We start from the raw sequence: 114194 nt of genomic DNA, 5'->3' as shown, positions 1-114194 counted from the left end.
GTTTCGGGATAGCCCTGCGACCAGTTCAGCAGGCCGATGGGTCTTTCGCCTTCGCAGATCGCCATGGCGAAGATCTGGTCGGCGGAAAGGCCCGGCGGGGCATCATCGAAAAACCCGGCCACATGGGCCGGGCCGGGCGCCTGGCCGGTTTCAAGCGCGATGTAGTCGGCGCAATCGGACTGGAGCTCGGCGACCAGGGCGGCATCTTCCGCCCCGAGCGCGCGCAGGGCGATCATCCCTCGCGCAGGGATTTCACGATCTGTTCCATGGTGTCGAGCGGCACATAGCCGCGCACCATCTGATCGCCGAAGACGAAGCTGGGCGTGCCGTTGATGTTCAGCCGCTGACCCAGGGCGCGGTTGGCGGCGATGATGCGGTTGACCTCGGGGTCGGACATGGCGGCGATGATGGCATCGCCATCCAGGCCATTTTCATCGGCCAGGGCGCGCAGGGTGTCGGCCGTCATGTCACCGCGCAGGGCCATGAGGGCATCGTTCATCGTCCGGTAGGCGTCATCGCCGGCGACCTTCTTGGTGGCGATGGCAAAGCGCGCGCCGGTCACCGAATCCTCGCCCAGGATCGGGTATTCCTTGACGATCAGGCGGATGTTGCCGTCGCGGGCCAGAAGCTCGGCCACCTCGGGGTGGGCGCGTTTGCAATAGCCGCAGCGGTAGTCGAGGAATTCAACGATGGTCACGTCGCCCTCGGGGTTGCCGCCCACCCAGCTTGCGCCGTCGTTAAAGAGGGCGTCGGCGTTGTCGGCCAGAAGCTGCTGATCGCCCATGGCCTGCTGTTCGGCCTGGCGCTGTTCCAGCACGCCGATCGCCTCCATCAGGACCTCGGGATTGTCGAGCAGGTAGGCGCGCACCTCGGCCCGGAACTCGGTGCGTTCGGCATCGGACATCTCGGCCCCCGCGGGAAGGGCAAGGGCCGCCGACAGGGCGAGGGCGGTCAGGGGGGTGCGCAGCATCGGGGCTCTCCTGTAAATCAAATCGCGGTCAGCATCGCACAGCGGGGCGTGGTGGCAAGGGGGCTCACGCGGGTTTGTCCGCGGGCGGGCATTGACGGCGGTGTCCTGCCGGGCGACGAAGGCCAAAACCGGGGGACGGCACATGAAACAGAGCAAGCGGGGGCAGGTGGCCCCCTTCATCGTGATGGACGTTATGGAGCACGCCCGCGCCGCCGAGGCGGCGGGCCGCCACATCATCCACATGGAGGTGGGCCAGCCCGGCACCCCGGCCCCCGCCGGCGCAAGGGCCGCGCTGGCCGCCGCGATGGAGACCGGATCGCTGGGATACACCGTGGCGCTGGGTCTGCCCGAGTTGCGGGCGCGGATCGCGCGGCTCTATCGCGATTGGTACGGTGTCGAGCTGAACCCCGAGCGGGTCATCGTGACCTCGGGGTCGTCGGCGGGCTTTCTGCTGGCCTTCAGCGGGTTGTTCGATGCCGGCGATCGGGTGGCCCTGGGCAACCCCGGCTATCCGTCCTACCGCCAGATCCTGCGCGCGCTGAGCCTTGAGCCGGTGGGCATCGACACCACCCCCGAAGCGCGGTTCCAGCCCACCCCCGATAACCTGCCCGATGACATCGCGGGCCTGATCGTCGCCTCGCCCGCCAACCCCTCGGGGACCATGCTGGACAAGCCCGACCTCGCGGCGCTGATCGCCGCGACCGGGGCGCGTGGTGCGGCCTTCGTTTCGGACGAGATCTATCATGGCGTGAATTACGACAAGCGGCCGGTGTCGGCCCTGGAAATCAGCGACGATGTCTATGTGATCAACTCCTTCTCGAAGTATTTCTCGATGACCGGCTGGCGGATCGGCTGGATGGTGGTTCCGGACGATCACGTGCGCATGATCGAGCGGCTGGCCCAGAACATGTTCATCTGCCCGCCCCATGCCAGCCAGATCGCGGCCCTGGCGGCGCTGGATTGCGATGACGAGTTGCAGGCCAACCTTGGCGTCTATGCCACCAACCGCCAGTTGCTGATCGACGGATTGCCCGCGGCCGGGTTTACCACCTTCGCGCCGCCCGATGGCGCCTTTTACGTCTATGCGGACGTGTCGGACCTGACCGATGACAGCCTGGCCTTCGCCGCCGAGATCCTGGACAAGGCCGGGGTGGCCGTGACACCGGGCCTTGATTTTGATCCGGGGCGGGGGGCACGCACGCTGCGGTTTTCCTATGCCCGCGCGACAGCGGATATCGTCGAGGGGCTGGAGCGGCTGACCCGTTTCATGGCGAATCGCTAGGCAGATTTCATCCCGGGCGATTCGCCGGGCCGGGGGAAAATTCGGCCTGTCGCCTGAAATTCCGGCCTCTCTGATCGTTTGTGCACATATGATCTGCGAGGATGCGCAGAGTCATGCCCAAATGATGGCATTCGTATGCGATGCCGTAGCGTCACAATCGTCAAACCACTCGAACTTGCCCGTGAAAATGGTTTACCTAAACGTCAATCGAAGGTGATAGCTGACGTTAGGTCAGGCATGGGAAGAACGAAACTTCTTCAGATGCTCGACGTTACTAGATCCGGAAGGCGCAATCATGAATGTTTGTTGCTTGCAAGGATGAAATGGTTGTTCACGAGTTCGATTGTTAAACGAAACGCGACGTCGGAGGTGGAAACGGTCTGTTTTGGACGAATTTTCTAAAGTTCGGCTCAAAATGCGCTTTATCCATTGAAGTCGGTGCGTGGGGTGCCATTTCAGGGTGCCGGTCCGGGTCTTTCCCGTGGCCGGCACCACATTCGCCAAGTCTTCCGGGGCCATGGGCCCCTGGTTGGAAAAATACGATTGCACCGCGCTGCCAACGTGATGTGCTGCATCCTTTCAGGAGGAGCCCGGGGTGAGAAATGAGGTTTATGAGGGTCGCGCGATGGGCCTGTCGGGGGCGACCAGCCCGAAAACCGACAGCGGCACCATCGTTTCGGTCTTCTCGCCCGGCCTGGCCTTTTCGGCACGGCACAACCCGGTCACGCCGGGGGGCAAGCTTCCCGGATCGTTGCAATACCGCGCCTTGGGCAAGCGGCTTCTCGATATCATCCTGGTGCTGCTGTCGGCGCCGCTGACCCTTGTGGTGGTCGCGATCTGTGCTCTGGCGCTGGCGATCGAGGGCGGATCGCCCTTCTACCGGCAGGACAGGCTGGGCGTGGGCGGGCGGCGTTTCTCGATCCTGAAGCTGCGCACCATGGTGCGTGATGCCGATGCCTGCCTTCAGCGATACCTGGATGCCGATCCGGCCATGGCCCGCGAATGGGCCGAAACCCAGAAGCTGAAGCACGATCCACGCATCACCCGTGTCGGGGCCTTCCTGCGCACCACCTCGCTGGATGAACTGCCGCAGTTCTGGAACGTGCTGGTGGGCGACATGAGCCTGGTCGGCCCGCGCCCGATGATGCCCGAACAGCTGCCGCTTTACGGCGATCCCTATGCCTATTTCGCCATGCGCCCCGGCATCACAGGATATTGGCAGGTGTCGGCGCGCAACGAGAACCACTTTTCCTTCCGGGCCGAGATCGACGCGCAATATCACGCCAAGATGTCGCTGCCCTGCGATCTGGGCGTGATGATGCGCACGGTCGGTGTTATGCTGCGGCGAACCGGTTATTGACGGGGCAGGGCCGGGCTTGGCCAGATAGTCGCCGTGTGGCTGCCTTACGGCTGCCGCTTTGATCCGCGAGTGTCGGCCCTGATCCGGTGCTCTGGCGTCTTTCGGGGCGTGGCAGGGCATTGGCCCAGACGCAGAATGGTCAAGCGATGAACAAAGTGTCAAACCCGCCCGATCCGTTGGATGGCCTGTTCGACCCCGAAGACTGGGACGATCATGCAGGTGGGCGCCATATGAACCAATCGCGCAAACCAAGGGCGCGGCTGAAACGTGACAGCGGTTGGGCGCAACGCCTGAACGAAGTGGTCGCGCGCGCCGAAACCTCGGTTTTCACCCCGCCGCGCGACCGCGAGGGTGAGGGGCTGTTCGCCGGTGGCACGGCCGTCGATCATCCGCGCACCAGTGAAACCTGGGTCGGGCTGCGGGTGATCCAGCCGCGCGCGCGCAAGTATGAACTGGGCGGCGCGCCCCTGGCGAACCATTACCGCGAAAGCGAGGTGTCGCGCGCCATCGACCTGCTGCGCACGCGGCTGATGCATACCCTGCGCCAGAACGGCTGGTCGCGCATCGCCATCGCCGCGCCGACTCCGGGCTGCGGGGTGACGTTTACCGCCGTCAATCTGGCGATGTCGCTGTCGCGGGTGCCGGGAAGCCGCAGCATCCTTGTCGATCTGAACCAGCACAACCCGGGCGTGGCCGATGCGCTGGATGTGCACGGGGTGGGCGAGATCCGCCATTTCCTGTCGGGCCGGGTGGCCATGTCGCAGCACCTTGTGCGCCTTTCCGATACACTTGCCCTGGGGCTGAACACCCTGCCGTTCCAGGACAGCGCCGACATTCTGCACGACCGGCGCACCGCCCGGGTGCTTGAGGCGATGCAGACCGCGCTGGTGCCTGACGTTGTGCTTTACGACATGCCGGCAATCCTGGCCCACGACGATCTGGGCGCCTTCCTGCCGCAGGTCGACGGGGTTCTTCTGGTGTCTGATGCCACCCGGACCACCGCGCGCCAGATCGCCGAATGCGAACGCATCCTGGCGGGGCAGGCGCCGCTGCTGGGGGTGATCCTGAACCGCGCGCGCCCCTCGTCCCGGACAAAATAACCCCGATAACGGCCATTTGTCCCCAGACGGGCCACAGTTTCGCCCCGTTGATCTGGTTTGCTCGCCTTGCGCGGGTTATCTTCTGCCCGCTGATGCTTTGGGATGAACTGCGATGGGTCCGATTTATTCACTGGACGATGCCCTGGACATGGTGCGCCGCCACCTGCGCCTGATCATCGGGCTTGTGCTGCTGGGCTGTATCGCGTCGCTGATGTTCGCCTCGAACCAGCAACACATGTACCGCAGCGCCGAGGTGATCCAGATCGAACGCCCCAAGATCGCCAACGATCTTGCGCCCTCGACCGTGGCCGGATCGTCGGCGCGGCGCCTGCAACTGATCGAACAGCAGATCATGGCGCGCGGCAGCCTGATCGGCGTGATCGAGAAGTTCGATCTTTACGGCGACCTGCCCGGCATCACCCTGACCGAAAAGGTGAACCGCCTGCGCGAATCCGTCTCGATCAATGGCGTGGCCGCCGTGCGCGAGGGCTTTGCCGATGACGGCACCATCTCGGTTCTGACGATCACCGCCAACATGCCCTCGGCCGAGGCGGCGCAGGCCGTCGCGCAAGAGCTTTCGCAGCGCACCATCGCGCTCAGCGCCAGTTCCCGCGCCGAACAGACCGAGGCAACGTTGGAGTTCTTCACCCGCCAGGAAGAGCAGCTGACCCGCGAGATCGCGGAATTGCAGGACGAGATGGCCGAATTCCGCGCCGCCAATGACCTGGCAATCCCCGGTTCGCTGGAATTCCGGCGGGGCGAGATTTCGACGATCAACCAGGCGATTCTGGACATCGAACGCAACCGCATCTCGGTTCAACGCGAGTTGGACCAGGTCGACAGGAACGGCCGCCGCGCCACGGTCGAACGCCAGACAGCCGAGCTTGAGGCCCAGCTTGCCGGCCTTGACGAACAGCGCGATCTTCTGCGCCAGCGCGTCGCCGACCTTTCGGCCAGCATCGAAACCAGCCCCGAGATCGAACGCCAGCTTTCGGCCTATACCCGGCAGCTCAGCCAGCTACAGGGGCAGCTTGACGTGATCAGCACCCGCCGGGCCGAGGCCGAGGTGGGCGCGCGGCTTGAGGCGCGCAACAATTCCGAAAAGCTGACCGTGCTGGAAGCGGCCCCCTTGCCCGAATACCCCTATACCACCTCGAAGAAGCGTCTGGCGCTGATGGGCGGGGTGGCTTCGGTGATGGCGGCACTTGGCGTGGCCTTCCTTCTGGACCTGCGCAAGCCGGTTCTGCGCACCGCCGCGCAGATGAAGCGGGAAACCGGGCTGACGCCGGTCGTTTCGATCCCGTTTCTCGAGGCAAAGCCGATCCGGGTTTCGCCCCTCACGCGCCTGCGCCACCGCTTTCACGACTGGCAGGAGGGGCGGCGCACCCGCGCCCTGAACCCCGGCGACAACGCCTGAGAAAAACCGCTCAGGTCGCGGCGATCATCGCCAGGATTTGCCCCCAGTGCAGCCACAGCGACAGTGCCGCCACCACCGCGCCATAGCCGAAGAACACAAGGTCATGCACCGGATCCCAGACCCGGTGATGGCGCGCCAGCCAGATCGCGACCGGATGTGTCAGCAGCGTCGAGAGCCCCAGCCCGACCAGCGCACCGATCAGCCCGAACATCGCCACGCCGATCAGGATGAACCCCACCTGAAGCACGGCACGCGAACAGGAAAAGACGAAAAAGCGTCGCGAATCCCCGGCCGCCAGCGCCGCCTGATCATAGGACAGCCCGATCACCTGCGGAATCTGCGCCGCCGCCAGCAGCACCAGGATGGCCCCCGCGTGGACATAGCGCGCATCGTAAAGCAGATCGACGATCTCGGGGCCGAGGAAGGCCATCACCGTGAGAAGCACCATGATCGGCACCCCCAGCGTATAGCGCATCTTGCGCAGCTTGCGGGCGTTCTCGGGCGAGGCGTTGGGCGGCGTGTCACGATAGATGGGGATCAGCACCTTTCCCGTCACCGCCTGGCCCAGGGCAAGGGGGAAGGCCGCCAGGAAATAGCCGATATTGTAGACGCCAAGGGTGTTCAGCGGCAGGAACTTGCCCAGGATCGCCTTGTCCCCCTGCGAGCTGAGAAACCAGAAGGCGGTGGACAGGAAGATCCATTTGCCGAACTTGATCAGCTCGTTGGCCGCGGCCCTTTCCCAGCGGAAGCGGTTGCGCAGGCCGGGCAGCCCGAAATGGGTAAGCACCAGTTTCGCCAGAACGCCCACCACGCCGCCGATCACCAGCGCCATCACCGATTGCAGCGCCGCGGCCAGCGCGATCATCGCCAGCACGCCGATGGCCTGGCTGGCCAGGTCAAGAACCGTCAGCCGCCCCACCAGAAGGTGGCGGTGCGCCGTTTCGATGCGGGTGGGGTTGAACCCGGCAATGGCCAGGGACACCCCCGCCAGCGGCAGGTACAGCGCAAGGTCGGGTTCGCCATAGAACATGGCGACGGGCCAGGCCAGAACACAGGCCGCCAGCCACAGGCCGAAACCGCGGATCACCTGGATCGTCCAGGCGGTGTTCAGGAAATCGGGGTCGTCGCCCCGCCGCGATTGCGAAATCGAGGGGCTGATGCCAACGTCCGAAAACATCGCAAGACCCACGGTCACGACGCTGACCAGCGCCATCATCCCGAAGGCCTCGGGGAACAGCAGCCGGGTCAGGACAAGGTTGGCCGCAAGGCGCATGCCCTGGCTGCCGGAATATCCGATCAGGATCCAGGATGAACTGCGCATCGCGCGCGCCATCAGCCGGTTGCCCTGCATCGCTGCCATCAATCGCTTCATGCCCGTCCCCCTTGCCCCCTGTGTTTATGGGGCAACCCGGGCCGGTGGCCAGCACTATTCCCCGTGATTTTCCCGTTAAATGCCACAGTTGCGCCGCGAAGCGACCACTGTGTGATAGCAAGAAATGACCACAATCTTCGGTTGTCCTGTATACCTGTACCGGGATCGCCAATTTCACTGCAAGGACTGCCCTCGTGAAGATCGCATATGTGCTGAACACCTATCCACAACCCTCGCACAGCTTTATCCGGCGCGAGATTCATGCGCTTGAGCGGGCGGGGTTCGAGGTGCTGCGTCTGGCCATGCGGCGGTTTGACGATGAACTGGTCGATCCCGCCAACGAGGGCGAACGCCAGCGCACGGAATACGTTCTGAAACAGGGGGCGGGGCGGCTTCTGGCGGGGTTTCTGCGCCTTGCCCTGCGCCATCCGGGCTCCACCCTGCGCGCCCTGCGCGTGGCGCGGCAGCTGTCGCGCAACGCGCAGGGCAAACGCCTGCGCCACCTGGCCTATGTGGTCGAAGCGGCCCATGTCGCCCGGCGCTGCCGGGACGAGGGGGTGCAGCATGTCCATTGCCATTTCGGCACCAACGCCCCGGCAATCGCCATGCTGGCGCAGATCATGGGCGGGGTGCAGTACAGTTTCACCGTTCACGGCCCCGAGGAATTCGACACCCCCGAGGCGCTGTCGCTGGGCGAAAAGATCCGTCGCTCGGCCTTTGCCGTGGGAGTCAGCGAATTCGGACGCTCGCAGCTTTACCGCTGGGCGGGGTTCGATGTCTGGGACAGGGTGAAGGTGGTGCAATGCGGAATCGAACCCCATGTCTTCCCCAAGGCCACGCCCTTTCCGGCGCTGCCGCCCCTGCGCGTTGTCACCATCGGGCGGTTCGTGGAACAGAAGGGCCAGTTGACGCTGGTGCATGCCATGGCGCGGCTGAAGGAAAGCCATCCCGAGATTCACCTGACGCTGGTGGGCGACGGCCAGATGCGTCCGGCCATCGAAAAGGCCATCCGTGCCGTCGGGATCGAGGATCGCATCACCCTGACCGGCTGGGTCGGCGAAGACCGGGTGAACGCCGAGCTTGAGAATGCCCATGCCATCATCATGCCCAGCTTTGCCGAAGGCCTGCCCATGGTCCTGATGGAGGCCATGGCCACGGGCCGCCCGGTGATTTCCACCTTCGTTGCGGGCATTCCCGAACTGGTCACGCCCGACTGCGGCTGGCTTGTGCCGGCGGGCGATGTGAAGGCGCTGGCCGATGCCCTGATCGCGCTGTCCGAAACGCCGGTCGCGCAGATGGCCGAAATGGGGGCGGCGGGGCGCGAAAGGGTGCTGGCGCGCCACGACGTGGATGTCGAGGCGTCAAAGCTGGCCGGCCACATCCGCGCCGCCGTGGGCTAACGCCCGCGCACCCAGCGCCCGGCATTGGCAAAAAGCGGTGATTTCACCGCCAGCGTGATCGCGGCATAGACCGCGAAGGCCACCGGATCGCGAAACAGCCGCCGCAACACCCCGCCCGCGCCCAGATGGCGCGCATCGTCATTGGCCAGAAGGTCGGGGTGATGGCGGGCAATCTCCTCCACGCCGATGTTCTGGCGGCGGCGCACGCGCACGAGGTTGGCAAACCCCTCGACCATGGGCCAATCATAGGTGGCGGGCAGGCGTAGCCGTTCTTCGGGGGCAAACTGCAACCGCACGAAGGTATCGTCCGAGATGATGTCGGGAAAGGCCCCCCAGCGCGCCCGCCCGGCGGCGTTGACGGCATAAAGCCCGAAGCCCGGCGCGCCATGGGTGACGAAGGGCAGGCCGGACCAGAACCGGGCATAGGCGCGGGTGACGGGGCTTTGCGCCCGGCTGACGCGGGGCGATCCGGTGGCATAGCGCGGCGCGGGCTGCCCCAGCGCTTCGACGATCTGTGCCAGCAGCGGGGGCGAAACGATGACATCGGCGTCGAGATAAAGCCGCAGATCCCACGTGGCGGCGCCATCGCCCAGGTTCATCGCGTTCAGCTTGCCACCCTCGGGCGTTTCGATCACGTTCAGCGTCCAGCCCCGGCGCGCGGCCTCTTGCGCGAAACGGCGCGCCACGGTGGCGGTATCGTCACGGCATCCGTTGGCCACCACGACGATCTGCCCCGCCACCCCGTCGGACCGCAGAAGCGCCGAAAGGCAGGCGGCCAGATACCCGGCCTCGTCATGGGCGGGCAGGATGACCGAAAGGCTCATCTCGCCGCCTCGATGGCCTGCCAGCGGGGGTTGTCATCGCCCAGATGGCGGCGTGCGCCCCAGCTTCCCCATTTGGTGGGGGCATAGACATCGTTGAAGACGTTGAACATCTCGCCCCCCAGCGCATACCATCCCGCGATCAGATCACGGTACAGCGCGCCCATCTCGGGCGAATAATTGAAGCGGATGAAGAAATCGCTCAGCGCCGCGTCATCCGCCATGGGGCCGATGCCGGTCAGATGCGTGCCGCCTTCATACATGACAAGGCGCAACCCGTATCTGTCGGCCACTGCCTTGTGATGGGGCAGAACCCGGTTCAGCAGGTCGGACAGCGTGTCGGTGGCATCGCCGGTGACGCTGCCATCGCGCAGCTCTTTCGCGGCAAGCGCGGTGGCCTCACCCTCTGCCAGCCAGCCGCGCAGCAGGGGCGCGCGCGCCTCGGTGCCCAGGATGCCGCCGAAATAGCCGGTGATGGCATAGGCATCGAAGGCGTCGGCGGGCCGGGCGTTCCCCTCGGCCACCGAAAGCGGGGCAGTCAGGATCGCCTCTTCCAGGCCCAGCCAGCCGGTCTGGGTCGCGATCACGTTGATCAGCCGGTCCTCGGGCAGGATCGAGGACCATATATTCGCCACCTCCGCCGCGCGCATGCCGTAGAACTGGTGGCCCGCGTCAGGCTCGGACCAGCGGGCGGCGGCCTGTTCGCGGGCCCATTTCGCCTGGTCGAATTGCCAATTCCAGACCTCGTTGGAATATTCCGCGATGACCTGCCGGTCGGGGGCCAGACCCGCGCGCACCGCTTCGCCAAAGGCGCGGACATAGGCATCGTCGGCCATGTGGGGCAGGGTGAACCAGGGATCGGCCTTCAGCCGGTTGGCCAGCGCGATCAGTACTTCGACCGGCACGCCCTTTTCCGCGTAGGTGTAATCACCGGGGCGGGGGCGATCCTGCCAGTGCACCTGGGTGGAATTGTTGGTGGCCATCCAATCCATGAACCGCAGCACCCGGAAACCATCCAGCAGCGCCAGCCAGTCGGGGTTGAACAGCGCCCCGGCGTCGAAATCGGCCACCCGGTCGGCCCGCACAACGGTGATGGCGCGCACCGGATCGGCAGGATCGGTGCGCTGGATGCGAATTTCCACCGGGCCGGGGCCGGGGGTGAAATCGAAGGTTACGGCATTCTTGCCATAGCGCTGATTGCGGGCGCGGCCCGACACCTCGACGATGCCCTTGCCCTGAAAACGCAGAAGATACGATCCGGCCGCCCCCGCCGCATCCTCGGGCAGGTCGGTCAGGATCAGGGTGCCGATGCTGCCCAGATCGCGGGGCAGGCGGGTGGGCCAGCCGTTTTCGTCCAGCAGACCAGAGTCGCGCAGGGCAGCGGTTTCGACCCCGCCCCATTGGCCCGGCCTGTGACCGATCCAGGGGCGGGCGGTCTTCATCAGGTCGAGGAACGGCAGCTGCACGCTCCAATCGGTGATGGCGGCTAGGTTCACCGCCATGTCGCCCTGCCGCGCTGGGGGCGCGGGCTGCGGGGGGGCGGTGGGTTGCGGCGTCCTGCGGGCCTCTTGTGCGGGCGTGACGTTGCGCGCGACTTCGGTGGCGATGCCCTGCATCCGGGCGATCAGTGCCGGATCGGCCGAAACCAGCGCCCGGTCATGGCGCCCGCGCAGCCGGTGGGGCAAGCCCGTCGGGTCCTGCCCGCTGAGCATGGCATAGCTGACCAGCGCCACGAAGTAATGGCCCAGGTCGTTGGGGTGAATGTCGTCGTCGAACAGATCGCCGATATCGCCCAGCCCCGGCGCCTCGCCCGCAGCGATGGCGTCCGAAAGTTGCCCCATGGCCTGACCGGCGGGAACAAGGGTGGCGCCCGCCGCCTCGGCCAGGTCTTGCCACAGCGGCAGGTCATCGGCGATCCGGTCGCGCCAGGGGGTGGCGGCGCCGGTGTCGTGGGGCACATCCACGCCGGTGCCGCTGTTCAGCGAATGCCAGGTTTCCAGAACGAAAACCCGCACTTCGGGGTTTCCCTGGCGCGCAAGATCGGCAAAGCGCGCGGCGTAACCGGTGCTGTCGCTCCACTGCAGATGGTTGGCAAGCGGGATCGCCTCGGTCAGGATCAGGGCGTCGGTGCCGCCGGGCAGGGCGGCGCGGGCATCCACGCCTTCGGCCTCGGCCGAGTGATCCCAGTTCCATTTCAGGGGGGCGCCGTTGATGATCTGCGCCTCGACCCGGGTGTCGGCGCCACCGGCCTGCAACAGCTGTTCCAGCATTCCGGGTTGATCGGGGCCGATCAGCGAATGGCCCACCATCAGGACGGCCGAGAGGGTCGAGAGCAGGCTCATGCGGGGACGCCCGTGCGCGGATCGGCGCGCACCACCTCCCAGGCCAGCCTTTGGATCAGGGCGGCGGCGGCCGCGCCGGGCGCATCGGCGGGCGTGCCATCGGCGCGCAGAAGGCGGTGCGGCAGGCCAAGGGGCGGGCGGTGATAGAGCGTTGCGAAATGGGTGACAGCCACGAGGTAGGCGCCGATATCGTTCAGGTGAATCGGATCGCGGCTGCCATCGGGGGCAAGGGCGAAGAGATCCTCGCGCCGGGCCAGGCCGGGAAGGGGGTCGGATTCGATCGCGCGCACCACGCGGGCCAGAACCTGCCCCGCCGGGATCAGATGGATCGGGCGGGGCGGCGCGGTGGACAGGTCATGGGCCAGCAGCTCGCCCACCCACAGCCGTTCGATATCGGCATCGAGCCGGGCCAGAAACCCGCCCGAATCGTCCAGCCCATGCCAGGTTTCGTAAAGATAGACGCGGGTGGTGGGGTTGGCGCCGCGCGCCAGATCGGCCCAGCGGGTCAGGTAGGGGCCGCTTTCGTGGTATTTCAGGGCATCCAGAAGCTCGACCATCTCGGTCAGGATCACGGCGTCGTAATCGCCCGAACCGATGGCGCCATGGGCGGGGCGAAACCTGTCATGGGCGTTTTCGCTGGCAAAGCCCTGAACCGGCAGGCCCGGATACCAATGCTGGCGCAGCGCGGTGCCCTGGCCCAACTGACTGTGATACCGATGCCCCTCACCGGCCAGTTGCGCCAGCATGGCGGGCATGTCGCGGCCCACCAGGCTGTGGCCCAGATGAAAGACGTTCAGCCCGCGCCGGGGTGTGGGCAGGGGGGTCTGATAGGCGGCGGCCACCGCGACCGGGCCGGGAAGGCGGGCGGGGCGGTGCAGGCTGCCAAGGGCAAAGCCACCGCCCGCCGCCGCCAGCAGCGCAAGGGCGGCCCGGCGCGACGGCCCGCCCATCAGCCGCCCCCGGGGTGCCGCAGGGTCAGGCCGGTCAGGATCAGGCCGTGGCTGCGCGCGAACCGCCCCTGCATCCGGCTGCCCGAGGCGAAGGGGCCGACCGCGCGGGTAAAGGTGGTGGCGAAGATCCCGCCGGCAAGATCGGGCAGAATGGCGATGGCCTGGAAATCCAGAACCTCGCGCGACAGGGGGTATTGCGCCTTGTAGGCGGTTTCCTTGGCCGAGAAGATCAGTTTGGCCAGGCGGCCCTGTTCGGCACCCGGCTGCGCGCCCAGCCAGTTGCGTTCAGGGCTGGTGCAGATCAGGTCGATCATCTCGGGGTCGAGCGGTTCGTCCTCTTCGACATCCACGCCAAGGGTGCGGACATCGCGCGCATGGGCCATGGCGCAGAGGCACAGGCTGTCGCAATGCGAAAGGCTGCCCACAAGACCGGCGGGCCAGATCGGCGCGCGGTCGGGGCCGGGCATCACGGGCTGCGCGGGTTGGCCAAGGGCGGCCATGGCACGATGGGCCGCGATGCGCCCGGCGGTGAATTCAAGCTGCCGCTTGGCCACCATGCGGGTCATCCCGCTGCGTTCGGGCATCAGCAGGTTGCCCATGGGCGCGCGCGGGTCGCACAGGGCAATGGCGATGTCATCGGCAAACAGGCCGCGCGCCGCGGGTTCGACCATGGCACCCGACATCGGGCCGTCAGAGATGGAAAAGTCGGAAATCGCAATCATCCTGTCTTGGCTCCGCGGCCGGCGCGCATGGCGCGCCGCCGCGACATGGTTTCTGCCCGTGCGGGGCTGTCGTCAACCCTTTCGGGCGCAGCGTCGCCGCCCGGCTGCCCCTTGGTCAGATGCGCCGCCAGCCCGCCCAGCGTGGGAAAGCGGAAGATGTCGGTGATCGACAGCGCCACGTCGTCCAGCGCGGCGCGGATTTCGCGATGTGCCTGCACCGCCAGCAGCGAATGCCCGCCGAGGGCGAAGAAGTTGTCCTCGGCGCGGATGTCGCCCACCCCCAGGATGCGCGACCAGACCGCGGCGATGGCGGCCTGCACCGGGTTGTCGGGCGCCGCGCCCAGGTTGGCGGCACGGGGCGGGCGGGCCGGTTTCGGGTCGGGCAGGGCGTTGCGGTCGACCTTCTTGTTCGGCGTCAGCGGGAATTGATCCAGCGTGACCAGATGCGCCGGGATCATGATGTCGGGCAGGGCGGCCAGATGGGCGCGCATGGCGGCTTCATCGAAGCCCGGCGCGATGGCATAGGCCACCAGCCGCGTATCGCCGCCCATGTCGCGGGCCACCACCACCGCCTGTTTCACGGCGGGGTGTTCTGCCAGCCGCGCCTCGATCTCGCCCAGTTCGATGCGGTGGCCGCGGATCTTCACCTGGTGATCGCTGCGCCCCAGGAAATCGAGCGTGCCATCGGCGCGCCAGCGCACAAGATCGCCGGTGCGATACATCCGCCCGCCGTGGAACGGGTTGTCGGGGAAGCGTTCGGCGGTCAGGGCGTCGCGCTGCCAATAGCCACGCGTCACACCCTCGCCGCCGATGAACAGTTCTCCTGCCACTCCGGTGGGTGCCGGGTTGCCTTGCGGATCAAGGACATAGACCTGGGTATTGGCGATGGGTGTGCCGATGGGCTGAATGTCGGGGTCGTCATCCACGCTTTGCACGGTCGACCAGATGGTGGTCTCTGTCGGGCCGTACATGTTCAGGATCCGTGCCCTTGTCGCGCCATGCAGGGATTTCACAAGATCGCCCGGCAAAGCCTCGCCCCCGATCATCAGTGTCCTGATCCGGCCCAGAGACTGGCGGGCGTCGTCGTTCAGCGCGATCATCCGCGCCATCGACGGGGTGCATTGCACATGCGTCACCCCGTGGCGGCGGATCTGCGCGGCGATCGAGAAATCATCCTCGGCCGGGGCGGTGGCGGTGTTGGTCAGGCGCAGGGCCTCGGCCAGGGGTTTCAGCCCCTCCATCACCACTTCGGGCGCAATGCCGTAATCGATCAGGCAGGCGATTTCATCGACGCCGATGCGCTTCAGCTGCTCGGCCCGTGCCACGGCATCCTCGACAGTGCCAAAGAGGCCCGAATCCTCGAAATAGCGCTGGAAGGCGAAATCCAGGATCGCCTCCATCTCGTCCTCGGCCAGGCCGCCCAGGTCAACCTCGAAGGGGTTGGTCACGCCTGCAGGCCGCTTGAAGGCCGGGAAGGCCCAGGCATATTGCTTGATCAGGCCCGCCGCGCTGCGCAGATAGGCCTTCATCGGTTCGCGCGCCACCTCGCGCGCCGTTTCGCGGTCGTCCGCCAGATAGGTGTGCAGCATCAGCGTGACCTTGTGATCCGCCGGATCGTGGCCCGCTTCGCGCAGGGCGTCGTTATAGATCGTGATCTTGCCCGCCACCTCTTCGATGCTTTGGCCCAGAAGGTGGGTCAGCACGTTGGCGCCGATGCTGCCCGCCTCGCGCCAGGTGTCGGGGTTGCCGGCGGTCGTCACCCAGACGGGCAGTTCCGCCGATACCGGCCGGGGCTGTGTGACCACCGCAAAGGGGGTGCCGTCCTTCGTCGGAAACTCAACCGCTTCGCCGCGCCACAGGCGGCGCAGGGTGTCGATGGCTTCGAACATCGCGGGCTTGTTGGCGGGGGGCGTGTTTTCGGGGCGCAGCACGAAATCGTCGGGCTGCCAGCCGCTGGCGATGGCCAGCCCCGCGCGCCCGGCGGTCAGGTTGTCGATCACCGCCCATTCCTCGGCAATGCGGGCGGGGTGGTGCAGCGGGGCGACGCAACTGCCGGCCCGCACGCTGAGGTTCTGCGTCACTGCCGCAACTGCCGCTCCGGTGACCGAGGGGTTGGGATAGGGGCCGCCGAAAGCATGAAAGTGCCGTTCGGGCGTCCAGATGGCGTTGAACCCGTGGGCATCAGCGAACTTCGCACCCTCAAGCAACAGTTCGTATTTCTTCGGCCCCGCGCCATCGTCGTTGCCCCAATAGAACAGGTTGAAATCCATGTGCCGGTCGCTGCGCGCCGGTGTGTCGCCGGCGATCAGGGTGCGGTTCTCATCGCTGGACAGCACCAGCTTGAAACCGCGCGCCAGGGTCCAGAACAGCTCCAGCACCGAGATGTCGAACGAGAGAGATGTGACCGCAAGCCAGACGGCGCCTGCCTCGTGGTCGATCCGCTGATCCATCCCGACGAAGAAGTTGGCGACATTGCGGTGTTCGACCATCACCCCCTTGGGCAGACCGGTCGAGCCGGAGGTATAGATCAGATAGGCCAGATCGCCCGGAGCGGCACCGCCCTCGGGGTTGGTGTCGGGGGCGGCGGCGATGCGGGCATCGTCGGTGACCAGCACCTGCGCGTCGCTTTCGGGCAGGCTGGCCACCAGCCCGGGTTGCGCGACGATCACCGCCGCGCGGCTGTCGGTGACGTAATGGGCGATGCGGTCGGCCGGATAGGCCGGATCAAGCGGCACATAGGCGCCCCCGGCCTTCAGGATACCAAGCGCCCCGATCAGAAGGTCGGGCGAGCGGTTGACGCAAAGCCCGACATTGGCCCCCGGCGCCACCCCCATGTCGCGCAGGGCATGGGCCATGCGGTTGGCGGCGGCGTTCAGGGCGCGATAGGACAGCGTTTCGCCCTCGAACACCAGGGCGGGCGCATCGGGGGTGCGGGCCACCTGGGCCTCGAACGCGGCGTGAATCGTCAGGCTTCGGTCATGGTCGGTGGCCGTGGCGTTGCGGCTTTCGATCAACGCGTCGCGCTCGCTTTCGGGCAAGCCGCTGCCGCCCTCTGCGAGGTGCAGAAGACGGGCGATCAGAAGATCTATGGCGGCAGCGCCTAGCCGGTTGGCATCGTAGTGCAGGGTGGTGTCGTCCAGCGTGACCGTGATGGCGGTGCCATAGACGGTGCCCTGTTCCGACAGCGCGATTCCGGGGCGGGCCAGCGAAATGTCGGGGTCGCGGGTGAACAATTCACGCAGGAAACCGGGGTGGCGGGCGATCTTCTCAAGCTGCGGTGCGATGGCCGCCTCGATCCCGGCGGTATCGCCCTCGGGGATGCGCAGGAAGGCGGTGGTGGCCACAAGGCCGGGCGCGGCCTGCACATGGCCGACAAGCGCCGCGCTGGTAAACCCGATGTCACCGGCGACTTCGCCCGAGGAGAGCCGCGCCCATTGCGCCAGAAGGGCGATCAGGGCGGTGCGGTCCTGCACGGGCAGGTTCAGCGGGCGGCTTTGCCAATCCTGCGTGGCGCCCAGCGGCGCGGCAAGGGGCAGCGGGAAAGGCTGCGCCGTCTTCAGCCGCGCGCGCCAGTATCCTTCGCCCGCCACCAGCGCGCCGGTGTCGCCAACCGCGCCCGGTGCGATGACCGTCCCGACAGCGGGCATGGAGCGCGCGGAAACCGCCTGGCCCAGCGGGTTGGTCAGCCCCGAAAGGCGCAGGGCACCATCGGCGCAGGCAACGGTCACGCCGTCGCCGCCGCTGGCCAGGACGGTGCCGGGGCTGCCTGTGCCCTCGGCGGGTTCGATTGCGTCCACCAGCAGCGGTAGATCGGGCCCCGCGATCTTGGCGCAGGTCAGCGGGTTCTTGTAGCCGTTGAAATCCAGCCCCCGCACCAGCGCGATCAGCACCTCTTGCGGTTGGCTGAAATCGAGGAAGCCGCCGTTTTCGGGCCTGTCGTCGCGGGCAAAATAGTGCCGCTGCGACAGGTCTTGCGGCTGACGTTTCAACCCGCTTTCCAACTGGTCGATCAGGGCCGGGAAACTGTCCATCGCGGCGCCGTAGCATTTGGAGTTGAGGGTAAAGGCCGTATCCTCGGGCGCGATGGGAAACGCGCGCTGTTCCAGGATGTCGCCTTCGTCGATGCCGCCCTCGATGACGTGCCAGGTGATGCCGTGGCTTGAATGGCCGCGCATGCGTGCCCAGGCGGGGGTGTTCAGCCCGGCCATCTGAGGCAGCGGGCCGTCGTGAAAGTTGACAGCGCCCTTGCCCGCCCTCGCCAGCACCGCATCGGGGATCACCGACAGGTTGGCGATGGACAGCAGCCAGTCGAACGCGGTGTCGATGTCACCGGCCCGCGCCAGCAGGGGCAGGCCCTTGCCCTCGGCCCAGGACGTGATGGCGGGGTCGCGCGAAACGACGGCGGCAATGGCATGACCCCGCGCCAGAAGCATGTCGCCACACCCGATCAACAGGGATTCATCACCGATCAGAACTGTGCTGAAATGCGTCATGTGCGGTCCTCGCTGCGGGGGGTGGCGGTTTTGGGCATGGGTTCGGGCAAAAGCCCGAAGGTATGGGCGATCAGGTCGCGCAGGAAATGATCGGGGTCGCGCAGGGGGCGGCGCTGCACCGCGCAGCGCAACCGCCACAGCGCGGCGCCCGAGATCAGCGCGGCGGTGGCCAGGCCGTAGCGAAGCCTGCCGTGGTTCTTGACGAAGTAATGGCGCCGGGAATCGAACCAGTAGCGCGGCATCCGCCGCCAGGTCTTCATGCCGGTCGAGACCGAGCCGATATGCACCACCCGGCTTTCGGGAATGTACCACGTCTCCCATCCGGCATTGGCGGCGCGGCGGGCCAGGTCGGTTTCCTCGAAATAAAGAAAGAAGGTTTCGTCGAACAGCCCGATGTCATGCAGCGCGCTGCACCGCACCATCAGGCTGGCCCCCGCCACCCAATCGACGCGCTGCGCGCTTTGTGGAACGGGCAGGGCGACAATGGCATGTTTCAGAAGGCGCGAAACGATACCGGTGCGCACGGCGCCCTCGAACTCTCCGGCGATCGAGGGGAAGCGGAAGGCGGTGCAATGGGTCACGTCATCCTCGCCGCGCACATGGCTGCCCGCAAAACCGGCGCCGGGCGTCTGTTCGAGAAAGGCCATCAACGTGTTGATGCAGCCCGGATCGGGAAAGGCGTCGGAGTTCAGGATATAGACGTAATCGGGGGCGGTGCCGTCGGACAGGCCCGCGCGGATGCCGTGGTTGTTGCCCGCGCCAAAGCCGCCGTTCCGCCCGGCCTGAACGACACGCACGCGCCCGCCGTCCGTCCAGCCCCGGGCATCGGCCGCATCCCGCAGCATTTCAAAGCTGCCATCGCCGGAATCGTTGTCGACGATCACCAATTCGCCCCCTGTCGCCTTCATGTCGGCAAGGGCGGCTTCGGCTGCGCGCAGGGTCATCGGCGCGGTGCGAAAGTTCAGAAGGACGGTCAGCAGGCTGGGCATCGTCACTCGGCCGCTTCGGCGCGGGGGCGTTGGGCGCCCGTGGCGCGCGCGCCCTGGCGCCGCGCACGTTCGGCGGTTCGGATCACCTGTTTCAGGCGGGCCGCCAGAACGCCGACGTTGGGGACAAGGACCATGGAATCGTGATCGCCCGGCACCTCGATCACCTCGATCTGCGGGGCGGTGGCCGTCCAGTCGTTGTCGGCAAAGACATATTCGCGCGCGGCACTGACCCAGTTGCCTTCCGACACCTTCCAGTGGCGGTCAAGCGGCGGTCGGAACAGGGTCAGCGGGCCATCCCAGGGGCGCAGGTCATAGGATCCGACCGCGCCGCGGAAGGCCGCCTCGATCTTGGCGTTGTCGAAGGCGTTGTCGCTGGCGGCGGCTTCGGGCGCGCGGCGTTTTTCCAGTTCCCATGCGATGCGGTTCCTGGCCCATTCCCCAAGGTATTTCACGCCCTTGCGCCGGATTTCGTGGCTCTTGATGATTGCCTTGTCCTTGCGGCTGAGCGCGGGGCGCACCGGCAGCGGCGTGTCGAGAAGGGCCAGGACCGACACCGCCTCGCCCATGTTGCGCAACTGCTGGGCCATTTCATAGGCGGTGATGCCGCCACCGGAAAACCCGCCCAGAAGATAGGGGCCCTGCGGCTGAACCTGGCGCATCTCTGCGATATAGGCCGCTGCCGCCTCGGGGATGGTGCGGTGGGGTTCGGCGTCGCCCACAAGGCCGCGCGCCTGAAGCCCGTAAACCGGCCTGTCCTGGCCCAGCGACAGACCCAGGTGGCGCAGGTTCATCACGTTGCCGAACATGCCGGCGACGATGAACATCGGGGATTTCGGCCCGCCGCTGCCCTGGTGGAGGGCGACGAGGTGGTCGAAGGTGGGGCCGCCCGGGGCGCTGCTGCCGGCATCGCCCGCCGATCCGGTCACATGGCCGACGCGCGCCGCGATCAGGTCGGCGCAGGCGGCGATTGTCGGCGCCTCGAACAGGGTCGAGATGGGGAATTGCACGCCATAGGCCTTGTTGATCTGGGCAAAGAGGCGCACCGCGATCAGCGAGTGCCCGCCAAGATCGAAGAAGCTGTCCTCGACCCCCACCTGCGCGATGCCCAGAAGCCCCTGCCAGAATCCGGCCAGGGTTTCCTCGATCGCGTTGCGGGGGGCGACGAAATCACCGTCAAGCTGCGGTCGCTCGAAGGTCTGGCCCTCGGCGCCGGCATCGCGGCGGGGTTCATCGGCGCGGGCGATCAGGGCGGGCAGGTCTAGGGGCGTCAGCGTGATCTGCGGCAGGCCCGTGGCCAGCGCCCGGCGCAGCGCCTCGGGCCCCTCGTCAGGGCGGATGCCAAGGGCGACAAGCTGCGCCAGCCGCTCTTCCTCGGGCGAGCGGGGGCGCGTATCGCCATCGGCAAAGACCACCTCGGAGGCGGGAACCGGCCCGCCCTTGGCAAAGGCGCCGGATTGCACCTCTTTCATGGCGAAATCAAAGACTTCGATCAGGATGTTGCCGTCGCGGTCGGTGATGGTGACATCGAAACTGGCATAGCCGTCCTGCGGTGTGCCGGGGGCAAGGCGCATCCAGCTGACAATCTCGGCGGGCAGCGGCGCAAAGACCCGGACCGTGCCATAGGACAGCGGCACCCAGAGGTTTTGCGAAGAATAGCCCGGCGCAAGCGCGATGGCCCAGCCCGTGGCCAGATCCATCAGGCCGGGATGCACCTTCCACCCGTCCGCCAGATCAGAGCAAAAGGCCTGGGGAAGCGCCAAGTGCGCCAGCCCTTCGTCCGTGCCGAAAGCCATCTTTTCAATGACGTTCCAGCGGGGGCCAAAGGCAAGCTGCGCCTCTTGCGGGGAATGGCGGCTGTCGTCCTGGCGGGGGCAGCGCGCGGCGATCTCGGACAGGTCAAGGCGCCCGGCATCGCCCGGAAGCGGCAGAAGCGTGGCCTGCGCGTTCAACTGGTGGCCGAACCGGCCATCGACCGTCACGCCGCCGCGGATTTCCAGCGTCGTGCCATCGTCGCCCGGCGCCATGCGCACCAGCAGTTCGCGGCCCTTCTCGCCCACGTCGAGGGCGCTGAAGAAGGTCAGGTCGTGCAGTTCGAAGGCGGGGCTTTCCTCTTGCGCGGCAAGGGCCTCTGCCGCGATCTCGATATAGCCGGTGCCGGGCAGAAGGGCATCGCCCGCCTTGGTGCGGTGTTCATCCAGCACCCAATCGCGGCTGGTGGAAAGATCGGACAGGAACACGCGGTTGCCCGCACTGTCGAACCCCGCCCGACGCAAGAGCGGCTGATCGGTGTCGGTGAATTCGGGGGGAGTGGTGTCTTGCGCCGTCGCCTCGGCCGCCATCCCCACGTCGGCCCAGACGCCCCAGTTGATGGAAACGACGCGGGTTTTCCCACCGCGACGCGACTTGGCGAAGGCGTTGAGGTATTCGTTCGCCGCGACGTAATCGACCTGACCGGCCGCGCGGATCGCGGTCGAGGAGGACGAGAACAAGACCAGCAGATCAAGCGCGCCATCCGCAAACAGCGTGTCAATCACCCGCAAGCCGTTGATCTTGGGCGCAAAGACGGATTCGACCTCGAAACGCGATTTCGACAGAAGCGGGCCATCGTCGATGGCGCCGGCGGCATGGATCACACCGTCGATCCTGCCGAAACGTTCGGTGGCCGCGTCCATGGCGCGGCGCATCTGGTCCACGTCGCAGACATCGCCCTGGCAGACCATGACCTGCCCGCCCGCCTCTTCAAGGCGGCGCAGCGCGGTGATGGCGCGGGCGGTCTTGTCGGTGGGGCTGTGGGTGCGCAGGTGCTTGTCCCAATCGTCGCGCTCGGGCATCGCGCTGCGGCTGAGCAGCACGATATTGGCCCCGTGTCGCGCAATCAGATCCTGCGCCAGGGTCAGGGCGATTCCGCCGAAGCCGCCGGTGATCAGGTAGGTGGCCCCATCGCGCCAGGGCGCGGTTTCGGGCGCGGGCAACGTCACGGGCCGGGGGACAAGGGCGAAACGCCTGTCGCCGCACCAGGCGGCGGTGGTGTTTTCGGGCGGCGACAACAGATCCTGCAACAGGCGTTCGGCCAGTTCGGCGGGGTCGGCGCGGCGGGGCGTGTCGATGTCGACCCAGGCGCAGGTGACGCCCGGCAGTTCCTTGGGGATCACGCCAAGCGGGCCAGACACCATCGCCTTTTCGGGATAGGGCAGCGTATCGTCTTCGACCTGCGCCGCGCCATTGGTGAGACAGGTCAGGTGCACCTGCGGCAGATCGTGATCGGCCAGGGCCTGGGCGAGAAACAGCAGCGAATAGAAGCCGTGTTCCTGGTTGCGGTCAAAGAAACTGCTGCCGGGGCGGAAGCTTTCCTTCCCGGTCAGAAGCCAGGCATGGGCGATGCGGTCCGGCAGGGCATCGCGCGCAGCCAGATCGGCCAGCAGGCTGTCATAGCCTTCGCGCCCACGCTCGGGCGCCAGGGTGTAATCGTCGCCGTCAAGCCGTGCGAAGGTATCGCCCGACCGGACGGCCACCACCCGGTGGCCCGCGCCGCGCAGCCGCGCAATCAATGCATCCGCAATGCCCATGGCATCCTGAAAAACGATCCAGTTGCAAGGGGTTGCGATGGCCTCTTCAACGTCTTCGTCAAGTCCGGGCAGGCGCGGGCGCCAGACCGGTTTCCACCCCCATTCCGACAGGTCGTCATGCCGTTTGGGCAGTGCAACCTGTTCGGCGGCAATGGTTTTTCCCGGTTCGATGAAATAGCGCGCGCGTTGGAAGGGATAGGTGGGCAGAACCACGCGGTTGCGCCGCGCCTCGCCCCAGATCTGGGGCCAGTCGGCCTCGTACCCCGTGGCCCAGAGGCGGCCGATGACCTGCAGGAAATAGGCATCGTCGGCCATCTCCTGATCGGGGTGGCGCAGCGAAGACAGCACCTGATTGGGCGTCACGCTGGCGCACATCTGGGCCAGCGACGACAGCGCCTTGCCCGGCCCGACCTCAAGGTAGACGCGGCGGGGGTTTTCGCCCAGATGCGCGATGCCATCGGCAAACAGCACGGTATTGCGCAACTGCCCGACCCAGTAATCGGGATCGGTGGCCTGTTCGCCGGTCAGGGGCAGGCCCGTGCGGTTCGAGATCACCGGCATTGAGGGCGGCGCAAGTTCGAGACCGGCGAGGAATTCGCGATAGCGCGGCAGGATCGGGTCGAGCATCCGCGAATGGGCGGCAATGTCGATGGCGATCCGCTGGCATTCCACCTCGCGCGCCTTCAACGCGCCTTCCAGCCGGTCAAGCGCCGCCTGCGGCCCCGACACGGCGGTCAGCGCGGGGCCATTCACGCTGGCAATGTCCAGGTCATCGTCCAGAAGCGGTTCAACCTCGGACAGGGGCAGGGCAATCGACAGCATGCCGCCCGGCGCGACGGTATCGAACAGCCGGCCACGCAGCAGCACCAAGTCAATGCAATCCTCGAAACGCATCACCCCGGCCAGGCAGGCGGCTGTGTTTTCGCCCATGGAATGGCCGATCATCGCCCTGGGCTTCACGCCCCACGACAGCCAGAGCTGCGCCAGCGCATATTCGACGATCATGATCAGCGGCAGTTGAACCGAGGGCTTTTGCAGGGTTTTCGCCGCGGCGTCGCGGTCTTCGGGTTCGGGCAGCCAAAGCGCGCGAATGTCGTAGTCAAGCTGGGGCTGGAGGTGATCCAGCCCCCGGTCCATCCATTCGGCGAAGACCGGTTCGGTTTCGTAGAGATCGCGCGCCATGTCTGGGTATTGCGCGCCGCCGCCCGGAAACATGAAGGCGATGTCGGGGGTATCGGCCACCTTGTCGTGGGTGAATACCCGGCGCGGATCACCCGATTCCAGCAGTGCGATTGCCTCGTCGTGGGTTTCGGCCACCAGGGTGCGGCGCTTTTCGAAGGCGCGGCGCCCGGTTTTCAGGGTATGGGCGATATCGGCCAGGTCCTGATCGGGGTTGGCGCGCAGGTGGGCGGCAAGATTGGCCGACTGTTCGTCAAGCGCGGCCCTGGAGCGGGCTGAGAGCGTGAGGATCTGGAAGGGAAAATCGGGTTCCTGCGAGGGGGCACGGGCGGGCGCCTCTTCGATGATCGCATGGGCATTGGTGCCGCCGACCCCCAGGGCATTGATCGCCGCGCGGCGCGGACCGGTGGTGTTTTCCCAAGGCAGAAGGCGATCGGCCACGCGGAAGGGCGAGGCGTCGAAATCGATGGCGGGGTTGGGTTTTTCATAGCCCAGCGAGGGCGGAATCTCGGCGTGGTGCAGGCCAAGGGTGGCCTTGATCAGCCCGGCCACCCCGGCGGCGGTGTCGAGGTGGCCGATATTCGTCTTCACGCTGCCGATGCGGGCAAAGCCGGTCTTGGCGGTGTGCTGGCGCCAGGCCTCGGTCAGAGCCGTTACCTCGATCGGGTCGCCCAGGTAGGTGCCGGTGCCGTGGCATTCGACATAGCCGATGGTTTCGGGGTTCACCTGCGCGGTCTGCAAGGCCTGGGCTATCGCGGCGGCCTGGCCATCGACCGAGGGCGCAAGGTATCCGGCCTTGGCGGCGCCGTCGTTGTTCACGGCGGTGCCCTTGATGACGGCCCAGACATGATCGCCGTCGCGCAGCGCGTCCGAAAGGCGACGCAGCGCCACGGTGCCAGCGCCGCTGCCAAAGACGGTGCCCTGGGCGCGGTGGTCGAAGGCATGGCAATGGCCGTCGGGCGACAGGATTTCGTTTTCCTTGAACTCGTATCCCCGGGCGTGGGGCAGCTCGATGGTGACGCCACCGGCCAGCGCCATGTCGCATTCGCCGTCGTTCAGCGCCTTGCAGGCATAATGCACCGCGACAAGCGAGGTGGAGCAGGCGGTCTGCAGGTTGATGCTGGGCCCGTTCAGGTCAAAGATATGGGACACGCGGGTCGACAGGAAATCCTTGTCGTTGCCGGTGTGGCGCAGCAGGAACATGCCGGTGTCGTCCACCAGATCGGGGTTCGAGCAGATGTTGAAATAGAAATAGCTGCCCATGCCGCAACCGGCGTAGACCCCGACCCGACCCTTCAGCGACTCGGGCGTGTGGCCGGCGCTTTCCATCGCTTCCCAGGCCGTTTCCAGAAACTTGCGGTGCTGCGGGTCTAGGATTGCCGCCTCTTTCGGGGAAAAGCCGAAGAAATCGGCATCGAAACAGTCGAAATCCTCCAGAACGGCGGCGGCGAGCACATAGTTCTTGCGCTGGATGTTGGCGGCGGATTCGCCGTTGGCCAGCAACTCCTCTTCCGACAGGTGGCGGATGGATTCGATGCCGTTGCGCAGGTTCTGCCAGTAGGCGGCGGGCGATGCGGCCCCCGGAACCGTCAGCGCCATGCCGACAATGGCGATGTCTTCGCCCTTGTTCGTGTTCGCCTTGCTCATCTCTGGCCCCCTTCGGCCCGGTCGTCCTGTTGTATCTTGTGCAGCGTCGCAAATGATTGGCGCGCATGGTTCAGAAACAGTTGCATTGCGGAAATATCGCCTGCCCGAACCGCTCAAGGTTCAGGATTTAGCAACGGAAGTGGGCAATTTTAAGGAGTTGCCCGGCAATTTCGGCCATCTGTCGGGGCAAGGATAACGCCGGAGGGGGGGCGCGGGCAAGATGGCGCCTAAAGGACTGTACGCCTTTCGTCGCGCGCAGGCTCCATCGCCGTGCCATCGGGGAACAGCACCCGTCGCGGCACGGCGGCGCGGGCCTTTTCCAGGTGGCCCAGAATGGCACCGGCCATCATCCAGGTGAAGGGGATCAGCGTCGCGTTCAGCAGCATGTCGATCATCGTGATGGCCAGCATCAGCACCAGCGGCACGACATAGGGCGACACCTGCGCGCCGCGCCGGCCGCGCATCTGCCAACCGGTCAGGAAGACGGGCAGGGCCAGCAGGCCGAATTCGGCGATATAGCCCGCCCAGCCATAGACCCCGAAGACGATGATCCAGCGGCCATCGGGAATCGACAAGATTTCGCCGGATTCGCTGTGGCGCACCAGGCTGCGCCCCCAGCCGCCCCAGCCGAACAGCGGCTTTTCGGCGGCGCGGTCCAGCAGAAGTTCCTCGTTGCTGAAGCGATAGCCGAGGGATTGCGCACGCTCGGCGCTGATGTTCTCGGCCTGGGCGAGGATGGCATCCAGCGGCACGAGATGACCGTTGCGCAGCATCGGATAGGTCACCGCGACGACGGCAAACAGGATCGCCACGCGCACCTGGGTCTTGCCCGAGGTGAACAGGACAAGCGGCGTCAGCACGATGCCATAAACCAGCGACCCGAGGCTTTTGCACAGCACCAGCAGGACCGCCAGCCAGACGACGATGACGATGTTGCGCGTCCGCTGCTCGGGCGGGGCCAGCCGGAACAGCGCCGCCGCAGAGATAAGCGCGGTGACGACGAAGAAGGCCAGCCACAGCCCATGGGGCAGGAAGACGATGGGCCGGAAGCCGCCGTTGCGCACCATCTGTTCCCAGCTGTGCTGGAAGAACCCGTAGATCCAGATGTTGAGCTGGGGGGAAAACCGGATCTCGAACAGCGAGGGCAGCGAATAGATCAGCCCGCCCACCACCAGCGCGATCAGCATTTCGCGCATTCCGGTTTCGCTGGCCAGGAACTGGCGCGCCATGAGGAAGGGCAGCAGCGTCAGCATCTGCGTGATCAGCACCGACAGGGTATCGCGCAGCGTCAGGCCGGGCAGCGCCCAGGTGAGGTACTGGATCGGTTCGGAGTTCTGCAGCACCTGAAAGGCGATGGGATCGCCGTTGGTCAGCACCGTGGGGATCGTGCCCAGCAGAAACAACAGCACCAGTATGCGCGCCGGAAGGAACCGTGGCAGAAGGGCAAAGCGCTGCTTCAGCGACAGCACAAGGATCAGCGCCGCCGAAAGCGCGGGCAGGGTGGTCTTGTCCATCGCGGGGACGAGGGGCAGGTTGAACTCGGTCAGGGGCGGCAAGAGAAGATAGCCACCCAGGATGCTCCAGATCAGGGCACGTTCCAGCGACATGCGCCGGAACATCGCCAGGCAGGCAAAGGGCCAGAGGGCCAGGACAAGATATGCGATGGCGTTGGGCATCGTCTCAGCCGCCCCGCGTCGGGTTGGGTTGTGATCGGGCAACACTGAACCGACGGTCGCGCATTGTCGATGCCATATCTGTTTGCGCGGGCAGGGCGGTGTTGCAAGATGGGGCTGCTGCTGTGGCACCGCTGCCGGGTGCCGACGAACCGACTGGGGACATTCTGTGGATTTTACGTTCGGTCGCCGACGGGTGACGATCAACATGCCCACGCGCGATCATCTCTTCGCGGCCATCCGCGACCGGTTTGCCGGGGGGCAGGGGTTTGCGCTGGCCACCATCAACCTTGACCATATCGTGAAGATGCGCCGCTCGGGCGATTTCCTTGATGCCTATTGCCGCCAGGACATGGTGGTCGCCGATGGCAACCCCATCGTCTGGCTGTCGCGGCTGGCGGGCGATCCGGTGGACCTGATCCCGGGAAGCGAACTTGTGGTGCCGCTGTGCGAACTGGCCCGCGATTGCGGCGTGTCCGTGGCCCTTGTGGGCAGCACGCAGGATGCGCTTGAGAGGGCGGGGCGGGCCTTGGGGGAACAGGTGCCGGGCGTCGATATTGTGCTGCGCCACGCGCCCTCGGGGGTGTTCGATCCCGGCGGCTCGGAAGCGGGGGCCATCCTGGCCGAGCTGAACGCCAGCGGCGCGGGCCTGTGTTTCCTGGCGCTGGGCGCCCCCAAGCAGGAGGCCTTTGCCGCTCGCGGCCGGCGCGATGCACCGACGGTGGGGTTTGCCTCGATCGGGGCGGGGCTGGATTTCCTGGCCGGCCGGCAGGTGCGCGCGCCGCGCTGGGTGCGGGCCATCGCCATGGAATGGCTGTGGCGCACAGTGCAAAGCCCGGCGCGGATGCTGCCGCGCTATGCCGCCTGTTTCGCGGTGCTGCCCGGGCAGGTCTTTGCCGCCTTGCGCAAGAGGGTCGGTTAGCCGGGTCATTTGTATTCCACGATCCCGGCGCGCCGCCCGCGCAGCCGGTTCAGATGGAAGGTCAGCGCGCCCTGTGCCTCGGGCAGTTTGCCCAGGACGTTGAAGACGGCCGGAACCACGCCCATGCGCGGCATCAGGCGCACCATCTGCACCGGCAGGAACAACAGCAGTCCCAGCATCCAGGGATAGACCAGCGCCCCGATCACCGCGAGCGCAGGCAGCCCGGCGCCCCAGAACAGCGCGCGCCGGTGTTCGCGCACCCAGTGGCGGTCGGGCGGGGCGCCATGCAGGGCCGCACCCTCGGCAAAGGCGTGGCCCGCGCGCCGGCTGCGCCGCCACCATTGCGAAAACCGGGTGATGGCGGCGTCGTGCCATGTCATCTCGGCATCCAGCCGCTGCACGCCCCATCCCGCCCGCCGCAGCCGCAGGCAGAGTTCCGGTTCTTCCCCCGCGATCAGGCCATCGCGGTATCCGCCCACCGCGCGCAGGGCCGACAGCCGCATCATGGCATCGCCGCCGCAGGCCTGGGCCGGGCCGACGGGGGTGTCCCATTCGGCATCGCAAAGCGCATTGTAGACCGAGGCTTCGGGGTGGCGTTCGCGCCGCCGCCCGCAGGCAACGGCCACATCGGGGTGCTTTTCCAGATAGGCGCGGGCGGTGGCAAGCCAGCCGTCGCGCAGCACACAATCGCCGTCCAGCAGCTGCACCAACGGCGTCTGGTCGGGGTCAAGCCGCGCCAGCCCGGCGTTGCGGGCGCGGGCGGCGGTAAAGGGCCGGTCCATGTTCAACGCCAGCACCTCGGCCCCCCGGGCGCGGGCGGCTTGGACGCTGCCGTCGGTTGACCCGGAATCGACATAGACGATGCGCGCGACCTGTCCCTGCAAGGCATCAAGGCAGGCGATCAGCCGCGCCCCTTCGTTGCGCCCGATGACGACAGCGGCGATCATGGCGCCCGGCCCACGAGAAAGCCCGCGTCTCGCAGCATCCCTTCGCCGGTATAGCGTTGCGCCGTGGGCCCCATCAGCGACAGGGCCGGATCGCCTTGCATCCGCGACAGGCGCAACCGGTCTTCGCCATGGGGGATCGCGCCGCTTTCCACCGAGCGGGCGTCACGGGCGGCGGGATGATTGGCGAACTTGTAATGCCGGATCACGCCGGTAACGTCACTGCACCGCACATGGGCCGAACAATGGGGATGCACCGCGGGCATGACCCCCGGCGACAGGTGCACCAGGGGGTGCTTGGTAAGACAGCAGTCTTCCCCGAACACCCGGTTGCGCAGCCCGCCAAACAGGATCTTCACCTCGGGCGGGGCGGTGTTATGGTTCAGCCACCAGGAAAAGCCGATGGCCGGGTCGTGGTAGTCGCGGGTGGTGACATGGCCCAGGTCGCAATGATCGAACCGCTGCAATACCTGGTCATAGGGCAGTGTGGCCATGTCACGCAGGGGGGCATCGGCGAACATCTCAAGCATCTGCGCCACAAGGGCGCTGTGGTCGCCCTGACGCAACCGGCGGGCCAGGTCGGGCAGGGGCAGATTGCCGGGCGGGTCGAACATTTCGTCCATGTCGACGAAAAGGCACCAGTGGCCCATGGAATAGCGACGGGCGGCGATGGCGCGAAAGTCGTTCTCGTAATCCCCCCAGGGCAGGGTCGATTGCAGGACGGCGCAGCCGGGTTCATCCTTCAGGCGGGCGAGGGTGGCATCCTGCGATCCGTTGTCGAAAAACACGAAATGCCGCGCGCCGATGGCCCGGTGGTGGCGCAGGAATTCATCGAGATAGAACATCCCGTCGCGCACGAGGGCAACAACCACCACATCGTCAGGGCCCAGGTCAAACCGCGCCGGCCCCTGGACATGGCGCACTCCACGCCACAGGCGCAGACGCCGCTCAAGGCGGGTCAGCCTGGCAAGCAGCCTGTCGCGGATCGCGCGCCGTTGCGCCGTTTCGGCCATGCCTTCTCCTTCTGTCGCCGAGGCCCGGTCTATGCCGGGGCTGTGGCAATCTTATGGCGTCTTTCTTTCCGAGGGAAACCGGTGTTGCAAAGGGCGCGCGTGGGCGGGGGTTGCACATCCCGGCCTTCGCCTTACCATCGCCTGCAACCTGCCCCGCGCATCTGGCGGGGCCAAGATATCAAAGCGGCCTGCCCCGGGGGCAGAGCCCGGGAAAGGCAGTGCGATGAGCGAGGCAAGCGAGGCACCCTTCGATCTTTTCGTGATCGGTGGTGGCATCAACGGAACGGGAATCGCCCGCGATGCCCAGGGGCGGGGGCTGAGCGTCGCGCTGGCCGAGATGCACGACCTGGCCAGCGCCACGTCAAGCGCCAGCACCAAGCTGTTTCACGGCGGGTTGCGGTATCTTGAATTCTTCGAGGTGGGCCTGGTGCGCAAGGCCCTGATCGAACGCGAGACCCTGCTGAGCGCCATGCCCCATATCTCGTGGCCCATGCGCTTTGTCCTGCCCTATTCGCCGGACATGCGGTTTGAAGGCGAAACGCCGACAAGCCGACTTCTGAATGTCTTCATGCCCTGGATGAAGGGGCGGCGGCCAGCCTGGCTTATCCGGTTCGGGTTGTTCCTTTATGACAACCTGGGCGGGCGCAAATACCTGCCCGGCACCAGGACACTGGACCTGACAACGGCGCCCGAGGGGGCCGCGCTGGATGACCGGTTTGCCAAGGCCTATGAATATTCGGACTGCTGGGTCGAGGACGCGCGCCTTGTCGCGTTGAACGCCCGCGATGCCGAAGAACGTGGCGCCCGGATCATGGTCCGCACCAGGGTTGTTTCGGCCGAGCGGGGGGAGGGCCTGTGGCACGTCACCGTCGAAACGCCCGAGGGGGCACAGGCGGTTCACCGTGCCCGGGCGCTGGTGAATGCAGGGGGACCCTGGGTCGAGAATATCGTCCGCCACGCCGTTGGCATGAACACCTCGGAAGGGGTGCGCCTGGTGCGTGGCAGCCATATCGTGACGCGCCGCCTGTTCGACCACGACAAGGCCTATTTCTTCCAGGGCGAGGACGGGCGTATCATCTTCGCGATCCCCTATGAAACCGACTTCACGCTGATCGGGACCACCGACAAGGACCACGGCGGCGATCCCGCCAGGCCCGCGAAATGCACCCAGGAAGAGGAAAATTACCTTCTGGCCTTCGCGTCGAGCTATTTCAGGAAGCCGGTCACGCGAGATGACGTGGTCTGGACCTATTCGGGGGTGCGCCCGCTGTACGATGACGGCGCGAAATCGGCCACGGCGGCAACGCGCGACTATGTCCTCAGCCTTGATGCCGGCCCCGCCACCGATGGCGGCATGGGCAGCGAACCGCCGCTGCTGAGCGTTTTCGGCGGCAAGATCACCACCTATCGCAAGCTGGCCGAACAGGCCTTTTCCCGCCTGCACCCCTTCTTTCCCGCCGCCGGGGGTGACTGGACGGCGGGGGTGGCGCTGCCGGGGGGCGATTTTCCGGTGGATGGGGTCAAGGCGCTGACCGAACGTCTAAAGGCGGACCACCCATTCCTTGACGCCTATTGGGCCGGTCGCCTGATCCGCGCCTATGGCACCGAGGCGGCGCAGATGCTGAACGGCGCCACCGCGGCGTCGGACCTGGGGCAGAATTTTGGCGCCACCCTTTCGGCGCGCGAGGTCGATTGGCTGATGACGCGCGAATATGCCCGCACCGCCGAGGACGTGGTCTGGCGGCGCAGCAAGCTGGGCCTGCGCATGAGTGAAGACGAAATCGCCGCCCTCGACGAATACATGACGGGGCGCACCACGAAGGGAGAGACGCAATGACCCATATTCTGGCCATCGACCAGGGCACCACATCCAGCCGCGCGATCCTGTTCGACGGCGACATGAAGATCGCCGGTGTGGCGCAGGAAGAGTTCGAGCAGCATTATCCCGCCTCGGGCTGGGTCGAACATGACGTATCGGACCTGTGGTCAAGCGTCGCGGCCACCTGCCGCGCGGTGATCGAGAAAACCGGCGTCGATGCGCGCGACATCGCGGCCATCGGCATCACCAACCAGCGCGAAACCGTGGTGGTCTGGGACAAGGAGACAGGTCAGCCGATTCACAAGGCCATCGTCTGGCAGGACCGCCGCACCTCGGAGATCTGCCAGAAGCTGAAGGCCGATGGCCACGAGGAGATGGTGACGGCGCGCACGGGGCTGCTGCTTGACCCGTATTTCTCGGGGACCAAGCTGAAGTGGCTGCTGGAAAATGTCGATGGCGCACGGCAGAAGGCGCAGGAGGGCAAGCTGTTGTTCGGCACCGTCGATTGCTTCCTGATCTGGAAGCTGACCGGCGGGGCCAGCCATGTGACCGACGCCACCAATGCCGCGCGCACCCTGCTTTACGACATCCGCAAGGGGCGCTGGTCGTCGACCATCTGCGATCTGCTGGGCATCCCCATGGAGATGCTGCCCGAGGTCAAGGATTGCGCCGCCGATTTCGGCATGACGCGCCCCGATCTTTTCGGGCGCGAGATTCCGATTTTGGGCGTTGCGGGCGATCAGCAGGCGGCGACTGTGGGGCAGGCCTGTTTCGAACCCGGCATGTTCAAATCTACCTACGGCACGGGGTGTTTTGCTCTGCTGAATACCGGCGACACCCCCGTGGACAGCAAGAACCGCCTGCTGACCACCATCGCCTATCAGTTCGACGGCAAGCCGACCTATGCCCTCGAGGGGTCGATCTTCGTGGCGGGCGCCGTGGTGCAATGGCTGCGTGACGGGCTGAAGATCATCCGCGAGGCGAAAGAGACCCAGCCCCTGGCCGAAAGCGCCGATCCGGGGCAGGGGGTGATCCTGGTGCCCGCCTTCGTGGGGCTGGGCGCGCCCTATTGGAACGCCGAGTGCCGGGGGGCGATCTTCGGCCTGACCCGCAATTCGGGGCCGGCGGAGTTTGCCCGCGCCGCGCTGGAAGCCGTCGGCTACCAGACCCGCGATCTGCTGGAGGCGATGCAGGCCGACTGGGAAGCCCCGGGCGGCGCAACCCTGCGGGTCGACGGCGGGATGAGCGCGTCGGACTGGGCGATGCAGTTCCTCTCCGACATCATCGGTGCCCCGGTCGATCGCCCGGCGGTTCTGGAAACCACCGCGCTGGGCGCTGCCTGGCTGGCCGGAATGCGCGCGGGCGTCTATCCCGACCAAGCCGGTTTCGCCAAAAGCTGGGCCCTGGAACGCCAGTTCGAACCCGCGATGGACGACAGCCACCGCGCCGCGAAATACGACGCCTGGAAGAAGGCGGTGCAGGCCACGCTTTCGGTCTAGGGGGGGCAGCGATCACGCCAGCGTCAGCAATCGGGGCGGAATGGCGGCATGCCCTTGCAGCCCCCCGGACGCGCCACTAAGACTCTGGCAAGCAGTTTCACGGTATTCCGCCCCAACGCGAACAACAGGCAGGCCCAGATGCAAGACCCAGCACATTACTTCACCAACAACCTGGTTCCCATGGTGGTCGAGCAGACCAGTCGCGGCGAGCGCGCCTATGACATCTTCTCGCGCCTGCTGAAGGAACGGATCATCTTCGTCAACGGCCCCGTCCACGACGGGATGAGCCAGCTGATCGTCGCGCAGCTTCTGCACCTCGAGGCCGAGAACCCCACCAAGGACATCAGCATGTACATCAACAGCCCCGGTGGTGTCGTCACCGCCGGCCTGTCGATCTATGACACGATGCAGTACATCAAGCCCAAGGTCTCGACCCTTGTGGTGGGGCAGGCGGCCAGCATGGGTTCGGTCCTGTCCTGCGCCGGGGAAAAGGGCATGCGCTTTGCCCTGCCCAATGCCCGCATCATGGTGCACCAGCCCTCGGGCGGGTACCAGGGCCAGGCCACCGACATCATGATCCACGCCGCCGAAACCCAGAAGGTGCGAGAACAACTGTACCGGATTTACGTCAAACACACCGGTCAGACCATGAAGGCGGTTGAAAAGGCGCTGGAGCGTGACAATTTCATGTCTCCGCAAGAGGCCAAGGAATGGGGCCACATCGACGAGATCGTCGAAAACCGCGACAAGGGCACGCCGGCCAGCTGAAACCGGTTGTGACCGGAACGTGCCATTTTGGCGTTGCGGGCGAAAAACACCTGCCCTAGGCTGACGGCACAGGGCAGGCAGACCGGCACAGGCTGGCGAAATTCACGGCGGACAAAGGCCCAGAGGTAAGCGATGGCGAACAATTCAGGCGACAGCAAGAACACCCTTTACTGCTCTTTCTGCGGAAAGAGCCAGCATGAGGTGCGCAAACTCATCGCGGGGCCGACCGTGTTCATCTGCGATGAATGCGTCGAACTGTGCATGGACATCATCCGCGAGGAGACGAAATCGGCCTCGCTGAAATCCAGCGACGGCGTGCCGACCCCCAAGGAAATCTGCCAGGTGCTGGACGATTACGTGATCGGCCAGATCCACGCCAAGCGGGTTCTGTCGGTGGCGGTTCACAACCATTACAAGCGCCTGAACCATGCCGGGAAATCCGACATCGAACTGGCGAAGTCCAACATCATGCTGATCGGCCCCACCGGCTGTGGCAAGACGCTGCTGGCGCAGACGCTGGCACGCATCCTCGATGTGCCCTTCACCATGGCCGATGCCACCACGCTGACCGAAGCTGGTTACGTGGGCGAGGATGTCGAGAACATCATCCTCAAGCTGCTTCAGGCGTCCGAATACAACGTGGAACGCGCGCAGCGCGGCATCGTCTATATCGACGAGGTCGACAAGATCACGCGCAAGTCCGACAACCCCAGCATAACCCGCGACGTGTCGGGCGAGGGGGTGCAGCAGGCGCTTCTGAAGATCATGGAAGGCACCGTGGCCAGCGTGCCGCCCCAGGGCGGGCGCAAGCATCCCCAGCAGGAATTCCTGCAGGTGGATACGACGAACATCCTGTTCATCTGCGGCGGTGCCTTCGCGGGCCTCGAAAAGATCATCGCCCAGCGTGGCAAGGGTTCGGGCATCGGCTTTGGCGCCGATGTGAAGGACAACGACAGCCGCGGCGTGGGCGAGATGTTCAACGAGCTTGAGCCGGAAGACCTGCTCAAGTTCGGCCTGATCCCCGAATTCGTCGGCCGCCTGCCGGTGATCGCCACCCTGACCGACCTCGACGAAGAAGCGCTAGTCACCATCCTGACCCAGCCCAAGAACGCCCTGGTCAAACAGTACCAGCGCCTGTTCGAGCTTGAGGATGCCCAGCTGACCTTCACCGACGACGCCCTGCAATCCATCGCCAAGCGCGCGATCGAACGCAAGACGGGTGCGCGCGGCCTGCGCTCGATCATGGAGGATATCCTGCTGGATACCATGTTCGATCTGCCCGGCATGGACAGCGTCGAAGAGGTGGTGGTGAATGAAGAGGCGGTGAACACCGGCGCCGCGCCGCTGATGATCCACTCGGATTCCAAGAAAAAGGCCGCACCGGCCTCGGCAGGCTAGGGCGGGCCCATGCGCCGCATCTTTTCGGGCGGTGTCTATGAAGACAGGATCGGCTACTGCCGCGCGGTGGTGGCCGATGGCTGGATCAGCGTTTCCGGCACGGTATGCCCGCCCGATCCGGCCACGGGCAAGCCGCCCGCCGGGGTTGCCGCGCAATGCGAAGGCGCGCTGGCGGTGATCCGCCGGGCGCTGGCCGAGGCAGGCGCCGATTTCTCCGATACCGTCCGCGTAACCTACATGCTGCCCGATGCGGGTGAGTTCGAGGCTTGCTGGCCGGTTCTGCGCGCCGCCTTCGGTGCCCATCCCCCCGCCGCCACCATGATCGAATGCGGGCTGATCGCGCCGGAATACCGGATCGAGATCGAGCTTACAGCATGGCGCGCCGCCACCGGCTGACCCCCACGCGCCCTCTCTTTCTTGCCAAAAATACTCACTTCCCGTTCCATCCCCCCGCGCTGCCGCTGCCAATTTCCGCGCAGCGGGCCGCGCCCACTGGACCTTGCGGCGCGCTTGGTCCATATCTGGGCGCAAGTGAAATCGGAGGCCAAGATGGGCATTCTCAAATCGATTCTGCGCGCCGCGACATGGTGGAACGGCCAGACGCTGAACACCCAGCTGTGGACCTGGCGCAAGGGCACCAAGGTGGGCGAGGACGAGGCCGGCAATATCTATTACGAGAACGCCGACAAGTCGCGCCGCTGGGTGATCTTCAACGGTGATGTCGAGGCATCGCGCGTCAACCCCGATTGGCACGGCTGGCTGCACCACACCTGGGCCGAACCGCCCACAAAGGCCCCGTTGCAGCACCGCGCCTGGCAAAAGCCGCATATCCCCAACATGACGGGCACCGCCATGGCCTATGCGCCGGCGGGGTCGCTGCGGCGCACCGATCCGGCGCCGCGTTCGGATTACGAGGCATGGACGCCGGAATAACCGGCCATGTCCGCGCCGATGCCCAATCTGTCCGAGCCATCCACCTGATGCTGAAACCACTTGCCCTTTGCGCGGCCCTTCTGGGGGCTGCCGCGCCCCTGCATGGCCAGGCCATCGACGTCGAAAGCAGTTCGGCCCGCGTGCAAAGCGCGCCGGGGGCGATCCTGCGCGGGCTCGACAAGGTGTCGGGCATCGTCTCCGAGATCGACATTTCGGTGGGGCAGACGGTGGCGCTGGGGCGGTTGCAGATCACGCTGGGCGACTGTCGCTATCCCGCGAACAACCCGGCGGGCGATGCCTATGCCTGGCTGGTGATCCGCGATGCGGGAGTGGATCAGCCGCATTTCCAGGGCTGGATGATCGCGTCAAGCCCCGGTCTGAACGCGCTGGAACATGCGCGTTACGATGTCTGGGTCATCCGCTGCAAGACCTGATCGGCGGGCGGGGCAGCGGGCCCGGCCAGCGAAAAGTCGGCCTTCCGGGCAATCGCATCGGCCAATAGGCGGTGATACCGCGCCCGGGGAATTTCGATCGCCCCCAGGCTGGCAAGGTGAGGCGTCAGGAACTGGGTGTCGAACAGCACGAATTCCCCCATGCGCAACCGGTCGACAAGGTAGGTCAGCGCCACCTTCGAAGCATCGGTCCGCCGCGAGAACATGCTTTCGCCGAAGAAGGCCGCGCCGATGACCACGCCATAGACGCCGCCCACCAGCGTTTCGCCCTCGTAAACCCCGACGCAATGGGCCGCGCCGCCCGCGTGCAGCGCGCAATAGAGATCGAAGATCGTGGCATTGATCCAGGTTTCCTCGCGGTCGGCGCAGGCCTGAACCACCGCGGCAAAATCCCGGTCGAAGTGGATGTCGAAGGCGCCGCCGCGAATCCGGCGGCGCAGGCTGCGCGAAACGTGGAACCGATCCAGCGGAAAGATGCCGCGAAACTGCGGGTCGATCCAGTGCAGGGTGTCGGAATCGCGGCTGTCGGCCATGGGAAAGATCCCGTTCGCATAGCCGCGCAGCAACATCTGCGGCGTCAGTGCAAGCGGGAGCGATCCGTGAGCCAACGACCTATCCCAGGTTGGTTTCCAGCCAGTGTTCCAGCCAGTGGATGTTGTAGCCGCCGGTCTGTACCGCCTCTTCCCGCAGGAGGGCGTTGAACAGCGGAACGGTGGTATCCACGCCATCGACGATCAGCTCGCCCAGGGCGCGCGACAGACGGGCCAGTGCCTCGGGGCGGTCGCGCCCGTGGACGATCAGCTTGCCGATCAGCGAATCGTAGTAGGGCGGGATGCGGTAGCCGTCATAGATGGCCGAATCCATGCGCACGCCCAGGCCGCCGGGAGAATGGTACTGCGTGATCCGCCCCGGTGAGGGCGAGAAGTTGGGCAGTTTCTCGGCGTTGATCCGCACCTCGATGGCATGGCCGTTCAGGCGCAGGGTGTTCTGGTTGAACTCCATCGGCAGGCCGGCGGCAACGCGGATCTGTTCGCGCACCAGGTCGACACCGAACACGGCCTCGGTCACCGGGTGTTCCACCTGCAGGCGGGTGTTCATCTCGATGAAGTAGAATTCGTCGTTCTCGTAGAGGAATTCGATGGTGCCGGCCCCGGAATAGCCGATCTTGGCCACGGCATCGGCGCAGACCTTGCCGATGCGGGCGCGCTGTTCGGGCGTGATCGAGGGGCCGGGCGCTTCCTCAAGCACCTTCTGGTGGCGGCGCTGCAGCGAACAATCCCTTTCGCCCAGGTGCACGGCGCGGCCCTTGCCATCGCCAAAGACCTGGATTTCGATATGGCGCGGCGTGGTGAGGTATTTCTCGATATAGACCTCATCGTTGCCGAAGGCGGCCTTGGATTCGCTGCGCGCGGTGCGGAAGGCGTTCTCAAGCTCGGCCGCGGTCTTGGCCAGCTTCATGCCGCGCCCGCCACCACCGGCGGTGGCCTTGATGATGACCGGATAGCCGATCTGTTCGGCCACCGTCCTTGCGGTGTCGAGGTCGGGAACCCCGCCGTCGCTGCCCGGCACGCAGGGCACGCCCAGCTTCTTCATGGTTTCCTTGGCGGTGATCTTGTCGCCCATGATGCGGATGTGTTCGGCCGAGGGGCCGATGAAGGTCAGCTGATGATCTTCGACGATCTGCACGAAGGCGGCGTTTTCCGACAGGAACCCGTATCCCGGGTGGATGGCCTGGGCGCCCGTGATCTCGCAGGCGGAAATGATGGCCGGCACCGAGAGATAGCTTTGCGACCCCGAGGGCGGGCCGATGCAGATGCTTTCGTCGGCCATGCGCACATGCATCGCGTCCGCATCGGCGGTGGAATGCACGGCGACGCTGGCGATGCCCATCTCGCGGCAGGCACGAATGACACGCAGGGCGATTTCGCCCCGGTTGGCGATCAGGATCTTGTCGAACATGGGCAGGTGTCCTTATTCGATGATCATCAGGGGGGCACCGAATTCGACGGGCGTGCCGTCTTCGATCAGGATACGCTTGACCGTGCCGGCCTTGAGGGCGGGAATCTGGTTCATGGTCTTCATCGCCTCGACGATCAGCAGGGGCTGACCCTCGCTTACCCTGTCGCCGATCTTCACGAAGGGCGGGGTGCCGGGTTCGGGCGAAAGATAGACGGTGCCGACCATGGGCGATGTCACCGCGCCGGGGTGATCGGCGGGGTCTTCCGCACGTTCACCACCAGCGGCCGGGGCCGCGGGCGCGGCGGGGGCTGCCGGTGCGGCAGGCGCAGCAAAGGGGGCAGGGGCGGGGGCCGCGACGGGGGCGGGAATGCTGCGCGATACGCGCACGTCCAGGCTGTCGTCCTCGCCATACTCGCGTTTGACGCTGAGTTCGGTAAGATCGTTCTCGCGCAGCAGCTTTGCCAATGCCTCGATAAAGGCGACGTCGGATTTATGCGTTTTCTCTGTCATGCCATCCTCATTCCCGTGTGGCCTCTGGCCATCTTTCGTTCGGTATATGTCAGCGTTGCCGGGGAAGAAAGACGTAAAACCGGACCGCGCGGGCACCCGCCCGGCCATCTGGCGGGCGGGCCGTGGCACGGTCAGCGAATACTGAGGTCAAGGCGGAACGGTTCGGTCCGGGCGCTGCGAAACAACTGGTGAACGCGGATCACATAGGTGGCCGCCTGGGTGCGGAAGCTGAAATCCTCCTGGCAATCGTCGATGCCGTCGATGCCGAAACAGACGTTGTTGCTGCCCGACAGGCGGATGCGTGCCGTCTGGCCCGCGCCCGACCCGAAGAGAAAGCAAATCGACTCTCCCGGCGCGACGACACCAGAAACCGCGCCGGACGAGGCGCCGCGCGCAAACTTGATCTCGGAACAGCTCTGGGCGGCGGCGCCTGTCGCCCAAAGCGCGACAAGCGTGGCAAGAACAATGCGTAACATGGCCGGAAACTCCTTCTGAAAAAGGGATCATAGCACCGTTGCACGCCCGGCCAAAGCGGCATGAGCGGGCAACATGCAGCTTGGTGGTGTGTTGGGCGCCGTGTACCATGGCGACAGCCAAGCACCGAAATCGTCAAGGAGTTGTAAAGATGCCCACCCGTATCGCCGCTGTTGCTGTCGGCCTTCTCGTTTCGCTGTCCTCGGCGCCCGCCCTGGCCCAGCTGCTCGACGTGCCATTCGATACCTACTGCCCGCCGAATTCGGAGGCGGCCTGTTTCGGGGTCGCCACCGTCATGGGGCTGAACCCCAAGGGCGATGGTTTTCTGGCGGTACGCACCGGGCCGGGCTCGAACTATCCGATGATCGGCAAGGTGCACAACGGCGACCGCGTGGGCACATATGCCAAGCGCGGCAAATGGCACGCCATCAGCTTTGGCCCGAACAACACCCTGGGCTGGGCGCATGGGAACTGGCTGGGTAATTTCATTCCGTAAGGGGGCCGATCCGCGAAATTTTACCAGTTGATAAAATTTCAACCTGTGGCACTGTGAAAGTGTTCCAGCAACCGGAGAGGCAGCGATGAGCAACAGTCAGATGACACCGGGGGTCGCGGCAGGGCGTTTGCCCGCCGAGGCCTATCGCGACAATTTCACCGATCTTCACGCCCCCTTCGATGCCCACGAGGCCGCCGTGGCCGCCGACCGGTGCTATTTCTGCCATGACGCGCCCTGCATCACGGCCTGTCCCACCGCCATCGACATTCCGCTGTTCATCCGCCAGATCGCCACGGGCACGCCCGAAGCGGCGGCGCGCACCATTTTCGACCAGAACATCCTGGGCGGCATGTGCGCCCGGGTCTGCCCCACCGAGACGCTCTGCGAAGAGGCCTGCGTGCGCGAGGCGGCCGAGGGCAAGCCGGTTGAGATCGGGCGCCTTCAACGCCACGCCACCGACACGCTGATGGGTGCCGGGGTGCATCCCTTCACCCGCGCGCCCGAGACGGGCAGGCGGGTGGCGGTGGTGGGGGCAGGGCCTGCGGGCCTGGCCTGTGCACACCGGCTGGCCATGCTGGGACACGGCGTCACGCTTTACGACGGGCGGCCCAAACCGGGCGGTCTGAACGAATACGGCATCGCCAGTTACAAGACCCCCGATGGGTTCGCCCAGGCCGAGGTTGACTGGCTGCTTTCGATCGGCGGCATTGAAACGGTGCTGGGAAAGCGGCTTGGCGAAGACCTGTCGCTGGGCGCCCTGACCGATGACTTCGACGCCGTCTTCCTGGCCATCGGCCTTGGCGGCGTGCGCGCCCTGACGGTGCCGGGGGCGGAAAAGCACGGCGTGCTGGATGCCGTGAACTTCATCTCCGAGCTGCGCCAATCGCCCGATTTCGCCATCCTGCCCGTGGGACGCAACGTGGTGGTGATCGGCGGCGGCATGACGGCCGTGGATGCGGCGGTCCAGGCGCGCCTTCTGGGGGCCGAGAATGTCACCATCGTCTATCGTCGCGGGCGCGAGGCGATGAATGCATCGGCCTGGGAACAGGACCTGGCGGCGTCCAAGGGCGTGCGCATCATCACCCACGCGGTGCCCGTCGCCGTCCACGGCAAACGCTACGCGCAGGAGATCGAATTCGCCTATGTCTCGGACACGCTGGAGCCGACCGGCGAAACCTTCCGCCTGGCCGCCGATCAGGTGCTGAAGGCCATCGGCCAGCAGATCGACAGATCGCCCGAGGGCCTTACGCTTGAGGGGCAGCGCATCGCAACCTCGGGGCCGGGGCGCACCGGGATGAAAGGCGTCTGGGCCGGGGGCGATTGCACCGGCACCGGCGAAGACCTGACCGTTACCGCCGTGGCCCAGGGGCGCGATGCGGCAATGGATATTCACGAAACCCTGATGGCGAAAGGCTGAACCCATGGTCAAGACACTGACGCCGAAGAAGAAACCGCCACCCCCCACCGCTCAGCAGATCGACGCGGCATTGGCGGCGGTCAAGAAGATGGAGGCCCCCGAGGGCCTGCGCCGCATGATGGCAAATGCCCGGCTGAAAGGGGTGGAAAAGGTGCACGATGCCGCCTTCAAGCGGCTGGCCCATGTCCAGGCCGAAGGCGACCCGGGCAGCGTCGAGCACGGGATGTGGTCGGCCATCAACGCAATCGAGGAAATCAAGCGCGACGATGCCGGCAAGACGGTGCGGCTCAGCTTCCTGCGGCGCGACATCCAGAAACTGGGCATGGTCCCGGCGATGGACAAACTGGTGAGCAAGGACAGCCCCAGCGAACGCTTCGAGGAGCTGATCGCCCGCCACTTTCCCGAACTGACGGCCGAGGCGGTGGTGATGCGCCATGCCGACAAGTTCAGCGAGGGGGCCGTCGCCCGTTCCACCGAACGGCTGAGCGATGCAGGCATCGACCCGACAACCCTTGCCCCCGCCGCCTGAGAGGAGTGTCGCCCATGCCTGTTACGCGCATAAACTTCATGTCGATCCCCGTTCACGACCAGGACCGCGCGATTGCCTTCTATCGTGATCGCCTTGGCATGACGGTGCATACCGATGCCACCTATGGCGAAGACTGGCGCTGGATCTTCCTGCAGATCCCGGGGGCCGAAACCATGATCCAGTTCGCCAAGGCCAGCGAAATGTCGGTTGCCAAGGAACGGCCCGCCCTCGTGCTGGTCTGTGACGATGTCGATGCCGAGGTCGGTGGTTTGAAGACCGATGGCGTGACGCTGCGCGATGGCCCCGACGATGCGCCCTGGCAACCGGGCGTGCGATACGCCCTGATCGAAGACACCGAGGGCAATGTAATCTTGCTGGAATCCTTCAAGGGAGACGCATAAATGGCTGATCTTTCAACAAACTTCGTCGGTATAAAGTCGCCCAACCCGTTCTGGCTGGCCTCGGCACCACCCACCGACAAGGCCTATAACGTCGTGCGCGCCTTCAAGGCCGGCTGGGGCGGCGTGGTCTGGAAGACATTGGGCGAAGAAGGCCCGCCCGTCGTCAACGTCAACGGCCCGCGCTATGGCGCGATCTGGGGGGCCGACCGCCGGCTTCTGGGGCTGAACAACATCGAACTGATCACCGACCGGCCGTTGGAGGTGAACCTGCGCGAGATCAAGCAGGTGAAACGCGACTGGCCCGACCGTGCCATGGTGGTGTCGATCATGGTTCCCTGCGAAGAGGCGGCCTGGAAGGCGATCCTGCCCCATGTCGAGGACACCGGCGCCGACGGGATCGAGCTGAACTTCGGCTGTCCGCACGGGATGAGCGAGCGGGGCATGGGCAGCGCCGTGGGCCAGGTGCCCGAATACGTCGAAATGGTCGCCCGCTGGTGCAAGCAAAACACCCGCATGCCGGTGATCGTGAAGCTGACCCCCAACATCACCGACGTGCGCACCTCGGCCCGTGCGGCAGTGCGGGGCGGGGCCGATGCGGTCAGCCTGATCAACACCATCAATTCGATCACCTCGGTCGATCTTGACAGCATGTCGCCCGAACCCAGCATCGACGGCAAGGGATCGCACGGGGGCTATTGCGGCCCGGCGGTGAAACCCATCGCCCTGCACATGGTGGCCGACATCGCCCGCGACCCCGAATGCAACGGCATCCCGATCTCGGGCATTGGCGGCGTGACCACATGGCGCGACGCGGCCGAATTCATGGCACTGGGGGCGGGCAACGTGCAGGTCTGCACCGCCGCCATGACCTATGGCTTCAAGATCGTCTCCGAGATGAAATCGGGCCTGTCGCAATGGATGGACGAAAAGGGCTATACCTCGGTCGCCCAGGTGTCGGGCCGCGCCGTGCCCAATGTGACCGACTGGCAGTTCCTCAACCTCAACTACGTCGCCAAGGCGAAGATCGACCAGGACCTTTGCATCAAGTGCGGCCGCTGCTTTGCCGCCTGCGAGGATACCAGCCACCAGGCCATCGCCATGTCCGATGACCGCACCTTCACCGTCATTGACGAGGAATGCGTGGCCTGCAATCTCTGCGTCAACGTCTGCCCGGTGGAGGATTGCATCACGCTGGAAGCGATGGCGCCCGGCCAGACCGATCCGCGCACCGGCAAGGTTGTAGACAAGGAATACGCCAACTGGACGACCCACCCCAACAACCCCGGCGCGGTGGCGGCGGAATAGCGGTCAGGGGGCGATCCAGCCCCCTGCAAACCCGCTCGCCGAGGCGGTGAACAGCGCCCGGCGATGCGGATCGCCCAGGTGCAGCATGTCGATCTGCTCAACCTGGCCCCGCAGGACGGCAAACCTGTCCTGGCGCGCTTCGGGCCGGTGGTCGGTGGGCCCTGTCATCTCTTCCCCGGGCAGGGGCACCCCGCCATAGGCGCGGCGCGCACCATCCGACAGCGCGCCCCAGTGCGACCCGGCCTCGCTGCCGGTCAGCACGGTAAAATGCACGCGCAGACGGATCTGGAACCTGTCGCCGGGCATCCAGAACACAAGGCTGCCGCGCGGGTCGCGGCGCAGCTGTGCCACCTTCGCGGCGGCCGCATCGCTGTGAATCTCCACCACGCCCTGGCCCTGATCCGCGTGGCGCAGCACGACCATGCGCGCCTCGGCCCCATTGCCCAGGGTTGCCAGGGTGGCAAGGCGGCAGGGGGAGTCGGGATGCTCCATCGCCCGCTCCATCTGCGCCCAGGCGTGGTCCAGCATCTGCCCGGGCGTCGCAAAGTCAGTCATATCCCGTCATCTCCAGGTATCCGCGCCCTTGGTGGCTGCCCTTGATCGTCACCGGGCCTTCCCAATAGGGCACCAATGTGGGCATCCAGGCATCACGGTTCATCGCGGTTATCGTCACATCCACGGCCCGTGCCGGCAATTCCACGCGCCAAACCACCGGCACATCCCGCTCCGCCACCCGGTGCCGCTCCAGAGGTGTCATCGTCAGGTCGCCGTCGCCGTAGGGGGTGGGCGTTCCATCCGGCGCAATCCAGGTGGCCGAGGTGAAGCCGCCCCCGCCGTCGCGCAGCACGAACCCCATAAGCTTGGCCCCGCTGTCGAAATGCAACGACACCCAGTCCCACCCGCTCTGATCCGCATCCAGAAGCTGCGATGACCATTCCCGGTCCAGCCAGGCCTGACCAGTCACGGCTACCGGCCCCTCGGGCAGGGTCAGAACCCCATCAACGCCATAGAACGGCTGGGAGTAATAGCGGCTTGCCTGACCGCTGGCCGATTTCACCGAAAAGCCCGCCTTGCCTTGGGCAACCAGCGGCCCCTCGGCGGCCAGCCGCAGTTCATAGGCAAAATCCGGCCCCTGTGCGACAAGGTCGACAGTGCCGATGTCGCGCCCCGCCATGGCCCATTCGTCGATCCAGGCCGAAAAAACCTCTTCGCCCGAAACCCCCGCCTGGCCGGTGCCACCGCGCCCCAGCCTCTCGGCCACGAAATGGCGGTCCGGCGTGGTCAGGGCCGCGTGGCCCATCCAGGCCTGCTGGTCCACCATCCCCCCGGGCCGCAGGGCCGAGCGGAAGAGCGTCCACTGCACGCCGTATTCTGTCCCGTCCTCTCCGGTCAGGTTGGCGGTGATATACCACCACTCGATCCGGAACCCGGGATGCGCCCCGTGGTCGGCGGGAAAATCGAAGGCCCCCGGCGCCACCTGTGCATAGCCATCCTCGCGCGCGCCAAGCCCGGCGAACCCCTGCGCCAGAACACCGCCCGCCCAGAACACAAGGCCAAGGGCAAGGACCAGCCCCCTCCATCTTTGGTCCGGCAAATATCCCCCCCGGAGGGTCCGCCGCCGCAAGCTGCGCTGTCGCTTACCGTTCATGGGCAAAGACCTGCAACAGGCGCGCAGGCGGCATGCGCGCGATCCGGACCGCCGGAAAAAGCGCCGCCGCGCCCGCCGCCAGCAGCGACAGCAGCCCCAGCCACAGCCAGTCGCGCGGGAACAGGAACAGCGGCAGCCGCCAGCCGAACGCCTCAACGTTGATCACCGCCAGCAGCACCCAGGCCAGCAACAGCCCCACCGGCACCGCGCAGACAAAGGTCAGCCCTGCCAGCACCAGCGCGCGCAAAAGCTCGAGCCGCGCCAGCCGCCGCCGCGCCACCCCTAGCGCCCAGACCGGCGCCAGTTGCGGCAGGCGCATGGCCGCCAGCGTCAGAAGCGAGGTGAGGATGGCAAAGCCCGCGACCGAAAGCGTCAGCACGTTCAGCGCCCGCGAGACGGTGAAGGTGCGTTCGAACACCCCCAGCGAAAAGGCCTTGATCGAGGTCTGATCGACAATCCGGTCGGCGGGCAGGCCGAAATCGGCGATCAGCGCATCGCGCAGCCCGTCGATCTGCCCCGGCGCAACCCGCAGCCCGAACTGCAAACGCTCGACCTCGGGATAGCGGGCGACAAGGCTGTCGATCCCCACCAGGACCTGCCCAAGGGGGTTGCCATAATCGCTGTAGACACCAAGCACCGGCGGGTTCCAGTCGCGCAGCGCCACATTGGCCCCGGGCCAGAGCCCGGCCCGCCGCGCCAGTTGTTCGTTCACCAGCACCCCTTCGCCCCGCGCCAGCCTGTCCCACAGGTCGGGGGTGCGTGCGATCAGGGGCCAGTTGTCGCGATAGGTGAGGTGATCGGCTACACCGTAGATTTCGCCCGGCTGCCCGGCCAGGGTTGCGTCGATATGCCAGATCGGCAGAACCGCCTCGGTCTTGCCCGTCAGGAAGGTTTGCAGGGCGCGGGCCTGCGCGTCGGTCTCGGCGGTGACGTAAAGTTCCGAGGCCAGCCGTTGATCCAGCCAGCCGGTAAAGGTCAGCCGAAAGCTCGACACCATGGTGCCGACACCGATATTGGCCGCCAGCGCCAGCAAAAGCGCCATCAAAGCCAGCGACAGGCCCGGCAGTTGCTGGCGCGTGTCGGCCCAGAACCATTGCACCAGCGGGGCCCGCGCCAGCCGCGCCCCCAGCGCCATCACCGCGTAAAGCACCAGCGGCAGGGCCAGCGCCGCCGCGATCAACAGCGCGCCCAGCATCACGAAGGCGGCGATCAACCCGCTGCCGAAGGTCAGCGTCGCGGCCGAGAGCAGCGCCAGGAAAACCGCCGCGCCGCCCTGCCAGGCCAGCGCAGATTCTGACGCGCGCGCCCAGGCGCGGGGCTGGGCGGGCGCCAGCAGCGGCAGCCGCGCCACCTGCCACAGCGACGATATGGCTGCCAAGCCGGTGCCAAGAACCGCGATGGCCAGGCCGCTGGCCCACCAGATGGGGCGGATCGACAGCGTGCCTTCGACCGAGGCGCCGTAAAGCCCGCGCAGGGTGGCCGCCACATCGGGGATCAGGGCGCTGGCCACCAGGTATCCCAGCGCGATTCCCAAAGCGCCCGAAAGCAGCGCCAGCACCAGCAGTTCGCCCAGCAGCAGCGCCAGAAGGCTGCGGGCGGGCAGGCCCAGGGCGCGCAGGGTGCGAAAGACCGGGCGGCGTTGCTCGAAGGCAAGGCCGATGGTGCCGCGCACGATGAACAGCCCCACCGCGAAGGACAGCAGCCCGAAGGCGGTGAGGTTCAGGTGAAAACTGTCGGTCAGCCCCGCCATGTCGGTGCCATCCTCCGGTGCGTTCAGAACCAGCCCGGGTGCGACATCCGACAGCGCGGGGCGGCGCAGGGGCTGGCGGTCGAGAACGACAAGGCGGCTGATCCGGCCCGTCATCTCCAGAAGCGCCTGTGCGACCGGAAGATCGGCATAGGCAAGGCTGGGCGCCACGCCCTGACGCGCGATCAGCGGCGGCAGCACGGCCCCCGCCAGGCGCGCGGCGGTTTCGGGCGCCACGATCAACGGGCCTGTGTCGCCGATGAAGCTGGCCGTCAGGGCATCATCCCCCGCGCCGGAGGGCAGATCGGCCAGGGGCAGGGTGAAGGGGTCGATCCCTATGATGCGCAGCGGACCGCCCTGGGTGGCGATGGTGCCTTCGACAACCGGGCTGACCAGCCATCCGGCCCGGCGCAGCGCGATGAACTGCGCCATGTCCATCGGCGTGCGGTCGGGCGTGGTGATCGTGGCGCGGGGGGCGGGGCCAAGGGCACTGGCGGCGCGATCATAGCTGTCGCGCGCCTCGGCGTTGATGGCCTGCACCCCCGACCATAGCGCCGTGGCCGTCGCCAGCCCCAGCACCAGGGTAAGGAGCTGGAAGGGCCGCCGCCGCCAGTGCGACAGCAGGGCATGCAGGGCGGCGCGCCTCATCCCGTGATCCGCCCGCGTTCCAGATGCGCCCGAGCGTCCAGCCGCGCCGCCAGGCGGGGCGAATGGGTGACCATCAATAGCGCCGTTCCGGTTTCGCCCACAAGGCCCAGCATCAGGTCCAGCACCCGCTCTCCGGTGTCCTCGTCAAGGTTGCCGGTGGGTTCGTCCGCCAGCACAAGGCGCGGGCGCGCGGCCAGGGTGCGGGCGATGGCCACCCTTTGCTGCTGCCCGCCAGAAAGCTGCTCGGGGAACTTGCGCAGGTGATCCTCAAGCCCCAGGCGGCGGGCCAGGCTGGCGGCCCATGGGGCATCGGCCCGCCCGGCCAGCCGCGCCTGGAAGGCGATGTTGTCAAAGACGTTCAGCGAGGGGATCAGGTTGAACTGCTGAAACACCACGCCCACGGTGCTGCGCCGCAGGGCCGCGCGCCCGGCATCGTCAAGCGCCGTCATCCTCTGACCGTCGATGGTGATCTGCCCGCCGTCGGCATGATCGAGGCCCGCGATCAGATGCAGAAGGGTGCTTTTGCCCGAGCCGCTTTCCCCCGTCAGCGCCAGAGACGCGCCGGCCTTCAGCGACAGGTCGACGCCCCGCAGCACGGTATGGGCCTCGGCGCCGCTTCCCCAGGTTTTCGTGACGTTTTCGACGCTTAACACCGGCAACCCCATCCTTGGCCCCTCCGATACCTAGCATGGCGGCGGGCAGGGAACAGGGCAAAGGCGCGATCACTCCAGCGGCGAATGGCCGCCATACTGCCCGGCCGAAAAGACCAGCGGTGCACCGGGGCGCGACTGGGCGTTCAGCACCCGGCCGACGATGATCGCGTGATCGCCGCCATCGTGGACGGCATAGCGTTCGCATTCGAACCGTGCGAGGCACCCTTCGATCAGCGGGGCGCCCGAAGGCCCCGGCGCCCAGTCGAGATCGCCAAAGGCCGCACCGTCGCGCACGAAGGCGTTGCACAGCCCGGCCTGCTCGGCCCCCATGACGTGGATGGCGAAATGCTGCGCCGCCTCGTAGACCGGAAAGCGGCGCGCGGCGCGGGCGGGCGACCACAGCACCAGCGGCGGGTCAAGTGATACGCTGGCAAAGCTGTTGGCGGTGATCCCCAGAGGGCCGTCGGGCGTGGCGGTCGTCACCACGGTCACGCCGGTGGCGAACTGCCCCAGGGCATCGCGGAACGCGCGCGAGGTATCGGGGCCGGGTACGAAATGGTGCGGCTCGGCCATGCTCAGGCCACCTCGCGGCCCAGGGCGAGGGTGTAGAGCTGATACCAGGCCTGCCGGTCCAGATCGACCTTGGCGGCATCCGACAAGACCTTGATCCTGTTGATGTTGTTCGTGCCCATCACCGGCATGATCCGCGCCGGATGTGCCAGCAGCCAGGCCACGGCCACGGCGGCCATGTCGACGCCCTGTTCGCGGGCCAGCGCCGCCAGCGCGGTGCGCAAGGGGCCATGCCCGCCCTTGCCGGTCATCAGCGCCCCGCCGCCCAGGGGCGACCACGCCATCGGCGCGATGCGCCGTTCCTGAAGGAAGGCCAGGTCGCCATCGGTGAACGGCGCAACCTGGCCCAGCGACATTTCGATCTGGTTGGTGACAAGGGGCGTCTTCATGGCCGATTGCAGCAGGGTAAAATCATGTGGCCGGAAATTGCTGACCCCGACGGCGCGCACCTTGCCCGACTGCACCAGGTCATCCAGCGCCGCGCCGGTTTCGTCGGCGTCCATGAACGGGTCGGGGCGGTGGATCAGCAGCAGGTCGATATGGTCGATCCCCATCAGGCGCAGCGAATGATCGACCGAGCTTTCGATATGGGCGCGCGAGGTGTCATAGTGTTTCACCTGCGCCGAGGCGTGGCGCCCGGCGGGGGCGACGATGCCGCATTTCGTCACGATCTCAAGCCGGTTGCGCAACTGGGGCGTCAGGGCGCCGCCCATGATCTCTTCCGCCATGTAGCCGCCATAGATGTCGGCCTGGTCCAGGGTGGTGATCCCCTGGTCAAGACAGGCCTCGATCTTGGCGCGCACATGGTCGGGCGAGGTGTCGGAATCGTCGCCGAGGCGCCACATGCCATAGACGATGCGGCTGAACGAAAGGTCGTCGGTGAGGGTGATACGGTCCATCAGCGGCGGTCTCCTGCGCCCAGGGGCGTCTGCGGTGTTTCACTCGGCACCCGGCCATAGACATGGGGCAGCGAGCAGGTCTTCAGTTGCGGCAGAACCCTTTGGCCAAAGGATTTGCATTCATCCATATGGGGGTAGCCCGAGAAAATAAAGCTTCGGATGCCAAGTTTGCGATAGTCCTCGATCTTGCTCAGAACCTGGTCGGTCGATCCGACCAGTGCCGCACCACAGCCCGACCGCGCCCGCCCTATCCCCGTCCAGAGGTGGGGTTCGACATAGCCGAATGTATCGGCCAGTTCGCGCGCACGGGCCTGGTGCGACACGCCAAGGCTGATGGAATCATGGGCACGGTCGCGGATCAGCTTGCCATATTCGTCATCCAGCTTGCTGACCAGGTAATCGGCATATTCGCGCGCCTCGGCCTCGGTATCGCGCACGATCATGTGGACGCGCAGCCCATAGTCCAGCGTTCTGCCATATTTTTCAGCCACTTCATTGACAGATTTCATGCGCTGGATGATGTCCTCCTGCGGTTCGGGCCACATCAGGTAGACATCGCAATGCTGGCCGCAAAGCTCCAGCGCGGCGGGGGAATAGCCGCCGAAATACAGAAGCGGCCCGCCCATCTGGTAAGGCTTGGCCGGATCGGTGGAAACGCCCTTGAAATCATAGACTTCACCCGAGAAGTTGATCTCGTCCTGCGTCCAGGCCTGTTTCAATATCTCGACCACCTCGCGCGAGCGTTGGTAGCGGAAGGCGCTTTCGGCCACTTCGCCCGGAAAATCCGACGAGATGACGTTGAGCGTCAGCCGCCCCTTCAGCATGTGATCCAGTGTCGCCACCGTGCGTGCCAGCATGATCGGTTGCATCTCGCCGCAGCGGATGGCGGCCAGCATGTTGATCCTGTCGGTGATCGGCGCACAGCCTGCCACAAAGGAAAGCGTGTCCTGGCCCACCTGGTAGGACGAGGGGCAGAGGATGTTGCGAAACCCCTGGGCCTCGGCCTCTTTCACGATGCCGCTGCAATGCTCCCAGCTTGAGCGCAACGCGCCGTCGGGCATGCCAAGGAACTGGTAATCGTCCGAGCAGAGCGCCGAAAACCATGAGACTTCGGCGGCATCCAGATCGGCAGAGGTAACGGGCACAACGGTCATTGGATCTTTCCCTGTCGTGGTATGATTTCCTCTTGCCTAGCATCCGGAATGATGTGCATCAATAGTATATCAATTTGCATGGCCCGGATATGAGTGACCCAAAGGCACCGCCTCTCTACCTTCAGATCGCCGATGCGCTGCTGCATGACATTGCGGCCGGGCGGCTGGTGGAGGGCGAACGTTTGCGCCCCGAACGCGAAATGGCCAGCGATTTCGGCATATCGGTGGGCACCCTGCGCAAGGCGCTGGCCGACCTGACGGCGAAGGGCCACCTGGAACGGCGCCAGGGGTCGGGCAACTATGTGCGCGAAACCCGCAACGCGGGCGGCATCTATGCCTTTTTTCGGCTGGAGCTGGTGACGGGCGGGGGGCAACCCTCGGCCACGGTGCTGAGCGTCGATCTGATGGACAAGCCCGAGGATGCGCCCGGCTTCGGCATGTCGCAGCGCGCCCACCGCATCCGGCGGCTGCGCCTGCTGGGCGGAGTGCCGGCCGTGATCGAGGAAATCTGGCTGGATCATGCCTGGGCCAGAACCCTGTCGCAAGACGATCTCGAGGGATCGCTCTATCACCATTACCGCAGCCGACTTGGTCTCATGATCTCGCGCGTTGAGGACAGGATCGGGGTGGCGGCCATGCCCAACTGGGGCGGGCTTTTGCCGCCGGGCAGCGCCTGCGGGTTCATCGAAAGGCTGAGTTGGGACCAGAATGGCGTTCCGGCGGAATATTCGCGCAACTGGTTCGATCCGGGCGTCGCCCGGTATGTGTCGCGCATCTGAATGTCGCGCGTTGACGAGGCGCGCATCTGAATGGGAGGTTTCATGACCAAGACAGTGAACTACGGGATCATCGGCTGCGGCATGATGGGGCAGGAGCATTTGCGCAACATCTCGTTGGTGCCGGGCGCCCGCGTTGCCGCGATTTTCGAACCTGACGCCGGCATGGCCGCCGCTGCCCGCGTTTCGGCCCCCGAAGCCGTGATCTGCGACAGCCTGGATGCGCTGCTGGCCCATGAGCCGCTGGACTGCCTTGTCGTGGCGGCGCCCAACCACACCCATGCTGAAATCCTGGCCCGCATCGCGGCGCGCCGCCCGCTGCCGCTGCTGATGGAAAAGCCGCTTTTCACCGACCCGGGCGATCGCGACAGGGTGCTGGCCATCGGCGAAAGCTATGGCGCGCCGCTTTGGGTGGCGATGGAATATCGTTACATGCCGCCATTGCAGACCTTTCTGGAGAGAATGCAGGACGCCACGGGCGGCATCAAGATGCTGACGATTCGCGAACACCGCTTTCCCTTCCTGGAAAAGGTGGGAAACTGGAACCGGTTCAACCGCAATTCAGGCGGGACGCTGGTTGAAAAGTGCTGTCATTTCTTCGATTTGATGCGCTTCATCCTGCAATCCGAGCCGGTGCGGGTCATGGCCAGCGGCGGGCAGGTGGTGAACCACCTGGACGAGGTTTACGACGGCGAACCTTCGGACATCTGGGATTCGGCCTATGTGATCGTTGATTTCGCCAGCGGTGCGCGCGCCATGCTGGAGCTGTGCATGTATGCCGAGGGCGCGCAGTTCCAGGAGGAGATCGCCGCCGTCGGCCCGCTGGGCAAGATCGAGGCGAAGGTGCCGGGGCCGGGCCGGTTCTGGCCGGCGCACCTGGGGGCGGCGCCGCTGCCGCAGGTCATCGTGTCGCCGCGCAACCCCAAGGGGCCGCAGATGGTGGAAATTCCGGTGGACCCGGCGCTGTTGACGGCGGGCGATCACAACGGTTCGACCTTCTATCAACATCACCGCTTCAACGCCGCCGTGCGGGGGGATGGCCCGGTCGAGGTGACGCTGCGCGACGGGGAGCGGGCCGTGGCCATGGGCATGGCGGCACAGACCTCGGCCCGGGAAGGGCGCGCCGTCGAGATGTAGCGCTTGTGGCGGGGCGGTTGGGGGGCTGTCTGCCCCCCGGCCTGCGGCCTCCCCCCGAGGATATTTCTGGACCAAAGATGGGGGCGGGGGCCTGCGCTGCTTGTCAGGCGGTGCCGCTTGTCACTGTGACGGTCGCCGGGAGCCTGTGGGCGATGATTTCGTCCGCATTTGGCAGATCATTCTCGCGGACTTTGGCGAAGGCGGTTTCGCCGTCCAGCCCCTGTTCGCGCCAGCGCTGCATGAGGCGGGCGCGCAGGGTGTCCTGCGGAACGTCGAGCCAGACAGACAGCGACCAGAGCGCCGCCAGATCGCGCCAGTCGGGATGGTCGTAGAGCAGGTAGTTGCCCTCGACCACCACCAGTTCGGTGTCGTTCCCCACCACGCCCGCGCAGGCGACCGAAAGGTCGCGCGCCCGGTCGAACAGCGGGTAATAGACGGTGCCGCCCGATTTCATGTCGTCGAGCATCCGGGCAAAGCCGCGGGCATCGAAGGTATGGGGCGCGCCCTTGCGGGGCCGGTGGCCCCGGGCATCGAGGATCGCGTTGTCGAGGTGGAATCCGTCCATCGGCACCATGCATGCCGGGCGGCCGAGGCGGGTGAGGTCATGCGCCATCCGCTCGGCCAGGGTGGATTTGCCGCTGGCCGGCGCCCCGGCCACCGCGATCAGGTGGCGCCCGGGGGGCAGGCGCAGCGCGAGGGTGACCGGATCGCTCATGCGGCCTGGGCCGGTTCCTTGGCGCCGGTCATGAAGGCCACCGCGTCGGACATCGAGTATTCGTCAGGCTTGATGACCGTCAGGCGCTTGCCCAGGCGGTGGATGTGGATGCGGTCGGCCACCTCGAAGACATGGGGCATGTTGTGGCTGATCAGCACGATCGGGATGCCGCGCGATTTCACGTCCTGGATCAGTTCCAGCACCTTGCGCGATTCCTTGACACCCAGGGCCGCCGTGGGTTCGTCGAGGATGATCACCTTCGACCCGAAGGCGGCGGCGCGGGCCACGGCAACCCCCTGGCGCTGACCGCCCGAAAGCGTTTCGACCGCCTGGTTGATGTTCTGGATCGTCATCAGCCCCAGTTCGCTGAGCTTGTCGCGGGCGAATTTCTCCATCGCGGGCTTGTCCAGCTGGCGCAGGTACTTGCCCCGCCAGCCGGGCCTGCGCAGCTCGCGCCCCATGAAGAGGTTGTCGGCAATCGACAGCGCCGGAGACAGCGCAAGCTGCTGGTAGACGGTGGCGATCCCGTGGTCGCGGGCATCCAGCGGCGAGGTGAACTGCACGCGCTTGCCCTCGAGGTAGACCTCGCCCGAGTCGGGGATCACGGCGCCCGACACGGCCTTGATCAGGCTGGACTTTCCGGCGCCGTTGTCGCCGATCACGGCGAGGATCTCGCCGGGATAAAGCTCGAAATCGCAATGATCGAGCGCGGTCACCTTGCCATAGCGCTTGACCAGGTTCTTTCCTTGCAGGATGGGTTCCATCACACTGATGCCTTTCTGATCCACTGGTCCACCGCGACGGCGGCGATGATGAGCAGGCCGATCAACAGATAGGTCCACTGGGCGTCGGCCCCGAGAAGGCGCAGGCCGAGGGTGAAGACCCCGACGATCAGCGCGCCGAACAGCATGCCGGCGATCGAGCCGCGCCCGCCAAAGAGCGAGATGCCCCCGATCACCACGGCGGTGATCGATTCGATGTTGCCCAGCTGCCCCGAGGTGGGCGAGACCGAGCCGATGCGCCCGATCAGTGCCCAGCCGGCAAAGGCACAGATCAGCCCGGACAGCGCATAGACCGAGATCAGGATGCGGTTCACCTGCACACCCGAAAGCTCGGCCGCCTCGGGATCGTCGCCCACGGCATAGACATGCCGCCCCCAGGCCGTCTGGCGCAGGATATAGGCCAGCAGCAGCACGAGAAGCACCATGAAGATCACGCCCACCGTCAGGCGCGCGCCGCCCACGGCGATGGTGGTGCCGAAGAATTGCAGGCTGGGCGCTTTTTCGGCGATGTCCTGGCTGCGGATCGTTTCGTTCGCGGAATAGAGGAAATTGGCCGCCAGCACGATCTGCCACATGCCGAGGGTCACGATGAAGGGCGGCAGTTTCACCCGCGACACCAGCCAGCCGTTCAGCGCACCGATGGCGGTGCCCGCCGCGAGGCCGCAGAAGATGCCCATGGGGGCAGGGATGCCATAGCGGAAGGTGAACTGCCCCATGATGACCGAGCTGAACACCATGATCGCCCCGACCGAAAGGTCGATGCCCGCCGTCAGGATCACCAGCGCCTGGGCCGCGCCCAGGATGCCGACGATCTGCACCTGTTGCAGGATCAGCGTCATGGCAAAGGGGGAAAAGAACTTCGACCCCAGAAGAACGCCGAAGATGATGATCGACATCACCAGCACGATCAGCGGCACCAGCGAGGGTGTCTGGTGCAGGGCGTGCTGGAACTTGTGAATCAGCCCCTGCCGGTCGTCGGCGAAGGCGGCGACGGTCTGCGAGCTGCTGGAGAGGGTGGATTCGTAATCCTGTCCGCTTCGGGGTTGGTCTGACATGGAAACTCCCTGGGGATTGGGTGCGCCTGCGGGGCCACCTGGGAAAGGGGCGCGTCACCGCGCCCCTTTCGGATTTGCCGTGCGGGGATCAGCCCCAGCAGAGGTCCATGCCCTCTTTCACCGAGATGCTCTCGACGCCGTCCACCGGCTTGTCGGTGACAAGGGCCACGCCGGTGTCGAAGAAGGCCTTGCCCTCGGTGGGAACGGGCAGGGTGCCGTCCTCGGCGAACTTGGCAATCGCCTCGACTCCCTTGGCGGCCATGAGCAGCGGGTACTGCTGGCTGGTGGCGCCGATCACACCGTCGGCCACGTTCTGTACGCCGGGGCAGCCGCCATCGACCGAAACGATCAGCACGTCGTTTTCGCGCCCGATGGCCTTCAGCGCCTCATAGGCACCGGCGGCGGCGGGTTCGTTGATGGTATAGACGACATTGACCTCGGGGTCCTTGGCCAGGAGGTTTTCCATGGCCTTGCGACCGCCTTCCTCGTTGCCCAGGGTCACGTCGTTGCCCACGATGCGCGGATCGTCCTCGTCGCCCCACTTGTTCACGTCCTTCACGTCGATGCCGAAGCCGGTCAGGAAGCCCTGATCGCGCAACACGCCGACGGTGGGCTGGCTGACGGCCAGGTCCAGCATGGCGATTTTCGCATTGGCGGCTTCGTCGCCAAGGGTGGCGGCGGCCCATTTGCCGATCAGTTCACCGGCCAGGAAGTTGTCGGTGGCGAAGGTGGCGTCGGCGGCATCGGCGGGCGACAGCGGCGTGTCCAGCGCGATCACGACAAGGCCGGCATCGCGTGCCTGCTGCACCGCGCCCACGATGGACGAGGTGTCGGAGGCGGTCAGCAGGATGCCCTTGGCGCCGTCCAGGATGCAGGTCTCGATGGCGGCGACCTGGGTTTCGTGGTCGCCGTCGACCTTGCCGGCGAAGGATTTCAGGGTGACGCCCAGTTCGGCTGCCTTGGCCTCGGCGCCTTCCTTCATCTTCACGAAGAAGGGGTTGGTGTCAGTCTTGGTGATCAGGCAGGCCGTCACGCCGTGGGCATCGGCATGGGCCATGCCCACGGAGGCGGTCAGGGCAAGCGCGGTGCCGGCAAGAAGCTTTTTCATCTGGTTCTCTCCCATTGGTTCGAAAGGGCCGTTGGTTCGGGCCGTTCGTGTGTCATCGACGGGAATCGCCCCGCCGTGATCATTGCCTTTTAACCGTGTTTGACGGGCCCTCGTCAATAAATAAATAAACTTGATTTATTAATTGCCGTGGGTAGGGTGATCGCTCAGAGGGGTGCTGATTTGAACGATGGGTCCAACACACAGCGCGATCAGGCGAGCGGGGTCAACCAGGCCCGGGTGCGCGATCATAACGAACGCCTTGTGCTGACCCTTATCCAGCGCCGCGGCGCCCTGACGGGAAGCGAGATCGCCCGCCGTGCCGGGCTGTCGCCGCAGACGGTATCGGTGATCCTGCGCGGGCTTGAGGGCGAGGGGTTCATCCGCAAGGGCAAGCCGCAGAAGGGCCGGGTGGGCAAACCGGGCGTGCCGATGACGCTGAGCGCGGATGGCGTTCTGTCGGTCGGGCTGAAGATCGGGCGGCGCAGTGCCGAACTGACCTTGATGGATTTCCTGGGCAGGATGCGGTTGTCGATGCAGGTGACCTATCGCGCGCCCATGCCCGAAACGGTCTTCGGCTTCCTGGAAGAGGGCCTGGCCCGGATCAACGACAGCCTGACCGAAAAACAGCGCGGGCGCATCCTGGGAATCGGCATCGCCGCGCCCTTCGAACTGTGGAACTGGTACGACAGCCTTGGCGCCCGCCAGGAGGACATGGAGGTATGGCGCCACCTGTCTTTTGCCGAACGGATCGCGCGGTTCTCGGACCTGCCGGTGCATGTGGAAAACGACGCAACGGCGGCCTGCCGGGCCGAGCATGTCTTCGGCATCGGGCCAACCTTGGGCGATTTCGCCTATTTCTTCGTGGGCTCCTTCATCGGGGGCGGCATCGTTCTCAACGGTTCGGTCTACCAGGGGCCGGGGGGCAATGCGGGGGCATTCGGCTCTCTGCCCATGGCCACGGGGGCGGGCGGGCAGACGCAGCTGATCGACCTGGCCTCGATCTACCTGCTTGAGGCGCGGCTGGCCGCGGCGGGGCAGGATACGGCGCAGCTCTGGACGCTGCCCCAGGACTGGAGCGCCTTCGAGCCACTTGTCACCGCCTGGATTGAGGACAGCGCCCGCGCCATCGCCCAGGCGGTGGTGGCGGTTTCGGCGGTCATCGATTTTGCCGATTTCGTCATCGACGGCGCGATTCCCGCCGCAACGCGCAGCGCACTGGTGGCGGCGATCCGGGCGCATCTTGAAACGGCCGACCTGCGCGGCATCACCCTGCCGCGCCTGCACGAAGGCCAGGTGGGGCTGAACGCAAGGGCCATAGGCGCGGCGGCGGTGCCCATCTATTCGCAGTTCCTTCTGAACAGCCACGTCGCCTGGAGCTAGGGTGCAAAAACCGCGCCCGGCGCGGACTTTCACCGTTTCGCGCGGGCCGATGTTGCGATAGACTGCCACCAACGGTCGAAACAGGCCGATCAGAGCAGAGCAGCCATGTCAAATGTCCGTATTTTCGCGGTGGTCCTTGTCGGACTGCTGGCGTTGTCCCATCCCGTGGCGGCCACCGATGGTGGCGGTTCCGGCGACAGCCTGAGCGCGCTGGCGCGTCCCGATCTGGAACGTTCGGAAATCATCGACATCGGCGACAACCTTCAGATGACGCTGGCGCTGTCCCAACCGGTGCCCTGGAGGATATTCACGCTGGACGATCCGGCCCGCCTTGTCGTGGATTTCAACGCCGTGGACTGGAGCGGCCAGGACATGCAGGCCATCCTGTTCAGCGATTACGTCTCCGAAGTGCTGACCGGCCCCTTCCTGAACGACTGGACGCGCCTTGTGCTGCGGCTGTCGCGGCCCATGGCCCTTGAAACCGCGGCGCTGGTGACGGGGGCCGAGGATGGGGGTGCCACGCTGAAGGTGCAGATGCGCACCGTCGATCACGAGACCTTCGCCGCCAGTGCCATCGCCCCGCCCGGCGCGGTGATCGCCGGTGCGCCTGTCACCGACCTGCCGCCGCCGCGCGCGCGCCAGAGGGGCGGGCGCCCCCTGGTGGTCGTGCTGGACCCGGGGCATGGCGGGATCGATCCGGGTGCCGATGCCGAAGGGGTGATCGAGGCCCATGTGATGCTGCGCTTTGCCAAGGATCTGCGCGGCGTTCTCGAGGAAACGGGCAGGTTCCGGGTGGTGCTGACGCGGGAAAGCGATGTCTTCGTTCCTCTGGAAGAGCGGGTGACGGTGGCGCGGATGGCGCGGGCCGACGTGTTCCTGTCGCTGCACGCGGATGCCCTGGCCGAGGGGCGGGCATCGGGTGCGACGGTTTATACCCTGTCGCAAGAGGCCAGCGACGAAGCCTCGCGCGTTTTGGCCGAACGCCACGACCGGGCCGATCTTCTGGCGGGGCTTGACCTGTCGGACCAGGACGATGTGATCGCGGGCGTGCTGATGGACATGGCCCGGCGCAACACCACGCCGCGCGCCGACCGCCTGGCGGGCAAGCTGGTGGCGGGGCTGGCGGAACGCACCGGCGATCTGCACAAGCGGCCGCGCCTGCGCGCCGGGTTCTCGGTGCTGAAGGCGCCCGACATCCCCTCGGCGCTAATCGAACTGGGGTTCCTCTCCTCGGCCCACGACCGCGCCCGCCTGACCGATCCGCAATGGCGCCACCTGGCGGCCATGGGAATCCGCGACGGGTTGCTGCAATGGGCGCGCGAGGATGCCGCCGAAGCCGAACTCTTGCGCCAGTAGAAAAGCCGCCTGCGGCGGCTGCGCTGCGCGCTTGAGTATTTGCAGCAAGAAAGAGGGGCGCGCCGGCAATTCGTGACAAATGCCGGTAATTTGAGCGGTGTTCCGCAGGGGCGGTTTTGACCCCACCGCGGGGCGCCTATATACAGGCGCAATCTGTGCAGGGGGCATTGGCCATGATCCGGTTCATTCTGTCGTTTTTCGGAGCGATCTTCAGTTGGCTGACCATCGCGGTCATGTTCGCCGCCCTGACCATCGGCGCGGTGTTCTGGATGTATTCGCGCGATCTGCCCAATACCGACCAGCTGGCGCAGTATACCCCCCCGACCATCAGCCGAATCTATTCGCGCGAGGGGCGGATCATCGACGAGTTCGCCAAGGAACGCCGCCTTTTCGCACGGGCCGAGGATATTCCCGACCTGGTGAAGGGCGCCTTCATTTCGGCCGAGGACAAGAATTTCTATACCCACAAGGGCTATGACCCGCGCGGCATGGTTGCCGCCGCCGTCACCGCCGCCAAGGGGGGCGCGCTGCGCGGGGCCTCGACCATCACCCAGCAGGTGATGAAGAACTTCCTTCTGGGGGGCGAGCGCAGCGCCGAGCGCAAGATCAAGGAACTTATCCTGGCCACCCGGATCGAAGGCACGCTGAGCAAGGACAAGATCCTTGAACTGTACCTGAACGAGATTTTCCTGGGCCAGAACAGCTTTGGCGTGACGGCGGCCGCCCAGACCTATTTCAACAAGACCCTGGCCGAACTGAAGCCCGAGGAGGCGGCCTATCTTGCCGTTCTGCCCAAGGCCCCGTCGAATTATCACCCGGTGCGCGACAAGGAACGTGCCATCACCCGGCGCAACTTCGTGCTGCGCGAGATGTTCGAGAACGGCTATATCACCGAGGAGCAGTATCGCACCGCCCGGCTGGAGCCGCTGCGCACGGTGCAGAACGGCGATTTCGAGAGCTTCCGCTCGGCGCTGCCGGCGCGCGACTATTTCACCGACGAGATCCGCCGCCAGCTGAGCGACGATTTCGGCGAGGGCGAGTTCTTTTCGGGCGGGCTTTCGGTGCGGGCCACCATCGACCCCGAGTTGCAGGAGGTCGCCGCCGAGGCGCTGCGCCGCCAGCTGGAGAGCTATGACCGGGGGACCGGTGTCTGGCGCGGCACGGGCAAGAAGATCGACGCCGCCAAGCTGGAGAGCGAGGAAAGCTGGCGCGCGGCCCTGGCCGACGTGCGGGTGTCGCGCGACGTGAACCTCGAGAACCCCTGGCACCCCGCCGTCGTGCTGAGCGTGGGGGACACCAGCGCCCGGATCGGGATCGAGGACGTGGCCGAGGACAGCGACGGGCACTGGATCGAACCGGCCGACGTACAGTGGGCCCGCAAGCGCAACAAGGATGGCAGCCTGGGGCGCAAGGCCCAAGTGGCGGGTGACCTGCTTGAGAAGGGCGATGTCGTCCTGGTGCGCAAGATGACCTCGGACAGCGACGGCAGCTTCATCCGCTGGACCCTGCGCCAGATCCCCGAGGTGCAGGGCGCCTTCATGGCGATGGACGTGAACACCGGCCGGGTTCTGGCGATGCAGGGTGGCTTTTCGTACCAGTATTCGGTGTTCAACCGCGCCACCCAGGCCACGCGCCAGCCCGGTTCGTCGTTCAAGCCCTTCGTCTATGCCGCGGCGCTGGATTCGGGCTTCAGCCCCGCGACCATCGTTGTCGACGCCCCGATCGAGGTGAACACCCCCCAGGGCGTGTGGCGGCCCAAGAACTATGCCAACCGCTTTTACGGCCCCACGCCCCTGCGGACCGGGATCGAACAGTCGCGCAACCTGATGACCGTCCGCCTGGCCGAAGAGGTGGGGATGGACGTGGTGGCGCGCTATGCCGAGAAGTTCGGCGTCTACGACAACATGGGCCGTTACCTGGCCGGCGCGCTTGGCTCGGAGGAAACGACGCTGTTCAAGATGGTTGCCGCCTATTCGATGTTCGCCAATGGCGGCGAGCGCGTTGAACCCACCCTGGTCGACCGGGTGCAGGACCGCTATGGCGCCACCGTCTACAAGCACGATCAGCGCACATGCCCGGAATGCGAGGTTGCATCGCTGGCCCCCGGGTTCGCGCCCACGATCACCAGCAACCGCGAAAGGGTGATGGACGCCATCACCGCCTATCAGCTGACCTCGATGATGAAGGGTGTGGTGGAACGCGGCACGGCGCGCGGCAAGGTGAACCTGAGCGTGCCGGTCGCCGGCAAGACCGGGACAACCAACGACGAGAAGGACGCCTGGTTCGTCGGCTTCACCAGCACCATCGCGGCGGGCTGTTATATCGGCTATGACCGTCCGCGCCCCATGGGCCGGTCGGGTTCGGGGGGCGGGCTGTGCGCGCCGGTCTTCAACCAGTTCATGCAGAAGGCCACGGCCAAGTACGGCGGCGGCCCCTTCGAGGTTCCGCCGGGCGGTCATTTCATCAAGATCAACCGCCATACCGGCGCCCGCCTTTCGGATGATGCCAGCGGCCCCGACGTGGTGGCCGAGTATTTCCGCCTGGGCGAAGAGCCTGTCTTTGGCGTGGCCTTCGACGGTGGCTTTGCCATGGGGGCGAACCTCCCGCTGTTCTCGGCGGGCGAAGACGAAGAGGGTGGCGAGCAGGTGCGCACATCCTCGGGCGGGATGGTCGAGATTCCCAAGAACAAGGCCAGCTTCGGTTCGATTTCCTCGGGCGGTCTGTACTGACCCTGCGCGGGGGGCTTGCCCGGGCCCCTTGCGAAACCTGAAACCACCGCCAAGGCCACCTTGCCCCGGAACGCGCCCGTTGGTATCAGCGGGTGCTTACACCAAGGAAATTGCGGGAACCCAGAACATGCGCGCCGAAGCACAGAACACGGTCGAAGCGATCGAAAAATCCCTGACGCTGATCGGCCAGCGGATGAACCGCGACACGGCCGACCACCGGTTGGAGGAATTCAACGCCATGGTGGAATCCCCCGACCTGTGGGACGACCCCGAGAAGGCGCAGAAGCTGATGCGCGACCGCCAGATGCTGGTGGATGCCATCGCCCGCCACGACGGCATGGCGCAGGAACTGTCGGACAACGTGGAACTGATCGAACTGGGCGAAGCCGAGGGCGACGAAGAGGTTGTGGCTGAGGCCGAGAAGGCGCTGAAATCGCTGAAGGAACGCGCCGGGGCCGCCGAGATCGAGGCGCTGCTGAACGGCGAGGCCGACGGCAACGACACCTTCCTTGAGATCAACAGCGGCGCCGGGGGCACGGAAAGCTGTGACTGGGCCTCGATGCTGGCGCGGATGTATGTCCGCTGGGCCGAGAAGAAGGGCTATACCGTCGAGTTGCAGTCCGAAAGCGCGGGCGAAGAGGCGGGCATCAAGTCGGCCGCCTACAAGATCAGCGGTCCCAACGCCTATGGCTGGCTGAAGTCCGAGTCGGGCGTTCACCGCCTGGTGCGGATTTCGCCTTATGACAGCGCGGCGCGGCGCCACACCTCGTTCTCGTCGGTCTGGGTTTACCCGGTGGTGGACGACAATATCGAGATCGAGGTGAACCCCAGCGACATCCGGCTGGACACCTACCGGTCGTCCGGCGCGGGCGGGCAGCACGTCAACACCACCGATTCCGCCGTGCGCATCACCCATATTCCCACCGGTATCGTGGTGACGAGTTCGGAGAAATCGCAGCACCAGAACCGCGACATCGCCATGAAGGCGCTGAAATCGCGCCTCTACCAGATGGAGCTGGACCGCAGGAACGCCGCCATCAATGAGGCCCACGATGCCAAGGGCGATGCCGGCTGGGGCAACCAGATCCGGTCTTACGTCCTGCAACCCTACCAGATGGTGAAGGATCTGCGCACCGGTTTCGAAACCAGCGACACCCAGGGCGTGCTGGACGGCGATCTTGACCGGCTGATGGCGGCGACCCTGGCCATGGACGTGACCGGCAAGACCCGCGCCGAGGCCAACGCCGAGGATTGATCGCTCCCCGCCCGCGTGGTTTGATCCGAGTGAGCGGGCTGACGCCCGCACGCCATCATTTGCCGGCGCCCGGCCTTGCGGTTCCGACCGCCCCCGGGCAACGGCGTCTGGTCTTGCGCGGGGAGGGGACATGCCGACGGATACTGCCATGCCGGTGATGCCGGAGATCGCGACACTTGCCTTTGCCGATCTGGGCAAGGCCCTGCATCTGGGCTGGCGCGATTTCCGCGCCGCGCCGCAGTTCGGGCTGTTCTTCGGCGGGTTTTATGCCATCGCCGGTATCCTCATGCTGGTCATGGGCGCGGGGCATGTGGCCTGGACGCTGGCGACATCGCTGGGCTTTCCGCTGTTCGCGCCCTTCGCGGCCATCGGCCTTTACGATGTCAGCCGCCGGTTGGAACAGGGGGCGCCGCTGGACTGGCGCGGTGTCCTGGGCGTGGTCTGGCGCGAGAGGGGCGGGCAGATTCCCTGGATCGGCGGTCTGATCGTCGTCTATTTCCTGTTCTGGACCTTCCTTGCGCATATGATCTTTGCGCTGTTCCTGGGGTTGAACCCGATGGCGCGGATGGGCGATCTGATCGGCCTGCTGACCAGCACGAACGGCATGATGATGCTGGCGGTCGAGTTTACCGTGGGCGGTGTGCTGGCCTTCCTGCTGTTCGCGCTGACCTGCATGAGCCTGCCGATGCTTCTGGAACGCGAGCTGGATTTCGTCACCGCCATGATGCTCAGCGCAAGCTGTGTTGCGGCCAACCTGCCGGTCCTGCTGGCCTGGGGCGTCATGGTGGCGGGGCTGTGCCTCTTGGGGATGCTGCCGCTGTTTCTTGGGTTGTTCATTGTCCTGCCGATCCTGGGGCACGCGACCTGGCATCTCTATCGGCGCGCCTTGATCTGGCCCTAGGGTTGGTTTTCAAATTTAGCGGAAAGAACCTAGTGACATCTTCTGTCTTTCATTGACAGAAGGTGCGGCCGAAACTGGGTTTTTAGAAACCTGCCGGAGCCGGACGACATGACCCAGCGAACCTACTTTGCGCCCAAGGGCGGCCATCCGCCGCAAACCGATCTTCTGACGGGCCGTGCGGTGTTCACCGAGGCCTATGCCGTCATTCCGCAGGGCACGATGCGCGATATCACCACCAGTTTCCTGCCCTTCTGGGATGACACCCGGCTTTGGGTCATCGCGCGCCCCATGTCGGGCTTCGCCGAGACCTTTTCGCAATACGTCATGGAGGTTCAGCCCGGCGGCGGATCGGACCGCCCCGAGGCCGATCCGGCAGCGCAGGGCGTTCTTTTCGTCACCGAGGGCGGCTTTACCCTGACCATCGAGGGCAATGCGCACAGCATCGCGCCGGGGGGCTATGCCTATCTGCCGGCCGGATGCGCCTGGAGCTTGCGCAACGAAGCCGATGCCCCGGCGCGGTTTCATTGGATTCGCAAGAGATATCAGGCGGTCGAAGGGCTGGACCATCCCGACCCCATCGTCAGCAGCGATGCCGACATCGCGCCCAGCGTCATGCCCGACACCAAGGGCGTCTGGGCCACCACGCGGTTCGTCGATCCGGCTGACCTGCGCCATGACATGCATGTGACCATCGTGACCCTGCAACCGGGCGGCGTGATCCCGTTCCTGGAGACCCATGTGATGGAGCACGGGCTTTACGTGCTGGAGGGCAAGGCGGTCTATGCCCTGAACAACGACTGGGTCGAGGTTGAGGCGGGCGATTTCATGTGGCTGCGCGCCTTCTGCCCGCAGGCCTGCTATGCGGGCGGGCCGGGGCCGTTCCGGTATCTGCTTTACAAGGACGTGAACCGCCACGCGGCGCTGAGCCTCTAGAGCATCCCCTTCTTGCGCAGTTCGTCCCTGGCGTCGTCGGTCTTTTCCAGATCGGCGGCGCCCATGGCGTTCAGGACCGCGTCTGTCTTGGAAAACTGGATGCCGGGATAGCCGACAATCTCGATCTTGTTGCCCCAGGGGTCGTGGAAATCCAAGAACCGGTCCGACACGATTTCTATCCCAAGACCCTTGATGATGCGGCGTACCGCCTCGGCGTCATCCACCACCAACCCGAAGTGGCGGTCAGCGTCCCTTGGCCGGTCCTTGCGGGTGGAGAGCGCCAGGAACTGATCGCCAAGGTCGATGAAGGCCATGGTATCGCCCTTGCTGCGCAGCTTGAAGCTGAGGAACTGGCCGTAGAATTCCAGCGCCGCGTCGATATCGCCCACCTCAAGCGCGACGTGGTTGATGCCGATGGCGCGGGGCCTTTTCGTCTCTGACATGGGATGTCTCCTTCCTTGCTTGAGAAAGAGGATAGGGCGCAGAACACAAAAGGCCGGGCCAAATGGCCCGGCCTTCGCCGTTTTCCTGCGCCGGTTGTCAGGCGTTGGGTTCTTCGCCGGGCTTGTGGCCCCAGCTTTTGTGCCCCGACAAGCCACCGGCGACTTCCTCGGTCGATTCGTCGGACAATTCCTCGGGCAGCACCAGGTTCAGCACGATGGCGATGGTTGCAGCAGGCAGCAGCCCCGACACCATCAGCACCTCGGCCCATTCGGGCAGGTACTGCACCGCGCCCGGCTCAAGCTGAAGCCCGAGGCCCACCGACAGCGCAACCGCGAAGATCACCATGTTGCGCCGGTTCCAATCGACATCCGACAGCATCGAGATGCCGGCGGCCACGACCATGCCGAACATCACGATCACGCCACCGCCCAGAACCTCGATCGGAACGGTGCGGATCACGCCGCCCACCTTGGGGATCAGCCCGCAGATGATCAGGAAGATCGCACCGCAGGTCACGACGTGGCGGCTCATCACGCCGGTCATGGCGATCAGGCCGACGTTCTGCGAAAACGAGGTGTTGGGAAAGCCGCCGAAGACACCGGCAACCGCCGTGCCCAGACCGTCGGCATAGGTGGCGCCGGTGATTTCCTCGTCCGTCGCCTCGCGGTTCGCGCCGCCCTTGGTGATGCCCGACACGTCGCCCACCGTCTCGATGGCCGAGATGAAGGCCATGAGACAGAAGCCGATCACGGCGGCCAGGCTGAACTCGAACCCGTATTTGAACGGCTGGGGCAGGGCAAAGGCGGCGGCCCGTTCCCACGACCCAGTGATCGCCTCGATGGGCAGCATGCCCACGAAGATGGCATAGACATAGCCCACCACAAGGCCGATCAGCACCGCCGAGACGGCCAGCATTCCGCGCGCGAAGAACTTGAGCCCGAGGGTGACGAAGATCACCACCAAAGCGGCGGACCAGTTCAGAAGGCTGCCGTATTCCTCGGTGCCGATGGCGGGCACGCCGCCCGCGGCATACTGGATGCCGACCCGCACGAGGGCCAGACCGATCATGGTCACGATCAATCCGGTGACCAGCGGCGGCAGGGCAAAGCGGATCTTGCCGATGAAGGTGCCGATGAAGGCATGGAACAACCCGCCGATGATCACCCCGGTGAACAGCGCGGCCAGGGCATCGACGCCCTTGCCCGCCACCAGCGGAATCATGATCGGCAGGAAGGCAAAGGACGTCCCCTGCACGATGGGCAGCGCGGCGCCCACGGGGCCGATGGTGATGGTCTGCAACAGCGTGGCGATGCCGGCGAACAGCATGGCCATCTGGATCAGGTACAGAAGTTCGGGGAAATCGGGCGACTGGCTGCCGAACCCGAACCCGGCGGCCCCGGCGACGATGATCGCCGGGGTGACGTTGCTCACGAACATTGCCAGCACATGCTGGATGCCCAGGGGAATCGCCTTGTAAAGCGGCGGGGTGAAATTCGGATCGCGGAGCTGTTCCGGCGTTCCGATGGAAGTGTCGGCCATGTTGGACTGTCCTTTTTGTATTATTCGCGCCCCGCTCGGTTATTCGGCGGGATTAGTCTTGGGGGGTGTCAGGTGCCTTGTGTGATGGTGAAGGGATCGTCGAAAAAGAATTCTTCCAGGTTGGGGCCTTTGCCGATGCGGTCGACCACGGCAAAGAGGCCGGGGGCATGCAGCGGACACAGGACCCCGTGCCAGATGTTGCGGTGATAGTTCACGCCCTGGCCCGGCTGCGCGATGAAGGCGCGGGGGGTGCCGGGGCGCCCGCCCTCGTCGGGGGCGACGATGACCAGCCATGGGTTCTGATGCATCGGCACGAAGGTCTGGCATCCGTCGGGATGGCGTTCGACCATGTCCAGGGTATGGGGCAGGCTGCGCGGTGCGGCGTCGAAGATGCTGATCCCCAGGCGCCCGGGCCGGAAATCAAGCTGGGCGCGGTCGTGATGGCGCCCGCACAGCCCCGCATTGATCATCTTGTCCGGCGCGCCTGTCGCCTCAAGCACATCGCCGAAATCTGCGAAGGCGGCGGCACTCAGCGGTTGGGCCTCGATGACCCGGCTCATGGCAGGATCGCCTTCAGACGGTGCAGCGCGATGCGTTCGACCTGCCGGCAGGCCTCGGCGAACTCGGTATCGCGGTCCTGTTCCAGGCGGCGCTGGAAGGCGGCAAGGATGCTGGCCTTGTCGTGGTCGCGCACCGCGATGATGAAGGGAAAGCCGTTCTTTTCAACGTAGGCGTCGTTCAGGCGGGTGAAGGTTTCACGCTCGTCATCGCTCAGAACGTCCAACCCGGCACCGGCCTGTTCGGCTGTCGATTCGGCGGTCAGCTTCTTGGCCGCCGCCAGCTTGCCGGCCAGATCGGGGTGGGCGGTCAGGACGCCCAGGCGACGTTCCTCGTCGGCGCGGCGGAACACCCGGGCCAGCGCATTGTGCAGCCCGACCGCGCGGTCGTGGACCGGGCCCAGTTCATCGTCGTGCGCCCCTTCGGCGATCCAGGGCGAATGTTCGAAGATGCTGCCGTATTTCGCAACGAAGGTGTCGCGGTCCATCCGGCTGGGCCGTTCGCGGCGCTGGTGGGGATGCACCCTGGCCCAGTGATCGGCGATCTGTTCGCGGGTGGCGATCCAGACATCATCGTGGGCTTCGACATGTTCGATGAACCGGTGCAGGGCCTCGGCGCGGCCGGGCCGGCCCACAAGGCGGCAGTGCAGGCCCACGCTCAGCATCTTGGGCGCGCCTTCGCCGCCTTCGCGATAGAGGGTGTCGAAACTGTCGCGCAGGTAGGCAAAGAACTGATCGCCCGAGTTGAACCCCTGGGGCGTGGCAAAGCGCATGTCGTTGCAATCCAGCGTATAGGGCACGATCAACTGATCGCGGTCGCCGAATTCTTCCCAATAGGGCAGGTCGTCGGCATAGGCATCGGCGACATAGGCGAATTGCCCGGTTTCGGCGGCCAGGCGAATGGTGTTCTCGCTTGAGCGGCCGCAATACCAGCCGCGCGGCGGGGTGCCGGTGACTTCGGTGTGCAGGCGGATCGCCTCGGCGATGGCGGCGCGTTCCTCGTCCTCGGGCATGTCCTTGTGCTCGATCCACTTCAACCCGTGCGAGGCCATCTCCCACTCGGCCGCGATCATGGCCGCCACCTGTTCGGGCGACCGGGCCAGGGCAGTTGCCACGCCGTAGACGGTGATCGGCAGATGTTTGAGCATCCGGTAAAGCCGCCAGAACCCGGCGCGCGCACCGTATTCATAGATCGATTCCATGTTGGCATGGCGCTGACCGGGCCATTGCGCGGCGCCGACGATCTCGCTCAGGAAGGCTTCGGAGGCGGCATCGCCGTGCAGGATGTTGTTTTCGCCGCCCTCTTCATAGTTCAGCACGATCTGCACGGCGATGCGTGCACCGTTGGGCCACTGGGGGTCGGGCGGGTTGGCCCCATGGCCGATCATGTCGCGGGGATAGCGGTTCATCGTGAGCCTCCTTTTGGGAACTAACTGATAAGGCTTAAAGTCGCCTGACATTATCAAGAAATGCCGAAAGCACTCTCATGTGCGGTTCGCCTTTCCCTTATCCAGCGCGCGCGGCAGGATAGGTCAACAACGAAAGGACACACCATGGCCGGATACCTGACCACCCACGTTCTGGACACCGCGCGCGGATGCCCTGCGGCGGGTTTGCCGATCACTCTTTACCGGATCGAGGGCGAAACCCGGACCGAGGTGCGCCGCCTGGTGACCAATGCCGACGGGCGCACCGACGAACAGATCCTTCCCGAGGGGGAATTTGCCACCGGGGTCTATGAACTGGTTTTCGATGCGGGCGCTTACCTTGATGCCAACGGCACCCCCCCGGAAGAGCCGCGGTTCCTCGACAAGATCCCGCTGCGCTTCGGCATGTCCGAGCAGAGCCACTATCATGTGCCGCTGCTGCTGTCGCCCTTCGGCTATTCCACCTATCGCGGAAGCTGACCGGGGTTCAGGGCGGGGGTTATCCTCTCGATCATGAACTCCATGAACAACCGCGCCTTCGGGTCCTGGTGGCGGCGGTGCGAATAGAGACAGGCCATCTGCACTGGCAGGGGGGGCGTGTCCTCGGCCACCTGGATCAGCGCGCCGCTGCGCAGGTGATCGGCCACTTCGAACAGCGGTTTCATGGCGATGCCCGCACCGGCCAGCGCCCAATCGGTCAGAACGTCGCCATCGTCGCTTTCAAACGGGCCCTTCACCGCATAGCGCACGGGTCCGTCGCGGGTTTCCAGCTCCCATTGAAATTCGGCCGCGCCGGGAAAGCGCAGGTTCAGGCAGTCATGCTGCCCTCGGTCGATGGCGCTGCCTGATTTGGGGTGCCCGTTGCGGGCGATGTAATCGGGGCTGGCGCAGAGCACCCGCCGGCAATCGGCGATCTTGCGGATGCGCAGGTTCGAATCCTCGGGCCGGCCCAGGAAAAACGCCACATCCAGACCTTCGGCCGTCAGATCGACCTTGCGGTCGCTCAGGCGCAGGCGCACCGAAACCTGCGGATATTCGCGGGTGAAGGCGGGGATATGCGGCGCGATCAGCCGCCGCCCCGCACCCAGCGGCGCCGCGATATGCAGAACACCGCGCGGATTGTCCGACAGTTCGGCAACCCCGGCCTCGGCCTCGTCCACCGCGCCCAGGATACCGCAGGCACCCTCGTAGAAGATGCGCCCCTGTTCCGTCGGCGCCAGCTTGCGTGTGGTGCGCTGAAACAGCCGCACGCCAAGGTGCTGTTCCAGCTGGGTGATCCGGGCGCTGGCGACGGCCGGCGAAATGCGCTGATCGCGCGCCGCCGCCGACATCGAGCCCAGTTCATAAACCCTTACAAACGTGCGTATATTGTCGAGGTATGACATTGTTCGGTTATTTTTGACTCTCTTTGCTGAATGTCAAAGATAGTCGATCAATGCCTGACGCGATAGCCTGATTGCGATACAAGTCTAAGGAGTGCTCGGATGTACGATCTTGCCATCATGTGGGACTGGTTCGCCTTTGCGGTGCGCTGGCTGCATGTCATCACCGCCATTGCCTGGATCGGGTCGTCGTTCTACTTCGTCGCGCTGGATCTGGGGCTGAACCGCAACATCAAGGGTCCCGCCGACGGCGAGGAATGGCAGGTGCACGGCGGCGGTTTCTATCACATCCAGAAATACCTGGTGGCGCCCGAGGCGATGCCCGAACACCTGACCTGGTTCAAATGGGAAAGCTACTGGACCTGGCTGTCGGGCGCGGCGATGCTGATGATCGTCTATTGGGTCGGGGCCGAGCTGTTCCTGATCGACCCGGCCAAGGCCGACCTGGCCGTCTGGCAGGCGATCCTGATTTCCGCCGGTTCGCTGACCATCGGCTGGATCTGCTATGACTTCCTGTGCAAATCGCCGCTTGGCGAAACGCCCACCGCGCTGATGCTGCTGCTGTTCGTGATCCTGGTGGTCATGTCCTGGGGCTATCACCAGATATTCACCGGGCGGGCGGCGCTGCTGCATCTCGGGGCCTTCACCGCCACGATCATGACGGCCAATGTGTTCTTCATCATCATGCCGAACCAGCGGATCGTCGTCGAAGACCTGAAGGCCGGGCGCACCCCCGATCCGAAATTCGGCAAGATCGCCAAGCTGCGCAGCACCCACAACAACTACCTGACGCTGCCGGTTCTGTTCCTCATGCTGTCCAACCACTATCCCCTGGCCTTTGCCACGGAATACAGCTGGATCATCGCGGCGCTGGTGTTCCTGATCGGGGTGACGATCCGGCACTATTTCAACACGATGCACCTGCGCAAACCGGTCCCGAACTGGACGATCCTGGCCACCGTGGTGCTGTTCATCATCCTGGCCTGGCTGTCGACCGCCAACACCTGGGATGGCGACTACGAGGCCTTGGAGGCGCAGGAGCTGACGGCGCGCGAACAGATGTTCGCCAGCGCCGAGGGCTATGAAGAGGTTGAGAGCATCATCCTGGGCCGCTGCTCCATGTGCCACGCCCGCGAGCCGGGCTGGGACGGGATGTACCATGCCCCCAAGGGTGTTCATCTGGAAACCACCAAGGACATCACCCGCGAGGCGCGCCAGATCTATCTGCAGGCCGGCGTCAGCCACGCCATGCCCCCCGCCAACATCACCGAACTGCCCGAGGAAGACCGCCAGAAGATCGTGCGCTGGTATCGCGGCGCGGGCGACGAGGTGGCGGCGAACTGACCCACCCGAGTCTTGGTTGCAGATGCAGCGCCCACGCAATCGCGTGGGCGTTTTTCGTTGCATCGGCTAGGATGGCACCAGTGACCCATCGGAGAATGCCATGCCCGAAGACAGATATATCCTGCGCCAGGACGAGATTTCGCAGATGGAGGGGCTGCACAAGGTGCACTTCCTGAACCCCGACGCGGTGCGGGTGAACAAATCCCTCGGCGATCTGACGGGGCTGACCGGCTTCGGGTTTCACCTAATCGAGGTCGCGCCGGGCCAAGAGACGACCGAACACCACCGTCACCACCACGAGGACGAATGCGTCTTTGTCCTGTCGGGCAAGGCCACCGCCGTGATCGGAGAAAGCGAGCACGCCATCGGCCCCGGAGATTTCATCGGCTACCGCAAGGGCGGGCTGGCCCATTCGATCCGCAACACCGGCACCGAGCCCCTGCGCTGCATCGTCGTGGGCGAGAGGCTGGCCCATGATGTTGCCGACTATCCGCGCCAGGGCAAACGGATCTATCGCAACACGGGCCTGCCCTGGAGCGTGGTCGACCACGACGACATTACCCACCCGGGCGGCACGGTCGGGAAAAAGTGACCGGCAATGAAAAAGGCCCCCGACGCGCGGTCGGGGGCCTTCTGAAACTCTGGCGCGGTCCGGTCGATCAGGACTGCGGCTTGCTTTCGGGGGCAGGGCTGCTGCTGGGCGCTGCGCCCGAACGGTTGCCGCCACCCTGCTGACCCGAGGGGTTCAGCGGATCGTCGCGCCGTTGCACCGAACCTTCGAAGTGGGCGCCGGATTCGATCGCGATGGTCTTGTGAATGATGTCGCCTTCGACCTTGGCAGTCGAGGTCAGACGCACCTTGAGCCCGCGCACGCGGCCAACGACCTTGCCGTTCACCACCACGTCGTCGGCCATGACTTCGCCCTTGACGGTCGCACCTTCGCCGACCGTCAGAAGATGGGCGCGGATGTCGCCCTCGACCGTGCCTTCGATCTGGATGTCACCGGTGGTCTTCAGGTTGCCCTTGATGACCAGGTCGGCCGACAGCACCGACGCGGGCGGCTTTGCCTTGGCCGCCGAAGGGCTGAAATCGGTCGAGGTTCTGGTGGCCGATGCGCCGTCGCTTGACGGAGCGTTGGATGATGACACGGATTCGCCTCCCTGTTTTGGTCCAGGCTCGTTGATTTTGCTCTTAGAAAACATCTTTCGCTGCCTTGATATAGGTCATCGGATTAACGGCTTTCCCACCCACGCGCACCTCATAGTGCAGATGGGTTCCGGTGGATCGTCCGGAGTTCCCCATATCACCGATCCGGTCGCCGCGCGATACCCTTTGACCGACTTTGACCCGAATCTTCGATTGGTGGGCATAGCGTGTCTCGATGCCGAATTCATGCTGGATCTTGACCAGGCGGCCATAGCCCGACATCCACCCCGCATGGGTGACGACGCCATCGGCGGTGGCATAGATCGGCGTACCGTAGGCGGCGGCGAAATCCGTGCCCGCGTGCAACCGGCCCCAGCGACGGCCAAAGCCGCTGGTGAAACGGAAGGCCGACTTCAGCGGCAGCGCGAACGGGGCCTTCTGGGCCGCGATCCGGTAGAGGTTCATCTTGTCCAGCTTGTCGAGAATGCCGTTGGCGCGCAGGCTGTCGCTGTCGGTATCCTCGCCCTTGGTCGAGAAGGTGATCGGCGTCAGCGGGCCACCCTGGCCAGAGTACCCCTTGCGCACGGTGTTCAGCAGGCTGTCGGTGTTCAGGCCGGCGGCGCGGAACATCTTGTCCAGCGGAGCGACCGAGATCGTGACGGCATCTTCCAACTGGCTGAAGATACGGTCGTTGCGCATTTCCACCAGCTTGCGGTCGTTGATGGCGGCTTCGGCAAAGGCTTCGGCCTCGGCGGCCTCGTTTGCCATGTGGTCACGCTGGGCGGCGGTATTGTTCAGCGCGGCGGCCAGGTAATCCATGGTGGCTTCGGCATCGACCATGCGGCTCTTCTCGCGCTGGTCCAGGCCCTCGTCGGCCAGCTTCTCGCTCAGCGCGGCCATTTCAAGGCGGGCCTCGTCGCGTTCCTTCATGGTGCGGCGCAGGGTGTCCTGGGTCAGGCTGATGCCGGTTTCCAGTTCGGTGCGCCGGGCCTCGGATTCCAGAAGGCTGGATTGCATGGTCGAAACGCGGGCGAGGGCGGTGTTGAACCGCTCCTGCGCGGCGCGGGCATCTTCGGCGCGCTTGTCGCGTTCGATGGACAGGGCGTTCAGACGCTTTTCATAGGTGGCCTGTTCGCGCTTGGCCTGGTCGCGGATGTTGCCCGACCCGATGGTGTCCATCAGCAGGATGGAGGTGGCGATGATCGACCAGCCCACCAGAAGGGCGCTGCCGGAAACGGCAAGGAACTGTGTGCCGGAGGAGAGTCTCAGAAAGCGGGTTTCGGTATCGGACCGAAGAAACAGACGTTGCTCAGGAAAGGCCCGCTCAAGAGCGGCCTTGAGAAAATTACTGTTTGATGTTGTCACGTATTCCGTCCCGTATTGTCTGGCCATTCCCCATGGCAGCATCCGGTTCCCACCCGAAAGCCTCTCGTTGATTAGCGGCACGGTTCCCTGATCGCAACATTTTTGCGCCATTTCGCGCGGTTAGGCGGGCATCTGCGCGCAGGTTCGGCGGATTGTTGCCGAGTTGTGACGGATTATGGCGCTTTTGCAGGGGTTTCCTCGGCAAGGGGCCAATAGAAATCCAAGGGTAGGCCCGCTTCGGCCCTTTTTTCGTCATTGAAGGGCGGTTTCAGGGCGCCGTGGAAGTATTTGCGCACAAGTCCGTGGAATACCTCCTTGGGGTCCATGTCATGGCGGCCGCACAGGAAATGGAACCACTTGCTGCCATAGGCGACATGGCCCACCTCCTCGGCATAGATGGTTTCCAGTGCTGTGACCGCATCAACGGCCCCGGCGCGGCGGAACACCTCGATCATGCCGGGGGTCACGTCCAGCCCGCGCGCCTCAAGCACCATGGGCACGACGGCGAGGCGGCCCATGAAATCCTCGGCAGTGTCCTCGGCGGCGCGCCACATGCCGGCGTGGGCGGGCAGGGCGCCATAGTGGCTGCCCGCCGCTTCCAGGCAATCGCACATCAGGTTGAAGTGCTTTGATTCCTCGTCGGCGGCCTTCACCCAGTCATCATAATATCCCGGCGGCATCTTCACATGGGCGAAACGCGCGATGATGTCCCAGTGCAGATCGACGGCGTTCAACTCGATATGCGCCACCGCGTGCAACAGGGCGATCCGGCCCTCGGGCGTGCCGGGGCGGCGGCGCGGCACATCGCGCGGCGACAGCAGGGCGGGCGCGTCGGGGCGGGCCGGGCGCAACGGCGGGGTGGCGGTGCCGATTTCAGGCAAGGCACCGCTTTCACGCGCGGCGAACCAGGCGGCGGCATGGCGCCGCGACAGCGCAGTCTTGGCGCGGCCGTCGGCGGTGGTCAGAACCTCGACGGCCATTTCGGACAGGGTGGGTTGCATGTTTTCTCAGGCGGCCAGTGATGCCTTGCCGTCGGCCTGAAACAGGTTTGGCGACGCCGTGGACATGCTTTTGACAAAGCTGGCCTGAACGCCGAAGTATGCGGCAACGTCCTCCACGCTGCCCGGCGTGGCGAACAGCACGATTGCCGCAGGCACGCGTACCCCGGCATCGGGCGAGAACAGCTTGTCGAAACAATCGAGGAAAACCTTGGTCAGCATGGGAATCTTGCCGCTTTCGTTGATCCATTCGTCGATGCCGTAACAGCCCTGAAACCCCTGCATGATCGCGATTTCCCGATCGCTCAGTGGCAAAACCGTGAAATGATGGTCGGGCGCGACGCTGACAAAGATCGCAGCGTCGCCTGCCACCAGCCGTGTCATGGTATCGATTGCCTTTTTCGGCACGAACGGCCGGTCCGCGCCATTGAAGGTTTGGCCGGTCATCGGCCGCCCTTGGCAGATGGCCTCGGACAGGATTTCCATCGTGGCGAAACAGGATGTCGGATTGACGGTGGAGTTGCGGCGGGCCAATGCGTCACGCATTGCCCCCGGACCGGCACCAAACCGTTGTTTCACCTTCATTGCTGCGACCATGCAATCCCATCCCATGACGAATCCTCCGTTGAATGTGACCCGCGCAAGGGCGGATGTCCGCTCACGTCCAGCAGCCCGGCACGGTTGCACCTGCGGGTTGGTACAACCTTAGGTTGATCGGTGACGCCACAGCAAGTAAGGATTTCTGCCCTTGCCGACCGCTGCATCACCGGGCCTGAACCGCCTCCAGCACCTCTTCGACATGGCCGGGCACCTTGACCTTGCGCCATTCGCGCTGGATGCGGCCCTCGGCGTCGATCAGGAAGGTCGAGCGTTCGATCCCCATGTGCACCTTGCCGTACATGTTCTTTTCCTTCCAGACGCCATAGGCGGCGCAGACATCATCATCCTCGTCCGACAGAAGGGCCACCGACAGGCCGTGCTTGTCGCGGAACTTGTCGTGCTTGGCCACGCTGTCCTTGCTGATGCCCAGAACAACCGCCCCGGCGGCGGCGAAGGCATCGCCCATCTCGGTAAAGCCCTTGGCCTGCGTCGTGCAGCCCGGCGTGTCATCGCGCGGATAGAAGTAGACGACCACGGTCTTGCCGCGCAGATCGGACAGGGTGATCGTGCCGCCGCCGTCGCGGGGCAGGGTGAAATCCGGTGCCATTTCGCCTATCATCTGATTTTGATCCTCGGTTGCGGGGTTTGCAGGTTCCGTTTTAGGGCACAAGGCGCGAAGGTACAGTGAAAACCAACCGAACCGGACGTGCCCTTGAACGATGAACCGCCCCCCGCGCCCGAGGGCCCGCCACCGCCCAACCGGCGCCGGGGCGCCGTTGCGGCGCGCCGGGCGGGGTACATGGGCGGCTGGCTGTTGCTGGTGGCCGTGGTGCTGGCCGGTGTGCTGGGGCTGGCCGCGCTGGCGCTGACCGAACGCACGCTGACCCTGCCGTCATGGGTGACGGAACGTATCGAAACCCGCATCAACCGCGATCTGGTGCGTGGGCGGGCCGATCTTGACCGGATCGAGGTGTTCATCGACCGCCGCGGCGTGCCACGCCTGTCGCTGCTGGACGTGGCGCTGTTCGATGGCGACGGGTCGGGTGTTGCGCAGCTGAACCGGGTGCAGGCGGCCTTCGATCCGCTGGCCCTTCTCGAGGGGCGCATCGCGCCGCGCAACCTGACGCTGGAGGGCGCGCAGATCAACCTGCACCGCGCCGTCGACGGCAGCTTTTCCCTGTCCTTCGGGCAGGGTGCAGCGGCCTTTCCGGGCGTGCCGGCCCTTCTGGACAGTGTCGAAACCCTGTTGGCGCAGCCGCTTTTCGCCCGGATGGACCGCGCCGCGATCCGCAACCTGACCGTCACGCTTGAGGATGCCCGCGCCGCGCGGGTCTGGCAGGTGGTGGGGGGGCAACTGACCCTGACCCAGGACAGCGAGGCGGTGGAACTGGCGCTGCTGGCCGAGGTCTTCAACGGCACCGACGACCTGGCGCGCGTGCAGGTTTCGGCGCGCAGCCTGCGGGGCGACGGGCGGGCGGCGATCACCGCCAATATCACCAATGTCGCGGCCCAGGACATCGCCTCGCAGGCGCCGGCGCTGTCCTTTCTGAAGGTGCTGGATGCGCCGATCTCGGGCGCGCTTCGAGCCGCGCTGAACAGCGACGGGGCGCTCGATGAACTGGCGGGCACGCTGGATATCGCCGCCGGTGCCCTGCGCCCGCGCCCCGAGACCGAGCCGCTGGCCTTCACCAGCGCGCGCACCTATTTCGCCTACCGCCCCGAGACGCGGAAGATCACCTTCTCGGAAATCTCGTTCGAAAGCCCGGAACTCAGCGCCGGGATCACCGGCCATGCCTATCTGCGCGACCTGTCCGAACAGGGCTTTCCCGGCGCGCTGGTGGCGCAACTGTCGCTGGACGATCTGCGCGTCGCGCCCCTGGGCCTTTTCGCCGAAACCCTGCATTTCCAGCAGGGCGCGGCGGATGTGCGGCTGCGTCTCGATCCCTTCACGCTGGACATCGGGCAGGTCGTGCTGACCGAACCGGGCGCGCGGGACGAAAGGCGGCGCTATGCCGCGCGGGGCGTTATCACCGCCAACCCCGAGGGGTGGAACGTGGCCGTCGACCTGGAAGCGCCCGAGGTGCCGGTCGAGCGCGCGCTGGCGCTTTGGCCGGTGCCCCTGGCGGCAAAGACGCGCGACTGGCTGGGGCGCAACATCTCGACCGGTACGCTGTTCGATGTCAACGGCGCCTTCCGCAAGCAACCCGGCGTGAAGGGCGATCTTGCGGCCAGTTTCGCCTTTCGCGACGCCACCCTGAAGTTCCTGAAGGACATGCCGCCCATCACCGGTGGGGCGGGCTATGCCTCGATCATCGACCGGCGTTTCGCGATCACGGTGGAACAGGGCGGGGTGGCGGCCCCCCAGGGCGGCAGGGTCGATCTGGCCGGTTCGGTCATGGTTGTGCCCGACACCCGCGAGAAACCCGCGCTTGGCGATTTCACCCTGAAAACAGACGGGTCGGTCACCGCCATGTTGTCGCTGCTGGATCTGCCGCCCCTGCGCATCCTGAAGAACAGCCCCCGAGGCCCGGACATGGCCGAGGGGCGCGCGCAGGTGACAACCGCCTTGTCGTTCCGGTTCCAGAAGGGGCTGAAGCCCGCGGACATTTCCTATGAGGCCGAAGGCGTGCTGAGCGGGGTGCAATCCGCCACGCTGGTGCCGGGGCGCAGCCTGGCCGCCGACCGCCTGGCGCTGCGCGCCACACCGGCGGCGGTGGTGATCGACGGCGCCGCCACGCTTGACGCGGTGCCGGTGCAGGCCCGCTGGCGCATGGGCCTGGCCCCGGATGAGCGGGGCCGCAGCCGGTTGCAGGGGCAGGTGGCCCTGTCGGGCGAAACGGTCAGGCGGTTGGGGCTTGGCCTGCCCGAGGGCATGGTTTCGGGGCAGGGGCAGGCCGATATCACCGTCGACCTGGTAAGCGGAGCGCCCCCCGACTTGCGCCTGTCCTCGGACCTGGCGGGGCTGGGGCTGAGCATCGGCGGGCTGGACTGGAGCAAGCCGCGCAACGCCACAGGCCGGCTGGACCTGCGCGCGACGCTGGGGGAAACGCCCGTGGTCGATGCCATCTCGATTGATGCCTCAGGGCTGAAGGCCGAGGGGCGGATCACCCTGGCGCCGGGCGGCGGGTTGGAGCGTGCGCAGTTCGACCGGGTGCAACTGAACGACTGGCTGGATGCGCCCGTCTCCCTGGGCGGACGCGGCAAGGGCGCGCCGCCCGCCATCACGGTGTCGGGCGGGCGGCTGGATTTCCGCAGGGCCGGGTTTGGCAAGGGCGCGGGTGCGCAGGGCGGCGGCGCTGCGCGCGGGCCGGTCACCATCGGGCTCGACCGCCTTATCGTCACCGAGGGCATCACCTTGACTGATTTCACCGGCAAGCTGGCCGAGGGGCGCACCACCAGTGGCAGCTTCACCGCGCGGGTGAACGGTGGAACACCCATTCGCGGCGAATTGGCCGGTGGCCCGCAGGGGGTGAGCCTGCGCCTGATCGCCGCCGACGCCGGGGGCGTCATGCGCGACGCGGGGCTGGTGAAGAACGGCTATGACGGCCCGATGCAGATCATCCTGAACCCCACCGGGGCGCGTGGCACCTATGACGGCACGCTGAATGTCGGGCGGCTGCGCATTCGCGGCGCCCCGATGATCGCCGACCTTCTGGGCGCGATTTCGGTGGTCGGCCTGCTGGAGCAGCTGAACGGCGACGGGCTGGTGTTCGAGGAAACCCAGGCATCGTTCCGCCTGACGCCGTCGCAGGTGATCCTGTATCAATCCAGCGCCACCGGCGCGTCGCTGGGCATTTCCATGGACGGGGTTTACGATCTGGCCAGCAAGCGGATCGACATGCAGGGGGTGGTCTCGCCCATCTATCTTCTGAACCGGGTCGGTTCGATCTTCACCCGCGCCGGCGAGGGGCTGTTCGGCTTCAATTTCCAGCTGACCGGCCCCGCCGCGCGGCCTTCGGTGCAGGTGAACCCCCTGTCGATCCTGACGCCGGGAATGTTTCGCGAGATCTTTCGCCGCCCCGCGCCCGAACGCTGACCGCCGCGCGCGGGGCGATCGGCGGATTTGAGTATTTTCGGCAAGAAAGAGAAACGGCGTGTTGACCGTCGGCGCGGCACTGCGCATTAGGCGGGCCATGAAGCTGAGCGATTTCGATTTCGACCTGCCCGACCACCTGATCGCGACGCGCCCGGCGCGCCCGCGCAGTTCGGCGCGGATGCTGGTGGCCGAGGGCGACGGGATGACCGACGCGCGGGCCATCGACCTGCCCGATTTCCTGCGCCCGGGCGACCGGCTGGTGCTGAACGACACCCGGGTCATCCCGGCGCGCTTGTCGGGGCAGCGGTTCCGCGATGGTGCCGAGGGGCGCACCGCCGCGCGTATCGAGGTGACGCTGCTGGAGCCGCGGGCCGACGGTGGCTGGCGGGCCCTGCTGAAGCCGTTGAAGAAGCTGCGAGATGGCGAGGAGATCGTGTTCTCGGAGCGGCTTTCGGCGCGGCTGACCGGGCGCGACGAGGGCACCGGATTCCTGGCCTTCAACCTGCTGGGCGAGGATTTCGATGCCGCCCTGGCCGAGGCCGGGCAGATGCCGCTGCCCCCCTATATCGCCGCGCGCCGCGCCGCCGACGAGCGCGACCGCGAGGATTACCAGACCGTCTGGGCGGCCCGTTCGGGGGCCGTGGCCGCGCCCACCGCATCGCTGCACTTCGATCAGGCGCTGCTGACGGCACTGGCGGCGCAGGGCGTGGACTTCAGCCATGTCACGCTGCACGTGGGGGCGGGCACTTTCCTGCCGGTCAAGGCGGACGACATTTCCGAGCACAGGATGCATTCGGAATGGGGCGAGGTCAGCCAGGCCGCCGCGGACGAGATCAACGCCACCCGCGCCGCGGGCGGGCGGATCATCCCGGTGGGCACCACCGCCCTGCGCCTGATCGAAAGCGCCGCGCCCGAGGCGGGCCGCATCGCCCCCTGGCGCGGGCCCACCGACATCTTCATCACGCCGGGATACCGGTTTCGCATGGCCGATGCGCTGATGACCAATTTCCATCTGCCGCGCACCACGCTGATGATGCTGGTGTCGGCGCTGATGGGGGTGGACAGGGTGCGTGCCATCTATGACCATGCGATCACGCAAGAGTATCGGTTTTTCTCTTACGGCGATGCATCGCTTCTGATACCGCCCGCCCAGATGCGACAGGGCTGAGTCGCAATTGCGCAAGCACTGCCGGGACCAGGCGGGTCGGCGTGACCGGACACAAGGATCGGACAGGGTATGATACAGGTACTGCGCAGCTCCTGGGCGCTATTGCTGGGGATGAGCCTGCTGATGCTGGGCAACGGGCTTCAGGGCACGCTTCTTGGTATCCGCGGCAGCCTTGAGGGGTTTTCGACGCTGTCGATGTCGATTGTCATGTCGGCCTATTTCATGGGGTTCCTGGGCGGTTCGCGCCTGGCGCCCGAGATGATCCGCCGAGTCGGGCATATCCGGGTTTTCGCCGCGCTGGGGTCTTTCATCTCGGCCATCCTGATCATGTATCCGGCGATTGCCGATCCCATTGCCTGGACGCTGCTGCGGGTGGCCATCGGGTTCTGTTTCTCGGCGGTCTATGTCACTGCCGAAAGCTGGCTGAACAACAGTTCGACCAATGAAACCCGCGGGCAGAGCCTGTCGCTTTACATGATCGTGCAGATGATCGGCATCATCGGCGCCCAGGCCATCGTCGCCTTCGGCGATCCGTCGGGCTTCGTGATGTTCATCATCCCCTCGGTGCTGGTGTCGATTTCCTTTGCGCCCATTCTTCTTTCGGTCAACCCGACGCCGCCCTTCGAAACCACCAAGCCGATGAGCCTGCGGACGCTCTATCGCTTTTCACCGCTGGGCTGTGTCGGCATGTTCCTGCTGGGGGGCGTCTTTTCAGCGCAGTTCGGCATGGCCGCCGTCTATGGCAGCCAGGCGGGGCTGAGCGTGCGCGAGATTTCGATCTTCGTGGCGACGATCTATATCGGCGGGCTGGTGCTGCAATATCCCATCGGCTGGGCCTCGGACCGGATGGACCGGCGGGTTCTGATCTGTGGCGTGGCGATCCTGGGCGGGCTGGCCTGCCTGGTGGGCGCGATGCTGGGGCATGTCTTCACGCTGTTGCTGGTGGTGGCCTTCCTCATCGGCGGGCTGAGCAACCCCCTCTATGCGCTCCTGCTGGCCTATACCAACGACTATCTGCAACACGAGGACATGGCCGCCGCATCGGGCGGGATGCTGTTCATCAACGGGGTCGGGGCCATCACCGGGCCGCTGATCACCGGTTGGATGATGGGGCCCTTCGGGCCGCCGGGGTTCTGGATGTTCATTGCCACGCTGATGCTGCTGCTGGGTGTCTATGCCATCTACCGCATGACGCAGCGCGCCGCGCCTTCGGTCAGCGAAACCTCGGCCTATGTCACGGTTCTGCCCACGGCTTCGGCAGTGACGGTGGAAGCGGCGACAGAGTGGGCGGCAGAACACACCGATGACGCGGAAAACGAAGGCAACACCGGCTAAGTCTTGGTTTCCCCAATGTTCTGTGGCACGATTCGAAAATGGCAGGCTGGCGATTTGTGGAGGACGGGTGATGGCACACCCAGATGAGGTTCTGGCGTTCTGGCTTGACGAGGTCGGGCCCAAGGGTTGGTACGAGGGTGGCGCAAAGCTGGACGCCCAGGTGCGCGAACGGTTCGCCCCCACCTGGGAGGCCGCCCAGGAGGGTGGTTTCGCGATGTGGCTGACCTATCCCAGCGGCACGCTGGCCTATATCATCCTGAACGATCAACTGCCCCGAAACATGTTCCGCGACAGCCCCCGGGCCTTTTCGTCGGATCGCATCGCCCTGGCCGCGGCCAAGATGGCGATTGCCCGCGGATGGGACATGAAGATCGACGAACCGGCGCGGCAGTTCTTCTACATGCCGTTGATGCATTCAGAGAACCTTTGCGATCAGGATCGTTGCGTGCGCCTGTTCCTCACTCGGATGCCCGAAAGCGGCGGCAACAACCTGTTGCATGCCCGCGCCCACCGCGAGGTCATCCGCAAGTTCGGCCGCTTTCCCTATCGCAACGACGCGCTGTCGCGGACGACCCAGCCCTGCGAACAGGCCTTCATCGACGATGGCGGATACGGCGCCACGGTCCGCGCGTTGCAGGCCGCCTGACAGGGGCGGTTTCGCCGCCCCGGCGCGATTGATGCCGCCCTGCGGATGCGATAGCCTCGGGCCGGACAGGCACGGGGGCAGGGATGGCAGACCAGACATTCGACATGATCGTGATCGGCGCGGGTCCGGGTGGCTATGTGGCGGCGATCCGGGGCGCGCAGCTGGGCCTGAAGGTCTGCATCGTCGAGCGTGAGAACCTGGGCGGGATCTGTCTGAACTGGGGGTGCATCCCCACCAAGGCGATGCTGCGCAGTGCCGAGGTGTATCACCTGATGCAGCGGGCCGGTGAATTCGGGCTCTCGGCCTCGGGGGTGGGGTTCGATCTGGGCGCGGTGGTGAAACGGTCGCGCGGTGTCGCCGGTCAGTTGAGCGCCGGCGTCGGCCACCTGATGAAGAAGAACAAGATTTCCGTGGTGATGGGCATGGCCCGCGTGACGGCGCCGGGGCAGGTTGCCGTGACCTCGGAATCGGGAACGCAGGCGCTGGCCGCGCCCAGCATCGTTCTGGCCACAGGCGCGCGGGCGCGCGAGCTGCCGGGGCTGGAGGCTGACGGTGATCTGGTCTGGAGCTATCGTCACGCCCTGGTGGCCAAGCGGATGCCAAAGCGGCTTCTGGTGATCGGCTCGGGAGCCATCGGGATCGAATTTGCCAGCTTCTTCAACACGTTGGGGGCCGATACCACGGTTGTCGAGGTGCTGGACCGCATCCTGCCCGCCGAAGATGCCGAGATCGCCGATTTCGCCCGCAAGAGGTTCGTCAAGCAGGGCATGACCATCCTTGAGGGGGCGTCGGTCAAGGCGCTTGAGCGGGGCAAGGGCGAGGTGACGGCGCAGATCGAACGCGGCGGCAAGGTTGAAAAGCATGTCTTCGACACCGTCATTTCCGCCGTGGGCATCGTCGGCAACACCGAGGACCTGGGGCTTGAGGCGCTTGGCGTCACGGTCGAGCGGAGCCATGTCGTGACCGACGAATTCTGCCGCACCGGTGTGAAGGGCATCTTCGCCATCGGTGATCTGGCAGGCGCGCCCTGGCTGGCGCACAAGGCCAGCCACGAAGGCGTCATGGTGGCCGAACTGATCGCCGGCGGGCATCCGCACCCCGTCAAGCCCGGCTCGATCGCGGGCTGCACCTATTGCCAGCCGCAGATCGCCAGCGTCGGCATGACCGAGGCCAAGGCAAAGGAAGCCGGCCACGACATCCGGGTCGGGCGGTTTCCCTTCATCGGCAACGGCAAGGCCATCGCCCTGGGCGAGGCCGAGGGCATGGTGAAGACCATCTTCGACGCAAAGACGGGCGAACTTCTGGGCGCGCATATGGTGGGTGCCGAGGTGACCGAGCTGATTCAGGGCTATGTTGTCGGTCGCCAGCTGGAGACCACCGAGGAAGAGTTGATGCAGACGGTCTTTCCACATCCGACCCTGAGCGAGATGATGCATGAATCGGTGCTGGATGCATATGACCGCGCGCTGCATTTCTAGACCGGCGCGCCTTGCCGTCAGCTGCGCCGCGCCCTAGAGGAAGGGATGCAAAGCCCGCTTTCCCGCACCAACTGGCCCCTTGTCTGGCTGCTGTTCATCGCGGGCCTTCTGGCCGCCGGACAGTTCGCCAAGGTTTCCCTTGCGCTGCCGTCCTGGGCCTTGGCCTATGATCGGCCACTGGGCGAGGTGGCGATCCTGGTTTCGGCCCTCGGCACGGTGGGAATCGTGCTGGGGGTCGTGGCGGGCATGATCGTGGCGCGGGTGGGTCAGCGGCGGATGCTGCTGGGCGCCCTTGTCTTTGGCGGTGCGGTTTCCCTTGCGCAGGCGACATTGCCGGGGTTCGAGCTTCTGTTCATCAGCCGCGTGGCCGAGGGGTTTTCACACCTGGTGATCGTGATCGCCGCGCCGACGATGATGGCGGGGATTGCGCGCCCCGCGGATCAGCCGGTGGTGATGGGCCTTTGGGGCACATTCTTCGGCGTCAGCTTTGCCATGGCCGCCATCGTGGTGCCGCTGATCGTGGATCAGGGGGGACTGCCGGCCCTCATGCTTTGGCATGGCGGGGCGCTTTGGCTGATCGCGCTGGCGATCTGGCGATGGGCGCCGCAACCGGTGGGCCATCCGCCGCGGCTCGTCACCTCGGTTCTGGGCGAGCACATCGCCATCTATCGCACGCCCCGGCTTCTGGCGCCGGCCCTTGGGTTCGTCTGGCACACGCTGACCTTCGTGGCATTGCTCACCTTCCTCCCGCTGGTGCCCGGAACGCCGTCGCCGGCGATTTTGCCCATCCTCTCGCTTGCCGGAACGATGCTGGCCGGGTTCCTGGCCCGCAGCATCGCACCGGGGCGTATCGCCCTGGCGGGTTTCATCCTTATCGCGCTGGTTTCCATACTCCTTCTCGTTACGGCCCCGCCGGTGCAGGGGATTCTGACATGCGCCCTCTTTGCCGTCATCGGCCTGATTCCCGGGGCCAGCTTTGCGGCGATACCGGCGCTGAACGCCGAAACCGCCAACCGCGCCCGCGCCAACGGGGCTGTTGCACAATTGGGCAATGTCGGCACGACGCTGGGCACGCCGCTGTTTGCCACTGTGTTCTGGGCCGGTTTCGATGGTCTGATGATCCTGACGGGCATTCTTGCCCTTTGCGGTGCCTTGTCGGTTGTGATTATCCACAGAAAGATTGGCCGCGAAATCTAAAGAAATGGTAAATGTTCCGCGAATGTTCTAGTTTGCGGGTGGCGATACCGGCAGGGACGCCTATCTTGTCATCATCCGGCCGACAGGGCCGCGCGAATTACCGAGGTGGGCGATGCCCGAGCAAAAGATGATCGAAGTGCGCGGCGCGCGCGAACACAACCTGAAATCCATCGATGTGGACATCCCGCGCGATCAGCTGGTGGTGATCACGGGGCTGTCGGGGTCGGGGAAGTCCAGCCTGGCTTTCGACACGATCTATGCCGAGGGCCAGCGGCGCTATGTCGAATCGCTTTCGGCCTATGCGCGCCAGTTCCTCGACATGATGCAGAAGCCCGATGTCGACCACATCACCGGCCTGTCGCCCGCCATCAGCATCGAACAGAAGACGACGTCGAAGAACCCGCGCTCGACCGTGGGGACGGTCACGGAAATCTACGACTACATGCGCCTTCTCTTTGCGCGGGTCGGCACCCCCTACAGCCCCGCCACCGGCCAGCCGATCGAAGCGCAGCAGGTGCAGGACATGGTCGATCGCGTGATGGCGATGGAGGAGGGCACGCGCGGCTATCTGCTGGCGCCCATCGTCCGTGACCGGAAGGGCGAGTACAGGAAAGAGTTCGCCGAGCTGCGCAAGCAGGGCTTTCAGCGGGTGAAGGTCGATGGTCAGTTCTACGAGCTGGAAGAGCCGCCGACGCTGGACAAGAAGTTTCGCCACGACATCGACGTGGTGGTCGACCGCCTGGTGGTGCGCGAGGGGCTGGAAACCCGGCTGGCCGACAGTTTCCGCACCGCGCTGGACCTGGCGGACGGAATCGCCATCCTCGAAACCGCGCCCAGCGAGGGGGAGCCCGAGCGGCTGACATTCTCGGAGAAATTCGCCTGTCCGGTGAGCGGTTTCACGATTCCCGAGATCGAGCCGCGGCTATTTTCCTTCAACGCGCCTTTCGGGGCCTGTCCGGTTTGCGATGGCCTGGGGGTTGAGCTGTTCTTTGATGAACGGCTGGTGGTGCCCGATCAGAACCTGAAGATTTCCGATGGTGCCCTGGCGCCGTGGCGAAAGGGCAAGTCGCCCTATTTTCTGCAAACGATTCAGGCGATTGCCAAGTATTATTCATTCAACCAGAACGACAAGTGGAAGGATCTTTCGCCCGACGTTCAACAGGTGTTCTTGCGCGGGTCGGGCAAGGAGGAGATCGCCTTCCGCTATGACGAAGGCGGGCGCGTCTATCAGGTGAGCCGCCCCTTCGAGGGCGTGATTCCGAACATGGAGCGGCGCTATCGCGAGACCGATTCAAGCTGGATTCGCGAGGAATTCGAGCGCTATCAGAACAACCGCCCTTGCGGCGCCTGCAACGGCTATCGCCTGCGCCCCGAAGCGTTGGCGGTGAAGATCGGCGGCAAGGGCGAACTGCTGCATGCCGGGCAGGTGGTGCAGATGTCGATCCGCGAGGCCTATGACTGGACGCTGACGGTGCCCGATCACCTGACCGCCCAGAAAAACGAGATCGCCCGCGCCATTCTGAAGGAAATCCGCGAACGCCTTGGTTTCCTTAACAATGTCGGGCTTGAGTATCTGACCCTGTCACGCAATGCCGGCACGCTTTCGGGCGGTGAATCGCAACGGATCCGGCTGGCCAGCCAGATCGGTAGCGGGCTGACCGGGGTTCTCTACGTGCTGGACGAACCCAGCATCGGGTTGCACCAACGCGACAACGACCGCCTGCTGGGCACGCTGAAGAACCTGCGCGATCAGGGCAATACCGTGATCGTGGTGGAACATGACGAAGAGGCGATCCGCGAGGCGGACTATGTCTTCGACATCGGCCCCGGCGCCGGGGTGCACGGGGGCCGCGTGGTGGCCAAGGGCACGCCCGCAGAGATCATGGCGAATGACGGTTCGGTCACCGGGCAATACCTTGTCGGCAAACGCGAAATCGCTGTCCCCGAGAAGCGGCGCAAGGGCAACAAGAAGAAGCTGACCGTGGTGAAGGCGACCGGCAACAACCTGCGCGAGGTGACGGCCGATTTCCCGCTGGGCAAGTTCCTCTGCGTGACGGGTGTGTCGGGCGGGGGCAAATCGACCCTGACCATCGAAACCCTGTTCAAGACGGCCAGTATGCGGCTGAACGGGGCACGCCAGACGCCCGCACCCTGCGAAACCATCAAGGGGCTGGAGCATCTGGACAAGGTGATCGACATTGACCAGCGCCCCATCGGGCGGACTCCGCGTTCGAATCCGGCCACTTACACCGGGGCCTTCACACCGATCCGCGACTGGTTCGCGGGCCTGCCCGAAGCCAAGGCGCGCGGATACAAACCCGGGCGGTTCAGTTTCAACGTCAAGGGCGGGCGCTGCGAGGCGTGTCAGGGCGACGGTGTCATCAAGATCGAGATGCACTTTTTGCCCGATGTTTACGTGGAGTGCGAAACCTGCAAGGGCGCGCGGTACAATCGTGAAACCCTGGAAATTCGGTTCAAGGGCAAGAGCATAGCCGACGTTCTTGATATGACGGTTGAAGATGCGCAGGAGTTCTTCAAAGCCGTGCCCAGCATCCGCGAGAAGATGGATGCGCTGATGCGTGTCGGGCTTGGCTATATCAAGGTGGGCCAGCAGGCGACGACCCTCTCGGGGGGCGAGGCGCAGCGCGTGAAACTGTCAAAGGAACTGGCCAAACGGTCGACCGGGCGCACGCTTTATATCCTGGACGAACCCACCACGGGGCTGCATTTCGAAGACGTGCGCAAGCTGTTGGAAGTGCTGCACGAATTGGTCGATCAGGGCAATTCGGTGGTGGTGATCGAACACAACCTCGATGTGGTGAAAACCGCCGACTGGATCATCGACATCGGCCCCGAAGGTGGTGACGGCGGCGGTCAGATCGTGGCCCAGGGCACCCCCGAGGATATCGTGAAGGTCGAGGAAAGCTATACTGGGCAATACCTCAAGCCGCTGCTTGAGCGGCGCAAGGTGGCGGCGGAATAGGGCGCCTCAGGCCGCGAGCTCCACCCAGACCGGCACGTGATCGCTGGGTTTCTCGCGGCCGCGCACCTCGGGCTCGATCCATGAATTTTCAAGCAGATCAGCACATTGCGGCGTGAGAAGGAAGTGATCGATGCGGATGCCGTCGTTCTTGTTCCAGGCGCCGGCCTGATAATCCCAGAACGAATAATGCCCCGGCCCCTGGGTGCGGGCGCGAAAGGCCTCGGTAAACCCGAGGTTCAGGATTCGGCGGAACGCGGCGCGTGAATCGGGCAGGGCCAGGGCATCCTCGCGCCAGGCCTCGGGGCGGGCGGCGTCTTCGTCCTGCGGGATGATGTTGTAATCCCCGGCCATCAGGGCCGGCTCTTCAGACGCCAGAAGCTGCGCGGCGCGGGTTTGCAGCCGCTCCATCCAGGCGAGCTTGTAATCGTACTTCGGCCCCGGCGCCGGGTTGCCGTTGGGCAGGTACAGCCCGCAGATGCGCACGGCGCTCTTGCCCATTACCGTCGCTTCGATCCAGCGGGCCTGTTCGTCATCGTCATCGCCGGGCAGGCCGAATGTCACATCTTCCAGCGGCAGTTTTGAAAGGATGGCCACGCCGTTGAAGGATTTCTGCCCGTGGGTGTGGACGGAATACCCTTTGTCTTCAAAGTGTTCGCGCGGGAAGTTCTCATCTACCGATTTGATTTCCTGCAGGATCGCCACGTCGGGCGCGCTTTCGTCCAGCCAGTCGGACAGGGCCCCGATGCGCGCCTTGATTCCGTTGATGTTGAAGGTCGCAATTTTCATGGGGCCGGTCCTTGGTTCATCACATGGAGAAGGATGTACCGCAGCCGCAAGAGGATGTCGCGTTCGGATTTTCGATCACGAAACGCGCGCCGATCAGTTCTTCGGTAAAGTCGATCACGGCATCGGCCAGGAAGGGAAGCGAGACGGAATCCACCAGCACCTTCTGTCCGTCCTTCTCCAGCACCAGGTCGTCATCCTCGGGCTGGTCCAGCCGGATGTCGTATTGGAACCCCGAACAGCCGCCCCCGTCGACGGCAACGCGCAGCGCCTGGGGCGCCTCGGCGTCTTCGTTGATTTCGGCCAGACGGGCGAATGCGCGGTCGGTGACCTTGGGCGGCAACAGCATGGCGGGCCTTTCACGTTTGCTTGGCACTTCGCTTTCAATATAAGGCGGGCGGGACATGCTCACAAGAACTGGCAGGATGATGGACGCGGTGTTTGCTTCACGCCCCGGCGAAACCCGGGGGCGGCTTTACGCGGAAGAGGAATCGACCTTCCGGTCGTGCTTCCAGCGCGATCGCGACAGGATCATCCACGCGAGCGCCTTTCGCCGCCTGAAACACAAGACCCAGGTCTTCATCGAACACGAGGGCGACTATTTCCGCACCCGCCTGACCCACAGCATCGAGGTGGCGCAGGTGGCGCGCACGATTTCCGGGGTGCTGGGGCTGAACGCCGAACTGACCGAGGCGATCGCGCTGGCCCATGATCTGGGCCATCCGCCCTTCGGGCACACCGGCGAAGATGCCCTGCAGGCCCTGATGGCGCCCTATGGCGGTTTCGATCACAACGCCCAGACGCTGAAGATCGTCACCTCGCTGGAACGTCACTATGCCGATTTCGATGGGCTGAACCTGACCTGGGAAACGCTTGAGGGGATTGCCAAGCACAACGGCCCCGTCACCGGCGACATTCCGTTTGCGCTGGCCGATTACAACGCCCGCCACGATCTGGAGCTTCACACCTTCGCCGGGGCCGAGGCGCAGGTGGCCGCGCTGGCCGATGACATTGCCTACAACAACCACGACCTGCACGATGGCCTGCGGGCCGAGCTGTTCGATACCGACGAACTGGCGCAGATGCCCTTGCTGGATGTCTGCTTTGCGAAGGTCGATGCGCTGTATCCGGGCCTGAACTATTACAAGCGGCGGCACGAGGCGTTGCGCCGCTTTTTCGGCCTGCTGGTCGAGGATGTGATCGCCCAGGCCCGCGAAAGACTGGCCAGGCTGGCGCCCAAGTCTGCGCAGGACGTGCGCGAGGCGGGGCAGGGGATGATCCGCTTTTCCGATCCCGTCTGGCGCGATTTGCAGGTGATCCGCGATTTCCTGTTTCACCGCATGTACCGCGCCCCCAAGGTGGTGGAAATGCGCGCCCAGGTGACCGCCATGATCGAGGATCTGTTCCCGCTTTTCATGGCCGACCCGTCGCAATTGCCCAAGCAGTGGCGAAAAGATGTGGCCGAAGTGCGCAGCGAGACGGAACTGGCACGCATCGTCGCGGATTACATCGCAGGGATGACCGACCGCTTCGCGATTCAGGAGCACGGTCGGCTTTGCGGTGGAAAGGGTGTGGTTTGAGTATTCTTGTAACGATTAAGATGGGGCGCAACCTCTGATGGCGACCGAAGTAGAGGGCGCGATGAGCGCGGTGCAGGCCTTCGCGCTGGTGGGCGCCCTGGGTGTCGGGTCACAATGGGTGGCCTGGAAACTTCGCATGCCGGCCATCGTGCTGATGCTTCTGGCGGGTGTTCTGGCCGGGCCGGTGTTCGGCCTGTTCGATCCGCAGCGCGACATCGGGCCGTTGACGGCGCCGATGATTTCCCTTGCGGTCGCCGTGATCCTGTTCGAGGGCGGTCTGACGCTGAACTTTCATTCGCTGCGCGATGCGGCGGAAGGCGTGCGGCGGCTGGTGCTGATCGGCGCACCGCTGGGCTGGCTGACCAGCACCTTGGCCCTGCGCTATGGTGCCGGGCTGAGCTGGGAAAGCAGCGCAGTCTTCGGCGGCATCATGATCGTCACCGGCCCGACGGTGATCGCGCCGCTTCTGCGCGCCGCCCGTCTGTCACGCCGCCCCGCCGCGATGCTGCAATGGGAGGCGATCATCAACGACCCCATCGGCGCCCTTGCGGCCGTTCTGGCCTTCGAAGTGGTGCTGGTGCTGAACACCGCCACCACGGCGGGCGCTGCGGTGATGGAGTTCTGTGTCGGCATCGGCTTTGCCGCCGTGCTGGGCGGTGCTGCGGGCTGGCTGATGGCGCGCAGCTTCAAACAGGCCTGGGTGCCGGAATACATGAAGATTCCGGTTCTTTTCGTCGTCCTGCTTGGGGTTTTCGCGCTTTCGGATTCGCTGCTTCATGAAAGCGGGCTGCTGGCGGTGACGGTCATGGGCATCATGATCGCCAATTCCAACCTGGCCAGCTTCGAGGAACTGCGCCGTTTCAAGGAACACGCGACGATCCTTCTGGTGAGCGGGGTGTTCATCCTGCTGGCGGCCTCGCTGGATTTCACCCAGTTGGGCGAACTGACCTGGCGCACCGGCATTTTCCTTGCGCTTGTGGTGCTGGTGGCGCGGCCCCTGACGGTGATGATCGCGCTGGCCTTCACCAAGATCCCCATGAAGGAACGCCTGCTGGTTGCGTTGACCGGGCCGCGCGGCGTGGTTCTGGTGGCCGTCGCCGGCCTGTTCGGAGAGCGTCTGGCAGGGCTGGGCGTGGTCGATGGCGGGCTGATCGGTCCGCTGGCCTTTGCGCTGGTGACGGTGACGGTGGTTCTGCACGGCTTTACCCTTGCGCCGCTGGCGCGCTGGCTGGGGCAGGTTGCAGCGGAAACGCCCGGTGTCCTGATCGTCGGCGGATCGCGCTGGAGCGTCGGCCTGGCCGAGGTTCTGGCCAAGCACGAGGTTCCCGTCCTGATCGCCGACCCCAACCGCAGCCACCTGCGCCGCGCCCGGGCCGCCGACATCCAGACCTTTTTCGGCGACATCCTGTCCGAGGTGGCCGAGCACCGGGTCGAGATCAACCGCTTCCGCGTTGTCATCACGGCAACCGACAACGATGCCTACAACACCCTTGTTGCCACGGACCTTGCCCCCGAATTCGGCCGTGAGAACGTGTTTCAACTGACGCGCGAGAAGTCCGAGTTCTCGCGCAACCAGCTGCCGCCCTCGCTGGGTGGGCGGGCCATCGGCGATCGCGCCACCTTCGGCGAGATGAGCCGCCGCATGTGGGAGGGCTGGACCTTCCGCAGCACCCGCCTGACCGAGCAGTTCACCCTTGAGGACTGGCGCGCCCTGCGCCCCGAGGCGGTGTTGCTGGGCCATATCGACAAGAACGGCGTCTTCGTGGTGCTGCAGGCCAACAAGGCCGAGGATTTCAAGGGCGGGCCCGGGATGCGCCTGATCACGATGGTGCCCCCGGGCACCGAAGACATCGAGGTGCCCCAGGACCAGACCGAGGAAAAGGAAGCCGACGGCGAGCCGGAGGATGCCGAAGAGGCCGCGAAAATCCGCGAGGTCGAGGAGAAGAATAAGCGCCCCAGCGGCGCGCCGGGCGACGAACCCCTGACTTGATCTAGCGGCGCATCGCCTTGATCATCGCGAAATAGGCGAGGATCAGGGTGAAAAGGTCGATCACCGGCAGGCCAGCGGCGGTGCCGGTGGGCGTGCCGGTGGTGCGTTCAAGCTGGCGCACCGATGCGGTGATCGTCTGTTCCTGCTGTCCAAGGCCGAAATCCTGCGTCGCCGTGGCCCCGGTGTCGATGGATTTCATGATTTTCTCCAACGACTTGCCGATGGCCTCGACCGCCTTTGCAAGGTCGTTCTTCTCGGCGCCTTTCTGGGCCAGAAGGGCGCCCAGGGCCTGGGCCACTTCGACGGTGGCGCGTTGAAGGGCGGCAAGGTTGGCATCGCGGCTTCGGAACCTCTGTGCGGCGGAATGGCGGGCCGACCGGTCGGCGGCAAAGCGCATCTGTTCGAATTGCAGCGCGTTCAGGTGGTGGCCTGACTTGATCTGCTTTTGCGCGGCGGCCACCTGTTGAATCCAGCGATCCACCTTGGCGGCAAGGGCCGGATCATGGGTGCCTTCGGCGGCAAGGGCGCGGGTTTTCGTTTCGGCCCTGATCTCGTCGCGCAGGCGGCGCAGGGCGAACAGCCGGGTTTCGTGGGACATGGCAATGGCTTTCGTTGGAAACAGACGTGAAATGCCGCAAATCTACGCCCATTGATGGCTTCGGTCCAGTAATGCGGGCAGGGCGCGCAGGACGATTGAACATTCCGCCGGGCGTGATAAACCGCGCGCAACCCTGAAGGACCGCTTGAGATGAACCTGTTTGCCGATATCCGCACCCTGGTGATTGCCACGCTTGAAACCATGATGGCCGAGGGCGCGCTGCCCGCCGGGCTTGACCTTGCCAATGTCGCGGTCGAGCCGCCGCGCGATGCCGCCCATGGCGACATGGCCACCAATGCCGCGATGGTTCTGGCCAAGCCTGCAAAGCTGAAACCGCGTGACATTGCCGATGCGCTGGCCCAACGGCTGGCAGACGATCCGCGGATCGTCGCGGCCGAGGTGGCGGGGCCGGGGTTTCTGAACCTGCGGCTGGCCGATGGCATCTGGGCGGGCGTCATTGCGGGTGTGCTGGGCGATCCGTCCTTCGGCCGGTCCGACATGGGCGCGGGCAAGCGGGTGCTGGTGGAATATGTCTCGGCCAACCCCACCGGCCCGCTGCATGTGGGCCATACCCGCGGTGCGGTCTTTGGCGATGCCCTGGCGGCGCTGCTGGACTATGCCGGCTGGGACGTGACACGCGAATACTACATCAACGATGGCGGCGCGCAGGTCGATGTCCTGGCGCGGTCTGTCTACCTGCGCTATCTCGAGGCGCACGGTCAGGCCGTGGCCTTCGAGGATGGCACCTATCCGGGCGATTACCTGATCGAGGTGGGCGAGGCGCTGAAGGCGAAGGTGGGCGATGCCTATGTCGGCCAGGACGAACAGGTCTGGCTGGCCGAAGTGCGCGATTTCGCCACCGAGGCGATGATGGACCTGATCCGCACCGACCTGGCCAGCCTCGGCGTGACCATGGACAGCTTCTATAGCGAGAAATCGCTTTACGGCACCGGCAAGATCGAGGCGGCGATCGACGATCTGCACGCCAAGGGGCTGATCTACGAGGGGGTGCTAGAGCCGCCCAAGGGCAAGCTGCCCGAGGATTGGGAACCGCGCGAGCAGACCCTGTTCCGCAGCACCGCCCATGGCGACGACGTGGACCGCCCGGTGAAGAAATCCGACGGCTCCTGGACCTATTTCGCCCCCGACATTGCCTATCATTACGACAAGGTGCAGCGTGGCTATGACGAGCTGATCGACATCTTCGGTGCCGATCATGGCGGCTATGTCAAACGGATGAAGGCGGCTGTTTCGGCCCTGTCCGAGGGGCAGGTGCCGCTGGATGTGAAACTGTGCCAGTTGGTCAAGCTGTTCAAGAACGGCGAACCCTTCAAGATGTCCAAGCGCGCCGGCACCTTTGTCACGCTGTCGGACGTGGTCGAACAGGTGGGCCCGGACGTGACCCGCTTTGTCATGCTGACGCGCAAGAACGACGCGCCGCTGGATTTCGACTTCGACAAGGCCGTGGAACAGTCCAAGGACAACCCGGTTTTCTATGTCCAGTATGCCAACGCACGGATCCACTCGGTGCTGCGCAAGTTCGCCGAGGCGGGTATCCCGTTGTCCGACGAACCGGTGCTTGAAGATGCCGCCGAATTCGCCGTCGCCCGCAAGCTGGCCGAATGGCCGCGCCTTGTGGAAATCGCGGCGCGCAACCATGAACCGCACCGCGTGGCCTTCTACCTTTATGAACTGGCGTCCGATTTCCACGCGCTGTGGAACCGGGGCAACGACACGCCCGCCCTGCGCTTCCTGCAAGACGGCAACACTTCGGCATCGGCGGGCAAAATCGCCCTGCCGCGCGCCGTTTCCGTTGTCATTTCCGCAGGTTTGGGTATTCTTGGCGTGACTCCGGTCGAGGAAATGCGCTGACAAAGGCGCCCCGACCGCTGGTCGCGAGACAGGCAGACGACAGACATCGCTGAAACAGGCTGGCCCCGGGGCCAGCGTTGCGATTCGAGCAGTGAGGCATTCTATGGCGGACGTTTACAACGACGCGGGCGAAGCGGCGCCCCAGAGCGCGAAGGTGGGTCGTGCGGTCAACCTGGCCGGCGGGCTTATTTCACTGGGCCTTCTGATTGGCACCGGCGTCTGGGGGTACAAGCTTCTCGTGCGTGATGTGACAGGTGTTCCGGTGGTGCGTGCCCTGGCCGGACCGATCCGCGTGGCGCCCGAGAACCCGGGTGGCGTGGCCGCCGCGCACCAGGGGCTGGCCGTGAACCAGGTGGCCGCCGCAGGCTCGGCCGCGGGGCCGACCGATCAGGTGATCCTGGCCCCAGCGCCGCTGGACCTGAAGGCCGAGGATCTTCCCGCGCCCCGCCTGCCGCGCCCGGTTCTGGACCAGGCCGTGACACCCGCCCCCGAACAACAGGTGGCCGAGGCGCCGGTGGGCATCGACGACACCCCCGAGGATGCGCTGGCCACCGACATGGCCGTGGCCGAAGCGCTGAGCGACGGCCCGCCCCTGGACCTGCCCGAGATGACCGGCGATTCCACCGCCGATGCCCTGGCCCTGGCCGAGGCGCTGTCCGAAGGTGTCGCGCCGCTGACAGGGGTTACCGATACCTCGGCCGATACCACGGGCCTGCGCGACGACAAGGGCCTGCTGCGCTCACCGCGCCCGGCCAATCGCCCCAGTGACCTGTCGCGCCCCGTCGCATCTGCCGCCCCGGTGGAACAGGCGGCCAGCGGAACCGTCGAAGTGGCGGCCGATACCATTCCGGCGGGCACCCGCCTTGTGCAGCTTGGTGCCTTCGAATCCGCCGAAGTGGCCCGCAGCCAGTGGGAAAAGATCGGTGGCCAGTTCGAGGAGTATTTCGGCGGCAAGCAGCGCGTGGTTCAGCGTGCGCAATCGGGCGGCAAGACCTTCTATCGCCTGCGCGCCATGGGCTTTGCCGATCTCAGCGATGCGCGGCGGTTCTGTTCGGCACTGATGGCCGAGAAGGCCGATTGCATTCCCGTCGTCGTGCGCTGAGCCCATGGGCGTTTCGGCCTTCACCGTCGGCGTCGACGGCCACAGCCTGCACGCCGATGAGCGGGCCTTCCTGGCCGAGGCGCGCCCCTGGGGCGTGATCCTGTTCGCGCGCAACATCGCCACCCCCGACCAGACCCGCGCCCTGGCCGGCGCCATCCGCGACACCCTGGGCGAGGCGACGCCGATCCTGGTGGACCAGGAAGGCGGTCGGGTGCAGCGGCTTTTCCCGCCCCATTGGCGCCAGTGGCTGCCGCCGCTGGACCATGTGCAGCGCGCGGGCGGCTCGGCGCGGGCAATGTACCTGCGCGGCCTGCTGATCGGGGCGGAGCTTGCCGATCTGGGCATCGACGTGAATTGCGGCCCCACCTGCGACATTGCGACCCCCGAAACCCATCCCTTCCTGATGAACCGTTGTTTCGGCCATGACGTCGAAACCGTCACCAACATGGCCCGCGCCATGGCCGAGGGGTTGATGGATGCCGGGGTGCTGCCGGTGATGAAACATATGCCGGGCCACGGGCGCGGCGCCGTGGACAGCCACCATGGCCTGCCGGTCTGCGACAGCGACCGCGCCACGCTGGAGGTGTCCGACTTCGCCCCCTTCCGCAAGCTGAATGACCTGCCCATGGGCATGACAGCGCATATGCTGTTCCCGCAGATCGACGCGCGCCCGGTCACCATTTCGCCGGTTCTGATCGATGATGTGATCCGGCGCGACATCGGGTTCGACGGCCTTTTGATGAGCGATGACATCGGCATGAACGCCCTTGGCGGCACGGTGCCCGAACGGGCCGTGGCGGCGCAGAAGGCGGGTTGTGACCTTGTGCTGCATTGCAACGGCGACCTGGCCGAACGGCGCGCGGTGGCGGCGGTTCTTGACCCCATGACACCTGCGGGTGAGCGGCGGGCCGCCGCCGCCTTGGCCAGCCGGCGCGTCCCGGTGCAGATTGACATCCCCGCCCATGAGGCCGAACTTGCCGCCCTCATGAGGGGAAAGGTCTATGGCTGACGGGGCCGAAAACCAGACCGACCAGGGCGATCCCAGCTTCGATCCGGTGGCAGAACGCCTGGCCGCCGAGGCGCTGATCGTCGATGTCGATGGCTTCGAGGGGCCGCTTGACGTGCTGTTGACCCTGTCACGCACGCAAAAGGTGGACCTGCGCCAGATTTCGGTGCTGGCGCTGGCACGGCAATACTTGGCCTTCGTGGAAAAGGCCAAGGAGCTGCGCATCGAACTGGCCGCCGATTACCTGGTGATGGCCGCCTGGCTGGCCTTCCTGAAATCCCGGCTTCTTCTGCCGCCCGACCCGCGCGACGAAGGCCCCTCGGGTGAGGATCTGGCCGCACATCTGGCCTTCCAGCTTGAACGCCTGGCCGCCATGCGCGATTGCGCCGCGCGGCTTATGGGGCGCGACAGGCTGGGGCGCGATTTCTTCGCGCGCGGGCAGGGCGAGGGGGTGGAGCGCATCCGCCGGGTGAAATATACCGCAACCCTGCTGGACCTGATGCAAGGCTATGCGCGGATCCGCACCCGCGACGATTTCCGCCCCTTCGTGATGGACCGCACCAACGTGATGACCATGGAAGAGGCACTTGAGCGTATGCGCGGGCTGATCGGCTATGCGGGCGAGTGGACCGACCTTTCGTCCTATCTTCCCGATGACTGGCGCGGCGATCCCACCCGCAGGCGCAGCGCCACCGCCAGCCACTTTGCCGCCTCGCTTGAGCTGGTAAAGGCGGGGCGCATCCAGATCCGTCAGGGCGAAACCTTCTCACCGATCCAGATCAAGATGCGGGAGGCGTGATGAGCGCGCAGAATGCAAGCGAAGAAAGCCTGTTCCAGGCGCCGCCCCTGGCCGAACAGGAACGCATGGTGGAAGCGGTGCTGTTTGCCAGCGCCGCGCCCGTCACCGTGGCCGAACTGAACGCGCGGATGCCCCACGGCAGCAACGCGGTCGAGGCGCTGGCCCTGCTGCGCCGCCGCTATGAGGGGCGCGGCGTGCACGTGGTGCGGGTGGGCGACGCCTGGGCGATCCGCACCGCGCCCGACCTTGGCTTTCTCATGCAGCGCGAGACGGTGGAACTGCGCAAGCTGTCGCGCGCCGCCATCGAAACCCTGGCCATCGTCGCCTATCACCAGCCGGTCACCCGCGCCGAGATCGAGGAAATTCGTGGCGTTTCGGTGTCGCGCGGTACCATCGACCAGTTGATGGAGCTGGAATGGATCCGCCTGGGGCGGCGGCGGATGACTCCGGGGCGGCCGGTGACCTTCGTGGTGACCCAGGGCTTCCTTGACCATTTCGCGCTGGAATCGGCGCGTGACCTGCCCGGGCTGAAGGAATTGCGCGCGGCCGGCCTTCTTGAGAACCGCCCGCAACCCGACATCAGCGAACCGGGCGAGGACGAAGGACAGGTCGACATGTTCGAAGAGGGCGAGACGTGAACCAGATCGTCAACATGATCCTGCGCATGGTGATGCGGAAACTGCTGAACCGCGGTGTGAATGCCGGGATCAACCGGGCCGTGGGGCCAAAGAAGCGGCCCCAGGACATGACACCGCAGGAGCGTGCACAGGCAAAGGCGGCGCGCCAGAACGCCGATCGCGCCCGGAAATCGCTGCGCGCGGTGCGGCGGATCGGGCGCTTCTGAATCCATTGCGCCCTTGGCTGGCGTCGGGAAACTTGAGTATTTTCAGCAAGAAAGAGGAGGGGGCGATCAGCCCCTGAAATGCTTGGCGAGTTTCAGGCCCTGACCCTGGTAGTTGGATTTCAGATCGGCCCCGTAAAGCGTTTCGGGGGTTTCGGCCATCTGTTCATAGACCAGACGCCCCACCACCTGGCCATGCTCCAGCACGAAGGGCGCCTCGTGACAGCGCACTTCCAGAACGCCGCGCGCCCCCGTGCCGCCTGCCGCCGCCCAGCCGAAGCCGGGATCGAAGAAGCCGGCGTAATGCACCCGGAATTCCCCCGCCATGGCCAGGAAGGGTGCCATTTCGGCGGCATGGTCGGGCGGGATGACCACCGCTTCGCGGCTGACAAGGATATAGAAGGCGCCGGGGTCGAGGATGATGCGGCCCTTGTCGCTGTGCAGTTCCTCCCAGTAATCGGCGGGCGGATAGTGGCCGATCCTGTCGAGATCGATGACCCCGGTGTGGGGCTTGGCGCGATAGCCCACGAGGGTGCCGGCCTGCGGTTCGAGATCGACCGAGAAGGCCAGCCCGTCGTCGATCACCGCCGGGCCATCCACCAGGGGCGTTTCGGCATGCAGTGCGCGCAGGGCGTCGTCATCAAGACGCGACTGCCCCCCGCGGAAGCGTATCTGGTTCAGCCGCATGCCCGGGCGCACCAGCACCGAGAACGAGCGCGGGCAAATCTCGGCATAGAGGGGGCCGGTGTAACCGTTTGGTATGCGGTCGAATTCGGTCCCGCCATCGGTGATCGCGCGGGTCAGGAGATCAAGCCGCCCGGTCGAGCTTTTGGCGTTGGCGACCGCCTGCACGCCCTGGGGCAGCGCCAGCCGTTCGGCCAGGGGCACGAGGTAGACACAGCCCTTTTCCAGCACCGCGCCGCCAGTCAGATCGACCCTGTGCATCTGGAAATCTTCCAGCCGCTCGGCCACCGTGGCATCGGCGCCGGTCAGGAAGGAGGCACGGACGCGGTAGGCGACATCCCCAAGGCGCAGGTCAAGAGAGGCGGGTTGGATCTGGGCCTCGGTCACCGGCGGATCGGCCTGGATGGCACCCGTTTCGATCAGTGCGCGCAGGCGCTGGCTGGGCAGAACGCCTGTCATGTCTGGCCTTTGGTGAGAGTGGCGTTGGTAGTGCTATTGGTCGGGCTAGCAGGACTCGAACCTGCGACCTTCCGTCCCCCAGACGGACGCGCTACCAGGCTGCGCCATAGCCCGACTGACGGTGCTTTTAACGAATCCCCCGGCGAGGGCAAGGGCCGAATGCACGAAATTTCCACGGCTTGCCGATCAATCTTCCGAAGCCGGTGCCATCCGGCGTTCCAGCGCCGAAAGACGCTGCACGATGGGGCGCAGGTTGTCGGCGCGGGCCTTCAGATGCGTCGCCGGGGCCGCGCGCAGCTTTGCGATCATCGCGCCGGATGTGGTGATCGGGGCCGACGATTCGCGGGCGGGAGGGGGCGTGTCGACGGCTTGCGCCTTAACCGCGGGCTCGGCGGGCGGTTCGGGCGGCGTGGATTCGGGTGTCTCGCTGCTCTCGGGCTCATCGACGAAGGGCCACCGGTTGAGGGATTCCTCTTCCTTTGCCTTGGACAGATCGAACTGCGGCGCGGCGTCGGTATCGGGCAGGAATGGCACCACCTCGCCCCGTGGGGGCAGCGGCGGAACATCGACGGCCATCGGGGTTTCGCCATGATCGGCATCCGGGGCCGGGGCATCGCCACCGGGGGCCAGCGCGGCAACATGGGCGATGCCCTCTTCGCGCAGCAGTTTCTGAACGCCGCGGATCGTCAAGCCGTCATCATGCAGCAACCGTTTGATTCCGCCCAGCAATTCCATGTCGGCGGGGCGATAGTATCGCCGCCCGCCGGCACGTTTCACCGGCTTCACCTGGGTGAAACGGCTTTCCCAGAACCGCAGGACATGAGTCGGGACATCAAGCCATTCGGCCACTTCGCTGATGGTGCGAAAGGCATCGGGCGATTTGTTGTCCATGCCCATCTACCGCTTGTTTCCTTCCGCCACCCTGTCGCGCATCAGGTGCGACGGCCGGAAGGTCAGAACCCGGCGGGGCAGGATCGGCACTTCTTCGCCGGTTTTCGGATTGCGCCCGACGCGGGCCGATTTCGACCGCACCGAAAAGGTGCCGAAGGATGAAATCTTGACCGAGTCGCCCGCCGCAAGGGCATCGGACATATGGCCAAGCACGGATTCGACCAGTTGCGACGATTCATTCCGGCTTAACCCGACTTCGCGAAAAACGGCTTCGCTCAGGTCCATCCGGGTCAGTGTTTTTTCACTCATGACATCCCCCAAGGATTTTTCCAACTGTGGCGTGGTGGATTTTCAATGTCAATGTCAATGACTTGCGCGGTTCTCTGGATGTCACGTCTCAGCTTGGCGCGCGGGGCACGCCATGGCTTGCGCCCCACGGCATGGCTGCGGGCGTTCTGCATCGCCCAAACGGTTGACTTTGTTCGCCCCGGTGCGCCGCCTACCAGCGCAGGATGACCGAGCCCCAGGCCAGGCCGCCGCCGATCGCCTCGGTGGCAAGAAGATCGCCCTGCTTGATCTGGCCGCGTTCCTTGCCGACGGAAAGGGCCAGCGGAATCGAGGCGGCCGACGTGTTCCCGTGGTCCTGGACCGTGAGAATCACCTTCGACAGGGGCAGGCCCATCTTCTGCGCGGTCGAGCGGATGATCCGCAGGTTGGCCTGGTGGGGCACCATCCAATCGACATCGGCCGGTGAAAGGCCCGCCTTGTCCAGCGCACGGTGGGCGGTCTGGGCCAGTTTCTCGACCGCGTGGCGGAACACTTCCTTACCCTGCATCCGCAGGTGGCCGGTGGTCTGGGTGGACACGCCGCCATCGACGTAAAGCGCATCCTTGTATTGGCCGTCCGAGTTCAGGTCGGTGGCCAGGATGCCGCGATCGGCGTTGCTGCCCTGACCGTCCTGCGCTTCGAGAATCAGCGCTCCGGCGCCATCGCCGAACAGCACGCAGGTGGAGCGGTCGTTCCAGTCGATGATGCGGCTGAAGGTTTCGGCACCGATGACCAGCACGCGGTTGGCCTGGCCCGAAAGGATCATGGCGTTGGCGTTCGAGAGGGCAAAGACGAAGCCGGCACAGACGGCCTGAAGATCGAAGGCAAAGCCGCCACTCATGCCCAGATTCGCCTGCACCATGGTCGCGGCCGAGGGGAAGGTCAAATCGGCGGTCGAGGTGGCAAGAATGATCGCGTCGATATCGTCGGGCACCAGCCCGGCGTCGGCAAGCGCGGCCCTGGCGGCCCGCGTGGCCATGTCCGATGTGGTCTGGCCCTCGGCGGCGAAGTGCCGCCTTTCGATGCCGCTGCGGGTGCGGATCCATTCGTCAGAGGTGTCGATCATCGCCTCGAACTCGGCGTTCTCGACAATGCGCTCGGGCAGGTAATGCCCGACGCCCCGAACGACGGCACGTTTCGTCATGGGGTGGTATCGTCCTGTTGGGCCTGAATTTCCTGGCGATGGGCAAGACCGGCGGCAACCCTCGCGGCCAGCCGCTTGTTGAAGCCGCCCTGGGCCAGCTTGAACGACAGCTTGATCGCCGCCGACACCCCGGTGGCATCGGCGCTGCCGTGGGACTTCACCACCGTGCCGTTCAGCCCCAGGAAGACGCCGCCGTTCACGCGGCGCGGGTCGATCCGCTTCTGCAACCGCTTGAGTGACCCAAGCGCCAGCAGCGCCGCCACCTTCGACAGAAGGTTGTATGAGAACGCTTCGCGCAAAAGGTCACTGATCAGCTTCGCGGTGCCTTCGCCCGTCTTCAGCGCGACATTGCCGGTAAAGCCATCGGTGACAATCACATCGACGCGGGACGAGGGGATATCACCGCCCTCGACAAAGCCGACGAAGTCGAAATCCGAATGGGCCGCGGCTTCGGCGATCAGGTCATGGGCCACCTTCAGCTCGGCGCGGCCCTTGTGTTCCTCGGTGCCGACGTTCAGCAGCCCGATGCGCGGATGCTTCAGGCCCAGCCCGTTGCGGGCGTAAGAGGCGCCCATCAATGCGTATTGCAGCAGATCGTCCTGATCGGCGCGGATATCGGCGCCCACGTCCAGCATCATGTTGAAGCCGCCGGGGTTGCGCGATGGCCAGAGGCAGGCGATGGCGGGGCGGTTCACCCCCTCGATCTTGCGCAGGCGAAGCATGCTGATCGCCATGAGGGCGCCGGTATTGCCGCAGGAGACCGCGACATCGGCATCGCCCGCGCGCACCGCCTCGATGCAGGACCACATCGAGGTGTCCTTGCCGTGGCGCATGACGTGGCTGGGCTTGTCCTCCATCGACACGACGCCACTGGCATCGCGAATCTCGCAGCGATCTTCCAGCCCGGCCTTGCGCACCATGGGCGCAAGCTCGGACTCGGGCCCATGGAGGATGAACCCGATGTCGGCGTTCTTTTCGGCCGATTTCGCCATGCCGGCGACAACGGCCCTGGGGCCCTGGTCGCCGCCCATGGCATCGACGGAAATTATGGTGCGCCCGGTCTTGCCCACACGCGACGGATCGCCGCCGGGGGCGGCAGAACCATCGCTGGGGGCAGGGGACACTTGGGGCATCATGCGCGGCAGGGCCGACGGTGGCTTATGCCGCGTCGTCGTCCAGTTCGATCTCGTCCGCTTGGGCGACGATCTCACGCTCGGCATAGTGGCCGCAGGCGCCGCAAACGTGGTGCGGGCGCTTCAGCTCGCCGCAGTTGGGGCATTCGGCCGGGTTGCCCGGAGTCAGCGAATCGTGGGCGCGGCGCATGTTGCGGCGGGACTTGGTGATTTTATTCTGTGGGACGGCCATGTCTCAACCTCGGGTTATCGGGGCCTCTCTGGCCCGGTGTCGGTCATCTCGCGGGTCTGCGAATTTCGTTTGTCGATCCCGCAGGGCCATACGCCCTTCGGGCGTGCGGTTCAAGCCCTGTTCAGGCCCACGGAAAGAGCGCGGAACATACCGCGATCCCACCGCAAGGCAAGCGGAATTTGCGCGGCCTCAGTCGTCCTTGCCGTCATCCAGTGCGGCGCGCAATCCGGCCAGCCCGGCAAAGGGGCGGGCATCCTCGTCGCGCATCGGGGCCTTGCCCGGTTCGGTGATGACGGTTTCGCCCAGCTCCACGCCCGGGGCGCGAGGAAAATCGGGCAGGGCCAGGGCCAGAGCCTCGGCCATCACCTCGGTCAGGTCGATGGCGGCGGGCAGGGGCTCGGCGGTGTCGTCTTCGGGCATCTCGACCTCACCGGCGGTGTCGGGCAGCGTCATGTCGGCCAGGTAGCGGCGCGTCACCTCGGTGTCGATCCGGGTGGTGACGGGGGCCAGGGTGACGACGCAGGGCTGCACGACGGTTGCGCCCAGGCGGGCGGTCAGGGTCCAGTCATGGCGGCCGACCGGTGCCAGGCTGCCTTCAAAGCGCAGCTTGCGCAGGGCCGAAATGCCAAGCTCTGCCGCAAGCGTCGCGCGCTCCTCGGCGTCGGGGGCCAGATCGAAGGCGGCGTCGCGGCGGTGCCCCAGATCGGACAGGCGCAGATGGCGTGGCGAGGCGGAGGATGGGGGCATGGTGATGTTTCGATTCTTGAACAGTGTGAAAACAAACTGTAAGCCGGATGAAAGGCAGATAAAAGCAGGGCAGAGGGTGGCAATGAAGCGATTGGCCAGGATGACACGGCTGGGAGCGGCGATCGTGCTGGTGCTGGCCGTGGCCGGATGCACCGCGATCTACCGCAATCATGGATACGTCCCTGCGGATGACGAACTGGAAGCCGTCGTCGTCGGGCAGGACACCCGCGAAACCGTGGCCGCCGCCGTCGGGCGCCCCACCTCGACAGGGGTGCTGGACGTGGGCGGCTGGTACTACGTCAAAAGCCGGTTCCGCCACTTCGCCTATCGCGCCCCCCAGGAGATCGAGCGCGAGGTGCTGGCAATCTCCTTCGACGAGACGGGCACGGTCGAGAATATCGAACGCTTCGGCCTTCAGGACGGCCGCGTGGTTGCCCTGTCGCGCCGTGTGACCGACAGCAACGTCAAGGGTATCGGCTTCCTCCAGCAGCTCTTCGGCAACATCGGCAACTTCTCGGCCGGGGACTTCCTGCAATAGGGCCAGTGCCTGCCTGAACCCGTTCAACAAGGCCGCACCCCGGCGGTGCGGCCCGGTGGCCTTGGGCGCAGCCCTGCATCTTTGGTCTTCAAATATCCCCGCCGGAGGCATCCCGCACCCTCGCCACGCACCTCGGTTCCAAGGGCGCGCCCGGCTCGCAACCCCGGTGTCGCGCCAACCGCGCCCTGCGGGACGGCGCGAACCTCCGCACCGGCCATCGCCTTTTCCCGCTTGCCCGGCGCGCGCCCCATGCCCCATACCAATGCTGTTCTGCGGGGCAAACAAGCCATGGAAAGACCGACATGACCGGGGCCGGGGGGCCGATTCTGCTGGGCAAGGGGCGGTTGCGCGCCCGTCTTGCGCAGGATGCGCACGATCTTGACGCCGCCTTGGCCCTGCGCGGGCTGTGCTTTCGCGGTGACGCGGGCCGCCCCGATGGCGACGCCCACGATTCCCTTTGCGATCATGTCCTGATCGAGTGCAACGTCAGCAACGCGCTGGTCGGCTGTTTCCGGCTGCGCCGCCACGACGGGGCCAGCATCGCGGAAAGCTATTGCGCGCAGTTCTACGACCTTTCGGCCCTGCGCCACTTCGGCGCGCCAATGCTGGAGCTTGGGCGGTTCTGCATCCACCCCGACCGTCAGGATGGCGACATCCTGCGCCTGGCCTGGGGCGCCCTCACGCGTGAGGTGGACCGGCAGGGAATCGGCCTGCTTTTCGGCAGTTCCTCGTTCGCGGGGTGTGATCCGGCGCCCCATCTTGCCGCCTTTGCCCAGTTGCGCGACCGCCACCCGCCCCCCTTGCGGTGGGCGCCGGGGGTGGGCGCGCCCGAAATCCTGCGCTTTGCGGGCCTGCCGCAGGTGCAGGCGCCGCCCAGGGCCCTGCCGCCGCTGTTGCGCACCTACCTGGCCATGGGCGGATGGGTCAGCGACCACGCGGTGATCGACCGCGACCTTGGCACGGTGCATGTCTTCACCGGGCTGGAAATCGACAGGGTGCCCGAGGGGCGGGCGCGGCTGTTGCGGGCTGTTGCGGGCTGATGCCCCTGCGCCGGGCGGGCCCGGCCGCGCTGTCGGAGCCTCCGGCGGGAGTATTTCAGGCAAGAAAGAGGGGCAAACCCGCGCGGGCCGTTGACGTTGCCACGGCGGCAGCATAGCTGCATCGCCATGGCACGCGCACCCCTTCTGCAACTCTCCGACATCGCCCTGACCTTCGGCGGCGATCCCGTATTCTCTGACCTCGACCTGGTGGTTCAGCCGGGCGACCGGGTGGCGCTTGTGGGGCGCAACGGGTCGGGCAAATCCACCCTGATGAAGGTGATGGCCGGCCTTGTCGAACCCGATTCCGGCGCCCGCGTGGTCACCCCCGGCACCGGTGTGGGTTACATGGAGCAGGACCCGGGCATGGAGGGCTTTGCCACCCTGGGCGATTATGCCGCCAGCGCCCTGGACGAGGGCGAGGCCTACCGCGTCGAGATGGTGGCCGAGGGGCTGAAGTTCGACCCTTCGCGCGCGGTCTCGGTCGCCTCGGGCGGAGAAAGGCGCCGCGCCGCCCTGGCCAAGCTTCTGGCCGAAGCGCCGGGGCTGATGCTTCTTGACGAGCCGACGAACCACCTGGATATCCAAGCGATTCAATGGCTTGAGGATGAGCTTTCCTCGACCCGGGCCGCCTTTGTCCTGATCAGCCACGACCGCGCCTTCCTGAACGCACTGACCCGCGCCACCCTGTGGATCGACCGGGGCCAGGTGCGCCGCCAGGAAAAGGGCTTTGATGCCTTCGAGGCCTGGCGCGATGCGGTCTGGGAAGAAGAGGACATGCAGCGCCACAAGCTGAACCGCAAGATCAAGGCCGAGGCCCGCTGGGCGGTCGAGGGCATTTCCGCCCGTCGCAAGCGTAACCAGGGCCGGGTGCGCGCCCTGGGCGAGTTGCGCAAGCAACGCAGCGATCAGATTCGCCGCCAGGGCACGGCGGCCATGGCCCTGGAATCAGGACCGACCAGCGGCAAGCGGGTGATGGAAGCGCGCGGTATCTCCAAGACCTACGGCGACAAGGTGATCCTTGAGCCCTTCGATCTGCGGGTGCAGCGGGGCGACCGGATTGCCTTTGTCGGCCCCAACGGCGTGGGCAAGACGACGCTGCTGAAAATGCTGACCGGTGAGGTCGCGCCCGACAGTGGCACCGTCCAGATGGGCACCAACCTTGAACTGGCGGTCTTCGATCAGAACCGCGCCCAGCTTGAGCCGGACAAGTCGCTTTGGGAAAACCTGACCGGCGATCCCGCCATCGGGGTATCGGGCAAGGCCGATCAGGTGATGGTGCGCGGCGCCCCGCGCCATGTTGTGGGATACCTGAAGGATTTCCTGTTTTCCGAGGCCCAGGCCCGCGCGCCGGTCCGTTCGCTTTCGGGCGGCGAAAAGGCGCGGCTGCTGCTGGCGCGGATCATGGCCCGCGAAAGCAACGTGCTGGTGCTGGACGAACCGACGAACGACCTGGACGTCGAAACGCTCGACCTCTTGCAGGATCTGCTGGGGGATTACGACGGTACGGTGCTTCTGGTGTCGCACGACCGTGATTTCCTTGACCGGGTGGCCGACACCACCATCGCCATGGAGGGGGACGGGCGCGCCACCGTCTATGCCGGCGGGTGGAGCGATTACCGCAGCCAGCGCACCGCCCGGGCGGCCGAAGCCGCGCCCGTGGCGAAGAAATCCGCCAACAATGCCCCGGCGCCCAAGACCGCGCCTTCCGAGGGGCTGTCCTTTACCGAGCGTCACCGACTGGAGGAACTGCCCGCCGAGATCGCGCGTCTGGAGGCCGAGATTGCCAAGCTGGAAGAGCTGTTGATGGACGCCGAGCTGTTCACCCGCGAGCCGGTCAAGTTCAAGAAGGCGACCGAGGCGCTTGTCACGCGCCAGACCCGCCTGGGCGCAGCCGAGGAAGAATGGCTGGCGCTGGAGGAAAAGGCGGCGACGTGATGGCGCCGCCCTGCGCGGGCACTTTCGATGCCGTTCGCCCGCCGCGCTAGGGTATGCCTGAATAACACCGGGCGCCATCTTGCCCCTGTGAAGCGGGCGAGGGCATGACCCGCCACTGCAATCCGCTTTTCCAAAACGCGGCGCGCCCTCTGGCGCGGTGGAACGATTAGCGGGCCAACACCAGTTCGGCCCGCAGCCCGCCCATTCTTTCGCTGGTTTCAAGGCGAAGCGTACCGCCATGCTGGCGGGCGATGTCGATGGCAATGGACAGGCCCAGCCCCACGTTGCCGCCGCGGTTCTGACCGCGGGCGGTGTCGAGCCGGGTGAAGGGCTTCATCGCTTCTTCGCGCACCGCCGGATCGATACCGGGGCCGTCATCCTCGACCCGGAAGACCACGGCCCTTTCGCCCACGACACAGGACAGTTCCACCCGGTCGGCATGGCGCACGGCGTTGCCGATCAGGTTCTCGAGCGCCCGCTGCACCGCCATGGGCCGCAGCAGCACCGGCCCGGTCGGGCAGGTGCCGCTGACCGTCACGTTCTGGCCGGCCCGCGCCGCGCCCCGTGCAAGCGTTTCAAGCAGTTCGGCGGGGTCGACCGGCTCGGGGTCGTCCAGCGAATCGAGCTGCGCGAACCCGAGGAAGGAATCCAGCATCGCCTCCATGTCGCGCACATCACCAAGCAGGTCTTCGGTGTCGGGGTCAGGCTCGAGCATCGAAAGGCCCAGTTTCAGCCGGGTCAGGGGCGTGCGCAGATCATGGCTGACCCCCGAGAGCATGATGGTGCGCTGTTCGATCTGCCGCTCGATCCGGTTGCGCATGTCCAGGAAGGCCTGGCCCGCTAGGCGCACCTCGGTCGCGCCCGAGGGGCGGTAGGGCAGGGCGCGTCCTCGTCCGAAGGCTTCGGCCGCCTGGGCCAAGCGGTGAATCGGGCGCACCTGATTGCGCAGGAACAGGAAGGCGATCACCGTCATCAGCAAGCTGACCCCCACCATCAGCACCAGAAGCTGATGCGGATTCGAGGCCGAGACACGCGAACGGGGAAAGCCGATTTCAAGCGTGCCGTGGGGGCTGTCCATTCCCAGGGCCACCCTCTTGTCGTCGCTGGCCAGGTCGATCCAGCGGACATCCGGCAGTTCGGCGCGCAGAGTGTCGATGACGCGCCGCCCCGACCAGTCGTAGAACCGCCGCCGATCGGCCAGCCGGGCGCGCCGCTCGGCCAGGGACAGTTCGATCCCCAGGGCACCGGACAGGGCGGCGGTGTCGGTGAGGGCCGCCGCCGGTCCGGGCGCGGCATCGACCTGGTCGGCCAGGAACCGCAACTCCAGCGCGACGTTGCGGCTCATCTGTTCGGTTACATCCTCGTAGTGGCGTTGAATGAAGACGATGGCGACGACAAGCTGGATCACGATCACCGGCGTCAGGAGAATCAGCGCCGCCCGCCCGTAGAGCGAGCGTGGCGCATATCGTTTGAGCCAGGCAAAGGTCATGTCCCTTGCTATCGTGCCGGTGCGGGGCAAGAAAGGGGGAATGGCGATGCAGGACGACATGGGGCAGGCGGATTTCGATCCGCCGGTGGGCCTGGCGCAGGAGGTGGCGCCGGGCGTGCGCCGCATCCTCGCACCCAACCCCTCGGCGATGACCTTTCGGGGCACCAATACCTATGTCGTGGGGCAGGGCGATGTGGCGCTGATCGACCCGGGGCCGCGCGACCCCGCGCACCTGGCCGCGATCGAACAGGCATTGGCGGGCGAGCGTGTGGTGCAGATCCTCGTCACCCACGCGCATCTCGACCATTCGCCGCTGGCGCGCGAGTTTGCCCGCCGCACAGGCGCACCGGTCTGCGCCTTCGGGCCGGCAGGCGCGGGCCGCAGCCCGGCAATGCAACGCCTTGCCGCCACGGGCATGGCCGGCGGCGGTGAGGGCGTCGATACCGCCTTCGCACCGGACACGATCCTTCGCGATGGCGACAGGATCGCGGGGCAGGGCTGGTCGATGCAGGCGCTGCACACCCCCGGGCATATGGGCAATCACCTGTGCTTCGCCCTGGGCGACATCCTGTTCACCGGCGATCTGGTCATGGGATGGTCAAGCTCGCTGATCTCGCCGCCCGATGGTGACCTGACCGAGTACCTGGCCTCCTGCCGCAAGCTCAAGGGGCAGGGTGCCAGGGTCTTGTTGCCGGGCCACGGAGCGCCTGTGCCCGATCCCGCCGCGCGGATCGACGGGTTGATCGCCCATCGCCTGGCGCGCACCGAACAGATCCGCGCCAGCCTGACGGATTCGCCGCAGACGATCGAGGCGATCACCAGTGCCGTCTATACCGGCCTCACCCCGGCGCTACAGGGCGCGGCCCGCCGCAACGTCCTGGCCCATCTCGTTGATCTCGTGGTGAAAAAGCAGGCCTTCGCGGATCCTGAACCGCTTCCCACTGCGGTTTTCAAAAGAAGCGGAAATTTCTGACAAAATCCTCTGGACGCTCCCGACAGCTATTGCTATGACCCCCGCATGGTCCGGCGTAGCTCAGCGGTAGAGCAGTTGACTGTTAATCAATTGGTCGTAGGTTCGATCCCTACCGCCGGAGCCAAAATTACCAATAGCGCAAGCTACTTACCGAGACCGCCGCTGGCGGTCTTTGTGACTCTGGACCTTTTGCAACCACTTTTCAGACAAGCCGAAGGCGTTAGTCCCAGGATGCCAGAACATCTGGTTGGATTGTTGGCAGACGGGTCCGTTGATGGGAAAACGTTGTTCATGGCGCGTCAGCGCGGCAACATGAAAACGGACCGTCTTTTGCGGATGACAGACGGGGTGGACGTCGATGGTTCTTCAATCTGCCGAAAAAGTTGGACCGGGGGTACAGCGCTGTTTCGAGAGATTGTCCTCGCGATGGACAAGGCTGGGCCAAGAACTGCGCTGGAGTTGTTCGCCTTGGTCTATCCGAAAGGAGGAGAGAGGAGCTGAACCGCCATGGTTCGAGCATTTGGCGAATTCGCTCCCCGCACTGCCGCCACGAAGCTTCGGGCTCTTCTCGCGTGTTATTGGTGGGCTTCCAGCATTCTGAGCGGATGCCGACCGCGATTCCGTTGTCCTCTATAACAGACGCGGTACAATTCAGGGACGGCGTCCGGGCGACCTGGCGAAGTTCGATATCCCTGCTGAAGCAATCAGAACTCCTGTTTTCGTGGATCGCTTGCCCGGACGCCGTGAAAGATCTGAAAAGCATGTGCCTCGAAGCGGGCTGGCCCGGGCGATGGCGGGCGGAGCCCCAAGGCCCGGGCCGACGCTCGCCAATCTCGCGAGCATTCTCTTGGTGGTACTTGAATGGAGGATGGGCCGCCGGGGCCAAGGCTACGACATTCTACTATAGGAGATAGAGGCCACCGGATAAAGTGGTGGGCGACCCAGGAATCGAACCTGGCGTGCGTCTCCGCGAGGGAGTTACAGTCCCCTGCCACACCTTGCGGCCTGTCGCCCACTTGAACCGGATGACCGGGTCAGCGTGGGGGTGGATACCGGCGCTGGGATTCAGCGTCAAGAGCGAATTTCAGCGTTTCGTTACGATGGTGCGGGCTCTGGCCAAGGTGGCACTTTCGGGCTAGGCCAAAGGCAGGCGAAATGGGGCGATCAGAGATGAAAAAACCGAAGTGGGTGGTGGAAAAGGAACGGGGCAAGCGGGCGGCGGCGGCCGAAACGGTGTGGCTGTTCGGATTGCACGCGGTGCGGGATGCCTTGCTGAACCCGGCAAGGGTGCGGCTGCGGCTGGTGGTGACCCGCAATGCGCTGGACCGCCTGGGCGATGCAGTGAGTGAGTCGGGAATCGAGCCCGAGGTGGTGGACCCGCGCAAGTTCACTGCGCCGCTGGATCCGGGATCGGTGCACCAGGGGGCCGCGCTTGAGGTCAAGCCGCTGCACTGGGGCAGCATCGAGGAACGCTGCATCGCACCCGAAGGGCGGCTGCCGATCGTCGTGGTGCTGGACCGCGTCAGCGACCCGCACAACGTGGGCGCGGTGCTGCGCAGTGCCGAGGTGTTCGGCGCCTGCGCGGTGATCGCCCCGGCCCGCCATTCGGCGCCTGAGACGGGCGCGCTGGCCAAGACGGCTTCGGGCGCGCTGGAACGCCAGCCCTATCTGCGCGTCACCAACCTGGCCGATGCGATGGAGCGGTTGCGGACCATGGGCTATGCGCTGATCGGACTGGACGGCACGGGCGAGGGCACCCTGGGCGAGGCGCTGGAGCCGCTGAAGGGCCATGCCGTTGCGCTGGTTCTGGGGGCCGAGGGCCCGGGCATGCGCGAGAAGACCCGCGAGACATGTGACCGGGTCGTGCGGATTCCGGCCGCGGGGGGCTTTGGCTCGCTCAACGTGTCGAACGCGGCGGCGGTGGCGCTTTACGCGGCAGCACAGCGGTAGGGGCACGCCCAGGCGATCACGAAAGGGCGAGGTGTTCTTTTTTGCGCCGAAGTGGCCCCCATATCACAGTCAGGACGCGGGGTCGGAACCCCCGAACTGTCCTTCACTGTCCCTCGTTCCGAACCTGGCGCCCGAAGTTTACTTCGGGCGTTTTTTTGTGGCGGATTTGAACAGGAAGGCGGCGCTGACGCGCCATTCGTTTTTTCGGTTCCGCCTGACGCGGGGGCCCGAGCCGGTTCCGGCGGTGGCGCCGTTGTCAGCGGCGGGAGCCTCCGGCGGGGATATTTCGGGACCAAAGATGAAAGGGCGGGTCTTCACCATCTTTGGTCCCGAAATATCCCCGCCGGAGGCACTGAAAGTTAATTTGCGAAGGCCACCAATGCGCGTTCGTCCCATGAGATTCGCGCTGTTTCGCCCCGTTCCAGCACGCGGCGGCCGACGAGGTTCTTCATGGAGAGGGTGACCGGCTTTTCCACACCGTCGAGCAGGATGTCGTAATAGGTCATGTCGCCGTAATAGGCGAGTTCGTGGACCAGGCCGCGGGTTTCGCTGGCGGGGGCCGGCTCGTCTCCGAAGAGGATCGACATGGTTTCGGGGCGGATGCCGATGGTGCAGTCGCCGGACAGTGGCCCGGCGGGGCATTGTTCGGGGGTGATGGTGGCGCGCCCGAGGCCCGAGATTTCGGCTCCGGTTTCAGTGGCCCTTGCGGGCAGGAAGTTCATCACGCCGATGAAATCGGCCACCCGGCGCGACAGCGGGCGGCGGTAGAGGGTTTGCGGATCGGCCAGCTGGGCGATTTCGCCTTCGAACATCACCGCGATCCGGTCGGACATGATGAGGGCTTCTTCCTGGTCGTGGGTGACGAGGA

The 114194-nt window shown here is 65.7% G+C and carries 100 protein-coding genes and 3 tRNA genes (2 of these 103 running past the window's edge); 51 read left to right on the top strand and 52 right to left on the bottom strand.

Annotation, left to right across the window (positions count from 1 at the left end; translation table 11 throughout):
- Together H7828_RS10470 and H7828_RS10465 are read right to left on the bottom strand one after the other, a co-directional pair.
- Window positions 1-236, bottom strand: partial view of a GNAT family N-acetyltransferase gene (locus H7828_RS10470; RefSeq protein ID WP_226780972.1) — the 5' portion only. 256 nt of this gene lie to the left of the window's left edge; 236 of the gene's 492 nt are visible here — the first part of the coding sequence; its start codon is at window positions 234-236; its stop codon lies beyond the left edge, outside the window.
- Complete coding sequence (locus tag H7828_RS10465; RefSeq protein WP_226780971.1) at window positions 233-970, bottom strand: DsbA family protein; 738 nt, start codon at window positions 968-970, stop codon at window positions 233-235. Before H7828_RS10465 ends, H7828_RS10470 begins: the two co-directional genes overlap by 4 nt.
- Before the next feature lie 142 nt (window positions 971-1112).
- On the opposite strand from H7828_RS10465, the gene H7828_RS10460 reads away from it, so the two are divergent.
- The 4 genes from H7828_RS10460 to H7828_RS10445 all read left to right on the top strand — a co-directional run bounded on the left by H7828_RS10460 (window position 1113) and on the right by H7828_RS10445 (window position 6129).
- Window positions 1113-2252, top strand: coding sequence for a pyridoxal phosphate-dependent aminotransferase (locus H7828_RS10460; RefSeq protein WP_226780970.1), 1140 nt, complete (start codon window positions 1113-1115; stop codon window positions 2250-2252).
- A 595-nt stretch (window positions 2253-2847) separates the two neighbouring features.
- The gene (locus tag H7828_RS10455) at window positions 2848-3612 is read left to right on the top strand and encodes a sugar transferase (protein ID WP_226780969.1); all 765 of its coding nucleotides are present in this window, start codon (window positions 2848-2850) and stop codon (window positions 3610-3612) included.
- A gap of 146 nt (window positions 3613-3758) precedes the next feature.
- Entirely contained in the window at window positions 3759-4712 is a 954-nt protein-coding gene (locus H7828_RS10450) for a CpsD/CapB family tyrosine-protein kinase (RefSeq protein ID WP_226780968.1), read from the top strand.
- Between the two features lie 112 nt (window positions 4713-4824).
- On the top strand, window positions 4825-6129 hold the full coding sequence (locus tag H7828_RS10445) for a GumC domain-containing protein (protein WP_226780967.1): 1305 nt from the start codon (window positions 4825-4827) through the stop codon (window positions 6127-6129).
- Window positions 6130-6139: 10 nt separating this feature from the next.
- On the opposite strand, the gene H7828_RS10440 is transcribed toward H7828_RS10445, so the two are convergent.
- A complete protein-coding gene (locus H7828_RS10440) occupies window positions 6140-7501 on the bottom strand; it encodes an oligosaccharide flippase family protein (RefSeq protein ID WP_226780966.1) in 1362 nt (453 codons plus the stop codon).
- A gap of 194 nt (window positions 7502-7695) precedes the next feature.
- On the opposite strand from H7828_RS10440, the gene H7828_RS10435 reads away from it, so the two are divergent.
- Window positions 7696-8901, top strand: coding sequence for a glycosyltransferase (locus H7828_RS10435; RefSeq protein WP_226780965.1), 1206 nt, complete (start codon window positions 7696-7698; stop codon window positions 8899-8901).
- On the opposite strand, the gene H7828_RS10430 is transcribed toward H7828_RS10435, so the two are convergent.
- The 8 genes from H7828_RS10430 to H7828_RS10395 all read right to left on the bottom strand — a co-directional run bounded on the left by H7828_RS10430 (window position 8898) and on the right by H7828_RS10395 (window position 27286).
- Complete coding sequence (locus H7828_RS10430) at window positions 8898-9725, bottom strand: glycosyltransferase family 2 protein (RefSeq protein ID WP_226780964.1); 828 nt, start codon at window positions 9723-9725, stop codon at window positions 8898-8900. The two genes, H7828_RS10435 and H7828_RS10430, sit on opposite strands and share 4 nt — an antisense overlap.
- Window positions 9722-12064 carry an SGNH/GDSL hydrolase family protein gene (locus H7828_RS10425; protein WP_226780963.1) on the bottom strand — a complete coding sequence of 781 codons (2343 nt, stop codon included), beginning with the start codon at window positions 12062-12064 and terminating at the stop codon, window positions 9722-9724. The genes H7828_RS10430 and H7828_RS10425 overlap by 4 nt, the downstream gene beginning before the upstream one ends.
- Window positions 12061-13014: a hypothetical protein gene (locus H7828_RS10420; protein ID WP_226780962.1), complete on the bottom strand. Its 954-nt coding sequence runs from the start codon at window positions 13012-13014 to the stop codon at window positions 12061-12063. The genes H7828_RS10425 and H7828_RS10420 overlap by 4 nt, the downstream gene beginning before the upstream one ends.
- Window positions 13014-13736, bottom strand: coding sequence for a 4'-phosphopantetheinyl transferase family protein (locus H7828_RS10415; RefSeq protein WP_226780961.1), 723 nt, complete (start codon window positions 13734-13736; stop codon window positions 13014-13016). The genes H7828_RS10420 and H7828_RS10415 overlap by 1 nt, the downstream gene beginning before the upstream one ends.
- Window positions 13733-18229: a MupA/Atu3671 family FMN-dependent luciferase-like monooxygenase gene (locus tag H7828_RS10410; RefSeq protein ID WP_226780960.1), complete on the bottom strand. Its 4497-nt coding sequence runs from the start codon at window positions 18227-18229 to the stop codon at window positions 13733-13735. Before H7828_RS10410 ends, H7828_RS10415 begins: the two co-directional genes overlap by 4 nt.
- Window positions 18226-19218 carry a glycosyltransferase family 2 protein gene (locus H7828_RS10405; protein ID WP_245398667.1) on the bottom strand — a complete coding sequence of 331 codons (993 nt, stop codon included), beginning with the start codon at window positions 19216-19218 and terminating at the stop codon, window positions 18226-18228. Before H7828_RS10405 ends, H7828_RS10410 begins: the two co-directional genes overlap by 4 nt.
- 2 nt (window positions 19219-19220) lie before the next feature.
- On the bottom strand, window positions 19221-25610 hold the full coding sequence (locus H7828_RS10400; protein WP_226780958.1) for a type I polyketide synthase: 6390 nt from the start codon (window positions 25608-25610) through the stop codon (window positions 19221-19223).
- A gap of 227 nt (window positions 25611-25837) precedes the next feature.
- Window positions 25838-27286, bottom strand: coding sequence for a hypothetical protein (locus H7828_RS10395; protein WP_226780957.1), 1449 nt, complete (start codon window positions 27284-27286; stop codon window positions 25838-25840).
- Window positions 27287-27491: 205 nt separating this feature from the next.
- Between H7828_RS10395 and H7828_RS10390 the strand changes: the two genes are divergently transcribed.
- Complete coding sequence (locus H7828_RS10390) at window positions 27492-28205, top strand: WecB/TagA/CpsF family glycosyltransferase (protein WP_226780956.1); 714 nt, start codon at window positions 27492-27494, stop codon at window positions 28203-28205.
- Window positions 28206-28210: 5 nt separating this feature from the next.
- On the opposite strand, the gene H7828_RS10385 is transcribed toward H7828_RS10390, so the two are convergent.
- Both H7828_RS10385 and H7828_RS10380 read right to left on the bottom strand, forming a co-directional pair.
- The gene (locus H7828_RS10385) at window positions 28211-29152 is read right to left on the bottom strand and encodes a glycosyltransferase family 2 protein (RefSeq protein ID WP_226780955.1); all 942 of its coding nucleotides are present in this window, start codon (window positions 29150-29152) and stop codon (window positions 28211-28213) included.
- Entirely contained in the window at window positions 29149-30162 is a 1014-nt protein-coding gene (locus tag H7828_RS10380; protein ID WP_226780954.1) for a glycosyltransferase family 2 protein, read from the bottom strand. The genes H7828_RS10385 and H7828_RS10380 overlap by 4 nt, the downstream gene beginning before the upstream one ends.
- Window positions 30163-30385: 223 nt before the next feature.
- Here H7828_RS10380 and glpD point away from each other — a divergent pair, with 223 nt between their 5' ends.
- From glpD to H7828_RS10345, 7 genes are all read left to right on the top strand, one after another.
- Window positions 30386-31999 carry a glycerol-3-phosphate dehydrogenase gene (glpD, locus tag H7828_RS10375; RefSeq protein WP_226780953.1) on the top strand — a complete coding sequence of 538 codons (1614 nt, stop codon included), beginning with the start codon at window positions 30386-30388 and terminating at the stop codon, window positions 31997-31999.
- Entirely contained in the window at window positions 31996-33480 is a 1485-nt protein-coding gene (gene glpK / locus H7828_RS10370) for a glycerol kinase GlpK (protein ID WP_226780952.1), read from the top strand. The genes glpD and glpK overlap by 4 nt, the downstream gene beginning before the upstream one ends.
- 138 nt (window positions 33481-33618) lie before the next feature.
- Entirely contained in the window at window positions 33619-34248 is a 630-nt protein-coding gene (locus H7828_RS10365) for an ATP-dependent Clp protease proteolytic subunit (RefSeq protein ID WP_281070726.1), read from the top strand.
- Window positions 34249-34380: 132 nt separating this feature from the next.
- Window positions 34381-35646 (top strand): ATP-dependent Clp protease ATP-binding subunit ClpX, encoded by a 1266-nt coding sequence (clpX, locus tag H7828_RS10360; RefSeq protein WP_226780951.1) that lies wholly within the window; start codon window positions 34381-34383, stop codon window positions 35644-35646.
- A gap of 9 nt (window positions 35647-35655) precedes the next feature.
- Window positions 35656-36042: a RidA family protein gene (locus tag H7828_RS10355; protein WP_226780950.1), complete on the top strand. Its 387-nt coding sequence runs from the start codon at window positions 35656-35658 to the stop codon at window positions 36040-36042.
- A gap of 153 nt (window positions 36043-36195) precedes the next feature.
- The gene (locus tag H7828_RS10350) at window positions 36196-36579 is read left to right on the top strand and encodes an NADH:ubiquinone oxidoreductase subunit NDUFA12 (RefSeq protein WP_226780949.1); all 384 of its coding nucleotides are present in this window, start codon (window positions 36196-36198) and stop codon (window positions 36577-36579) included.
- Window positions 36564-37013, top strand: coding sequence for a DUF2155 domain-containing protein (locus H7828_RS10345; RefSeq protein WP_226780948.1), 450 nt, complete (start codon window positions 36564-36566; stop codon window positions 37011-37013). The genes H7828_RS10350 and H7828_RS10345 overlap by 16 nt, the downstream gene beginning before the upstream one ends.
- On the opposite strand, the gene aat is transcribed toward H7828_RS10345, so the two are convergent.
- The 4 genes from aat to H7828_RS10325 form a co-directional block, all read right to left on the bottom strand.
- Window positions 36980-37600 (bottom strand): leucyl/phenylalanyl-tRNA--protein transferase, encoded by a 621-nt coding sequence (aat, locus tag H7828_RS10340; RefSeq protein ID WP_226781121.1) that lies wholly within the window; start codon window positions 37598-37600, stop codon window positions 36980-36982. The two genes, H7828_RS10345 and aat, sit on opposite strands and share 34 nt — an antisense overlap.
- A 43-nt stretch (window positions 37601-37643) precedes the next feature.
- Window positions 37644-38990 carry an acetyl-CoA carboxylase biotin carboxylase subunit gene (gene accC / locus H7828_RS10335; protein WP_226780947.1) on the bottom strand — a complete coding sequence of 449 codons (1347 nt, stop codon included), beginning with the start codon at window positions 38988-38990 and terminating at the stop codon, window positions 37644-37646.
- 12 nt (window positions 38991-39002) lie between these two features.
- The gene (gene accB, locus H7828_RS10330; RefSeq protein WP_226780946.1) at window positions 39003-39500 is read right to left on the bottom strand and encodes an acetyl-CoA carboxylase biotin carboxyl carrier protein; all 498 of its coding nucleotides are present in this window, start codon (window positions 39498-39500) and stop codon (window positions 39003-39005) included.
- Between the two features lie 131 nt (window positions 39501-39631).
- On the bottom strand, window positions 39632-39976 hold the full coding sequence (locus H7828_RS10325; protein WP_226780945.1) for a hypothetical protein: 345 nt from the start codon (window positions 39974-39976) through the stop codon (window positions 39632-39634).
- Window positions 39977-40125: 149 nt separating this feature from the next.
- Here H7828_RS10325 and H7828_RS10320 point away from each other — a divergent pair, with 149 nt between their 5' ends.
- From H7828_RS10320 to preA, 5 genes are all read left to right on the top strand, one after another.
- The gene (locus H7828_RS10320) at window positions 40126-40470 is read left to right on the top strand and encodes an SH3 domain-containing protein (protein WP_226780944.1); all 345 of its coding nucleotides are present in this window, start codon (window positions 40126-40128) and stop codon (window positions 40468-40470) included.
- 85 nt (window positions 40471-40555) lie between these two features.
- Window positions 40556-41887 (top strand): NAD(P)-dependent oxidoreductase, encoded by a 1332-nt coding sequence (locus tag H7828_RS10315; protein WP_226780943.1) that lies wholly within the window; start codon window positions 40556-40558, stop codon window positions 41885-41887.
- Window positions 41888-41891: 4 nt separating this feature from the next.
- On the top strand, window positions 41892-42416 hold the full coding sequence (locus tag H7828_RS10310; RefSeq protein ID WP_226780942.1) for a hypothetical protein: 525 nt from the start codon (window positions 41892-41894) through the stop codon (window positions 42414-42416).
- A gap of 14 nt (window positions 42417-42430) precedes the next feature.
- Window positions 42431-42817, top strand: coding sequence for a VOC family protein (locus H7828_RS10305; protein WP_226780941.1), 387 nt, complete (start codon window positions 42431-42433; stop codon window positions 42815-42817).
- Entirely contained in the window at window positions 42818-44122 is a 1305-nt protein-coding gene (preA, locus tag H7828_RS10300) for an NAD-dependent dihydropyrimidine dehydrogenase subunit PreA (RefSeq protein WP_226780940.1), read from the top strand.
- A 3-nt stretch (window positions 44123-44125) separates the two neighbouring features.
- Here preA and H7828_RS10295 read toward each other — a convergent pair whose 3' ends face one another.
- Genes H7828_RS10295 through H7828_RS10265 form a run of 7 tightly spaced genes read right to left on the bottom strand, consistent with a single transcriptional unit; the run spans window position 44126 to window position 51441 of the window.
- Window positions 44126-44677, bottom strand: coding sequence for a PNPOx family protein (locus H7828_RS10295; protein WP_226780939.1), 552 nt, complete (start codon window positions 44675-44677; stop codon window positions 44126-44128).
- The gene (locus H7828_RS10290) at window positions 44670-45716 is read right to left on the bottom strand and encodes a lipocalin-like domain-containing protein (RefSeq protein WP_425354943.1); all 1047 of its coding nucleotides are present in this window, start codon (window positions 45714-45716) and stop codon (window positions 44670-44672) included. Before H7828_RS10290 ends, H7828_RS10295 begins: the two co-directional genes overlap by 8 nt.
- A 43-nt stretch (window positions 45717-45759) precedes the next feature.
- A complete protein-coding gene (locus tag H7828_RS10285; protein WP_226780938.1) occupies window positions 45760-48165 on the bottom strand; it encodes an FtsX-like permease family protein in 2406 nt (801 codons plus the stop codon).
- Window positions 48162-48830 (bottom strand): ABC transporter ATP-binding protein, encoded by a 669-nt coding sequence (locus H7828_RS10280; RefSeq protein ID WP_226780937.1) that lies wholly within the window; start codon window positions 48828-48830, stop codon window positions 48162-48164. Before H7828_RS10280 ends, H7828_RS10285 begins: the two co-directional genes overlap by 4 nt.
- A 57-nt stretch (window positions 48831-48887) precedes the next feature.
- Window positions 48888-49391, bottom strand: a complete 504-nt coding sequence (locus tag H7828_RS10275) for a flavin reductase family protein (RefSeq protein WP_226780936.1) — start codon at window positions 49389-49391, stop codon at window positions 48888-48890.
- A gap of 2 nt (window positions 49392-49393) precedes the next feature.
- Window positions 49394-50287, bottom strand: coding sequence for an aldo/keto reductase (locus H7828_RS10270; RefSeq protein WP_226780935.1), 894 nt, complete (start codon window positions 50285-50287; stop codon window positions 49394-49396).
- Window positions 50287-51441 (bottom strand): LLM class flavin-dependent oxidoreductase, encoded by a 1155-nt coding sequence (locus H7828_RS10265; RefSeq protein ID WP_226780934.1) that lies wholly within the window; start codon window positions 51439-51441, stop codon window positions 50287-50289. The genes H7828_RS10270 and H7828_RS10265 overlap by 1 nt, the downstream gene beginning before the upstream one ends.
- Before the next feature lie 89 nt (window positions 51442-51530).
- Between H7828_RS10265 and H7828_RS10260 the strand changes: the two genes are divergently transcribed.
- A complete protein-coding gene (locus H7828_RS10260; protein WP_226780933.1) occupies window positions 51531-52220 on the top strand; it encodes a GntR family transcriptional regulator in 690 nt (229 codons plus the stop codon).
- Between the two features lie 42 nt (window positions 52221-52262).
- Window positions 52263-53354: a Gfo/Idh/MocA family protein gene (locus tag H7828_RS10255; RefSeq protein ID WP_226780932.1), complete on the top strand. Its 1092-nt coding sequence runs from the start codon at window positions 52263-52265 to the stop codon at window positions 53352-53354.
- 103 nt (window positions 53355-53457) lie between these two features.
- On the opposite strand, the gene H7828_RS10250 is transcribed toward H7828_RS10255, so the two are convergent.
- The 4 genes from H7828_RS10250 to H7828_RS10235 form a co-directional block, all read right to left on the bottom strand.
- Window positions 53458-54069 carry a nucleoside/nucleotide kinase family protein gene (locus H7828_RS10250; protein WP_226780931.1) on the bottom strand — a complete coding sequence of 204 codons (612 nt, stop codon included), beginning with the start codon at window positions 54067-54069 and terminating at the stop codon, window positions 53458-53460.
- On the bottom strand, window positions 54066-54833 hold the full coding sequence (locus tag H7828_RS10245; protein WP_226780930.1) for an ATP-binding cassette domain-containing protein: 768 nt from the start codon (window positions 54831-54833) through the stop codon (window positions 54066-54068). The genes H7828_RS10250 and H7828_RS10245 overlap by 4 nt, the downstream gene beginning before the upstream one ends.
- Window positions 54833-55906, bottom strand: a complete 1074-nt coding sequence (locus H7828_RS10240) for an ABC transporter permease (RefSeq protein WP_226780929.1) — start codon at window positions 55904-55906, stop codon at window positions 54833-54835. The genes H7828_RS10245 and H7828_RS10240 overlap by 1 nt, the downstream gene beginning before the upstream one ends.
- Before the next feature lie 88 nt (window positions 55907-55994).
- The gene (locus H7828_RS10235; RefSeq protein ID WP_226780928.1) at window positions 55995-57014 is read right to left on the bottom strand and encodes a sugar ABC transporter substrate-binding protein; all 1020 of its coding nucleotides are present in this window, start codon (window positions 57012-57014) and stop codon (window positions 55995-55997) included.
- 180 nt (window positions 57015-57194) lie between these two features.
- Here H7828_RS10235 and H7828_RS10230 point away from each other — a divergent pair, with 180 nt between their 5' ends.
- From H7828_RS10230 to H7828_RS10205, 6 genes are all read left to right on the top strand, one after another.
- Window positions 57195-58394 carry an ROK family transcriptional regulator gene (locus H7828_RS10230; protein WP_226780927.1) on the top strand — a complete coding sequence of 400 codons (1200 nt, stop codon included), beginning with the start codon at window positions 57195-57197 and terminating at the stop codon, window positions 58392-58394.
- Window positions 58395-58499: 105 nt separating this feature from the next.
- The gene (locus tag H7828_RS10225; protein ID WP_226780926.1) at window positions 58500-59750 is read left to right on the top strand and encodes an N-acetylmuramoyl-L-alanine amidase; all 1251 of its coding nucleotides are present in this window, start codon (window positions 58500-58502) and stop codon (window positions 59748-59750) included.
- 173 nt (window positions 59751-59923) lie between these two features.
- Window positions 59924-62479 (top strand): penicillin-binding protein 1A, encoded by a 2556-nt coding sequence (locus tag H7828_RS10220; RefSeq protein ID WP_226780925.1) that lies wholly within the window; start codon window positions 59924-59926, stop codon window positions 62477-62479.
- 127 nt (window positions 62480-62606) lie between these two features.
- Window positions 62607-63734 (top strand): peptide chain release factor 2, encoded by a 1128-nt coding sequence (prfB, locus tag H7828_RS10215; RefSeq protein ID WP_226780924.1) that lies wholly within the window; start codon window positions 62607-62609, stop codon window positions 63732-63734.
- A 130-nt stretch (window positions 63735-63864) separates the two neighbouring features.
- Window positions 63865-64635, top strand: coding sequence for a DUF2189 domain-containing protein (locus H7828_RS10210; protein ID WP_226780923.1), 771 nt, complete (start codon window positions 63865-63867; stop codon window positions 64633-64635).
- 108 nt (window positions 64636-64743) lie between these two features.
- The gene (locus tag H7828_RS10205) at window positions 64744-65568 is read left to right on the top strand and encodes a bifunctional allantoicase/(S)-ureidoglycine aminohydrolase (protein WP_226780922.1); all 825 of its coding nucleotides are present in this window, start codon (window positions 64744-64746) and stop codon (window positions 65566-65568) included.
- Here H7828_RS10205 and H7828_RS10200 read toward each other — a convergent pair.
- From H7828_RS10200 to puuE, 4 genes are all read right to left on the bottom strand, one after another.
- Window positions 65565-66011 carry a VOC family protein gene (locus H7828_RS10200; protein WP_226780921.1) on the bottom strand — a complete coding sequence of 149 codons (447 nt, stop codon included), beginning with the start codon at window positions 66009-66011 and terminating at the stop codon, window positions 65565-65567. The two genes, H7828_RS10205 and H7828_RS10200, sit on opposite strands and share 4 nt — an antisense overlap.
- Before the next feature lie 97 nt (window positions 66012-66108).
- Window positions 66109-67551, bottom strand: a complete 1443-nt coding sequence (locus H7828_RS10195) for a uracil-xanthine permease family protein (RefSeq protein WP_226780920.1) — start codon at window positions 67549-67551, stop codon at window positions 66109-66111.
- A gap of 68 nt (window positions 67552-67619) precedes the next feature.
- Window positions 67620-68111 carry an ureidoglycolate lyase gene (locus H7828_RS10190; RefSeq protein ID WP_226780919.1) on the bottom strand — a complete coding sequence of 164 codons (492 nt, stop codon included), beginning with the start codon at window positions 68109-68111 and terminating at the stop codon, window positions 67620-67622.
- Window positions 68108-69517 (bottom strand): allantoinase PuuE, encoded by a 1410-nt coding sequence (puuE, locus tag H7828_RS10185; RefSeq protein ID WP_226780918.1) that lies wholly within the window; start codon window positions 69515-69517, stop codon window positions 68108-68110. The genes H7828_RS10190 and puuE overlap by 4 nt, the downstream gene beginning before the upstream one ends.
- 144 nt (window positions 69518-69661) lie before the next feature.
- On the opposite strand from puuE, the gene uraH reads away from it, so the two are divergent.
- Window positions 69662-70015 (top strand): hydroxyisourate hydrolase, encoded by a 354-nt coding sequence (gene uraH, locus H7828_RS10180; protein WP_226780917.1) that lies wholly within the window; start codon window positions 69662-69664, stop codon window positions 70013-70015.
- On the opposite strand, the gene H7828_RS10175 is transcribed toward uraH, so the two are convergent.
- Entirely contained in the window at window positions 70000-70920 is a 921-nt protein-coding gene (locus H7828_RS10175; RefSeq protein WP_226780916.1) for a LysR family transcriptional regulator, read from the bottom strand. The genes uraH and H7828_RS10175 overlap by 16 nt on opposite strands.
- A gap of 99 nt (window positions 70921-71019) precedes the next feature.
- Between H7828_RS10175 and H7828_RS10170 the strand changes: the two genes are divergently transcribed.
- Together H7828_RS10170 and H7828_RS10165 are read left to right on the top strand one after the other, a co-directional pair.
- Entirely contained in the window at window positions 71020-72261 is a 1242-nt protein-coding gene (locus H7828_RS10170; protein WP_226780915.1) for a urate hydroxylase PuuD, read from the top strand.
- Between the two features lie 100 nt (window positions 72262-72361).
- The gene (locus H7828_RS10165) at window positions 72362-72853 is read left to right on the top strand and encodes a cupin domain-containing protein (RefSeq protein ID WP_226780914.1); all 492 of its coding nucleotides are present in this window, start codon (window positions 72362-72364) and stop codon (window positions 72851-72853) included.
- A gap of 67 nt (window positions 72854-72920) precedes the next feature.
- On the opposite strand, the gene H7828_RS10160 is transcribed toward H7828_RS10165, so the two are convergent.
- The 5 genes from H7828_RS10160 to bcp all read right to left on the bottom strand — a co-directional run bounded on the left by H7828_RS10160 (window position 72921) and on the right by bcp (window position 76989).
- Entirely contained in the window at window positions 72921-73463 is a 543-nt protein-coding gene (locus tag H7828_RS10160; RefSeq protein ID WP_226780913.1) for a bactofilin family protein, read from the bottom strand.
- Window positions 73453-74799: a DUF5930 domain-containing protein gene (locus H7828_RS10155; protein ID WP_425354946.1), complete on the bottom strand. Its 1347-nt coding sequence runs from the start codon at window positions 74797-74799 to the stop codon at window positions 73453-73455. The genes H7828_RS10160 and H7828_RS10155 overlap by 11 nt, the downstream gene beginning before the upstream one ends.
- Before the next feature lie 146 nt (window positions 74800-74945).
- Window positions 74946-75773: a ferritin-like domain-containing protein gene (locus H7828_RS10150; protein ID WP_226780911.1), complete on the bottom strand. Its 828-nt coding sequence runs from the start codon at window positions 75771-75773 to the stop codon at window positions 74946-74948.
- Between the two features lie 6 nt (window positions 75774-75779).
- On the bottom strand, window positions 75780-76316 hold the full coding sequence (locus tag H7828_RS10145; protein ID WP_226780910.1) for a YbaK/EbsC family protein: 537 nt from the start codon (window positions 76314-76316) through the stop codon (window positions 75780-75782).
- A 217-nt stretch (window positions 76317-76533) separates the two neighbouring features.
- Window positions 76534-76989, bottom strand: coding sequence for a thioredoxin-dependent thiol peroxidase (bcp, locus tag H7828_RS10140; protein ID WP_226780909.1), 456 nt, complete (start codon window positions 76987-76989; stop codon window positions 76534-76536).
- 93 nt (window positions 76990-77082) lie between these two features.
- Between bcp and H7828_RS10135 the strand changes: the two genes are divergently transcribed.
- The 7 genes from H7828_RS10135 to uvrA all read left to right on the top strand — a co-directional run bounded on the left by H7828_RS10135 (window position 77083) and on the right by uvrA (window position 89213).
- Window positions 77083-80406, top strand: coding sequence for a YhdP family protein (locus H7828_RS10135; protein ID WP_226780908.1), 3324 nt, complete (start codon window positions 77083-77085; stop codon window positions 80404-80406).
- A 97-nt stretch (window positions 80407-80503) separates the two neighbouring features.
- A complete protein-coding gene (gene queA, locus H7828_RS10130; RefSeq protein ID WP_226781119.1) occupies window positions 80504-81574 on the top strand; it encodes a tRNA preQ1(34) S-adenosylmethionine ribosyltransferase-isomerase QueA in 1071 nt (356 codons plus the stop codon).
- 69 nt (window positions 81575-81643) lie between these two features.
- Entirely contained in the window at window positions 81644-82909 is a 1266-nt protein-coding gene (locus H7828_RS10125; protein WP_226780907.1) for an MFS transporter, read from the top strand.
- 70 nt (window positions 82910-82979) lie between these two features.
- Window positions 82980-83555 carry a DUF924 family protein gene (locus H7828_RS10120; protein ID WP_226780906.1) on the top strand — a complete coding sequence of 192 codons (576 nt, stop codon included), beginning with the start codon at window positions 82980-82982 and terminating at the stop codon, window positions 83553-83555.
- Window positions 83556-83638: 83 nt separating this feature from the next.
- Window positions 83639-85033 carry a dihydrolipoyl dehydrogenase gene (gene lpdA, locus H7828_RS10115; RefSeq protein ID WP_226780905.1) on the top strand — a complete coding sequence of 465 codons (1395 nt, stop codon included), beginning with the start codon at window positions 83639-83641 and terminating at the stop codon, window positions 85031-85033.
- 45 nt (window positions 85034-85078) lie between these two features.
- Window positions 85079-86230 carry an MFS transporter gene (locus tag H7828_RS10110; protein WP_226780904.1) on the top strand — a complete coding sequence of 384 codons (1152 nt, stop codon included), beginning with the start codon at window positions 85079-85081 and terminating at the stop codon, window positions 86228-86230.
- A gap of 112 nt (window positions 86231-86342) precedes the next feature.
- Window positions 86343-89213, top strand: a complete 2871-nt coding sequence (gene uvrA, locus H7828_RS10105; RefSeq protein ID WP_226780903.1) for an excinuclease ABC subunit UvrA — start codon at window positions 86343-86345, stop codon at window positions 89211-89213.
- A 6-nt stretch (window positions 89214-89219) separates the two neighbouring features.
- Here the strand turns inward: uvrA and xth are convergent, their stop codons facing one another.
- Both xth and erpA read right to left on the bottom strand, forming a co-directional pair.
- Window positions 89220-89999 carry an exodeoxyribonuclease III gene (gene xth, locus H7828_RS10100; protein ID WP_226780902.1) on the bottom strand — a complete coding sequence of 260 codons (780 nt, stop codon included), beginning with the start codon at window positions 89997-89999 and terminating at the stop codon, window positions 89220-89222.
- Window positions 90000-90018: 19 nt separating this feature from the next.
- On the bottom strand, window positions 90019-90345 hold the full coding sequence (gene erpA / locus H7828_RS10095; protein ID WP_226781118.1) for an iron-sulfur cluster insertion protein ErpA: 327 nt from the start codon (window positions 90343-90345) through the stop codon (window positions 90019-90021).
- Between the two features lie 79 nt (window positions 90346-90424).
- On the opposite strand from erpA, the gene H7828_RS10090 reads away from it, so the two are divergent.
- Both H7828_RS10090 and H7828_RS10085 read left to right on the top strand, forming a co-directional pair.
- Window positions 90425-91576, top strand: coding sequence for a deoxyguanosinetriphosphate triphosphohydrolase (locus tag H7828_RS10090; protein ID WP_226781117.1), 1152 nt, complete (start codon window positions 90425-90427; stop codon window positions 91574-91576).
- A gap of 37 nt (window positions 91577-91613) precedes the next feature.
- Window positions 91614-93566 (top strand): cation:proton antiporter, encoded by a 1953-nt coding sequence (locus H7828_RS10085; RefSeq protein ID WP_226780901.1) that lies wholly within the window; start codon window positions 91614-91616, stop codon window positions 93564-93566.
- Between the two features lies 1 nt (window position 93567).
- Here H7828_RS10085 and H7828_RS10080 read toward each other — a convergent pair whose 3' ends face one another.
- On the bottom strand, window positions 93568-94164 hold the full coding sequence (locus H7828_RS10080) for a glycoside hydrolase family 127 protein (protein ID WP_226780900.1): 597 nt from the start codon (window positions 94162-94164) through the stop codon (window positions 93568-93570).
- A gap of 150 nt (window positions 94165-94314) precedes the next feature.
- Between H7828_RS10080 and argS the strand changes: the two genes are divergently transcribed.
- The 6 genes from argS to H7828_RS10050 all read left to right on the top strand — a co-directional run bounded on the left by argS (window position 94315) and on the right by H7828_RS10050 (window position 99787).
- Complete coding sequence (gene argS / locus H7828_RS10075) at window positions 94315-96036, top strand: arginine--tRNA ligase (protein ID WP_226780899.1); 1722 nt, start codon at window positions 94315-94317, stop codon at window positions 96034-96036.
- A gap of 103 nt (window positions 96037-96139) precedes the next feature.
- Window positions 96140-97138: an SPOR domain-containing protein gene (locus H7828_RS10070; RefSeq protein WP_226780898.1), complete on the top strand. Its 999-nt coding sequence runs from the start codon at window positions 96140-96142 to the stop codon at window positions 97136-97138.
- Window positions 97139-97142: 4 nt separating this feature from the next.
- Window positions 97143-98147 carry a beta-N-acetylhexosaminidase gene (gene nagZ / locus H7828_RS10065; RefSeq protein WP_226780897.1) on the top strand — a complete coding sequence of 335 codons (1005 nt, stop codon included), beginning with the start codon at window positions 97143-97145 and terminating at the stop codon, window positions 98145-98147.
- Entirely contained in the window at window positions 98140-98943 is an 804-nt protein-coding gene (locus tag H7828_RS10060; RefSeq protein WP_226780896.1) for a segregation and condensation protein A, read from the top strand. Before nagZ ends, H7828_RS10060 begins: the two co-directional genes overlap by 8 nt.
- Window positions 98943-99581, top strand: a complete 639-nt coding sequence (gene scpB, locus H7828_RS10055; protein ID WP_226780895.1) for an SMC-Scp complex subunit ScpB — start codon at window positions 98943-98945, stop codon at window positions 99579-99581. The genes H7828_RS10060 and scpB overlap by 1 nt, the downstream gene beginning before the upstream one ends.
- Window positions 99578-99787, top strand: a complete 210-nt coding sequence (locus H7828_RS10050; protein WP_226780894.1) for a hypothetical protein — start codon at window positions 99578-99580, stop codon at window positions 99785-99787. The genes scpB and H7828_RS10050 overlap by 4 nt, the downstream gene beginning before the upstream one ends.
- A gap of 66 nt (window positions 99788-99853) precedes the next feature.
- On the opposite strand, the gene H7828_RS10045 is transcribed toward H7828_RS10050, so the two are convergent.
- The 8 genes from H7828_RS10045 to H7828_RS10010 form a co-directional block, all read right to left on the bottom strand.
- Window positions 99854-100927 (bottom strand): 2'-deoxycytidine 5'-triphosphate deaminase, encoded by a 1074-nt coding sequence (locus H7828_RS10045; RefSeq protein WP_226780893.1) that lies wholly within the window; start codon window positions 100925-100927, stop codon window positions 99854-99856.
- A 37-nt stretch (window positions 100928-100964) separates the two neighbouring features.
- Window positions 100965-101041 (bottom strand) — tRNA-Pro (locus H7828_RS10040).
- A gap of 72 nt (window positions 101042-101113) precedes the next feature.
- Window positions 101114-101824 (bottom strand): MerR family transcriptional regulator, encoded by a 711-nt coding sequence (locus H7828_RS10035; protein WP_226780892.1) that lies wholly within the window; start codon window positions 101822-101824, stop codon window positions 101114-101116.
- Window positions 101825-102127: an integration host factor subunit alpha gene (ihfA, locus tag H7828_RS10030; RefSeq protein ID WP_226780891.1), complete on the bottom strand. Its 303-nt coding sequence runs from the start codon at window positions 102125-102127 to the stop codon at window positions 101825-101827.
- Between the two features lie 190 nt (window positions 102128-102317).
- Window positions 102318-103289 (bottom strand): beta-ketoacyl-ACP synthase III, encoded by a 972-nt coding sequence (locus H7828_RS10025; protein ID WP_226780890.1) that lies wholly within the window; start codon window positions 103287-103289, stop codon window positions 102318-102320.
- Window positions 103286-104359, bottom strand: a complete 1074-nt coding sequence (gene plsX / locus H7828_RS10020; protein ID WP_342592296.1) for a phosphate acyltransferase PlsX — start codon at window positions 104357-104359, stop codon at window positions 103286-103288. Before plsX ends, H7828_RS10025 begins: the two co-directional genes overlap by 4 nt.
- Before the next feature lie 88 nt (window positions 104360-104447).
- The gene (gene rpmF / locus H7828_RS10015; RefSeq protein ID WP_226780889.1) at window positions 104448-104654 is read right to left on the bottom strand and encodes a 50S ribosomal protein L32; all 207 of its coding nucleotides are present in this window, start codon (window positions 104652-104654) and stop codon (window positions 104448-104450) included.
- A 189-nt stretch (window positions 104655-104843) separates the two neighbouring features.
- Window positions 104844-105401: a YceD family protein gene (locus H7828_RS10010; protein WP_226780888.1), complete on the bottom strand. Its 558-nt coding sequence runs from the start codon at window positions 105399-105401 to the stop codon at window positions 104844-104846.
- 100 nt (window positions 105402-105501) lie between these two features.
- Here H7828_RS10010 and H7828_RS10005 point away from each other — a divergent pair, with 100 nt between their 5' ends.
- From H7828_RS10005 to H7828_RS09995, 3 genes are all read left to right on the top strand, one after another.
- Window positions 105502-105939, top strand: a complete 438-nt coding sequence (locus H7828_RS10005; protein WP_342592295.1) for an outer membrane protein assembly factor BamE — start codon at window positions 105502-105504, stop codon at window positions 105937-105939.
- Window positions 105940-106241: 302 nt separating this feature from the next.
- Window positions 106242-106979: a GNAT family N-acetyltransferase gene (locus H7828_RS10000; RefSeq protein ID WP_226780886.1), complete on the top strand. Its 738-nt coding sequence runs from the start codon at window positions 106242-106244 to the stop codon at window positions 106977-106979.
- Between the two features lie 126 nt (window positions 106980-107105).
- Window positions 107106-108914 carry an ABC-F family ATP-binding cassette domain-containing protein gene (locus H7828_RS09995; protein ID WP_226780885.1) on the top strand — a complete coding sequence of 603 codons (1809 nt, stop codon included), beginning with the start codon at window positions 107106-107108 and terminating at the stop codon, window positions 108912-108914.
- Between the two features lie 166 nt (window positions 108915-109080).
- On the opposite strand, the gene H7828_RS09990 is transcribed toward H7828_RS09995, so the two are convergent.
- On the bottom strand, window positions 109081-110403 hold the full coding sequence (locus H7828_RS09990; protein ID WP_226780884.1) for an ATP-binding protein: 1323 nt from the start codon (window positions 110401-110403) through the stop codon (window positions 109081-109083).
- A gap of 46 nt (window positions 110404-110449) precedes the next feature.
- Between H7828_RS09990 and H7828_RS09985 the strand changes: the two genes are divergently transcribed.
- The 3 genes from H7828_RS09985 (at window position 110450) to H7828_RS09975 (ending at window position 111877) form a co-directional block, all read left to right on the top strand.
- Window positions 110450-111376, top strand: coding sequence for an MBL fold metallo-hydrolase (locus H7828_RS09985; protein ID WP_425354945.1), 927 nt, complete (start codon window positions 110450-110452; stop codon window positions 111374-111376).
- 49 nt (window positions 111377-111425) lie between these two features.
- Window positions 111426-111500, top strand: a tRNA-Asn gene (locus tag H7828_RS09980).
- A 107-nt stretch (window positions 111501-111607) separates the two neighbouring features.
- On the top strand, window positions 111608-111877 hold the full coding sequence (locus H7828_RS09975; RefSeq protein WP_226780882.1) for a hypothetical protein: 270 nt from the start codon (window positions 111608-111610) through the stop codon (window positions 111875-111877).
- Between the two features lie 429 nt (window positions 111878-112306).
- Here the strand turns inward: H7828_RS09975 and H7828_RS09970 are convergent.
- Window positions 112307-112390: transfer RNA gene (locus H7828_RS09970), tRNA-Tyr, on the bottom strand.
- Between the two features lie 156 nt (window positions 112391-112546).
- Between H7828_RS09970 and rlmB the strand changes: the two genes are divergently transcribed.
- Window positions 112547-113326: a 23S rRNA (guanosine(2251)-2'-O)-methyltransferase RlmB gene (gene rlmB / locus H7828_RS09965; protein ID WP_226780881.1), complete on the top strand. Its 780-nt coding sequence runs from the start codon at window positions 112547-112549 to the stop codon at window positions 113324-113326.
- A 359-nt stretch (window positions 113327-113685) separates the two neighbouring features.
- Here rlmB and H7828_RS09960 read toward each other — a convergent pair whose 3' ends face one another.
- A protein-coding gene (locus tag H7828_RS09960) for an ABC transporter ATP-binding protein (protein WP_226780880.1) crosses the window boundary here: on the bottom strand, window positions 113686-114194 show its end. The gene runs 586 nt beyond the window's last position; only the last 509 of its 1095 coding nucleotides appear in the window; the start codon falls outside the window, past its right edge — the gene reads right to left on this strand; it ends in the stop codon at window positions 113686-113688.

It is taken from the genome of Oceaniglobus trochenteri, from assembly GCF_020529025.1.
Lineage (GTDB): Bacteria > Pseudomonadota > Alphaproteobacteria > Rhodobacterales > Rhodobacteraceae > Oceaniglobus > Oceaniglobus trochenteri.
The sequence above is the reverse complement of the archived record's forward strand: the minus strand, read 5'-3'. Positions and strand labels throughout refer to the sequence as shown.

Bases quoted from the DNA above. Each gene is read 5' to 3' on its own strand.
- H7828_RS10465 (WP_226780971.1), bottom strand. From the start codon at position 970: ATGCTGCGCACCCCCCTGACCGCCCTCGCCCTGTCGGCGGCCCTTGCC.
- H7828_RS10460 (WP_226780970.1), top strand. From the start codon at position 1,113: ATGAAACAGAGCAAGCGGGGGCAGGTGGCCCCCTTCATCGTGATGGAC.
- H7828_RS10450 (WP_226780968.1), top strand. From the start codon at position 3,759: ATGAACAAAGTGTCAAACCCGCCCGATCCGTTGGATGGCCTGTTCGAC.
- H7828_RS10445 (WP_226780967.1), top strand. From the start codon at position 4,825: ATGGGTCCGATTTATTCACTGGACGATGCCCTGGACATGGTGCGCCGC.
- H7828_RS10440 (WP_226780966.1), bottom strand. From the start codon at position 7,501: ATGAAGCGATTGATGGCAGCGATGCAGGGCAACCGGCTGATGGCGCGC.
- H7828_RS10430 (WP_226780964.1), bottom strand. From the start codon at position 9,725: ATGAGCCTTTCGGTCATCCTGCCCGCCCATGACGAGGCCGGGTATCTG.
- H7828_RS10425 (WP_226780963.1), bottom strand. From the start codon at position 12,064: ATGAGCCTGCTCTCGACCCTCTCGGCCGTCCTGATGGTGGGCCATTCG.
- H7828_RS10420 (WP_226780962.1), bottom strand. From the start codon at position 13,014: ATGGGCGGGCCGTCGCGCCGGGCCGCCCTTGCGCTGCTGGCGGCGGCG.
- H7828_RS10415 (WP_226780961.1), bottom strand. From the start codon at position 13,736: ATGATTGCGATTTCCGACTTTTCCATCTCTGACGGCCCGATGTCGGGT.
- H7828_RS10410 (WP_226780960.1), bottom strand. From the start codon at position 18,229: ATGACGCATTTCAGCACAGTTCTGATCGGTGATGAATCCCTGTTGATC.
- H7828_RS10405 (WP_245398667.1), bottom strand. From the start codon at position 19,218: ATGCCCAGCCTGCTGACCGTCCTTCTGAACTTTCGCACCGCGCCGATG.
- H7828_RS10400 (WP_226780958.1), bottom strand. From the start codon at position 25,610: ATGAGCAAGGCGAACACGAACAAGGGCGAAGACATCGCCATTGTCGGC.
- H7828_RS10395 (WP_226780957.1), bottom strand. From the start codon at position 27,286: ATGCCCAACGCCATCGCATATCTTGTCCTGGCCCTCTGGCCCTTTGCC.
- H7828_RS10390 (WP_226780956.1), top strand. From the start codon at position 27,492: ATGCCCACGCGCGATCATCTCTTCGCGGCCATCCGCGACCGGTTTGCC.
- H7828_RS10385 (WP_226780955.1), bottom strand. From the start codon at position 29,152: ATGATCGCCGCTGTCGTCATCGGGCGCAACGAAGGGGCGCGGCTGATC.
- H7828_RS10380 (WP_226780954.1), bottom strand. From the start codon at position 30,162: ATGGCCGAAACGGCGCAACGGCGCGCGATCCGCGACAGGCTGCTTGCC.
- glpD (WP_226780953.1), top strand. From the start codon at position 30,386: ATGAGCGAGGCAAGCGAGGCACCCTTCGATCTTTTCGTGATCGGTGGT.
- glpK (WP_226780952.1), top strand. From the start codon at position 31,996: ATGACCCATATTCTGGCCATCGACCAGGGCACCACATCCAGCCGCGCG.
- H7828_RS10365 (WP_281070726.1), top strand. From the start codon at position 33,619: ATGCAAGACCCAGCACATTACTTCACCAACAACCTGGTTCCCATGGTG.
- clpX (WP_226780951.1), top strand. From the start codon at position 34,381: ATGGCGAACAATTCAGGCGACAGCAAGAACACCCTTTACTGCTCTTTC.
- H7828_RS10355 (WP_226780950.1), top strand. From the start codon at position 35,656: ATGCGCCGCATCTTTTCGGGCGGTGTCTATGAAGACAGGATCGGCTAC.
- H7828_RS10350 (WP_226780949.1), top strand. From the start codon at position 36,196: ATGGGCATTCTCAAATCGATTCTGCGCGCCGCGACATGGTGGAACGGC.
- H7828_RS10345 (WP_226780948.1), top strand. From the start codon at position 36,564: ATGGACGCCGGAATAACCGGCCATGTCCGCGCCGATGCCCAATCTGTC.
- aat (WP_226781121.1), bottom strand. From the start codon at position 37,600: ATGTTGCTGCGCGGCTATGCGAACGGGATCTTTCCCATGGCCGACAGC.
- accC (WP_226780947.1), bottom strand. From the start codon at position 38,990: ATGTTCGACAAGATCCTGATCGCCAACCGGGGCGAAATCGCCCTGCGT.
- accB (WP_226780946.1), bottom strand. From the start codon at position 39,500: ATGACAGAGAAAACGCATAAATCCGACGTCGCCTTTATCGAGGCATTG.
- H7828_RS10325 (WP_226780945.1), bottom strand. From the start codon at position 39,976: ATGTTACGCATTGTTCTTGCCACGCTTGTCGCGCTTTGGGCGACAGGC.
- H7828_RS10320 (WP_226780944.1), top strand. From the start codon at position 40,126: ATGCCCACCCGTATCGCCGCTGTTGCTGTCGGCCTTCTCGTTTCGCTG.
- H7828_RS10315 (WP_226780943.1), top strand. From the start codon at position 40,556: ATGAGCAACAGTCAGATGACACCGGGGGTCGCGGCAGGGCGTTTGCCC.
- H7828_RS10310 (WP_226780942.1), top strand. From the start codon at position 41,892: ATGGTCAAGACACTGACGCCGAAGAAGAAACCGCCACCCCCCACCGCT.
- H7828_RS10305 (WP_226780941.1), top strand. From the start codon at position 42,431: ATGCCTGTTACGCGCATAAACTTCATGTCGATCCCCGTTCACGACCAG.
- preA (WP_226780940.1), top strand. From the start codon at position 42,818: ATGGCTGATCTTTCAACAAACTTCGTCGGTATAAAGTCGCCCAACCCG.
- H7828_RS10295 (WP_226780939.1), bottom strand. From the start codon at position 44,677: ATGACTGACTTTGCGACGCCCGGGCAGATGCTGGACCACGCCTGGGCG.
- H7828_RS10285 (WP_226780938.1), bottom strand. From the start codon at position 48,165: ATGAGGCGCGCCGCCCTGCATGCCCTGCTGTCGCACTGGCGGCGGCGG.
- H7828_RS10280 (WP_226780937.1), bottom strand. From the start codon at position 48,830: ATGGGGTTGCCGGTGTTAAGCGTCGAAAACGTCACGAAAACCTGGGGA.
- H7828_RS10275 (WP_226780936.1), bottom strand. From the start codon at position 49,391: ATGGCCGAGCCGCACCATTTCGTACCCGGCCCCGATACCTCGCGCGCG.
- H7828_RS10270 (WP_226780935.1), bottom strand. From the start codon at position 50,287: ATGGACCGTATCACCCTCACCGACGACCTTTCGTTCAGCCGCATCGTC.
- H7828_RS10265 (WP_226780934.1), bottom strand. From the start codon at position 51,441: ATGACCGTTGTGCCCGTTACCTCTGCCGATCTGGATGCCGCCGAAGTC.
- H7828_RS10260 (WP_226780933.1), top strand. From the start codon at position 51,531: ATGAGTGACCCAAAGGCACCGCCTCTCTACCTTCAGATCGCCGATGCG.
- H7828_RS10255 (WP_226780932.1), top strand. From the start codon at position 52,263: ATGACCAAGACAGTGAACTACGGGATCATCGGCTGCGGCATGATGGGG.
- H7828_RS10250 (WP_226780931.1), bottom strand. From the start codon at position 54,069: ATGAGCGATCCGGTCACCCTCGCGCTGCGCCTGCCCCCCGGGCGCCAC.
- H7828_RS10245 (WP_226780930.1), bottom strand. From the start codon at position 54,833: ATGGAACCCATCCTGCAAGGAAAGAACCTGGTCAAGCGCTATGGCAAG.
- H7828_RS10240 (WP_226780929.1), bottom strand. From the start codon at position 55,906: ATGTCAGACCAACCCCGAAGCGGACAGGATTACGAATCCACCCTCTCC.
- H7828_RS10235 (WP_226780928.1), bottom strand. From the start codon at position 57,014: ATGAAAAAGCTTCTTGCCGGCACCGCGCTTGCCCTGACCGCCTCCGTG.
- H7828_RS10225 (WP_226780926.1), top strand. From the start codon at position 58,500: ATGTCAAATGTCCGTATTTTCGCGGTGGTCCTTGTCGGACTGCTGGCG.
- H7828_RS10220 (WP_226780925.1), top strand. From the start codon at position 59,924: ATGATCCGGTTCATTCTGTCGTTTTTCGGAGCGATCTTCAGTTGGCTG.
- prfB (WP_226780924.1), top strand. From the start codon at position 62,607: ATGCGCGCCGAAGCACAGAACACGGTCGAAGCGATCGAAAAATCCCTG.
- H7828_RS10210 (WP_226780923.1), top strand. From the start codon at position 63,865: ATGCCGACGGATACTGCCATGCCGGTGATGCCGGAGATCGCGACACTT.
- H7828_RS10205 (WP_226780922.1), top strand. From the start codon at position 64,744: ATGACCCAGCGAACCTACTTTGCGCCCAAGGGCGGCCATCCGCCGCAA.
- H7828_RS10200 (WP_226780921.1), bottom strand. From the start codon at position 66,011: ATGTCAGAGACGAAAAGGCCCCGCGCCATCGGCATCAACCACGTCGCG.
- H7828_RS10195 (WP_226780920.1), bottom strand. From the start codon at position 67,551: ATGGCCGACACTTCCATCGGAACGCCGGAACAGCTCCGCGATCCGAAT.
- H7828_RS10190 (WP_226780919.1), bottom strand. From the start codon at position 68,111: ATGAGCCGGGTCATCGAGGCCCAACCGCTGAGTGCCGCCGCCTTCGCA.
- puuE (WP_226780918.1), bottom strand. From the start codon at position 69,517: ATGAACCGCTATCCCCGCGACATGATCGGCCATGGGGCCAACCCGCCC.
- uraH (WP_226780917.1), top strand. From the start codon at position 69,662: ATGGCCGGATACCTGACCACCCACGTTCTGGACACCGCGCGCGGATGC.
- H7828_RS10175 (WP_226780916.1), bottom strand. From the start codon at position 70,920: ATGTCATACCTCGACAATATACGCACGTTTGTAAGGGTTTATGAACTG.
- H7828_RS10170 (WP_226780915.1), top strand. From the start codon at position 71,020: ATGTACGATCTTGCCATCATGTGGGACTGGTTCGCCTTTGCGGTGCGC.
- H7828_RS10165 (WP_226780914.1), top strand. From the start codon at position 72,362: ATGCCCGAAGACAGATATATCCTGCGCCAGGACGAGATTTCGCAGATG.
- H7828_RS10160 (WP_226780913.1), bottom strand. From the start codon at position 73,463: ATGTTTTCTAAGAGCAAAATCAACGAGCCTGGACCAAAACAGGGAGGC.
- H7828_RS10155 (WP_425354946.1), bottom strand. From the start codon at position 74,799: ATGGCCAGACAATACGGGACGGAATACGTGACAACATCAAACAGTAAT.
- H7828_RS10150 (WP_226780911.1), bottom strand. From the start codon at position 75,773: ATGCAACCCACCCTGTCCGAAATGGCCGTCGAGGTTCTGACCACCGCC.
- H7828_RS10145 (WP_226780910.1), bottom strand. From the start codon at position 76,316: ATGCGTGACGCATTGGCCCGCCGCAACTCCACCGTCAATCCGACATCC.
- bcp (WP_226780909.1), bottom strand. From the start codon at position 76,989: ATGATAGGCGAAATGGCACCGGATTTCACCCTGCCCCGCGACGGCGGC.
- queA (WP_226781119.1), top strand. From the start codon at position 80,504: ATGAAGCTGAGCGATTTCGATTTCGACCTGCCCGACCACCTGATCGCG.
- H7828_RS10125 (WP_226780907.1), top strand. From the start codon at position 81,644: ATGATACAGGTACTGCGCAGCTCCTGGGCGCTATTGCTGGGGATGAGC.
- H7828_RS10120 (WP_226780906.1), top strand. From the start codon at position 82,980: ATGGCACACCCAGATGAGGTTCTGGCGTTCTGGCTTGACGAGGTCGGG.
- lpdA (WP_226780905.1), top strand. From the start codon at position 83,639: ATGGCAGACCAGACATTCGACATGATCGTGATCGGCGCGGGTCCGGGT.
- H7828_RS10110 (WP_226780904.1), top strand. From the start codon at position 85,079: ATGCAAAGCCCGCTTTCCCGCACCAACTGGCCCCTTGTCTGGCTGCTG.
- uvrA (WP_226780903.1), top strand. From the start codon at position 86,343: ATGCCCGAGCAAAAGATGATCGAAGTGCGCGGCGCGCGCGAACACAAC.
- xth (WP_226780902.1), bottom strand. From the start codon at position 89,999: ATGAAAATTGCGACCTTCAACATCAACGGAATCAAGGCGCGCATCGGG.
- erpA (WP_226781118.1), bottom strand. From the start codon at position 90,345: ATGCTGTTGCCGCCCAAGGTCACCGACCGCGCATTCGCCCGTCTGGCC.
- H7828_RS10090 (WP_226781117.1), top strand. From the start codon at position 90,425: ATGGACGCGGTGTTTGCTTCACGCCCCGGCGAAACCCGGGGGCGGCTT.
- H7828_RS10085 (WP_226780901.1), top strand. From the start codon at position 91,614: ATGGCGACCGAAGTAGAGGGCGCGATGAGCGCGGTGCAGGCCTTCGCG.
- H7828_RS10080 (WP_226780900.1), bottom strand. From the start codon at position 94,164: ATGTCCCACGAAACCCGGCTGTTCGCCCTGCGCCGCCTGCGCGACGAG.
- argS (WP_226780899.1), top strand. From the start codon at position 94,315: ATGAACCTGTTTGCCGATATCCGCACCCTGGTGATTGCCACGCTTGAA.
- H7828_RS10070 (WP_226780898.1), top strand. From the start codon at position 96,140: ATGGCGGACGTTTACAACGACGCGGGCGAAGCGGCGCCCCAGAGCGCG.
- nagZ (WP_226780897.1), top strand. From the start codon at position 97,143: ATGGGCGTTTCGGCCTTCACCGTCGGCGTCGACGGCCACAGCCTGCAC.
- H7828_RS10060 (WP_226780896.1), top strand. From the start codon at position 98,140: ATGGCTGACGGGGCCGAAAACCAGACCGACCAGGGCGATCCCAGCTTC.
- scpB (WP_226780895.1), top strand. From the start codon at position 98,943: ATGAGCGCGCAGAATGCAAGCGAAGAAAGCCTGTTCCAGGCGCCGCCC.
- H7828_RS10045 (WP_226780893.1), bottom strand. From the start codon at position 100,927: ATGACAGGCGTTCTGCCCAGCCAGCGCCTGCGCGCACTGATCGAAACG.
- H7828_RS10035 (WP_226780892.1), bottom strand. From the start codon at position 101,824: ATGGGCATGGACAACAAATCGCCCGATGCCTTTCGCACCATCAGCGAA.
- ihfA (WP_226780891.1), bottom strand. From the start codon at position 102,127: ATGAGTGAAAAAACACTGACCCGGATGGACCTGAGCGAAGCCGTTTTT.
- H7828_RS10025 (WP_226780890.1), bottom strand. From the start codon at position 103,289: ATGACGAAACGTGCCGTCGTTCGGGGCGTCGGGCATTACCTGCCCGAG.
- rpmF (WP_226780889.1), bottom strand. From the start codon at position 104,654: ATGGCCGTCCCACAGAATAAAATCACCAAGTCCCGCCGCAACATGCGC.
- H7828_RS10010 (WP_226780888.1), bottom strand. From the start codon at position 105,401: ATGCCCCCATCCTCCGCCTCGCCACGCCATCTGCGCCTGTCCGATCTG.
- H7828_RS10005 (WP_342592295.1), top strand. From the start codon at position 105,502: ATGACACGGCTGGGAGCGGCGATCGTGCTGGTGCTGGCCGTGGCCGGA.
- H7828_RS10000 (WP_226780886.1), top strand. From the start codon at position 106,242: ATGACCGGGGCCGGGGGGCCGATTCTGCTGGGCAAGGGGCGGTTGCGC.
- H7828_RS09995 (WP_226780885.1), top strand. From the start codon at position 107,106: ATGGCACGCGCACCCCTTCTGCAACTCTCCGACATCGCCCTGACCTTC.
- H7828_RS09990 (WP_226780884.1), bottom strand. From the start codon at position 110,403: ATGACCTTTGCCTGGCTCAAACGATATGCGCCACGCTCGCTCTACGGG.
- H7828_RS09985 (WP_425354945.1), top strand. From the start codon at position 110,450: ATGCAGGACGACATGGGGCAGGCGGATTTCGATCCGCCGGTGGGCCTG.
- H7828_RS09975 (WP_226780882.1), top strand. From the start codon at position 111,608: ATGCCAGAACATCTGGTTGGATTGTTGGCAGACGGGTCCGTTGATGGG.
- rlmB (WP_226780881.1), top strand. From the start codon at position 112,547: ATGAAAAAACCGAAGTGGGTGGTGGAAAAGGAACGGGGCAAGCGGGCG.